General features: G+C 43.3%; 84 protein-coding genes, 3 tRNA genes and 1 pseudogene. 58 read left to right on the top strand and 30 right to left on the bottom strand.

The features are described from left to right. Positions 1 to 5: 5 nt before the first annotated feature. The 5 genes from EFE42_RS10385 (at position 6) to EFE42_RS10365 (ending at position 4,688) form a co-directional block, all read left to right on the top strand. Positions 6 to 170: a hypothetical protein gene (locus EFE42_RS10385; RefSeq protein WP_255419083.1), complete on the top strand. Its 165-nt coding sequence runs from the start codon at positions 6 to 8 to the stop codon at positions 168 to 170. 156 nt (positions 171 to 326) lie between these two features. Further along, entirely contained in the window at positions 327 to 2,159 is a 1,833-nt protein-coding gene (locus tag EFE42_RS10380) for a cation:proton antiporter (RefSeq protein WP_123137168.1), read from the top strand. A gap of 94 nt (positions 2,160 to 2,253) precedes the next feature. Beyond that, positions 2,254 to 3,804 (top strand): replication protein A, encoded by a 1,551-nt coding sequence (locus EFE42_RS10375; RefSeq protein WP_123137167.1) that lies wholly within the window; start codon positions 2,254 to 2,256, stop codon positions 3,802 to 3,804. Continuing rightward, positions 3,805 to 4,371, top strand: a complete 567-nt coding sequence (locus EFE42_RS10370; protein ID WP_123137166.1) for an RPA family protein — start codon at positions 3,805 to 3,807, stop codon at positions 4,369 to 4,371. A 74-nt stretch (positions 4,372 to 4,445) separates the two neighbouring features. Continuing rightward, positions 4,446 to 4,688, top strand: a complete 243-nt coding sequence (locus EFE42_RS10365) for a hypothetical protein (protein WP_123137165.1) — start codon at positions 4,446 to 4,448, stop codon at positions 4,686 to 4,688. On the opposite strand, the gene EFE42_RS10360 is transcribed toward EFE42_RS10365, so the two are convergent. From EFE42_RS10360 to EFE42_RS10350, 3 genes are read right to left on the bottom strand one after another with little or no spacing between them, the layout of a single operon-like run. After that, positions 4,685 to 5,218 carry a metallophosphoesterase gene (locus EFE42_RS10360; protein WP_123137164.1) on the bottom strand — a complete coding sequence of 178 codons (534 nt, stop codon included), beginning with the start codon at positions 5,216 to 5,218 and terminating at the stop codon, positions 4,685 to 4,687. The genes EFE42_RS10365 and EFE42_RS10360 overlap by 4 nt on opposite strands. Before the next feature lie 9 nt (positions 5,219 to 5,227). After that, complete coding sequence (locus EFE42_RS10355) at positions 5,228 to 6,016, bottom strand: winged helix-turn-helix transcriptional regulator (protein WP_123137163.1); 789 nt, start codon at positions 6,014 to 6,016, stop codon at positions 5,228 to 5,230. Continuing rightward, entirely contained in the window at positions 6,013 to 6,522 is a 510-nt protein-coding gene (locus EFE42_RS10350; protein WP_123137162.1) for an ArsR family transcriptional regulator, read from the bottom strand. The genes EFE42_RS10355 and EFE42_RS10350 overlap by 4 nt, the downstream gene beginning before the upstream one ends. Before the next feature lie 181 nt (positions 6,523 to 6,703). Between EFE42_RS10350 and EFE42_RS10345 the strand changes: the two genes are divergently transcribed. After that, entirely contained in the window at positions 6,704 to 7,309 is a 606-nt protein-coding gene (locus EFE42_RS10345) for a hypothetical protein (protein WP_123137161.1), read from the top strand. Positions 7,310 to 7,348: 39 nt separating this feature from the next. On the opposite strand, the gene leuS is transcribed toward EFE42_RS10345, so the two are convergent. Both leuS and thrC read right to left on the bottom strand, forming a co-directional pair. Then, positions 7,349 to 10,234, bottom strand: coding sequence for a leucine--tRNA ligase (gene leuS, locus EFE42_RS10340; RefSeq protein WP_123137160.1), 2,886 nt, complete (start codon positions 10,232 to 10,234; stop codon positions 7,349 to 7,351). 12 nt (positions 10,235 to 10,246) lie between these two features. Further along, positions 10,247 to 11,449 (bottom strand): threonine synthase, encoded by a 1,203-nt coding sequence (gene thrC / locus EFE42_RS10335; protein WP_123137159.1) that lies wholly within the window; start codon positions 11,447 to 11,449, stop codon positions 10,247 to 10,249. Positions 11,450 to 11,624: 175 nt separating this feature from the next. Between thrC and cgi121 the strand changes: the two genes are divergently transcribed. The 3 genes from cgi121 (at position 11,625) to EFE42_RS10320 (ending at position 14,607) form a co-directional block, all read left to right on the top strand. Next, positions 11,625 to 12,134: a KEOPS complex subunit Cgi121 gene (gene cgi121 / locus EFE42_RS10330; RefSeq protein ID WP_123137158.1), complete on the top strand. Its 510-nt coding sequence runs from the start codon at positions 11,625 to 11,627 to the stop codon at positions 12,132 to 12,134. Positions 12,135 to 12,207: 73 nt separating this feature from the next. After that, positions 12,208 to 13,296: a class II fructose-bisphosphatase gene (gene glpX, locus EFE42_RS10325; RefSeq protein ID WP_123137157.1), complete on the top strand. Its 1,089-nt coding sequence runs from the start codon at positions 12,208 to 12,210 to the stop codon at positions 13,294 to 13,296. 15 nt (positions 13,297 to 13,311) lie between these two features. Next, positions 13,312 to 14,607, top strand: coding sequence for a tRNA (N(6)-L-threonylcarbamoyladenosine(37)-C(2))-methylthiotransferase (locus tag EFE42_RS10320; RefSeq protein WP_123137156.1), 1,296 nt, complete (start codon positions 13,312 to 13,314; stop codon positions 14,605 to 14,607). On the opposite strand, the gene EFE42_RS10315 is transcribed toward EFE42_RS10320, so the two are convergent. Both EFE42_RS10315 and EFE42_RS10310 read right to left on the bottom strand, forming a co-directional pair. Beyond that, on the bottom strand, positions 14,588 to 16,330 hold the full coding sequence (locus EFE42_RS10315) for a chloride channel protein (protein WP_123137155.1): 1,743 nt from the start codon (positions 16,328 to 16,330) through the stop codon (positions 14,588 to 14,590). The two genes, EFE42_RS10320 and EFE42_RS10315, sit on opposite strands and share 20 nt — an antisense overlap. Before the next feature lie 49 nt (positions 16,331 to 16,379). Further along, positions 16,380 to 16,946, bottom strand: coding sequence for a flavodoxin family protein (locus EFE42_RS10310; RefSeq protein WP_123137154.1), 567 nt, complete (start codon positions 16,944 to 16,946; stop codon positions 16,380 to 16,382). 117 nt (positions 16,947 to 17,063) lie between these two features. Between EFE42_RS10310 and acs the strand changes: the two genes are divergently transcribed. The 4 genes from acs (at position 17,064) to EFE42_RS10290 (ending at position 22,166) form a co-directional block, all read left to right on the top strand. After that, complete coding sequence (acs, locus tag EFE42_RS10305) at positions 17,064 to 19,157, top strand: acetate--CoA ligase alpha subunit (RefSeq protein ID WP_123137153.1); 2,094 nt, start codon at positions 17,064 to 17,066, stop codon at positions 19,155 to 19,157. 17 nt (positions 19,158 to 19,174) lie between these two features. Then, positions 19,175 to 20,242: a phosphotransacetylase family protein gene (locus EFE42_RS10300; protein WP_123137152.1), complete on the top strand. Its 1,068-nt coding sequence runs from the start codon at positions 19,175 to 19,177 to the stop codon at positions 20,240 to 20,242. Positions 20,243 to 20,313: 71 nt separating this feature from the next. Then, a complete protein-coding gene (locus EFE42_RS10295) occupies positions 20,314 to 21,558 on the top strand; it encodes a phosphoglycerate kinase (RefSeq protein WP_370448690.1) in 1,245 nt (414 codons plus the stop codon). 14 nt (positions 21,559 to 21,572) lie between these two features. Next, a complete protein-coding gene (locus tag EFE42_RS10290; RefSeq protein WP_123137150.1) occupies positions 21,573 to 22,166 on the top strand; it encodes a TIGR00296 family protein in 594 nt (197 codons plus the stop codon). A gap of 5 nt (positions 22,167 to 22,171) precedes the next feature. Here the strand turns inward: EFE42_RS10290 and EFE42_RS10285 are convergent, their stop codons facing one another. Then, positions 22,172 to 22,600 (bottom strand): nucleoside 2-deoxyribosyltransferase, encoded by a 429-nt coding sequence (locus EFE42_RS10285; protein ID WP_123137172.1) that lies wholly within the window; start codon positions 22,598 to 22,600, stop codon positions 22,172 to 22,174. 62 nt (positions 22,601 to 22,662) lie between these two features. On the opposite strand from EFE42_RS10285, the gene argC reads away from it, so the two are divergent. The 10 genes from argC (at position 22,663) to EFE42_RS10235 (ending at position 33,755) form a co-directional block, all read left to right on the top strand. Then, a complete protein-coding gene (argC, locus tag EFE42_RS10280; protein ID WP_123137149.1) occupies positions 22,663 to 23,682 on the top strand; it encodes an N-acetyl-gamma-glutamyl-phosphate reductase in 1,020 nt (339 codons plus the stop codon). A gap of 19 nt (positions 23,683 to 23,701) precedes the next feature. Further along, the gene (locus EFE42_RS10275; RefSeq protein ID WP_123137148.1) at positions 23,702 to 24,166 is read left to right on the top strand and encodes a CBS domain-containing protein; all 465 of its coding nucleotides are present in this window, start codon (positions 23,702 to 23,704) and stop codon (positions 24,164 to 24,166) included. 11 nt (positions 24,167 to 24,177) lie between these two features. Further along, the gene (gene argJ / locus EFE42_RS10270; RefSeq protein WP_123137147.1) at positions 24,178 to 25,356 is read left to right on the top strand and encodes a bifunctional ornithine acetyltransferase/N-acetylglutamate synthase; all 1,179 of its coding nucleotides are present in this window, start codon (positions 24,178 to 24,180) and stop codon (positions 25,354 to 25,356) included. 21 nt (positions 25,357 to 25,377) lie between these two features. Then, on the top strand, positions 25,378 to 26,853 hold the full coding sequence (pfkC, locus tag EFE42_RS10265; RefSeq protein WP_123137146.1) for an ADP-specific phosphofructokinase: 1,476 nt from the start codon (positions 25,378 to 25,380) through the stop codon (positions 26,851 to 26,853). Then, the gene (locus tag EFE42_RS10260) at positions 26,854 to 28,176 is read left to right on the top strand and encodes an ADP-dependent glucokinase/phosphofructokinase (RefSeq protein ID WP_123137145.1); all 1,323 of its coding nucleotides are present in this window, start codon (positions 26,854 to 26,856) and stop codon (positions 28,174 to 28,176) included. Positions 28,177 to 28,312: 136 nt separating this feature from the next. Then, on the top strand, positions 28,313 to 29,032 hold the full coding sequence (locus tag EFE42_RS10255; RefSeq protein ID WP_123137144.1) for a sugar phosphate isomerase/epimerase family protein: 720 nt from the start codon (positions 28,313 to 28,315) through the stop codon (positions 29,030 to 29,032). A gap of 46 nt (positions 29,033 to 29,078) precedes the next feature. Beyond that, positions 29,079 to 29,594, top strand: a complete 516-nt coding sequence (locus EFE42_RS10250) for a helix-turn-helix transcriptional regulator (RefSeq protein ID WP_123137143.1) — start codon at positions 29,079 to 29,081, stop codon at positions 29,592 to 29,594. A gap of 69 nt (positions 29,595 to 29,663) precedes the next feature. Next, the gene (locus EFE42_RS10245) at positions 29,664 to 30,800 is read left to right on the top strand and encodes a radical SAM protein (protein WP_123137142.1); all 1,137 of its coding nucleotides are present in this window, start codon (positions 29,664 to 29,666) and stop codon (positions 30,798 to 30,800) included. Next, positions 30,797 to 31,651 carry a DUF4130 domain-containing protein gene (locus EFE42_RS10240; protein ID WP_158599237.1) on the top strand — a complete coding sequence of 285 codons (855 nt, stop codon included), beginning with the start codon at positions 30,797 to 30,799 and terminating at the stop codon, positions 31,649 to 31,651. Before EFE42_RS10245 ends, EFE42_RS10240 begins: the two co-directional genes overlap by 4 nt. A 1-nt stretch (position 31,652) precedes the next feature. Further along, positions 31,653 to 33,755 carry an endonuclease MutS2 gene (locus tag EFE42_RS10235; protein WP_158599236.1) on the top strand — a complete coding sequence of 701 codons (2,103 nt, stop codon included), beginning with the start codon at positions 31,653 to 31,655 and terminating at the stop codon, positions 33,753 to 33,755. Here EFE42_RS10235 and hisB read toward each other — a convergent pair whose 3' ends face one another. From hisB to hisG, 3 genes are read right to left on the bottom strand one after another with little or no spacing between them, the layout of a single operon-like run. Beyond that, a complete protein-coding gene (hisB, locus tag EFE42_RS10230; RefSeq protein WP_123137139.1) occupies positions 33,756 to 34,334 on the bottom strand; it encodes an imidazoleglycerol-phosphate dehydratase HisB in 579 nt (192 codons plus the stop codon). Between the two features lie 2 nt (positions 34,335 to 34,336). Further along, a complete protein-coding gene (gene hisA, locus EFE42_RS10225) occupies positions 34,337 to 35,089 on the bottom strand; it encodes a 1-(5-phosphoribosyl)-5-[(5-phosphoribosylamino)methylideneamino]imidazole-4-carboxamide isomerase (RefSeq protein WP_123137138.1) in 753 nt (250 codons plus the stop codon). A gap of 12 nt (positions 35,090 to 35,101) precedes the next feature. After that, entirely contained in the window at positions 35,102 to 35,956 is an 855-nt protein-coding gene (gene hisG, locus EFE42_RS10220) for an ATP phosphoribosyltransferase (RefSeq protein ID WP_123137137.1), read from the bottom strand. 217 nt (positions 35,957 to 36,173) lie between these two features. Here hisG and EFE42_RS10215 point away from each other — a divergent pair, with 217 nt between their 5' ends. The 11 genes from EFE42_RS10215 to EFE42_RS10165 all read left to right on the top strand — a co-directional run bounded on the left by EFE42_RS10215 (position 36,174) and on the right by EFE42_RS10165 (position 50,882). Further along, positions 36,174 to 37,373 carry a methionine adenosyltransferase gene (locus tag EFE42_RS10215; protein ID WP_123137136.1) on the top strand — a complete coding sequence of 400 codons (1,200 nt, stop codon included), beginning with the start codon at positions 36,174 to 36,176 and terminating at the stop codon, positions 37,371 to 37,373. Positions 37,374 to 37,548: 175 nt separating this feature from the next. Then, positions 37,549 to 37,660: transfer RNA gene (locus tag EFE42_RS10210), tRNA-Tyr, on the top strand. Positions 37,661 to 37,755: 95 nt separating this feature from the next. Then, positions 37,756 to 37,828 (top strand) — tRNA-Asp (locus EFE42_RS10205). Between the two features lie 182 nt (positions 37,829 to 38,010). After that, positions 38,011 to 38,679 carry a sarcinarray family MAST domain-containing protein gene (locus EFE42_RS10200; RefSeq protein WP_123137135.1) on the top strand — a complete coding sequence of 223 codons (669 nt, stop codon included), beginning with the start codon at positions 38,011 to 38,013 and terminating at the stop codon, positions 38,677 to 38,679. A gap of 124 nt (positions 38,680 to 38,803) precedes the next feature. Continuing rightward, positions 38,804 to 39,655, top strand: a complete 852-nt coding sequence (locus EFE42_RS10195) for a sulfide/dihydroorotate dehydrogenase-like FAD/NAD-binding protein (protein ID WP_123137134.1) — start codon at positions 38,804 to 38,806, stop codon at positions 39,653 to 39,655. After that, positions 39,646 to 41,022 carry an NADPH-dependent glutamate synthase gene (gene gltA / locus EFE42_RS10190; RefSeq protein ID WP_123137133.1) on the top strand — a complete coding sequence of 459 codons (1,377 nt, stop codon included), beginning with the start codon at positions 39,646 to 39,648 and terminating at the stop codon, positions 41,020 to 41,022. Before EFE42_RS10195 ends, gltA begins: the two co-directional genes overlap by 10 nt. A 39-nt stretch (positions 41,023 to 41,061) precedes the next feature. After that, positions 41,062 to 43,035 (top strand): phosphoadenosine phosphosulfate reductase family protein, encoded by a 1,974-nt coding sequence (locus EFE42_RS10185; protein WP_123137132.1) that lies wholly within the window; start codon positions 41,062 to 41,064, stop codon positions 43,033 to 43,035. Between the two features lie 80 nt (positions 43,036 to 43,115). After that, positions 43,116 to 44,210, top strand: coding sequence for an AI-2E family transporter (locus EFE42_RS10180; RefSeq protein ID WP_123137131.1), 1,095 nt, complete (start codon positions 43,116 to 43,118; stop codon positions 44,208 to 44,210). A 52-nt stretch (positions 44,211 to 44,262) separates the two neighbouring features. Next, on the top strand, positions 44,263 to 46,158 hold the full coding sequence (locus EFE42_RS10175; protein WP_123137130.1) for a threonine--tRNA ligase: 1,896 nt from the start codon (positions 44,263 to 44,265) through the stop codon (positions 46,156 to 46,158). A 21-nt stretch (positions 46,159 to 46,179) separates the two neighbouring features. Beyond that, positions 46,180 to 46,458, top strand: a complete 279-nt coding sequence (locus tag EFE42_RS10170; protein ID WP_123137129.1) for an acylphosphatase — start codon at positions 46,180 to 46,182, stop codon at positions 46,456 to 46,458. A gap of 425 nt (positions 46,459 to 46,883) precedes the next feature. Beyond that, positions 46,884 to 50,882, top strand: a complete 3,999-nt coding sequence (locus EFE42_RS10165) for a NosD domain-containing protein (protein ID WP_158599235.1) — start codon at positions 46,884 to 46,886, stop codon at positions 50,880 to 50,882. A 194-nt stretch (positions 50,883 to 51,076) separates the two neighbouring features. Here EFE42_RS10165 and EFE42_RS10845 read toward each other — a convergent pair. Continuing rightward, a pseudogene (locus EFE42_RS10845) lies at positions 51,077 to 51,311 on the bottom strand (hypothetical protein); the annotation flags it as partial. 110 nt (positions 51,312 to 51,421) lie between these two features. Continuing rightward, positions 51,422 to 51,628 carry a hypothetical protein gene (locus EFE42_RS10160; RefSeq protein WP_123137127.1) on the bottom strand — a complete coding sequence of 69 codons (207 nt, stop codon included), beginning with the start codon at positions 51,626 to 51,628 and terminating at the stop codon, positions 51,422 to 51,424. A gap of 104 nt (positions 51,629 to 51,732) precedes the next feature. Here EFE42_RS10160 and EFE42_RS10155 point away from each other — a divergent pair, with 104 nt between their 5' ends. Further along, positions 51,733 to 52,182, top strand: a complete 450-nt coding sequence (locus EFE42_RS10155; RefSeq protein ID WP_233564817.1) for a toprim domain-containing protein — start codon at positions 51,733 to 51,735, stop codon at positions 52,180 to 52,182. Here the strand turns inward: EFE42_RS10155 and EFE42_RS10945 are convergent. The 3 genes from EFE42_RS10945 to EFE42_RS10150 all read right to left on the bottom strand — a co-directional run bounded on the left by EFE42_RS10945 (position 52,179) and on the right by EFE42_RS10150 (position 54,257). After that, positions 52,179 to 52,310, bottom strand: coding sequence for a hypothetical protein (locus tag EFE42_RS10945; protein WP_255419082.1), 132 nt, complete (start codon positions 52,308 to 52,310; stop codon positions 52,179 to 52,181). The genes EFE42_RS10155 and EFE42_RS10945 overlap by 4 nt on opposite strands. Positions 52,311 to 52,319: 9 nt before the next feature. Next, complete coding sequence (locus tag EFE42_RS10660; RefSeq protein ID WP_199724129.1) at positions 52,320 to 52,457, bottom strand: hypothetical protein; 138 nt, start codon at positions 52,455 to 52,457, stop codon at positions 52,320 to 52,322. Positions 52,458 to 52,628: 171 nt separating this feature from the next. Then, positions 52,629 to 54,257, bottom strand: coding sequence for an AarF/ABC1/UbiB kinase family protein (locus EFE42_RS10150; protein ID WP_123137126.1), 1,629 nt, complete (start codon positions 54,255 to 54,257; stop codon positions 52,629 to 52,631). An 87-nt stretch (positions 54,258 to 54,344) separates the two neighbouring features. On the opposite strand from EFE42_RS10150, the gene thiI reads away from it, so the two are divergent. Beyond that, positions 54,345 to 55,520: a tRNA uracil 4-sulfurtransferase ThiI gene (thiI, locus tag EFE42_RS10145; protein WP_123137125.1), complete on the top strand. Its 1,176-nt coding sequence runs from the start codon at positions 54,345 to 54,347 to the stop codon at positions 55,518 to 55,520. A gap of 18 nt (positions 55,521 to 55,538) precedes the next feature. On the opposite strand, the gene EFE42_RS10140 is transcribed toward thiI, so the two are convergent. From EFE42_RS10140 to EFE42_RS10115, 6 genes are all read right to left on the bottom strand, one after another. Next, positions 55,539 to 55,610 (bottom strand) — tRNA-Ala (locus EFE42_RS10140). Positions 55,611 to 55,632: 22 nt separating this feature from the next. After that, positions 55,633 to 55,902 (bottom strand): elongation factor 1-beta, encoded by a 270-nt coding sequence (locus EFE42_RS10135; protein ID WP_123137124.1) that lies wholly within the window; start codon positions 55,900 to 55,902, stop codon positions 55,633 to 55,635. A 9-nt stretch (positions 55,903 to 55,911) separates the two neighbouring features. Further along, a complete protein-coding gene (locus EFE42_RS10130; RefSeq protein ID WP_013038060.1) occupies positions 55,912 to 56,076 on the bottom strand; it encodes an HVO_2753 family zinc finger protein in 165 nt (54 codons plus the stop codon). 65 nt (positions 56,077 to 56,141) lie between these two features. After that, positions 56,142 to 56,771 carry an amino acid kinase gene (locus EFE42_RS10125; protein WP_123137123.1) on the bottom strand — a complete coding sequence of 210 codons (630 nt, stop codon included), beginning with the start codon at positions 56,769 to 56,771 and terminating at the stop codon, positions 56,142 to 56,144. 13 nt (positions 56,772 to 56,784) lie between these two features. Then, complete coding sequence (locus EFE42_RS10120; RefSeq protein ID WP_123137122.1) at positions 56,785 to 57,747, bottom strand: hydantoinase/oxoprolinase family protein; 963 nt, start codon at positions 57,745 to 57,747, stop codon at positions 56,785 to 56,787. Then, the gene (locus tag EFE42_RS10115) at positions 57,744 to 58,667 is read right to left on the bottom strand and encodes an ATP-grasp domain-containing protein (RefSeq protein WP_123137121.1); all 924 of its coding nucleotides are present in this window, start codon (positions 58,665 to 58,667) and stop codon (positions 57,744 to 57,746) included. Before EFE42_RS10115 ends, EFE42_RS10120 begins: the two co-directional genes overlap by 4 nt. 93 nt (positions 58,668 to 58,760) lie before the next feature. On the opposite strand from EFE42_RS10115, the gene EFE42_RS10110 reads away from it, so the two are divergent. From EFE42_RS10110 to trkA, 5 genes are all read left to right on the top strand, one after another. Continuing rightward, positions 58,761 to 59,174: a heat-shock protein gene (locus EFE42_RS10110; RefSeq protein WP_233564816.1), complete on the top strand. Its 414-nt coding sequence runs from the start codon at positions 58,761 to 58,763 to the stop codon at positions 59,172 to 59,174. Between the two features lie 107 nt (positions 59,175 to 59,281). Further along, complete coding sequence (gene grpE, locus EFE42_RS10105) at positions 59,282 to 59,824, top strand: nucleotide exchange factor GrpE (RefSeq protein WP_123137120.1); 543 nt, start codon at positions 59,282 to 59,284, stop codon at positions 59,822 to 59,824. Positions 59,825 to 59,893: 69 nt separating this feature from the next. Then, complete coding sequence (gene dnaK / locus EFE42_RS10100) at positions 59,894 to 61,759, top strand: molecular chaperone DnaK (protein WP_123137119.1); 1,866 nt, start codon at positions 59,894 to 59,896, stop codon at positions 61,757 to 61,759. A gap of 68 nt (positions 61,760 to 61,827) precedes the next feature. Continuing rightward, positions 61,828 to 63,027, top strand: coding sequence for a molecular chaperone DnaJ (gene dnaJ / locus EFE42_RS10095; RefSeq protein WP_123137118.1), 1,200 nt, complete (start codon positions 61,828 to 61,830; stop codon positions 63,025 to 63,027). A gap of 102 nt (positions 63,028 to 63,129) precedes the next feature. After that, the gene (trkA, locus tag EFE42_RS10090) at positions 63,130 to 64,464 is read left to right on the top strand and encodes a Trk system potassium transporter TrkA (RefSeq protein ID WP_123137117.1); all 1,335 of its coding nucleotides are present in this window, start codon (positions 63,130 to 63,132) and stop codon (positions 64,462 to 64,464) included. 84 nt (positions 64,465 to 64,548) lie between these two features. Here the strand turns inward: trkA and EFE42_RS10085 are convergent, their stop codons facing one another. After that, entirely contained in the window at positions 64,549 to 65,781 is a 1,233-nt protein-coding gene (locus EFE42_RS10085; protein WP_123137116.1) for an NAD(P)/FAD-dependent oxidoreductase, read from the bottom strand. Next, a complete protein-coding gene (locus EFE42_RS10080) occupies positions 65,778 to 65,951 on the bottom strand; it encodes a 4Fe-4S binding protein (protein WP_123137115.1) in 174 nt (57 codons plus the stop codon). Before EFE42_RS10080 ends, EFE42_RS10085 begins: the two co-directional genes overlap by 4 nt. Before the next feature lie 148 nt (positions 65,952 to 66,099). On the opposite strand from EFE42_RS10080, the gene cutA reads away from it, so the two are divergent. After that, positions 66,100 to 66,411: a divalent-cation tolerance protein CutA gene (gene cutA / locus EFE42_RS10075; RefSeq protein WP_123137114.1), complete on the top strand. Its 312-nt coding sequence runs from the start codon at positions 66,100 to 66,102 to the stop codon at positions 66,409 to 66,411. Here the strand turns inward: cutA and cofC are convergent. From cofC to EFE42_RS10045, 6 genes are all read right to left on the bottom strand, one after another. Further along, positions 66,389 to 67,033: a 2-phospho-L-lactate guanylyltransferase gene (gene cofC, locus EFE42_RS10070; RefSeq protein WP_123137113.1), complete on the bottom strand. Its 645-nt coding sequence runs from the start codon at positions 67,031 to 67,033 to the stop codon at positions 66,389 to 66,391. The genes cutA and cofC overlap by 23 nt on opposite strands. Further along, complete coding sequence (cofH, locus tag EFE42_RS10065) at positions 67,030 to 68,100, bottom strand: 7,8-didemethyl-8-hydroxy-5-deazariboflavin synthase subunit CofH (protein WP_123137112.1); 1,071 nt, start codon at positions 68,098 to 68,100, stop codon at positions 67,030 to 67,032. Before cofH (EFE42_RS10065) ends, cofC begins: the two co-directional genes overlap by 4 nt. Then, positions 68,097 to 69,185: a 7,8-didemethyl-8-hydroxy-5-deazariboflavin synthase subunit CofH gene (gene cofH / locus EFE42_RS10060; RefSeq protein ID WP_123137111.1), complete on the bottom strand. Its 1,089-nt coding sequence runs from the start codon at positions 69,183 to 69,185 to the stop codon at positions 68,097 to 68,099. Before cofH (EFE42_RS10060) ends, cofH (EFE42_RS10065) begins: the two co-directional genes overlap by 4 nt. 13 nt (positions 69,186 to 69,198) lie before the next feature. Then, the gene (gene cofG, locus EFE42_RS10055; RefSeq protein WP_123137110.1) at positions 69,199 to 70,182 is read right to left on the bottom strand and encodes a 7,8-didemethyl-8-hydroxy-5-deazariboflavin synthase subunit CofG; all 984 of its coding nucleotides are present in this window, start codon (positions 70,180 to 70,182) and stop codon (positions 69,199 to 69,201) included. Between the two features lie 187 nt (positions 70,183 to 70,369). After that, entirely contained in the window at positions 70,370 to 71,650 is a 1,281-nt protein-coding gene (locus EFE42_RS10050; protein WP_123137109.1) for an NAD(P)/FAD-dependent oxidoreductase, read from the bottom strand. Further along, positions 71,647 to 71,808: a 4Fe-4S binding protein gene (locus EFE42_RS10045; RefSeq protein ID WP_013038042.1), complete on the bottom strand. Its 162-nt coding sequence runs from the start codon at positions 71,806 to 71,808 to the stop codon at positions 71,647 to 71,649. The genes EFE42_RS10050 and EFE42_RS10045 overlap by 4 nt, the downstream gene beginning before the upstream one ends. Before the next feature lie 193 nt (positions 71,809 to 72,001). On the opposite strand from EFE42_RS10045, the gene EFE42_RS10040 reads away from it, so the two are divergent. The 16 genes from EFE42_RS10040 to EFE42_RS09970 form a co-directional block, all read left to right on the top strand. After that, entirely contained in the window at positions 72,002 to 72,421 is a 420-nt protein-coding gene (locus EFE42_RS10040; RefSeq protein ID WP_123137108.1) for a DUF22 domain-containing protein, read from the top strand. A 13-nt stretch (positions 72,422 to 72,434) separates the two neighbouring features. Further along, positions 72,435 to 72,941 carry a hypothetical protein gene (locus tag EFE42_RS10035; protein WP_123137107.1) on the top strand — a complete coding sequence of 169 codons (507 nt, stop codon included), beginning with the start codon at positions 72,435 to 72,437 and terminating at the stop codon, positions 72,939 to 72,941. 245 nt (positions 72,942 to 73,186) lie between these two features. Further along, complete coding sequence (gene fpoA / locus EFE42_RS10030) at positions 73,187 to 73,585, top strand: F420H2 dehydrogenase subunit FpoA (protein WP_123137106.1); 399 nt, start codon at positions 73,187 to 73,189, stop codon at positions 73,583 to 73,585. After that, positions 73,570 to 74,145, top strand: coding sequence for a F(420)H(2) dehydrogenase subunit B (gene fpoB / locus EFE42_RS10025; protein WP_123137105.1), 576 nt, complete (start codon positions 73,570 to 73,572; stop codon positions 74,143 to 74,145). Before fpoA ends, fpoB begins: the two co-directional genes overlap by 16 nt. 4 nt (positions 74,146 to 74,149) lie before the next feature. Continuing rightward, positions 74,150 to 74,626, top strand: a complete 477-nt coding sequence (gene fpoC, locus EFE42_RS10840; protein WP_233564818.1) for a F420H2 dehydrogenase subunit FpoC — start codon at positions 74,150 to 74,152, stop codon at positions 74,624 to 74,626. A 9-nt stretch (positions 74,627 to 74,635) separates the two neighbouring features. Next, entirely contained in the window at positions 74,636 to 75,760 is a 1,125-nt protein-coding gene (fpoD, locus tag EFE42_RS10020; RefSeq protein WP_233564815.1) for a F420H2 dehydrogenase subunit FpoD, read from the top strand. Positions 75,761 to 75,764: 4 nt separating this feature from the next. Beyond that, positions 75,765 to 76,793: a F420H2 dehydrogenase subunit FpoH gene (gene fpoH / locus EFE42_RS10015; RefSeq protein ID WP_123137104.1), complete on the top strand. Its 1,029-nt coding sequence runs from the start codon at positions 75,765 to 75,767 to the stop codon at positions 76,791 to 76,793. A 4-nt stretch (positions 76,794 to 76,797) separates the two neighbouring features. Continuing rightward, positions 76,798 to 77,211, top strand: a complete 414-nt coding sequence (fpoI, locus tag EFE42_RS10010) for a F420H2 dehydrogenase subunit FpoI (RefSeq protein ID WP_123137103.1) — start codon at positions 76,798 to 76,800, stop codon at positions 77,209 to 77,211. Next, complete coding sequence (locus EFE42_RS10940; RefSeq protein ID WP_123137102.1) at positions 77,208 to 77,480, top strand: NADH-quinone oxidoreductase subunit J; 273 nt, start codon at positions 77,208 to 77,210, stop codon at positions 77,478 to 77,480. The genes fpoI and EFE42_RS10940 overlap by 4 nt, the downstream gene beginning before the upstream one ends. Next, positions 77,464 to 77,823 carry a F420H2 dehydrogenase subunit FpoJ gene (fpoJ, locus tag EFE42_RS10935; protein WP_255419081.1) on the top strand — a complete coding sequence of 120 codons (360 nt, stop codon included), beginning with the start codon at positions 77,464 to 77,466 and terminating at the stop codon, positions 77,821 to 77,823. The genes EFE42_RS10940 and fpoJ overlap by 17 nt, the downstream gene beginning before the upstream one ends. Further along, positions 77,820 to 78,122: a F420H2 dehydrogenase subunit FpoK gene (gene fpoK, locus EFE42_RS09995; protein ID WP_123137101.1), complete on the top strand. Its 303-nt coding sequence runs from the start codon at positions 77,820 to 77,822 to the stop codon at positions 78,120 to 78,122. Before fpoJ ends, fpoK begins: the two co-directional genes overlap by 4 nt. A 4-nt stretch (positions 78,123 to 78,126) precedes the next feature. Then, entirely contained in the window at positions 78,127 to 80,139 is a 2,013-nt protein-coding gene (gene fpoL, locus EFE42_RS09990; RefSeq protein WP_123137100.1) for a F420H2 dehydrogenase subunit FpoL, read from the top strand. After that, complete coding sequence (gene fpoM / locus EFE42_RS09985) at positions 80,139 to 81,626, top strand: F(420)H(2) dehydrogenase subunit M (RefSeq protein WP_123137099.1); 1,488 nt, start codon at positions 80,139 to 80,141, stop codon at positions 81,624 to 81,626. Before fpoL ends, fpoM begins: the two co-directional genes overlap by 1 nt. Positions 81,627 to 81,628: 2 nt before the next feature. Beyond that, on the top strand, positions 81,629 to 83,080 hold the full coding sequence (fpoN, locus tag EFE42_RS09980; protein ID WP_123137098.1) for a F(420)H(2) dehydrogenase subunit N: 1,452 nt from the start codon (positions 81,629 to 81,631) through the stop codon (positions 83,078 to 83,080). A 1-nt stretch (position 83,081) separates the two neighbouring features. Next, positions 83,082 to 83,444 carry a F420H2 dehydrogenase subunit FpoO gene (locus EFE42_RS09975; RefSeq protein WP_123137097.1) on the top strand — a complete coding sequence of 121 codons (363 nt, stop codon included), beginning with the start codon at positions 83,082 to 83,084 and terminating at the stop codon, positions 83,442 to 83,444. Between the two features lie 254 nt (positions 83,445 to 83,698). Then, positions 83,699 to 90,193 (top strand): GLUG motif-containing protein (locus EFE42_RS09970; RefSeq protein ID WP_199724128.1); only part of this gene is annotated, 6,495 nt, incomplete at its 3' end.

The following is a 90,193-nucleotide window of genomic DNA, read 5'->3' as shown; positions in this document are numbered from 1 at the left end:
TTGACCTGAGTGACGAATATGTCATGAGGGAAATCCGTGAGGAACTTGATATTGGTGTACTTACATCCGTTCCAGGATGCGCCAAGGGTATCGCATCCAAGATGAATATTGAGAAACTTCTGGATGTCAATATCAATTGCTGCGATAAATTCAGGGAAATCACAGGCTAAATAAAACAATGTTCTGTCTGCTTCTTGCAGATAGGACTTTTTTCTTCTTTTTTGAAATAGATAATACTATCTTTTATGGATTCATATTTTTCATAAAAGATTTATATATGAAAACCTTTTTCTGGTTATTGTATTAACCTCGCCGGAGATGACAGGTTGGATTCAATATATTTCTTACAGGTTGCACTTGCTGTGCTTCTTATGACTATTATAGCTCACCTGTTGAGTATGCGCTTTCGTATGCCTATATTGATCTTCCTTTTGATTGAGGGAATAATCGCAGGTCCTGAGGTTCTTAATATATTGGATCCCACGATTTTGGGTGACGGCCTCACAGCAATTGTTGGCCTCTGTGTGTCTGTCATTGTTTTTGATGGTGGCCTTCACATTGACCTTCGTTCTATACGTAGTATCCAAAAAAGTGTACTAAGACTTGTTATATTTGGTGTTGTTATAACATTTATACTAGCCACGGCTGCCAGTTATTATATTGCAGGGCTACCTTTGAATATTGCTGCCCTTTTTGGTGCACTTGTAACAGCTACCGGTCCAACTGTAATAACTCCGCTTGTAAGGAATGTTAATGTTCCCCATAAAGTCAGCAAAATACTTGAACTTGAAGGTGTTCTCAATGATGCTGCAAGTGTCATATTGGCAGCACTTATTTTTGAATTGATTGTCTCACCTCTTTCAGGTTTGGAACTTGTTGGTTTTTTCATACAAAGGGTAGGAATGGGGTTGGTTTTAGGTTTGGCCAGTGGCTTTTTGCTGCGAAATATCCTTGGCAAAATGCTTCTTACTGAACAAACCGTACGGCTCATTACTTTTACAATGGTGATTGCCACCTTTGTTATTGCTGAGTCTTTTGCCAATGAATCGGGAATTCTTGCAGTTGCAATATTTGGTATTATGGTGGGTTCATCCAAAGTTCCCTACAAATCTGCACTGAAAGAGTTCAAGGCTGATCTTGTATTGATGATGTTGTCTTTGATCTTCCTGTTACTTGCAGCATTACTGCGTTTTGATTACATTATACAGATCGGGCTTGTCGGTGTAGCGGTTGTTATGGTCTTGATTTTCGTGGCCAGGCCGATTTCTGTATTTCTTTCTACCCGAGGCACATCTTTTAATCGAAATGAAAAATTATTTGTTTCTTTTGTTGGTCCACGGGGAGTAGTTCCTGCCTCGATTGCAACCTATTTTGCAGTAAAGTTAAATTCAATGGGGATGGTAGGCGGTGATGCCCTTGTAGGACTTATATTCATTACCATCATTATTACGGTTTTAATGACCGGTTCCCTTGCCAAGCATGTTGCTAAGTTCTTAGGAGTGATTCCAATGGAAATACTTGTAGTAGGTGGCGGTGAGGTTGGAAAGATTCTCGCCGAGCGTTTTGAAAAGAGAGGGGAAAATGTAGTAGTTGTAGACCCTTCTGAAGAAAATTGCCAGAAATTGATGAAATCTGACATAAGAGTCGTGCATGGTGACCCGGAGGATATTAATGTTCTAAAAGAGGCAGGGATTGATCATGCTAAATATGTAGTTACGACAATGGAAAAAGACAATACCAACCTGCTTATTTGCCAGATTGCCAAGACCAAGTTTAATTTTGATAAGGACCAGATCGTTGCACGTGTAAATAATATTGAAAACCTTCATGCTTTCTGGGATCTTGAAATCAGGGCAATGAGTCCGGCAATGACAACAGCTCTTGTGCTGGACAATATGGTAGACCGCCCTCATATGTTCTCGATGTGTGAAGTTGGTGAAGGGGCTGATATAATTGAAGCACATGTTAGCAATCCGCAGGTTGTAGGAAAATCCATTAGTGAGCTCAAATTACCTGAAAACAGCCTTTTACTCATGGTCAGAAGAGGAAATGAATCCTTTATCGCCAATGGGAATATTGTCTTTGAATATGACGACATTGTAACTGTAATTGGTGAAGGCGATTCAGCACAGAAGGTTGCAGATATTTTTGAGCGTTGATTACTTTCAGTCCACTTCAAACATCTATATATACCCAAACGCCATATTCACCTTTGCCTCTCTATATGGAAAAACAAGAGGTCAAGGTGATTTTATGGAAGACATTGCAAAGGGTATACAGACCCAATTTAAAGATATGGGAATAGAAGTTCCTCTGGAAGAGATTGAAGAGCGGCTTGATAAACTTGTTAACAAGTTCAAAGTTCCTACCAATGAAGCACGAAAAAATACTGTAAATGTTTTGCTTAAGCAGTATAATGTCGACAAGAATGAATTTTTCAACCAATCAAAACCCGCAACAATGTCTAATATTGCGGATGTGAAAGCAGACCAATGGGTAAATGTCGACATTAAAGTAGTACAATTATGGGATAATTCAAACAGTTCAATTTCCCAGGTGGGTCTGGTAGGCGACTCGACCGGTCGAATAAAATTTATCAAATGGGCCAGGGATAATCTTCCTGATGTTGAAGAAGGTAAATCATACCGTTTTAGTAATGTGGTTGTTAATGAATGGAATGGTAAGCTGGAATTAACCCTGAATCGTACCAGTTCTGTAGAACCGCTTGCAACAGATATTGATGCCGGTTCAACTTCTGCGGGTTCTCCTGAAGAATGTCAGGTTTCAGATCTGAATCAGGAAAACATGTGGGCCAATCTCAAAGCCAAGGTCGTCCAGTTATGGGATAATTCCAATGAAGCGATTTCCCAGGTTGGAATTCTTGGGGATGAATCCGGCACTATCAAATTCATCAAATGGTCTCGTGATGATCTGCCTGATGTAGAAGAAGGTAGATCTTACCTTTTCAGTAATGTGGTTGTCAATGAATGGAATGGTAAGTATGAAGTTACCCTAAACCGCACAAGCAGCATTGAGCCTCTGGAAGAAGATATTGATACATCATTCCAGCCACAGGGGTCGGCTGAAGACTGTTTACTTTCAGAATTACGTCAGGAAAATATGTGGGCCAACATCGAAGCCAAGGTTGTCCAGTTGTGGGATAATTCCAATGATGCGATTTCCCAGGTAGGGATTCTTGGTGACAAAACTGGCACTATCAAATTCATCAAATGGTCTCGTGATGATCTGCCTGATGTAGAAGAAGGACAGGTTTATCGCTTCAATAACATTGTTGTCAATGAGTGGAATGGAAACTATGAGGTAATTCTCAATCGTACTACTACAATTGAACCTCTCTCTGAAGAAATAGAAGTTGGAGCTAATAGTTTCCAGGGTGCAATGATTGATATCCAGGATGGCTCCGGTCTTATAAAACGCTGTCCTGAATGTAACCGGGCACTTACAAAAGGAGCCTGTATGGAGCACGGCAAGGTTGATGGGAATTATGATCTGCGTATCAAAGCTGTGCTTGATAATGGGGAAACTGTGCAGGATGTTCTTCTGAACAGGGAAATTACCGAAAAATTGACCGGTATCACTCTTGAGGAAGCAATTAATCTTGCAGCGGATGCCCTTGACCAAACTGTAGTGGTAAGTAAAATGCGTGAGGACCTTGTGGGGAAATATTATTGTGTGGAAGGATCGCTTGCTGATCGTTACTTAATAGCTAAATCCATTGAACCATTGTCCACTGTTGATATGGAAAAGGTTGATGAGCTTATTGCAGATCTGGAGGTGGCCTGAATGTCTACCTATGTACGTGAAGTAGCAAAAAGAATGTTTGCAAAAGAGTTTAGGAATTCGGATCTCTCATTCAGGGAAGGTGACGATGTTTATTCTCCTCAGTATCTGTTAACACCAACCGGGGCCAGGGTAAATCGCCTTTTTATTGTAGGGACTCTTATCGAGAAGGAAAATATAGGCAATGAAGCGGAATACTGGAGAGGCCGGGTTACAGATCCTACAGGTACCTTCACAATATATGCAGGTCAGTACCAACCGGAAGCAGCACAACTGCTGTCAGAATGTGAAACTCCCGCATTTGTAGCTGTTGCAGGCAAACCCAGTGTTTATGAGACTCCTGATGGGGACACTATTACTTCCATAAGACCTGAATCCATAAGCATAGTTGATGGTAACACACGGGATATGTGGGTTGTCGATACTGCCATTCAGACAATTAATAGATTACATAATCTGGATGGTTCGGATTCATATGTGGTTCGTGCTAAAGAACATTACAATACCGATAAGGGAAGTTATTCATCCATTGTACTGGATGCTCTGAAATCCCTGAAAGAACAGATTTGATGTGTGCTTTATGCACACCCCTTTTTGCATAAGTCTAATAAATAAGTAAACCTATTTTAAATCAGGTGATATTTGTGAAAACTTATCTGCTGGTGTGGTTTAACAGTGAAGGTGCCAGTCCCTATGAAGTTAACCGTCGCCTTCTGTCTCTGGGGTTTAAACCAATTCAGGGATATTATGACTATGTCTATGAATGGGGCAATAATGTTCATGTTGAGGAAATCCTCCAGTTTGGAGATAAAGTACACCTGAGCCTCAATGGGCTTGGAGTTATATTTAAAATAGAAACGATTGATGGGAAAAAGGAAACGGATTAATTGTCCGCTTTTTCTAGATCTCTTGAAAATCCGACAAATCCACAGGATTTTCCTTTAATTTCTATAAATCTTGCTTTTACTTCACCGTTTTCAATATTTAGTTCGGCGGCCATAGGGTCTGACATGCGGGGGGATGTCGGGGACCCGGGACACAATACCAGTACATCTGTTTTTTCCAGGATTGGGCTGTGAATATGGCCGAATATCAGCACATTAACACCCATTTCAAGGGCTTTGTAGCGCAGGGCGGTTGTATCATTTATTGATAGGGCGGCTTCGTGGACCACGCCTACACTTACGCCTTCAATGTCAAGTTGCAGGGTTTCGGGAAGTATCTCTTTTAATTCGTATGTATCGGAATTTCCATATACTGATTTGAGTTTCCCTGTATCGTTGAAAGCCTTATAACACTCAAGTGTAGTAAAATCCCCGGCATGTATTACCATTTCATACCTGTCAATCAGGCTTTTCAAACCAGGAGGAATTTCTCCACTTTTGAGATGTGTATCTGAAATAACTAGTATCTTCATGTTTTTACCTTAATGAAGACTCAGGTCTACAAGTTCGTATTCCAGGTTTTCCATTTCAAGTTTACTCATTATAGTCGGGACCTGCTCATCGATTGCAAGCACAAGGGATGAAAGTCCATGGAATGCAGCTTCTACGACCGATTCCTTAGCCCCATACATAACATCGGGTTGACTTCCAATTTTTTTGAGTGCCACGAGCGATTCAACTCCAATCACCGCTATATAGTCCTTTGATTCGGTGAGTTTTTTCAATCGTTCCAAATCTACATTTCTGGACCCCTGCCTCTCGCTGCGGGGAATCTTGCAGACCGTAATATTTGCTGTTTCCAGATCGATCATCCCGGTAAGGTTGGTGACACCAACATCTTCTCCTTCTTCTGCATCAGATACAGTGACACCCCGGGCATCTGCTTCTTCTTTAGTATCAACATATAGCAAACCGTTTCTCATATGCAGATAGACATCTTCGCCTTTATCCAGATTTTCATCGGCAATAGCAGTCCAGGTAGATACATGGCTTATGATGTCACTCATCACGAATTTGGCATATCTTTTCATGTCAGCAGCATTTTCCAGAACCCATTCTACCCCGTTTTTTGTTATCCTGTAGCGTACCCTTCCGTCAGAATAAATATATCCTTCAGATGTAAGTTCTTTTATATATTCTGAGACTGCCTGGGGGGTCACTCCGACCTTTTCTGCTATTTCCTTCTGTCTGACATTGGGTTGATGGGCGGCAACTTCGATAAGTATCTGGAATTTGGTAATGCCGCTTTTACTCTGGAGAATGTCAATCATTTCTTTTCCTCATTTATTTTCAATCTCTGGCCCATAACCGTTAACCCATTTGCTCTTCTTGCAAGGGATCTTATGTATAATGCACTTCTGTTGAGCTTACGTGTAAGAGCACTCATGGAATGGTTGCCACTTTCTACTTCCTTTTCAAGTTCTCCTATCAGATCTTTTATCTCTTCGTAAGGAGTGAATGTTAAAGTAATTATTTCACTGAGGTCGTCAAAAGAACACTGGAAATTAGCCTGTACTTTTGAATACGATGAGTGATATTCCTTATCCGGTTTCTCTCCAGGTTTGGGCATGCGCCACTGGCTTTCCAGTAACCCGCATTTCTGGAGTATATCGATACTTTCCTCTGTGTCAATTCCCATTTTTTCGTCAAGCTGGCCTTTTGTCATCCACTCTGAACTGAGTGCATTGAAGACATGTTTGTGCTCCTTTGACCTGAATGTTTGTAGGAGGGGTACCATTTCAGATGGGTCGTTTATTATTCGGGTTCTCCTGGGCATCACAAAACCTCATATGTAGGTTATTGATTCGATTTAGAAAAGGCTAATACAGCTATACTAATATGGTCTTAAGATTAATAAATGTGTTGTAGTATTTGTGTTGATAATTATCGCAGTTTTTTCCTTGTACATTTATACCGTTACATTTATTCAATCCTGTTAACAATACTGTTCAGGTATTATGACAGAGGCACTGTATTCTAAAATATTCAGGTTGCTTGATAACCGGCAGCTTTCGATTAGTGGCATCACGAGAGATCTCAAATCAGAAGGTATTGATGAGCATCGTTTGATTATGACCGGTTATTTAAGGGCACTGAGAGATCTGAAAAAACTTGATGAAATAGAAGTGCCCCCATCAAAGACCTATAAACTTTCAGAGAATGCTGGTAAAGAAGAGGATAACATTTATTCTCTTATCGGGCATCATCTGAAAGATGTCCCTGCATCCAAACGTATCTATGTAGCAATCTATGTGTTTTCTTATCTGTTGGAAAGGCCAGTTTTCAGGGCTGAGTTAAAATCAATGGGTTTTCATGAAAATACGATTATGGATTCCATCCAACAGGATAATCCCATAATAGAAGCAGCTGAAAAGGATATCAAGATCCTGCGCAATTCTATTACCCGAATTACCATTCCCTCAGTAGATCCTGCTTACGAAATAACCGGGAAAGATCATGCTAATCTCCAGTATGTAGGCATAGTCCTCCTGCCGGTGCTCAAGGCGCTTATGAATCTGGAAGGCCTTGTACCCAAGACTAAACAAACAAAACTGGCAACTTAAGAAAAAGAAGAGTAGAGAAAAGAAAAGGCTTAATCCCCTTCATTCAAGATAGATAGCCGGCCTCATTGGTGCTGCAAAGCGGGCTTTCTTTTCGGGATCATACGTCTCTTCTCCTTCCCTGGCGATCTGCACTTCACAACCAATTTCCTTTTCAAAGAAATTTATTGCTTCTTTCAGTGTTTCTTTTTCGTCCAGGTCGAAACCGGATACCATTTCGAATTTATCTTCTTTCATGGCCTTTATGTCATCAACAACTTTCTTTGCAAATTTTGGTACTTCTTTTCCATAAGGTCTCATTTCGGGATCCTGCATGAGCTTCTTTATCAGAATTCCCGGGTTGAGATCTCCCTGTCGCTGGAGTTCAAGAGCCTGCTTAAAAGCTTCTGATTTCCATTGGGAGGCTGTATAGAGGACAAGTTTTTGCGGCTTTATACCGGTGACTTTTATTATTTCCTCAACATCTGAAAAAGTGTTGCCGATTAACTCTTCGCCAGCTTCGGCATCCCTGTCTATAAATTGCGGATCATACTCTGGATATTTTTCCAGGGACACATAACCTTGCGTTTCTTCCATTTCACTCCATATTTCCTCACATATGTGGGGAGTGAAAGGTGCCATCAGGCGCACCCATGTATCGAGTATATCATACTGGAGGGTCTTTCCTCCTCTTCTCTGATACCATTTCACATCATTAAGAAGCAGGAAGAAAGAATTCTGTAGGGCCTGCCGGGTACGTATACTTTTAAGTGCCTCGTTTGTCTCACTGATACGTTGCTGCAGGCGGCTCTGTATCCACCTATCTATCAATTGTTTTTCCTTGCAGGCTCCAGAGGTACATTTGGTATCGATAGTATCTTTTGCAAAATGGTAGAACCTGTCCACCTGTCTTCTGGCGGACTCGATACCACTGTTCTTCCAGTCAGCATCCTGTGTCTGTTCTGCACTGGACAGGATATACATCCTGGAAATATCCGCACCATAATCTTTCACTGCCTCACTGAGTGTTAGCAGTGGTCCCTTGGACTTACTCATTTTCTGTCCTTCAAGAGATACAAAACCATTGATTGCAATGGCACGAGGCCAGTTCTCTTCTTTGAATATCGCAACATGATGGAAAAGGAAGAACAGGAGATGGTTTGGTATCAGATCTTTTCCTGAGGACCTGAGATTGACGGGGTACCAGTAATTGAAATCCTCTCGCATGCTTTCAATTACAGAGGCATCAATTCCACTTCTTTCTGCTGCATCCTGCACACTTCCCTTTCCAAGAAGCACATGATCAAAGAGTTCGGGCACCAGTTGCTCGGTCTTAATATCTTCACTGAGAAACTTTGCAACGATGTAGTAAGACATGTATACCGTGGAATCTCCCAGGGATTCGATCAACCAGTCCTTATCAAAGGGCAGGCGTGTTCCGAGTCCTTTTTTACGGGCACAGGCCTTGTCTTTTAGCCAGTCAACCTTATTATTGAACTCTACCCTCAGCTCTTCGGGGATTATATCCATATTCTCTATGCAGCGGTATACTTTATCCTTCCATTCAGGATTGGAATAATTGAGGAACCACTGGCCTTTAACCATGTTTACTACACATGGGGTTCCACAGCGGCAGACCACAGGTTCACTGAATTCATAGAATATCTCGCCGATTTTCTCATCGATCAAATCCTGTGTAAGAAGATCTTTTATCTTTGAGACCTTCGTGCCTGCATATTTCCCGGTATTCTCTTTCAGGGTACCTCCGTGGAATTCCCGGCGATAGACCATCTTTGTTGCAGATTCGGCCTTTGGATCATTCTGGTCATGTACTCCAAATTCCTCTACCGCTTCAACTGCCGGATACTCTCCGTATTCAGGAACATCAATAAGAGGTATGAGCTGGATGTTCTGGAGATTTTCTGTAATGCCATATTCTGAAAGATCTTTATCATGAAGGTCCTTCAGGGCCAGATAATCATAAGGCGCATGTGCGGGCACACTCATCACAACTCCGCTCCCATTACCTCCCCTGACAAAAGATGCCGGCAGGGTGATTACCTCCGAGTCTGTCAACGGGTTTTTGACCTTTATTCCGATGATGTCCAGGCCGCTTATTTTCTCTATGAATTCTACTTTACGGTCGGTGTAGGTAAGTTTGTTGTATGCTTCTTCACTTACAATCCAGGTCTCTTCATACTCGTCGGTTTTCACTTTCGCCTTGACATATTCGACATCAGGGTTTATCCAGAGGTTGGTGACCCCGAATGTGGTTTCTGGACGCAGGGTAGCACAGGGCAGTATCATGCCATCATAGGTGAATTTGATCAGGGTATAATCCACGATAGTGGCTTCTTCTCCCCTGAGGATGTCATGGTCTTCCACAGGATTGTCATCATTGGGACACCATTTGACAGGGTGTGAGCCTTTTACAATCAGTCCCTTTTCGTAAAGCAGATTATATTGCCATTCGATGAATTTTTTATATGTTTCATCGGTGGTGGTGAACTTTCTTCTCCAATCAATGGAATATCCAATGGACCGCATGGCCTTTTCTGCTTCCACACTGAAATATTCCACGATTTTTTCCGGAGAATCAAGTCCTTCGAGGATATCCTTCGGGATGCCGTGGAACTTAGAATAGACTTCCATCGTCTGGGGTTCCCTGTTGGCGATTAGTTCGGCAAGTCCTACAATGGGCGTACCGGTTACGTGGAATCCCATCGGGTAGAGTACATTGTACCCCTGCATCCTCTTGTGCCTTGCAATAACGTCCCCGATGGTGAATGTCCTGGTATGGCCTGCATGCAGATTCCCATTGAGATAGGGGTAGGGAATAGTTATGAAATATTTATCCCTGCTGTCAGGTTCGGCCTCGAAAACTTTGTCCTGAGACCATATATTTTGCCACTTTTTTTCAATGATGGCAGGTTTGTAGTTCTGTTCCATTATCATTTCCTCTCAGTACAGGACCTTTCTGATAGCCTCCATTGTGGCATCAACTACAATGGGTTTTGGTGCAACGGATATTACTTCTTCCGGGTCCTTGAGAAGGTGTCCTGTAGTCACACAGACCACGGATTCATTTGCACCGATTACTCCGGTCTCTACAAGTTTTTTCAGGCCGGCAACTGAGGTGGCACTTGCAGGTTCAACGCCGATTCCTTCAAGTTGTGCCAGGTCAATCTGGGCTTCCACCAATTCCTCGTCAGTAACACTTTCAGCACCACCGTTTGATTCGGAAATGGCTATAAGGGCCTTTCTGGCATTAACCGGATTCCCTATCCGGATTGCTGTTGCAATTGTTTCAGGGTTCTTTTCAGGGGTAATATCAGTTTTTCCTTCCCTGACGGCTTTTACTATTGGGCAGGAACCTTCAGTCTGTATTCCCATCATCTGTGGGACTTTATCTGTAAGTCCCAGTTTATTGAATTCTTTGAAGCCTTTATGGATGGCAGTAATGTTTCCTGCATTACCTACCGGAAGTACCAGTCTGTCGGGTACGCTGAAATCCAGCTGGTCTGCGATCTCAAAACCTATTGTTTTCTGTCCTTCCAGCCTGTAGGGATTAATGGAGTTTAAGAGGTAGATCTTTTCCTCATCGCAGAGTTCTCTTACAAGTTCCAGAGCATCATCGAAATTGCCGCGTATGCTAAGCACCTTTGCGCCATGCATCAGGGCCTGCGCAACCTTACCCAGTGCAACTTTTCCTTCCGGTAACAGGACAACGGCAGGAACTGCCGCTTTTGCACCGTAGATGGAAAGGGCTGCGGAAGTATTACCTGTAGATGCACAGGCAATTGTTTTCATCCCTAATTCCAGGGCTTTGCTGACACCTACGGTCATACCCCTGTCCTTGAAGGAACCGGTAGGATTCATGCCTTCATGTTTGACATATAGTTCCCTGACACCGATCTTTTCGGCTAATCTGTCACATTTATAGAGAGGTGTGCCACCTTCCTGTATCGTTATAGGTTTTCTGTCAACAGGAAGAAGTTTTGCATATTTCCATACAGAAAGTGCAACTCCCTCTAAATCTTCCTTTTTTATATCAATCTGGGAATAATCATAAATTACATCAAGCAAACCGCCGCATTCACAGGTATACAGGACCTCTGTTTTAGGATATTCCTTACCGCATTCGATGCATTTTAAATAGTACATTGGAGTTCTCCTGATAGTTTTAAAGTTTTAATAGGGTGAATCTTATAACCTAATCAATTCCAATATAAATAAAGTACTCGGAAATGGCGCCTGACCCGTTCTATTATGTAATTGTTATTAAATCTGTTGAAAGACCACCGTTATCTTTATTGTAGGGAAGCCCCATCCATCCACCATGTATTGGAAGACAGTTCAGGGCACTCTTTTTATTGATGACCTGAATGCTTTTTTGCAAAAACTGATCGCACTTTCGGATGAGTATGAGGTTACCATACAGGCAATGAATGCAGAAAAAATAGCGGGTCTCTCCCATATTGAACTTGCTATAAAAAAGGCCAGAAGAGCATTTGAATCCGACAATAATGTTGCCCGGGATATGGGGGTTGAAATTCTCCGGTATGCTTCCGGAAAGCGGCAGATAGTTGAAGCTTTTTCCATAGGGGTAAAGGAAGGAAAAATTTCCGTTGCTTTTCTTGTACTGGGCGATAAAGACAAAGTAGATATTGCTTTACATGTACTTGATTCAATGATCTCAAAACATGAAGTCATTGCCTATTCTAATAACAAGGAAGATACAATTACGTCTCATTTTGACATCAGCACTGAAGAAACAGATGCCATAGGCGTATCACGGATACCCGACATCGTGCTGGAGCGAGTGTCACTGGTGGACATTCTGAAATAAGACCATTGGTAAACTTATTAATAAGTACATACAGATTATTCGTCTATATATCTATCACATGAGAGGATTATCAATGCCACACCCGAAGACTGCAGAGAATATTATGAAAAATGCCGGTCCGATAGAAAGTGCCTTACTCCCCAAACTGATCCATGTCACAGAAGCTGCTGCGATTGCTGCTGCCCATCAGATAGGCAAGGGTGACAAGAATTATGCCGATCAGGTATCTGTGGAAGCAATGCGCAGGATGCTCAATTGCCTGGATATCAGTGGCGTCATCCAGATCGGTGAAGGTGAAAGGGATGAAGCACCAATGCTCTATATTGGTGAAGAAGTCGGTACAGGGGAAGGCGACCTGAAGGTTAATATTGCCGTTGATCCGCTGGAAGGTACCAATCTCTGTGCAGACGGTGTACCGGGCGCCATTTCAGTTATGGCCATGTCCGAACCCAATGGTTTGTTCCATGGTCCAGATGTCTATATGGATAAAATCGTGGTAGGTCCGGAAGTAGTAAAGTATGAACGAGAACACCCGGGAGAGGAAATTGATCTGGACGCCCCGGCAATTGACAATCTGGAGATAGTGGCCCGTGCCTTAAACCGCAGTGTAGAGGAACTTGTGGTTGTGATTCTGGACCGTGAGCGTCATAAGGATAAAATCGAGGAAATCCGGAAAACCGGTGCCAGGGTAAATCTGGTTTCCGACGGTGATCTCATGCCCGGCGTATCAACTGCTATACGTGGCTCAGGTATCCATGTGGTAATGGGTTCGGGTGGCTCGGGCGAAGCTGTACTTACAGCTTCTGCAATGAAGATCCTGGGTGGGAAGGTGCTTGCACGCCTGGTTTTGCCTTCAGTTGCCAATCGCAAACCCGATGATGTAATTGCCCGGGAAGTAGAGGAAAAGATGCCCCGGCTTAAAAAGATGGGCATAAACGAAGACAACATGAATGATATTCTTGACACTGAAAAACTTGTACCCGGTAAAGATGTAATCTTTGCTGCAACTGGTGTGACCTCCGGGCATTTCCTCAAGGGTACCAACCTTTTTGGTTATGGGGACGCAAGGGTACATAGTATATCAATGGGTAGTTCGGGTGTTGTCAAGTTCTCAGATTCGGTATATATACATGATAAGGAAAGCACGCCTCTAAGGCTATAATATGGAGATTTTGTTCTGTTAAATATACATGTTGCAACCTTTGGCTGTACGGCCAACCAGTCCTCTTCAGAGATCCTTGAGGCTAAAGCGGTAGGCTTAGGCAACCGGCTTGTATCTGAAAGAGAAGCTGATGTGATCATATGCAACACCTGTACAGTCAAGGATACTACAGAGCAGAAGATATTGCACAAGATCAAGGAATGGGGTTTTCAGGGCAGGGAAGTAATTGTTACGGGTTGCATGCCTCAGGTCCAAATGGATGAAATATTAGAAAATAATCCCGAGGTTCATGTCCTGGGCATGAATTCCCTTCTTAAGCTCGGAGTAATTCTCAACAGGGTTCATGAAAGGTTGGAGGGGCACTCATTGAGGCCCATGAGTGTCTTTGAAGATTTTCCAGAAGGTTTACTCAATGTGCCCCGGAACAGGTCCAGTCCGAATATCCATATCTGCCAGATCTCGCAGGGTTGCAATAACCGTTGTTCCTATTGTATTGTTACACTTGCCAGGGGTCACCTTTACTCCTTTGATGCCGATTCAATCGTTACCGATATCGAGCAGGCTGTTTATGAAGGATGCAGTGAGATCTGGTTGACATCCCAGGACAATGCACAGTATGGTTTGGATAAAGGAATTTATCTGCCTGCCCTTTTAAAGAGAATTACTGCAATTCCCGGAGATTTCAGGCTACGTGTGGGTATGATGAATCCTGCTTCAACACTTGAAATTCTGGATGAGTTGTTAGAGGCTTATTCAAGTGACAAGATCTACAAAGTTTTACACCTTCCCATCCAGTCGGCTTCAGACAAAGTGCTTGGCAGGATGAAACGCAAACATACAATGCAACAGGCAAACATTATAGTCGAAAAGTTCAGGGATGCATTTCCAGAAAGTACCCTTTTCACAGATATTATTGTGGGTTTTCCCGGGGAGGATGAGGAGGATTTCGAACTTACACTGGATTGGATTCGAACCTATCGCCCCGATAAGGTAAATATTTCACGTTATACACCCAGACCATACACTGAAGCACAACAATTCAGAAATATAGATACACGTATCGTTGTGGAGCGCTCGGGCAAACTCCATCGGCTCTGTAATCAAATCAAACTCGGAAAAAAGGAAGATATGGTAGGCAGGGAAGTTGATGTATTTATCTCACAACAGGCAAAGGTAAAAGGATTGATGTCCCGCACTGCTTCTTATAAACCTGTTGTGATCCCTGAACCAGGTGAATTTTGTCCGGGTCAACGTTGCAGGGTGAAGATAGAGGAAGCAACCCCGGGTTACTTTATCGGCCACCCGGTTTAAGATTATCATCTTCACCTGTTTGCATTCTTTTAACGATCTCCCGGTCATAGGATTTCACGATATCACTGCGGGTTATTATTCCTATCATGCTTATTCCATCCTTTCGGGAGACAACAGGTAATCTGCCCACATCATGGGCTGCCAGTCTTTTAAGTACGATATCAAGGGATTCATCAGGATATGCAGTAGCAACATCTTCAGTCATTATTTGAGTGACCGGTTTTTCCAGTTCCCCTTGCTTTACTTTGTCGCGCATATCATGGAGGGTAACAATTCCTGCAAGTTTTCCCTGATTGTCAAGTACAGGAAAACCTGCATGTTTGCTTTTCTGCATCAGGTTAAGAAGATTGGCAGTTGTATCTCTTACGTTAAGGACTAAAACATCCCTTACCATATTATCCCTGACAGTCAGTGATTCCATCAAATTAATCTCGGTACCTGCCCTGATAACGTGTCCTCTTCTCCTGAGCAATTCTGTAAATATCGACTCTTCATGAAGGTGAGTTGATATTACATTGCTGATCACACAGGTCAACATCAGGGGCAGGATGAGGCTGTAATCGCGGGTCAGTTCAAAAAGGATAAGCGTGGCAGTCAGGGGTGCATGTACTACCCCCGCAAAAACTGCCCCCATCCCTACAAGGGCATATGCTCCGGCAGGCGCTGTGGACAAAGGAAAAATATAATTCACCAGATTTCCAAAACCCCCTCCCAGCATGGAACCTGCAAAAAGGGATGGTACGATTGCTCCCCCGGAACCCCCGGAACCAACAGTAAAGGCAAATGCCACTATTTTAAGGACAAGCAATATCAACAACATTTGTATAGCAAGTTCGTTGTTGAGGGATTGCTTGATGACATCGTAACCGATTCCGAATATCTGGGGATAGAAATAACCGATACATCCGACAACAAGTCCACCCAGGGCTGGTTTTAAATAGGGTTTAATTGGGAGTTTTTCAAAGGAATCCTGGGTGAGATATGTACACTTTATGAATATTGCAGCCACAATGCCTGCAAGTATACCCATAATGATGTAGAGTATTGGCTCGTGAAACGGGCTCTCCATCCCGTAATAGGAAACCTGTATGGGCTGGATGCCAAAAATGATGTCAGTTACAAGGGTAGAGAACACTGAAGAAAGAACTACCGGTATCAGGGTTCTGGCCTGTAATTCTCCGAGGATTACCTCTACTACAAAAACCACTCCGGCAAGAGGGGCATGAAATGCCGCTGCAATTCCTCCGGATGCCCCACAGGCAATTAATATCCTGAAACGGTGATCCGGACTTTTCAGCCGGTCGGCGACTGTGGCTCCTACACCGGTTCCCGCAAGTATGCCGGGAGTTTCTTTGCCCACCGATCCTCCTGTGCAGATTGAGATCATTGAAAGGAATACTTCATAAAAAGCAAATTTACTCTGTATCTTCCCGCCTTGCAGAGCTGTTGCCTCCACAACCTCTGCAACTCCACACCTACTTTTTTTCATAAATTGATGGGAAAGCAGGCCAACACATAATCCTCCGGCAGCAGGGAGGAGGATGATATATATGGGCAGGCTATTATCCGGAGTGTTGAAAAAAAGGTCTGTAAAGTAAAAGATAACCTGATCATAGGCCACAAAAGCCAGGCCTGTTATTATTCCTATTATTATGGCAAGGAAATTAGAAATGAACCCTTCGGTGTAATACCGATCCTGTAACTCGTTTTTGGAGATATTCAAAAAAGGTCGCCTTCATAAATAAGAGAGTAATGAGGGAATGAGTCCTCATTTATGTTTTCTTCATCATTTCGAGTAAGTCACACACCTTTTCAATAGTATCGTCCAGCGTCTTGGTGCCTGTCTCATCCTCGCGGAATGGCTTCTTGACAATGCCGCCGAAATGTCCGCCATCTCCCACAACAACCATTCCATGAATATGCATCCAGTCCTGGATCACCTGTATGGTCTTTTCCTGTCCTCCATTTCTGGAGCCACCAATAGCAATACCTGCACCAATCTTATTGCTGAGCTTGAAATTATGTCTCCTGAGCAGGACGCTTCTGTCAAAGAGGGCCTTCAACTGGGCAGTGGGACTTCCGAAATAGACCGGGGAAGCCACGATAATTGCATCCGCTTCATCCAGTTCTGGATAGATCTTTTCCATATCGTCATTGATGGGACATTCCTCGCTTTCCCTGCAATTGCCGCATGCAATACAGGGTTTGACTTCCATCTCTGAGAGGAATACCTTCTCAGGGGTAAATCCTCTTTTTTCAGCCATGGTGAGGACCCTGTTTATCATCTGTTCACTGTTTCCGTTCTTTTTAGGACTGCCTGATATGCCCAGAATTTTCATAAGATCACCTGACCGTCCGTATAGGTTTATGTTAATATTAGCTTTTGGGTGACTTTGGTATAAATTTATTAATCATAGGCCCTTCTCCTTATTGTAAAGAGGGAGCCGGGAATAATCATGTTATCCAGACTTTTTAATCCTGATTCAGTGGCTGTGATCGGGGCGTCAAGGAAAAAGGGTAAAGTGGGAAATGCTGTCCTTTCCAACCTGGTAAAGGATTTCAGAGGAAATATCTACCCTGTCAATCCCGGCGAGGAAAAGATTGAGGACCTTACATGCTATGCTTCCATTCTTGATGTGGCCGATGACGTGGATCTTGCTGTTGTAGTTGTACCTGCAAAAGTTGTGCCTCCTATGCTGGAAGAATGCGGCAGGGCAGGGGTGAAGTACGTGGTGGTAATCTCTGCGGGTTTCAAGGAGGCAGGTGTTGAGGGAGCTAAACTTGAACGCAGGTCCCTGGAGATTTGTAAGGAATACGGAATTCACATGGTAGGTCCCAACTGTCTGGGAATTATGGATCCGGTTGCAGGTCTGAACGCCTCTTTTGCCGCATCGATGGCATATGAGGGCAATATTGCAATGATGTCCCAGTCCGGTGCCATATGTACTTCCACCCTTGATTGGGCAGAAGCCAATGGAATGGGGTTTTCCAAATTCGTAAGCCTTGGAAATAAGGCTGATCTAGGGGAAAACGAATTCCTGACAGAATTCCGGGACGATCCGTCAACCTCGGTTATTGCAGCCTATCTGGAAGGTATCAAAAACGGGGCACAATTCATTGAATTTGCCAGGGATGTTTCCAGGAAAAAACCCGTGGTTTTGGTCAAATCAGGCCGTACAGCTGCCGGTTCCCGGGCAGTATCATCCCATACAGGTACTCTTGCCGGCTCTGACCAGGCCTATAACGCCGCTTTTGATAAAGCCGGTGTGATACGTGCGGATACGCTGGAAGACATGCTGGATTACATAAGGGCTTTTTCGACCCAGCCAATCCCTGCAGGCAGACGAATTGCAATACTTACAAACGCAGGTGGCCTGGGTATTCTCACGGCAGACGCATGTTATTATGAAGGTCTGGAACTGGCTTCGTTATCTACTGAAACAATTGAAGGGCTACGTAAGTTCCTGCCGGGTGCTGCCAGTTTCTACAATCCTGTGGATGTACTGGGGGATGCAAGTGCAAAACTCTACGGTGATGCCCTTGAAATTGTGTTAAAAGATCCAAATGTGGATGGGGTCATCCTGTTGACTTCTCCCCAGGCCATGACTGATGTGGCAAGCATTGCAAAGGTCGTAATCCAAAAAATGGAAAATTCTGATAAACCGGTACTTTGCAGTTTTGTAGGGGGTACACGGATCATGGAAGGCAATTCCATTCTTGTAGCGGGGGGAGTGCCCAATTACACCTTCCCCGAAAGAGCAGTGGCCAGTATGGGTGCCCTGTGTGATTACGGAAAAAGGCGAAACATGGTTTATCCTTTGCCCAAACCGGTTCATTCGGACAGGAAAACGGCATCAGAACTGCTCGATGAAGCAGCAGCAAAGGATAAAAAAATCCTGGGGCTTGAATCATTTGATCTTCTGAAAGCCTATGGTATTCCTGTTGTGGAAATCGGGAAGGCTTCCACTGTGGAAGAAGCGGTGGAGGAAAGCGAAAGGATTGGTTACCCTGTAGTTATGAAAGTCCTGTCTCCTGACATTTCACATAAGACCGATGTCGGAGGTATCCGGCTTTCACTGATGAATAAAGATGATGTCAGGCGTGCCTATCATACAATGATGTCGGATGTAGGCCGCTACATGCCTTCTGCACGAATTACAGGTGTGCAATTACAGAGAATGATTGAAGGTGGCCGGGAAGTGATAATAGGCATGAACAGGGATGTCCAGTTCGGCCCGCTTCTTATGTTTGGTCTGGGGGGAACATATGTAGAGATCCTTAAAGATGTGTCTTTCAGGCTTGCCCCACTCAATGAAAAGGATGCTCACTCAATGATTTCTTCCATCCGTTCCTATCCTTTACTTACAGGTGTAAGGGGAGAAAAAGCATATGATGTGGATGCGGTGGCGGATGTCCTCGTGCGTGTTTCCAGGCTTGTGGAAGATTTCCCGCAGGTCCTTGAGTTTGAAATAAATCCGTTAATGGTCCTTCCAGAAGATGAAGGTTGTTTTGCTATGGATATGCGTCTTACATTGAAAGAATCAAATTGATATCAGGGAGGGTTAGTATGGCTTCAATACTTGTAAGTTCTTCTGAAAATTATTCCGGTAAAAGTTCGATATGCAGTGGCCTTGGCTTGATTCTTAAAGAGCGTGGAAAAAGTGTGGGCTACATGAAACCGGTGGGTAACCTGCTGGTTGATGTGGATGGTGTTCTCTCCGATGAGGATGCAGAACAAATGCGGGATCTGCTGTCTCTTGAGACCCCGCGCAGTTGCATCACTCCAATTATGCTTACCGAGAATCTTACCAATGATGCTCTGCTGGGGGTGGAAAAACATCTGGACGAAACCCTGAAACAGGCTTATTCGGAAGTTTCCAGGGATAAAGATATGGTGATCATAGAGGGGGAAGGAGGTATCGGAAGTGGTGCCATGTACAATTTGTCAGATCCTCAGGTAGCTTCCATACTGGATAGTAAGATCCTGCTGATTACCCGTTTTGATTCGGTCAGTGCAGTGGACCGGATTCTCTGTGACATTGAATTGATAGATGACAGGAATATGCTTTCAGGTATCATTCTCAATGAAGTGGAAGAAGACAAATCAGGAATTGTAAGGGATATGGTTGTACCCTTCCTTGAAAAGAAAGGGGTGAAGGTATTTGGTGTAATTCCCCGCGATCATACTCTTGGAGCGGTTTCTATAGCAGAAATTGTGGAAGATTTGAGAGGAGATGTCCTGACAGGTAGACAGGAAATGGACAAGCTTGTTGAACATTATCTTGTGGGTGCTATGGAGATTAATTCGGCGATCAAGTATTTCCGGCGCTCTCCAAACAATGTAGTAGTGACAGGAGGGGACCGTGCTGATATACAGATGGCGGCTATAGAAGCCGGGGCAAGGGCATTGATCCTGACGGGCAATCTCCGGCCCAGCGAAGCTGTACTTGGAAGTGCTGATGAAGCAGGCGTGGTTGTTGTACTTGTGAGAGGAGATACTCTTTCCACGATAGAAAGAATGGAGAATTTAATCGGACATGCCCGGATTCAGCAGAAGACCAAGATTGAAACAATCGTCAGACTGATTGAAGAGAATGTGGATGTTGACTCTATACTGGATTCAGCAGGTTTATAAGAACATATATAATATGGATATGTATATAGGGGTTTGGCTGAAGTAGCCTATGTTAATGGAAAGGTTGACTGGTGATGGATACCGTGCAGGACAAGGATTATTTCACTATTGATGATTTTGATGTTGACGACAAAACAATTCTGGTGCGAGTTGATATCAATACCCCGATGGACCCCGAGGGCAGTATTCTGGATGACCTGAGGATAAGCAGCCACATTCCCACAATACAGGATCTTGAAGATTCACGGGTAGTATTGCTTGCCCATCAAAGCAGGGCGGGAAAAAGTGATTTCACAACTATGCAGCTTCACGCAGAAAGACTAAGTCACTATCTGGGCAGGGAAGTGGAATATGTAGATGATATTTTCGGCTCCCATGCCCGTTCAAGGATTGCAGCGATGGAAAAAGGGGACGTGCTTTTGCTTGAAAATGTACGTTTCTATTCTGAGGAAACCATTTCACGATCTGCCAAAGAGCATGCAAGCACACATATGGTGAAAAATCTGGCTCCCCTTGCTGACATCTTTTTGAATGATGCTTTTGCAGTATCCCATCGTTCTCATCTTTCTTTAATGGGCTTTACACCTCTCCTTCCCTGTGGTGCAGGCCGTTTAATGGAAAAAGAGATTATCTCTCTGGACAGGGGAATTAAAGGCGGGGGTAGACCCTGTATTTTTGTACTGGGTGGTGCCAAGGTTGACGATTCCCTTATGGTTGCTGAAAATGTGCTTTCAAATGGTGGCGCTGACCGCGTACTTGTGACAGGTGTTGTTGCAAATGTAATGCTGGCTGCATCAGGTTTTGATATCGGGAAAGCAAATAAGGATTTCATTGAATCCCAGGGCTACCTTGAGCAGATAGACAGGGCAAAGCAAATTATTGACGATTTTGACGGAAAAGTGGGTTTACCCGTAGATGTAGCATTGAATGATAACGGCAGCAGGATCGAAGTATCTGTCGAAGAAGTTGGGGACTCAATACTTCCAATCAATGATATAGGAATTGAAACGATTGTTGCTTATTCCAGGGAAATCAGTCAGGCAGGCACTGTGATTCTCAATGGACCCGCGGGGGTTTCCGAACAGGATGGATTTGAACTGGGGACCTATGAAATTGTAAAAGCTGCCACAGAAGCCGATTATTCCATTGCAGGAGGCGGCCATATTTCTGCCGAGGTGCGGAATATGGGGTTCGATCATAGTTTTTCCCATATAAGTACAGGAGGCGGCTCATGCATCGACTATCTTGCAGGCACTCCTCTGCCGGCAATCGAAGCCCTTAAAAAAGCTGCTGTCCTAATATCAAAATACGATTGAGTGGAGGTAATATTATGCTTGGCCTGGATGAAGGCAAGATGGCGGTAAACCTTGCCCGCAATACGATCACTGAATTTCTTGAGAGCGGTACTAAGCTGGATCCGGATTCTATGTCCCTCTCTCCGGTCTTTGAAGAGGAGCGCGGCGTTTTCGTAACCCTCTCCATGGAAGGGGATCTGAGAGGCTGTATAGGTCATCCCTATCCAGATTCATCCCTGAAGGATGCCATTGTTGATTCTGCCATCTCAGCATCAACAAGGGATCCGCGTTTTCCTCCTGTAAAGTTTCAGGAGATGTCTGTAATCACGGTCGAAGTTACCGTCCTGACCCCGCCTGAAAAGATTGATGCGGCTCCTGAAGATTTGCCCGGTCTTATAGAGATAGGCAGGCATGGGCTTATAGTCAAACAGGGTTTCTATCAGGGTTTACTCCTGCCACAGGTGGCCCCTGAGCAGGGATTTAATGCTGTGGACTTTTTGAATCACACCTGCATAAAAGCCGGCCTTGCACCGGACGCATGGTTAACAGGTGCCGAAGTGTACTGGTTTGAAGGACAGGTTTTTTCTGAAGAATCCCCTGAGGGACAAGTTGTAGAAAAGCAGTTCTAAACTGCTTATCTTTTCATATTTTCAAGTTCTGTAAGCAGTTTATCGGTTGAATACACGAGTTTAATTAGGGTTTTTTCTATCATCAGGTTGACCGTACCTTCGATTCCAAGTGTGCGGAAATCCGTTCTCAGCCCGATTACCGGCATGTTTTTAGCATAAGCATAGCCGATTTCCCAGGCGGTACCGGAATCCACATCGCTGCCTCCATCCAGTATAGCAATTACAAGATCGGCTCTATCTATAGCTTCTGAATTTTTCCGGAACAATTCTGCAGAATCCTGTTCCTTGCGCATACTTTTCGTGTCCGTTGAATCCCTCTGTGGCAGGAACACGTCATATCCTGTACTTTCGATTCTCTGTGTGAGTTGTTCATTGAAAATCTTCTCAGCCTCGGAAAAAAGAGGGCCTGCCAGGTATATTTTTTTGTAATTCATTGTATCCATTGCCTGCCTGTATGGTAATAACTTTAATTAGTGGTAAAACATAACACTAAGGCATGAAAGATAAGGTTAATGCAGGCATAATCGGTGCCTCCGGCTATACGGGGGGAGAATTGATGCGCCTTCTTCTCAATCATCCTCATGTAAATCTTGAAATGGCAACTTCAAGAAAACTTGCCGGACAAAATGTATCCAAAAAACATGCCCATCTGGCAGGTATGACAGATCTTGAATTTGAAGACCTTGATCCGGTTGCTGTAAGGCAGAGGTGTGACGTGGTATTCCTGGCGGTACCTCATGGCAGTGCGATGGATATTGTACCTCAACTTATTGACAGTGGCCTGCGTATTGTGGATTTGAGTGCGGATTACCGTCTGGGTGTGGACGAATTTGAAAAGGTCTACGGCCTTAAACATCGTGACCCCCGCAAGGCAGCATATGGGTTGGTGGAACTGCATCCCGAGGTAAAGGGAGAAACTTTTGTTGCCAATCCGGGTTGTTATCCCACAGGCGCTACCCTGGCGGCTGCTCCTGTTGTTAATGCAGGGCTTGGAGATATTGCGGTTTTTGATTCCAAATCCGGCATAACAGGTGCCGGTGTGAATCCAAGCCAGGCATCCCATTACCCCAACATGGCGGAAAACATCCAGCCCTATAAACTCACAACCCATCGCCACCGGGCGGAGATCTGGCAGGAATTGAATGGCCTTGGCGGCCTTGATAGTGTTAATTTCACTCCCCACATAATCCCTGCCATCCGCGGGATATTAACTACAGCTCACCTCTTTCTTAATGAAGAGTGTTCAAAAGAAGATATCCGACAGTTATACGATTCTTTTTACTCAGACTGTCCCTTTGTAAGGCTGGTAGATGATATACCTGCGCTGGGTAATGTACGTGGTTCCAATTTCTGTGATATTGGTTTTGAGATTGACGCAAACAGTAACAGGCTTGTAGTTATCTCGGCAATTGACAATCTCGTAAAAGGAGCTTCAGGACAGGCTATACAGAATATGAATCTCATGTGTGGTTTCAAGGAAACCGATGGTCTATGGAACGCAGGGCTTGCGCCCTGATATATTTGGAGGTGGATTTATGCTTGTAAAAGAAATTATGAACAGTGATGTGATTTATTGCAGTCCCGAAGACAAAGTGAGCGATGCTGCCAGGTCGTTGAAGGATAATGACATAAGTGGTATGCCTGTAGTGGACAATGGCAAGATTGTAGGTATACTTTCAGAGGTTGATTTGCTGGCTTTGCTGGAATCTCCCGAACATGGTGATTTCTGGCTCCCCAGTCCCTTTGAGGTGATAGAAATTCCTATCCGGGAATTTATCAGCTGGGAAGATACCAAAAAAATGCTGTCGGATGTAGGCTCAATGCCGGTTAGCAAAATAATGCGCACCGGTGTATTTACTGTATCTCCTGAAGATTCAATTGAGGATGCTTCCCACCTGATGTCCAGACACAAGATAAACCGCCTGCCCGTAGTTGATAACGGTGTAATTGCAGGCATCATAACCAGGGGAGATATCATCAGGGGTCTGGGTAGTCTGTGAGGTTTGCGGTCATGAGAGCAATTGACGGTGGTATATGTGCAGTACGCGGGGTTCATGCTGCCGGTTTGAAGGATGATTACATGGGCCTTGCACTGATTGAAGCTGCAGGTCCCTGCGCAGGTGTTTTTACACGCAATAAGGTTGTAGCGGCTCCGGTGGTGCTTACCAGGGACAACCTTGAAAATCATAAATATGTTGCAGGCACAATTGTAAACAGTGGAAATGCCAATGCCTTCACCGGTGAACAGGGAATGGCCGATGTCCGTGAGATGGCAAGGCTTGCTGCTGATAAGCTGGGAGTTCCGGAGTCCCACATTGCAGTTGCATCCACCGGTGTGATTGGCCGTTTTCTGGATGTAGGTTGGATAAAAGACCATCTCGATGAAGTTTATGGGGCGCTTTCTGCAGATCCCCCGGGCTGTCGCAATGCTACAAAAGCCATCATGACCACTGACCTGATGGAAAAGGAAGTGGCTGTAGAACTGGAATGTGGTGTACGTATAGGGGGTATTGCCAAGGGTTCCGGTATGATCGAGCCCAACATGGGGACAATGCTTGCTTTTATTTATACTGATGCTATTCTTTCTGCCGATACACTGAAAGAATGCCTTGTAAAAGCCAACGATTCCAGTTTCAACATGATGGTAGTCGATGGTGATACCAGTACCAATGACATGGCTTTGTTAACCGCAACAGGTGCTTCTTCAATAGCTCCTGATGTAGCAAATTTCCAGAGAGGACTTGATTATATCCTTGTGGAACTTGCAAAGAAAATTGCCCGCGACGGGGAGGGTGCTACCAAACTTATCGAAGTACAGGTTAAAGGTGCCTCTGACCTGGCTGATGCACGCAAGGTTGCCAAAACCATTGTACGGTCACCTCTTGTAAAATCTGCGATATACGGGCATGATCCCAACTGGGGCAGGGTTGTTGCCGCAGCTGGATATTCAGGTGCCTCTCTTGATCAGGATAAGATTTCCCTGGAATTTTCGGATGGGAAAAATGCAGTTACTCTGGTAGATCACGGTCAGGTGGCGGATACTTCTGCCAACAAACAACTAAAATCCATAATGGAAAGTGATACCGTCATAATTTCAGTGGATCTTTCACTTGGTGAAGCTTCTGCAGTTGCCTGGGGTTGTGATCTTACCTATGATTATGTGCGTATTAATGCGGAATATACTACATGATATTGTTTCAGGGGAATTCTAATGGATATATCTGAGTGGGATAAGAGATACATTGAGAGTTATGAGTCGGTTGCACGAAATATTCCCTGTGTAAACGGAATATTTGTTGCCTATAACAGTAATGTGGACGCCATCAAGCACATTGGTCCCGGGGATGTGGAAAACCTGCTGAGGAAAGTGGATGTGGATACTGTCCAGCAGCGAATCTTTTCCTATCCCCGACAGATAGATTCTCCTGTAGATTTCCTTGCACGACTCCTGATTGCAATGAAGGACGGTAAAGCTGCGGAAATTCCCACATATTCAACTGATATCCATGAATGGTTGACCGATAATCTTGTTTTTGATGAAGCCAGGATGGGAGGGCAGGCCGGGATAATATCCAATCTGCTTGCCAACATGGACCTGAATAAAGTAATTGCTTATATCCCCTGGCTTTCCCCCGAGCAGGCGGATTACTTTGTATCCTCGCCGAATCTTTTACATCCTTTTGTCAGGGAGGGCAGGATGGAATTGCTTCCTCCTGCAAAGGCCTGTAATCCCGATTATAAAGCCAAGGTCAACTGGATTATTGAATTCAATAAAGGCCTCTCTGTTAAATATGCCGAGGACCGGATAATAGTTCCTCGTAATAACCGCCTGATCATTTCATCACGTCCGCCCTGGATCCGTATTGATATGTCTGATGAGGTATATGAGCATCTCCCCGATATGGGTAAAACCGTTGATGGGGCAATTCTTGCCGGTTACCAGATGATAAAAGAAGAATATGAGGATGGCAAAACTTACAGGGATTATGTAGAACGGGCGGTAGGGGCAATAGGCCAGTTGAAAAAGGCCAATCCTGAAATTTGCATACATGTGGAATTCACTTCCATACAGAATAAATTTATCCGCTCGGCAATTCTGAATGATATTGTGCACAATCATGTCCAATCACTGGGTCTTGATACTGTGGAAGTTGCCAATGCATTGAATGTTTTAGGTTATGAAGAACTTGCATATTCGGTAATCAAAAAAGAAGAAGATGCTATAGTAGCCCTTTATGAAGGAGCTGTCCGGCTGCTTCATGAGCTCAGGTTGCAGAGGATTCATGTACACTCTTTGGGTTTTTATCTCTGTGTTGTTTCCAAAGATTGTCCTATTGATGTTGAACAACATCTTGATTCCCTGCTTTTTGCATCCACTACAGCCGCTTCCAGGGCCCTTCAGGGCGGGATAAAAAGTTTTGAGGACATAAAAGCAGGTCTTGATGTACCTATATCCACACAGGGAATGGACCAAATTGAAAAACTGGGTACCTATCTTGTCAGGCAGGGAAAATGTAATCTGGAAGATTTTGAAAAAGGTTGTATCTGCACCCGCAATCATGATATATTGATAATTCCGGCCAGGGTGGTGGATCATCCCGTTGATACGGTAGGTATAGGAGACACGATTTCAGCAAGTGCCTTTGCAGCTGTGCTGGCAGGTATGTGCAGGTTGCGGGAGGATTGAATGAATATCCTTTGCGGTTACAACGCTAATATCGATGCAGTTTGCATGATAACCGGCAGGGAGGTGGAATCCATCCTTGGTGAGGTGGATAAAAATGAACTGCTGATGAAGATTGAAAACCAACCGCATACCATCAATTCCCTCGAAGATTTCCTTGCCGGCCTTATCCATTGTATGGAATACGGCAGGGGTGCAGAATGGTTCATTTATTCCCGGGATGTTCTTGATTATCTCAAAAAACGTTTTTTTGAAGAGGCAGAGATAAGGATAGGGGGAAATATGGGAATAATGGCCAATGTCCTCTCCGGGCTCAATGTGGATATGATTGTCCCCAATGTTGTTTATCTTTCCGGGACACAGGAGGCTCTTTTTTCAAAAAGGGGAATGGTGCTCCCTCCAAAACTAGAAAGCCAGAGTGGAGATGAGGAGCCGATACATTTTGTTTTTGATTTCCGTCAGGGAGATAGTTTCGACTTATGCGGCCGCAGGATAACTGTATTCCGGGAGAACAGGTTCATTGCAACATTAGATGAATTCAACCCTCAAATGACTATTTCTTCCTTCTTCAAGCAATATGCAACCGCACATATTGGGGAAATGGATGGTGCAATTGTATCCGGTTTTCATATGCTCCAACCCTCTTATCCGGATGGTTCTTCTTTCGAAGAAAAGTTGTCCCCTGTCCTTGCACAGATCGATGAATGGAATTCGATGGCGGGGTTTTTCATTCATGCTGAGTTGGGTCATTTTGCGACATCGGATATAGCCAAGCATGTTTTCCTTAAACTTGCAGGAAGGGTTGATTCAATGGGTTTGAATGAAGATGAACTTGCAACCCTGGCGCAGAAGATGGGGTTTGGGATTGAAGGCATACATGAAATGGATATTTCCGCAATGTTTCAAGCGGCCCACAATTGCATTAAAAATAGTTTGGCCAGAGCCCTTGTTGTCCATACCAGGGATTTTGTCTTTTGCCTCTCTGCTTCAGATAACATGGATGAGCAGAAAATAGATGCTATTGATTTTGGTTTGAAGTGTGCGGCATACTTTGCTTCTTCAGGATTATCGCCGGACAGGTCCAAACTGGAGGAAAGGTGCAGCCAATTCAAGCGCAGTGAATATGGTAGCCTGCAGGTCAAGAGAATAAAGTCTATTACTGGAGCCCAAGAGTACGGTTTTGGAATCTATGGCATCTTCAATGAGTATTATTTTTGTGCAATTCCCACACTTGTGGTCAATGAGCCGGCAGTGACAGTTGGATTGGGAGATACATTTACTGCCTCTTCTTTCCTGCGCTTGCTTGAATTACGCAACAAATCCTAAATTTTAATTTATCCATTTATTTTGCTGTTTTTATTGATTTTATTGGATTCGAGTTAATCTTAATATAGTCTCAAGTACACTTGCCATAAGTTAAAATAATTAGGGTTCATATTTGTAACTCAGGAGTTTTTTTCTTATGATCGGTATCTCTTCGTTTGCTTATCACGACTTATCTCTTGGTGAAGCTTTACAAAATATTGAACACATTGCCAATTGTGCAGAAATCTTTTCCGAAGGAAAACATGATCTCTTCAGGCAGAATGAAATAGCTTTTTCCTATGACCTGAAATACACGGTTCATGCTCCCAGTACGGACCTCAATCTTGCAAGTATTCGTGAGCCTATAAGGAATGCAGCTCTTCAACTTGTGGAAGACATGGCAGATATTTGTAATGAAATTGATGCTGAAGCCATGGTGGTCCATCCCGGTTATTTCCCCTTTGCTCATGATAGGGATTTTGCATTTAATGCATTCCAAAAATCGTTGCCTGTACTGGAAAGGATTGGTGAGGATGCCGGTGTGCGGATATGTGTGGAAAATATGCCCAAATGGGAATGTTTCCTGTTCAGGAAACCGGATTTTGAGATTGGGACAAATGATTTTGTGCTGGATATTGGTCATGCCAATACAATGGGCAATCTGGAGGCTTTTCTTGAACGTGAGATTTCCCATTTTCATATTCATGATAACCACGGGGATAACGATGAACATTTACCTCTTGGTGAAGGCAACATTGATTTTTCGGCCATAGGGGGATTACTCCACCAAAACGATTCCATTAAGATAATCGAGAATAAATCACCTGAGGCTGCTCTTCAAAGTCTTTCTGTTCTGCAAAATATGGGTATTAAATGACTAAATCCAGTTAAATTTATATATTTACAATTCACTTGACTTGCATATGAGTTCTATAGGATGCAGGATATTTCATGCACTTGGCAGTGAAACCCGGATTAAAATACTGGAACTCTTAAGCAGCAAAGAAATGCATATATCTGAAATTGCCCGGGAACTGGATATTTCAGTATCGGTAATTTCCAAGCATGTAAAGGTACTTGAAGAATCCGAACTTCTTGAGAGGCATATTTTCGGCAAATCCCATGTATTAAAACCCAACAGGAAAAATATTCATCTGGCCGTTGATTCGTTTGCTCCCACAAGAAAAGTTGAAATCGAGAAAGGTGCTTCCCTTATGGAAGCCCTGCGCAATGTGGCAGATATCGATGTCAGGAAAAAAGGAGATAGGGAAATGATTGTTTCTACTGATGGGGAGGAAGGCCTTTTTGTCTATGAGATTGGTGGCCAGTTCGGGGATAAAAACGTGAATGACTGCGTGCTGGAAGATGATACAATCGTGGACTGGAAAAAGCTGGAACCTATCACGCGGATTCGGCTTGATATCCATGTCAGGGAATGAAGGTGCCCAACGAATACTTTCAATCCACTTTCTTGTCTCTTATATAGGCGATGAACTTAGTTACATGTAATGAGTATTCCTTCAGACGGCTATCATTTCACTTTGCATGAGAGGATGCGATACCTTTCCTCGGGTACAAAGTATGACAGCTGTAACCAGAGTGCAGTATGCCACGCTTTCGGGCCTGACGGGCGCTGTATACAATTATACAAGACATTGCTGACCAACTACTGTGCCGGGGAATGTACCTATTGTCCGAATCGCTGTCATAGGGATGTGCGCAGGGTTTCCCTGTCCCCGGAAGAAATTGTGAAGATTACCTGGGATTTTTACAGGAAAAATGCGATTGAAGGCCTGTTCCTTTCCTCCGGTATTATCGGGGATCCTGAAACAACAACCGAAAAACAACTTCATGTGGCCCGGCTCTTGAGAAATCAGGGGTTTAAGGGTTATATCCACCTTCGGCTCATGCCCGGTACACCTTTCCATTTGCTTCAGGAGGTAGCCGGGGTTGCTAACAAATTCGGGGTAAATGCAGAAACAACAGGTTCTGTGAACTATTCGGAAATCTGTCCCAATTTTGATTACAAGAATGATGTCCTTCAGCGTCTGAACTGGACCTGCAGATTGATAAAGAAACAAAGGAAACTGCACAGATATGATCGTAAGATTATAGGTGCCAACGATACCCAGTTTGTGGTAGGTGCCCTTGACGAACCTGACAGGGATATTGTGAATACCGTGCATGATTTCATGGAAAAATACCAGTTACGCAGACCCTATTTTATGAGTTTTGACCCGGTTCCTGATACGCCGCTTGAGAATGGTTCAACTTCTCCGAAATGGAGGGAACAGAGGCTCTATCAGGTATCCTATCTTTTGAAGGATTATGGCCTGGATTTCGGGCATATTGATCAAATCTATAATGACGATGGTTTCCTTTTGAACGAGGATCCAAAACTTGAACTTGCCCGGGTCAACCCGGAAATGTTTCCGGTAGAAATAAACAGTGCCGACTATCCTGCTCTGCTGAGGGTGCCGGGTATAGGGCCCATAAGTGCTTCCCGTATCCTGAGATCCAGGCCAATTTATGGGGAGGATGAACTTGCACGTATGGGTGTTGTTATAGGTAGTGCACGCCCTTTTATCAAAATTGGTGGTTCCGGGCAGGCTAACCTTATACAGTTTGCAGGAGGATGCACATGATTATTCTTTTTAAGGCCAATGTAACAGGTGTCTTACTGGCCTGTCTGGAATTGAGGAAAAGGCCTGAGGCAGATCTGGTTTTTGCCTGTGATCCCGGAGAAGGGGAAACGAAATTGAAAATGTTCAACCCGGAAGTTGAAGTAATTCGAGTTGGATTCAACAGTAAGGTTGATAAGCAGCAGTTGGTCAAAAGAGTTTTTCTCGATGGGTGGCACAGAATAACCAATTTTGATTCCCCTCCATTGAATTATATAGAATTGGTGCTCAGGCACAGGAAATGCAATCCTGCAGAGTTTGTGAGACTATTGCATGGGTGTGAAGGGGAGGTAGATGGTCTTTATTGTGGCAAAGAAAGACATTACAAGCAATATTACAGGTACATGCGTGAGGTCAAGAACAATTACCATAGGCTTTGCATGTTTGTGCGGCCAGTTTGCGGAGAAACAGTCCTTTATGCACATATAACTCCCAAAAACCGTGTGTCTGATATGCTTTGCAGGTGGCTTGCAGTACGCAATCCCGATAGGGCCGTAATTGTTGTTGATGGAACGTTTGCTTATGTATGCAATGGTGAAATCCTGAAGATGCAGCACTTCCTGAGAACATCTGTAGATTCAATACGGCATTTGATTCCTTCTGAAGATTCTGCTAGTCTGGAAGATTTGTGGGATATTTACTACAAAAGCCAGATGATAGACAACAGGCGAAATCATTCGCTTTCAAAAAAATTACAGCCCCGCGGCGATTCCGGCTATAGTACAATGTCTAAAAAAGATCGGTATTTTGTAGAGCGGGGTATTCCCACATCTACATTACTTGACTTTGTGAATGAGAAACAAGGTGGTCAATAATATGCAGTCACTGGTTGATGCTCCACGTATAGGAGAAAAGATGGCACAGCGCTTCATATCTCATTTTGGGTGTGAAGAGGATGCCATGGCGGCAATTCTCAGAGGGGATGTAGCCAGTATATCGGAGATCGAAGGAGTAGGTAGAAGATATGCTATATCCCTCGTACACGATGTGAGGTCTACTCAGGATGGTCTTGATATCTCCTCTTTTTTGAAAACCCGGGATTCAGTCGATATTTATGAACGGGTAATCGATTCTATCAAAAATTATGCTTCTACCCCTTATGCAAAAGATAAGTTGCACACCTATATCCCATATCCTTCAAGCAGGAAAGACCTTATCGACATAAACCGGGACTGGGTTGAAAACCATATGGAATATCTCTCCATGCTCGATGATATGGATAGGATTTCAGCAAGTCTTTCCAGAATAAAACCCCTGAAAAATTCTCCTCCAATTTCCCGTATCAGGGATAGGGTGATTGTAACTTCAAATACTGATGATTACAGCACTTTAAAGGAAAAATATGGTAAAAGCATTGAAGTTCAGCTGGTGGAAGATCCTCTGGAATTTGCAGATGTTGCACGCAGCTATCCCCATGTAATTGCCATAGGAGAACCCTTCCTGGAATATGATTTTCCAGAGGATACGAATCCTGAAATAATAACAAATGCCCGGGAAATTGAGGAATGGCATATTTTACCCGAAAAACAAATTTCTTTTTTTGCTTTCAACCATGAGCGAATAATGAATGCATTGGACCTTGCAATTACACTGGATAAAGCGGGCATACCTTCAATAATCAATGCGGATCTTTCGGCTCTTTGCAATCTCATGGCTGCCATTAATCCTGAAGGAAATATTGTTGAAGGCAGGGATGGCGAAATAGACCGCTTACATCATATTCTGGACAATGTGGATTCGGAACTTACAAGATATGTAGACCAGTGCAACCGGGAAATAAACGATCTCCTCCAAAAAAGTAGTATTACACTCAGTGGGAATGACATGTTGGGTGTTATCAGGGATGAGGTGGAGTTAAAGGATATTCTTTCACGCAATATATCGGCATCTTTCAGCCAGATAATAAATGATGCCAGGAAAGAATTCATTGAATCCCTTTCACTAAAGCAAAATGAATCCCTATTTGTGGATTATTTTTTCCCCTCTGAACTTTGTTATCCTGTAGAAGCCGACACGTCCCAGTTACAAAAATTCAAAGAACAGATCAAACAGCAGATATTCCGCAGGGAAGTTACCCATAAAAGGGATATTGCATATGAGCTACACGGATTCAGGCAACCCCTGAAACAACTTGTTATGAGGTTACTTGATCTGGATGTGGGTTTGGCAGTGGCCCGTTTTGGTCATTCTCTGCAGATGCAACTTGCCGGCTTTGAAGATGAATGTGGTATGGGGATTAAAAATGGGAAAAATATTTTCCTTTGCGAAAAGGGTGTTGATGTGGAACCTATAGATTATTCCCTGGGTTCGATCATGCCTCCTTCACAAGTTCCCTCTTCTCCGGTAGTCCTGTTAAGTGGTGTGAACTCCGGGGGAAAAACATCCATGCTGGAGTTAGTGGCTCAATGTACAATTCTTTCCCACATGGGTTTCCCTGTGCCGGCAGATGAATTAAAGATCGGGCCGGTTGATAGTTTGTATTATTTCAGCAAATCCAGGGGCACTCTTGATGCGGGGGCATTTGAAACAACCTTGCGCTCATTTTCAGCTCTGGCTGGGGCGGGGTCCAAACTTGTGCTTGTCGATGAACTTGAATCCATTACCGAACCCGGAGCGTCTGCAAAAATCATAGCCGGAATTCTTGAAACCCTTTCTGAAGAAGCCAATACGATGGCTATTTTTGTATCCCATCTTGCCGACCAGATACTGGAAAACACCGAAGCTTCCATCAGGGTGGATGGAATTGAAGCAAAAGGACTTGATAATGAATTGAACCTGATTGTTGATCGCAATCCGGTTTATAACCATATTGCAAAGAGTACTCCGGAGTTAATCGTGGAGCGTCTTTTCAGAAGCGGGGGGGAAGTTGAAAAAGAGTTTTACAGGTGCCTGAAAAATAAATTCGAAAAAGGATGCTAATCAGAGGCATCCCTTTGTGCTTTTGACATCTTTACCCTCGATAACCGTCGCTTTTTTCATTGCCTGGGCAAATGCCTTGAAAAGGGCTTCGATTTTGTGGTGGTCATTGTAACCATATACAGTTGCATGAAGGGTGACTTTTGCATTGGAGACGAATGATTCAAAGAAATGCCTTGCAAGCTGGGTATTAAATTCCCCTACTTTTTCGGATTCAAATGTTGCATCCATCACGAGATAGCTGCGCCCTCCTATATCCACTACTACGCTGGCAAGAGCCTCATCCATTGGGATTCTTGCTTCTCCGAAACGGGCAATTCCTGACTTTTCTGCCATTATCCGGTCAAAAGCCTGTCCCATTACGATTCCAATGTCCTCTACCAGGTGATGACCGTCTACTTCCAGATCACCTTTAGCATCGATTGTAAGGTCAAAATCTGAATGTCGTGCAAAACATACCAGCATGTGGTCAAAAAAACCGATGCCTGTATTTATCTGTGAATCCCCTTTGCCATCAATGTCAATCGTAAGTTCGATGCTGGTTTCTCTGGTAGTCCGGGATACAGTGGAAGTTCTTGGCATACTTACTCTCCACCAGAAGTTTCCTCTCTGATTGTATTTATTGCTTCTGTAAGGGTAAAATTACCTGCATAGAGGGCACTTCCGACCACAACACCACAGGCACCGGTCATTTTCAGGGTCATTATGTCTTCCAGGGTGGTAACTCCTCCTGAAGCAATCACCGGTATTGTAAGTTCATTTACCAGCTCTGTTGTGGGCCCCGGGTCCACGCCTTCCATTAATCCTTCTTTGTCGATGTTGGTGAACAGGATGCTTCCTGCGCCTTTTTCTTCGAACATTTTCCCGAGCTGTACCGCGGTATATTCGGATTGCTCGGTCCATCCCTTTGTAGAAACCTTACCATTTTTTGAGTCCAGGGCAACATTAATGTTTTCGGGTTTGAATTCTCTGGCAAGTCTTTCCACCAGATCCGGATTTTGGACAGCTGCGGTGCTTAGTATCACCCTGTTAGCCCCCATGTGCAGGAGGTTTGCAGCATCCTCGAAAGAGCGAATTCCACCGCCTACCTGTACTTCTACTCCTTGTCTTTCACATTGCATAATGATTTTTTCTATAATCGGGGCGTTCTTCCTTTTCCCTTCGATGGCCCCGTCAAGATCTATCAGATGCAGGGTTTTTGCTCCCTGTCCGATCCACTTAATTGCAACTGCTTCGGGATCATCCAGGGAAATACGTTCCTGGTCTGGCAGTCCCTGTATCAACTGGACACATTTCCCGTTTTTCATATCTACAGCGGGGATGACCTCAAATTCCATTCTTTGTTCTCCTCAGGGTATCATTCTTTCAATGGGTACAACCAGTATGTCTGATGCACCTGCTTTTTTCAGTTCGCTGACTATTGCAAAGACCTGGTCTGCATCAATAACGGCATGTACTGCATGGGTGGAATTCTTTGATTCTACTTTCATGACAGTCGGGCCCGCAAGACCGGGCAGGATATCTTTGATAGTTTCCAGTTTGCCCGATGGCACATTCATCATAAGATAGCGCTTTTGTTTTGCATGGAGTACGCTTTCAAGGGCTGTTTTTATGTGCTGGATTTTTTCTTCCCTTTGGGAACTTTCGGCATTTGAAATCAGGTACACAGATGAGCTGAACACATCTGCAATTTTCCTGAGATGGTTTGTCACAAGAGTTGTGCCGGAACTGGATATATCAACAATTGCATCTGCAATTCCCACATGGGGTGTCATCTCGCAGGCACCACTTACTTTGATCACTTCAACTGGTATGTCATGATTTTTAAAATATTTCTCTGTAATATTTGGGAATTCAGTAGCAATCCGCATGTTTTTCAGCTCATCAGGGTTTTTAATCCCTGAGTCTTCAGGGACTGCAAGTACCAGCTTTGCCCTCCCAAAATGCAGGTCCAGCATAACTTCAACTTCTGCATCAGTTTCATCTATAAGATCCAGCCCGGTAATTCCTACGTCTGCAGCTCCGTCCTGCACATATTCGGGAATATCCGCCGCTCTTGCGAATAAAAATGTCATTTCCGGGTCTGTTGTTTTTGCAAAAAGTTTGCGGCTTGATCCTTCAAGTACCGGGAGACCTGCTTCTTTGAAGAGTTTCACGGTCGGGTCGTGGAGTCTGCCTTTATTTGGTATTGCAATGCGTATCATCTTGGTTGCCTCTGGAATCTGGGTCAACATTTCCAATACTTTCATTGCATATAAAGGTTTGATGAAGAAAAAGTATCCTTGATATCTATTACCGCTAGTAATTAATTCATTTTCGTATAGTACCCAATTTATATAGAATGGATTTTTCATATCAATACAGATTTGATACTGGAGCCTTATTTAGTTCATATTTTTAGTGTTTTCATGAGGTTTATTTATGCGGAATATAAAGGTTGAACAACTTGTCCAGACACCTGTGGAAAATCAGGAGATAGAGCTTGTTGAACGTAAGGGTCTGGGACACCCAGACAGTATATCTGATGGGATTGCAGAGGCTGTAAGCCGTGCTCTTTGTGCTGAATATATCGAAAAATGCGGTGCTGTACTTCATCATAATACCGATGAAACCCAGATTGTTGCAGGTCGTTCTTCCCCTTCTTTTGGAGGTGGGGAGGTCATCAAACCAATCTATACTCTTCTTGTGGGGAGGGCTACAAAAGAATTTAATGGTGTTGAAATCCCGGCTGAGACTGTGGCTCTCTCGGCAGCACGGGATTACCTGAGGAAGAATATTGTAAATCTTGATCTTGACAGGGATATAATCCTTGACTGCAAACTTGGTACGGGTTCTTCTGACTTGCGGGATGTTTTTGGCCGGGAAAAAATTCCCACTGCCAATGACACATCTTTTGGTGTTGGACATGCATCATTCTCCGAACTTGAGCGTATCGTCTATGATACCGAGAAGCAGCTTATAGGTGATCTGAAAGGGAAATTACCTGCAATAGGTGAAGACATCAAGGTTATGGGATTGCGGGAGAAAGATGATATTTCCCTGACTGTTTGCTGTGGAATGGTTGACAAATATGTTGATGATATGGATGCATATGTTAGTTTCAAGGAACAGATGAAGGATTATATTCTGGATATTGCGGGCAAATACACTGCCAGGGATGTGAACGCATATGTCAATGCTGCCGATAATACCGCGGGTGGTTGTGGCTGTATCTTCCTGACGGTAACAGGCACCTCTGCGGAAATGGGTGACGATGGTTCTGTTGGTCGGGGTAACCGGTGTAATGGTTTGATAACCCCGAACAGGCCCATGAGTATGGAGGCTACAAGCGGTAAGAACCCTATCAATCATGTAGGTAAGATATACAATTTGCTTTCCACCCAGATGGCCCGGGATATCGTGGAAGCCGTGCCACAAGTAGATGAAGTATATGTGCGGCTGCTATCACAGATAGGTAAACCTATTGATCAGCCCATGGCTGCCAGTATCCAGATTATTCCCGAAGACGGGGCAAATTTTGCTACGGTTCAGGATGATGCCGAAGCGGTTGCTGATGAATGGCTTGGTAATATTACCAAAATTACCGATCTTGTTATCAACGGCGCAATTGACACTTTCTGAGGGAATATCCCTTTTTTTATTCTTTTCAGTGGTTTCCAATTCTGTCTTTTTTATTTTTGCTTTTAAGCGCTGGTGATATTTCCTGCGGACATTGGATTTATATGCCTTTGAAATGGGAAATCGGCGAAAAGTCTATATAAGATTGTGAGGATGAGAGTATCTCGCTGAGTAATGTCCCGCCTTAACTCAGTTGGTAGAGTGCGCGGCTGTAGTATGGTTTGTGTGGATTATCCACATACCGCGCGGTTACCGCGATGCCCCCGGTTCGAGTCTGGGAGGCGGGACCAAACACCTCTTCTAAAGGGGTGCAAACAAAACCCTTATATACAATTAAATGTATTTGGGTGCTGCTCTTGTGAGCGGAAAAGTGTGCCCGGACATTGTCCGAATAGTGTAGAGGCCTATCATGGGGCCCTGTCGAGGCCCCGACCCGGGTTCGAATCCCGGTTCGGGCGTACAAAACTTTTCCGAATGACCCCGGTTCTGCCGGGGCCCTCACATCTAATTTTGTTTTCTATAATATTGTCACAGAGTAGTATCTTTGCTGTTTTAAAACCACGCCTGCCAATGTGTATATATAATTAATTAGGTGTAAGAAGATAATTTTTATATAGTTTTCATCCTTATTTGTTTCAAAATGTCGGATAAAATATTACCACGGATCAGAAACACAGATCGCTACATACTCAGATTGCTCTGTGTCTTTTTAATTATCACAGTATGTTTTTCTACGGGCGTGCTTGCCAATGATTCCTATGCAGTGACTGAGGTCTATTGTAATGGTGAATTATATCCGGAACATTTCACCCCTTCTCCTGTTCTGGATGCAAATGAATCATTCTCATTGACAGTTGAGATGACTGTAAAACAGGCAAGTGTTGTTGATATCACTCTCAATCAACATATTTCGGACTCTGGTACTTCCCTGGAAATACAGGCAGGATCATGTGTATTCAATTCAACTCATTCACGTGAGTTTGCCCCAAATGAGACTTTTACTTATAAGTGGATACTCAGGGAGGCAGAAAATACGGCGTGTGGCCCGGCTCCTGTTGAATTCCACTATTCAAACAATCCGCTAAATTCTCCGGAGTTAACTGTTGAGAAATCTTTTATTGCTGTGACTCCCCATGTCACAGATGAATGTGTTGACGATGAGATATGGGATGACAATTATCCTCTCTCTGTAAACTCCTACATCCCACGATCAAAATCATCTTCTGGGTTTACATTTGTTGGTTTTGTCAGTCCTTTTTTTGCTTTTGCAATAGTGGGTGTAATATTGCTTCATCGCAAAAATGAATGATATTGTGATTTATGGTTTCAGGATCAATTGAAAAGCTACAAATATCATTAGTAAATTGAAACCATCGGATAGACTTTTATACGTACATATCTCCCTCTTACCCAATAATAGTTGATGTGATCATATGTCTTATAATATACTTGAAACACGTAATCTTGTTCCTGATGTGAACCTCATGAAGGTCGAAGCTCCGGATATAGCAAAAGCAGCGAAAGCGGGGCAATTTGTAATATTACGTATTGATGAAAGCGGAGAACGCATCCCTCTTACAATAGCTGACTTTGATGTTGATGAGGGTTCTATAACTGTAATCTATCAGGTAATGGGCAAGACTACCAAACAATTAACAACCCTCAAAATAGGTGACACACTGCAGGATTTTGTCGGTCCTCTGGGCACCCCTTCGGATATCCGTAAACTCGGCACAGTAGTAATGGTAGGTGGCGGTGTTGGTGTGGCTCCTGTCTACCCGCAGGCACGTGCCTATCGCGGGGCAGGTAACCATGTAATTTCTATTATAGGTGCCCGCAATGAAGAAATGCTCATTCTTGAAGATGAAATGGCAGAGGTAAGCGATGAACTCTATGTGGCAACAGATGATGGGAGCAAAGGCCATCACGGTTTTGTAACCGATATTGTCAAGGATATTCTTGACAGTGACCAGCAGGTTGACCGTATTGTCATAATCGGGCCGCCTATAATGATGAAAGTAGGGGCCGGTGTAACTGCCCCCTATGGTGTGGAAACCCTTGTAAGCCTCAATCCAATTATGATCGATGGTACCGGGATGTGTGGTGGTTGCCGTGTATCTGTTGGCGGGGAAACCAAATTTGCATGTGTGGATGGCCCGGAGTTTGATGCTTCCGGTGTGGATTTTGACCTTATGATGAGCAGGCTTTCCCTTTACAGGCCGCAGGAAAAGGAAGCTCTTGAAAGTTACAACAAAAAATGCGGGGGTGATTGCAAATGTCACTGAAACAGGAAATGCCCGAGCAAAAACCAAAGGAAAGAATTGGAAACTTCGGTGAAGTTGCATTGGGTTACACAGAACAACAAGCTGTAATAGAGGCGGGGCGCTGTCTTGAGTGCAATAATCCCCTATGTGTGACCGGATGTCCTGTAAATATTGATATTCCCGGTTTTGTATCACAGATCAAGAACAAAGACTTTGATAGGGCAGTAGGTATACTCAAGGACTCCAATGCCCTGCCGGCAATCTGTGGACGTGTGTGTCCTCAGGAAGAGCAGTGTGAAAAATTCTGTGTACTTGGCAAAAAGGGTGAGCCTCTTGCCATCGGCAGGCTTGAGCGTTTCTGTGCGGATTATGAAAGGGATGAAGGAATAAAATCTCCTGAAAAGCCCGAACCCACCGGCAAAAATGTTGCTGTCATTGGCGCAGGTCCTGCGGGACTTACTGCAGCAGCAGAGCTTGCAAAAGCAGGGCATGGTGTAACTATTTATGAAGCCCTCCATGAACCGGGGGGTGTCTTGACCTACGGTATACCCGAATTCAGGCTACCCAAGGACATTGTCAAACAAGAAGTAGATTACATTCGTAACCTTGGGGTTGACATAAAAGTGGATTATGTTATAGGAAGGATAAAAACCCTTGATGAGCTCCGCGATGAATTCGATGCCGTCTTTGTCGGTACGGGAGCCGGTCTTCCCAGATTCATGGGTATTGAAGGGGAAAACCTCAACGGAGTCTACTCTGCAAACGAGTTCCTCACAAGGGTCAATCTGATGAAAGCCTACCGTTTCCCGGACTATGACACTCCCATCAAATGTGGAAGTAAAGTGGTGGTGGTGGGAGCCGGCAACGTTGCGATGGATGCTGCCCGCAGTGCTCTCCGTCTGGGTGCGGAAGAAGTAACAGTTGTGTACCGGCGCAGCGAGACAGAAATGTCTGCCCGTATTGAAGAGGTTGAACATGCAAAGGAAGAAGGTGTGATTTTCAACCTGCTTACCAACCCGGTCCGTATCCTTGAAGGTGAAAATAAAACCGTGAATGGTGTGGAATGTGTTGAAATGAAACTGGGGGGACCCGATGAATCCGGTAGGAGGCGTCCCGTACCAATTGAAGGTTCAGAGCATGTAATCGATGCCGATATAGTAATAGTTGCTATAGGGACCTCCCCGAACCCGGTTATCTTTGCAGGTTCGGAAGAACTTGAAACCACTTCAAAGGGCACTATAGTTGTCGATGAGGACACTATGTCCTCTCTTGAAGGGTTATGTGCGGGTGGCGATGTGGTTACCGGTGCTGCAACTGTAATCAGTGCAATGGGCGCAGGAAAACAGGCAGCTGCAACCATTAGCCGTTATCTGGGTGATCAATCCTGACAAAAGGTTAATTGAAGAACGGATTCATATCACTATAAAATGCAAAAAAAACGCTCTACATTTACTTTTGCTTCGGCAGGCAAAAAGAGTAGTCCAAAAACCGGGAAGGCCCGAAATCGCTCCAATAAGCAGGTGCTAGCCGACCATATTTTCTGGTGCAGTTCCTGCAATGTGCCTTTAATAGGTCCTGTCTGTGATCTTTGTGGCCGTGAAGGTACGAAATTACCCCTGACCTCTCCCTGTGATGTGAGATTTGCTTCTGCCTATGAGCGGGAATTACTTGATGGCCTGCTACGGCAACTGTATGATTGTAATCCTTTTGTTGACAGAGTCATACTGTTGAACAAGGTTGCAGGGGATGACCGCAATGATGAGGTGCTGGTTGACGGTATACGTATCGGGCATATGTATTTTGATATCCTGCAAAAGCAATTCAGGTTTGAACCCACGGACCTGGGTGCCAGTGTCCTCATAAACCATACGCATTCAAAAACGGCACATCTTCATTATACCGGTCGCCATTTAAACGGTAAAAAAATCTCCCTGGAGGGTATAGAACATTTCTCACCGGATATTGAAAAAGGTGACCCGGTATTGCTGCGATGTGGAAAGTTGGTGGGTATTGGTACCTCTCTTGAGGATTCAGCTAATTACAGGTCGGGCAAACCTTTGCTACGAGTCAAGAAAATCAAAAAAATTTCAGCAAACCTGAAACAACCAGCGCCTTCCATGGATTCTGTCATTAGGGCCAACCAATCTTCTCTCAAAAAAATAGAATCCAATGCTATAAACATGATAAAAGGAATTGGCAATGACCCCGCCTATTCTTCTTTTCCTGTCAACGTATCATTCAGTGGCGGCAAGGATAGTCTGGTTGTACTGGACCTTGCCAGAAGGGCACTGGATGCCAGCCGTCTCAGGGCAATTTTCCTCAATACGGGTATAGAATTTCCTGAGACCGTGCAATTTGCACATGATTTTTGCAATTCCAATGGTATAGAACTTATTGAAAAAAAGGCAGAGAATGCTTTCTGGGATAATGTGGAGAGTTTCGGCCCACCGGGCAAGGATTTCCGCTGGTGTTGCAAAGTCTGTAAACTGGCCCCTGCGAATTCAGCTTTTGATGAATGTAGTACAAAAAATCCCTGTCTTGCCGTTGACGGGAAACGCAAATATGAATCTTTCTCCAGGCAGGAGACCGCTGCAACCGAGGCCAATCCCTTTGTGCCGGGCCAGCTGAACGTTTTTCCAATAAGGCAGTGGAGGGCTATTGAGGTCTGGCTGTACATCTACTGGAAAAATCTTGCTTATAACCCTCTCTATGACATGGGTTTTGAAAGGGTGGGTTGCTATCTTTGCCCTTCGACCCTTGAATGTGAATTCGAGAGGGTCAGGCAATTGTTCCCCGATTTGTATGAAAGATGGATGACATACCTGCAAAAATGGACGGCTTCAAAAGGTCTGCCCCCGGAATATGCCGAATATGGTTTCTGGCGCTGGCAGCAGCATCCTCCCAAAATGCTTGCCCTGGCAAAACAGCTGGGAATATCTATCACACCCGTTGAAACAGAAGATTTCAGCATAAGTGCAGTTTCCGGACATTCTGTCTGTAGTGGAGGCGATTTTTCCGTTGAGGCCCGGATACGTGGGGTGTCACTTTCAGAAGCAGCGGATGTACTGAGAATGCTGGGTAATGTCGTATATTCTCCGGAAATGGGGGTTGTCCTCACAAAGAGCCGCTCATGTACGGTTAAATTCTTTGCATCGGGTAACTTGAAAGTAACAGCTGTTGACAGGAAAATTGCAGACAGAATGTACAGGGATGCATGCTTGCAGTTGCTACGTATTGCCCGTTGCAGTGGCTGCGGGGTATGTCTCAATGCATGTGCCAGAGGTTGCATTGAATTGAAAAACGGGAAAATAAAAATACATGATTCATGTACAGGGTGTGGAAAATGCAATGAGTCCTGTGTGGTAGTCCGCTATGCTGATCGAATCATTCCTGACATTTGATGCGCTGCTTTTAATATTATGAAATAGTAATATGAGATAGTTTATTGGGAGAATATTATCAGTAATGTAAAGGGAGTTTCATGGACCTAAAAGATATAGACGGTGTATCTGTAATTATCGAAAACAGGTGGAAAATACTTGCTTCGGTTGCTTTTTTCATTGTATTCCTGGCTCTTGTGACAATTCTTCTCCCTCTTGCAGACGGTATCGTGTTGGGTCTGGTTTTTGCCTATATCTGCAGGCCTATATATGACAAGATAAACAGGAAAAACCATTACGGGGCATTCATTGCGACGATGTTTATCGTAACGCCTCTAGTTATCATAATAGGCACCGGTTTTATAGAGATATTCAGACAGCTTATCTGGGTTATCGAAAACCAGTCACAAGTTCTTGAGATCATATTTGATTTTATAAGGGCAATAGTGCCGGGTACATATTTTGAACATATCAACCAGCTTGTTTGGGATTCATCACTTTCGATTCTTTCTTTTGCAGGTAGCCTGGGTTTTGTTTCATATGCCAAAAGTCTGGGTATGTTTATGATCAATCTGGTTGTGGCAATCTTTGTTTGCTATTTCCTGCTGCTTGAAGGTGAGAAACTGTATGCTTCCGCGGTATGTATCGCTCCGAAGGGTACTCAGTTAAATATGGGCCGTTACCTGCGGGAGCTGGACCGGATACTGAGTGGAATATTTATAGGTAATGCCTACGCTGCTCTGACTGTAAGTACGATTTCAGTAATTGTGTTTTATGCCTTTGGTTTATCCCATATACCGGCACTTGCGACCCTGATATTTATTGCTTCTGTGATTCCCCTTTTTGCCGGTTATATGGTACTTCTGGCACTGTCTGTTATCAGGTACATAGAAATGGGCGCAGAGGCTGCAATTGTCTTTTTCATTGTATCATCTATAGTGATATATGTCCCACCTGAACTTTTCCTGCGTCCGTATTTTGTGAGCATGAAATCCCAGATACATCCGGTCGTACTTGTCGTGGTATTTCTGGGTGGAGGTTTTGTGGGGGGAATTGCAGGATTCTTTGCCGCACCGGTACTCCTGGGGGCATTGGTAGCTGCTTACCGGGTATATATTGACAATTCGAACAGTCAGGATACCGAAGATTCCGGCACGGATTCAGATGAAGCGTGCCTCAAGAATGATTCCATTTGAAAAAGGTTAATAAGGATTGTTCCAATTTATCCAGAAGACACGAGGTGAGTTCATGCAATTATTGCTTATCCATTCCGATTATATTGAATACGAAGTGAAAAAAAGTACTCCTGTTGCAGAGCAAATAGAGGATTCCTTCAAAAAAGGCAGACTAGATGAAGCTTTGACCGCTTTCATGGCGGTGGAAAGTAGTGATGAGGCAAACCCGAAAGATGTAGCTGAAAAGGCAGTTGCTGAGATCAAAAAGACTGCATCGCAGGTAAATACCGACAATGTAATGCTTTATCCTTATGCCCACTTAAGTTCCGATCTTTCTTCCCCTAAGGTGGCAGTTTCTGTAATGAAGGAGATTGAAAATAGCCTTATTGATTCATTTAATGTCAAACGTGCTCCTTTTGGTTGGTACAAAGCATTCAAAATCAGTTGCAAAGGGCATCCTCTCTCAGAACTTTCCCGAACGATTAACCCAGAACGCGAATCATGTGGTGAAGGCGTAGATACAGAGGAAGAAGTTGTATCTGAAGCCCTGAAAGCCGAAAGTACGGCCAAATCTTACTGGAAGGTCCTGTCTCCGGACGGTGTTCTGCATGATGTTGATGATTTCAATTTCAAAGATCATGAGAATCTCGGTACCTTTGTGGATCATGAAATCTCTAAAAGCAGGGCTGTGGAGAAGGTTCCCCCTCATGTTGAATTGATGCGCAGGCTTGAGATTGCTGATTATGAACCCGGGTCTGACTCCGGTAACATGCGCTATTATCCTAAAGGCAGGCTGATCAAATCCCTGCTTGAGCGGTATGTGCTGGATTCTTCTGCCAGAGAAGGAGCAATGGAAGTAGAAACACCTCTGATGTACGACATGAACCATCCGACTCTCAAGAAATACCTGGACAGGTTCCCCGCACGTCAGTATTCCATCGAATCCGATAAACGCCAGATGTTTTTGAGATTTGCTGCATGCTTTGGGCAGTTTCTGATGAGTCATGATATGACCATCTCCCACCACAATCTCCCGATGAAAATGGTGGAACTTACACGTTACAGTTTCCGTAAGGAACAGAGGGGAGAACTGGTGGGCCTGCGCAGGCTGCGGGCTTTTACCATGCCGGATATGCATACAATGTGCGGGGATATGGACCAGGCTGTCGAACAGTTCGGGCGTCAGTACCAGATGTCAATAGATGTGCTGCAAGATGTCGGAATTGATGTATCCGATTATGAAGTTGCAATCAGGCTTACCCGGGACTTCTATGAGGAGAACAAGGAATTTATCACTGCTCTTGCAAAGAAAGTCAATAAACCTGTTCTTGTGGAAATGTGGGAGAAACGTTTCTTCTACTTCGTGCTCAAGTTCGAGTTCAATTTTGTGGATGCCCTGAAAAAGGCAAGTGCGCTTTCCACAGTCCAGATAGATGTGGAAAATGCAGAACGATACGATATTAAATATATCGATCAGGCAGGGGAAGCTAAAAGACCTGTCGTATTGCATTGTTCACCCAGTGGAGCAATTGAACGCTGTATTTATTCCCTGCTGGAAAAAGCCTCGATGAAGGCTGAAAGGGGAGAAGTCCCGATGCTTCCGGTCTGGTTATCACCCACACAGGTCAGGATCATACCCATTGCAGAGCGACACATGGAATTTGCCGAAGAGATCGCATCACGTCTTCAGTGTCGTGCGGATATAGATGACAGGGAAGAAACAGTTGGCAAGAAAATACGTAATGCAGGACAGGAATGGATTCCCTATGTGGTAGTTGTTGGTGACAGGGAAGTCGAAAGCGGTAATATCAATGTCACTGTGAGGGAAGAATCCAAACCAAAGAAGCCTTCCAAGATTGAGATGACTGTGGATGAACTCAACAGCCGCATTCTTGCAGAGACTGCCGGGATGCCTCAGGGTCACCTGCCTCTTGCACAAAAACTTAGCATGAGACCAAGATTCATATAATATCATCTCGAAAATTAATTTATGGATATGGAACGTGCAATAATACATGTCTCCGGTGTTGTGCAGGGTGTTTTCTTTCGCTCCTTTACCATGCAGAAAGCATCCGACATCGGACTTACCGGTTATGTGGTAAACCTCCCGGACGGCAGGGTTAAAGCTGTTGTCGAAGGTAGCAAGGGGAAAATAGATGCTCTGTTGAATGCTCTCAAACAGGGCCCGCCTGCATCCCGGGTCAGAGATGTCGAAATAGTTTGGGAGCCACCAACAGGCGAATTTAATGATTTCAGTATCAGGAGATAAATCATCTCCTGTAGAGATTGTCGGAAAAGCCCATATTCAAGAAAATGATAACATATCCAATAAATACAGTGCAACACAGCATAGCGTTTTACTTTCAGTCATTGCTTGAAATGTTTCGGTGGTTCGAATTATGTTCCCCGGCACGTAAGTTAGGGATATATTTATTTCTTATTTTTTTGTACGCTGCCAATTACACAGCTAAAACTTAAAAAAATAAAATAATCGCAATTCCTCTCACATCCCAAGCAACACATAACATTTATCTATGCACTAATTAAATATATTAAATATTGTTATGGAAGTTATTTTCTGAAATTTAGCATGTAGGTAGTAATAGAATGAGATTCCAAAAAGCGCATATAGTTTTTATATTAGCTGCATTCCTGTTAATATCATGTACAGGAACAGTTTCAGCAGAAGAGATCATGGTAGGTTCAGGTTATGGGAACACCACTATAACAGCCGCACTCGCGAATGCAAGTAACGGTGACATAATTACCGTAACCGATGGAACTTACACAGAGAATGTGGTTGTAACCAAAGAGGTTACTATTCGTTCAGAGAATGGGACGGCAAGCACTACCATACAGGCAGATTCAAGCAGTGACCATGTATTTTATGTGAGTAGTAATAACGTTACCATAAGCGGTTTTAATATTACAGGCGCAACAGGAACTTATCAAGCCGGTATTTACCTGTCTTCAGACAACAATACTCTGACAAACAATACTGCCAGCAACAATTACCACGGTATTTACCTGTCTTCTTCAGACAACAGTACACTGACAAACAATACTGCCAGCAATAACAGTCAGGACGGTATTTGCCTGTGGAGTTCAGACAGCAATACACTGACAAACAATACTGCCAGTGATAACAATTACGGTATTTACCTGTATGATGATTCATCCAGCAATACTCTGACAAACAATACTGCCAGCGATAATGAAGACCGCGGTATTTCCCTGTCTGATTCAGACAACAGTACTCTGACAAACAATACTGCCAGCAATAACAGTCAGAACGGTATTTACCTGTATTCTTCAGACAGCAATACACTGACAAACAATACTGCCAGCAATAACAATTACAACGGTATTTACCTGTATTCTTCAGACAACAGTACTCTGACAAACAATACTGCCAGCGATAACAATTACGGTATTTTCCTGTCTTCTTCAGACAACAGTACTCTGACAAACAATACTGCCAGCAATAACAATTACGGTATTTACCTGACTTCTTCAGACAACAGTACTCTGACAAACAATACTGCCAGCAATAACAGTCAGGACGGTATTTCCCTGTCTTCTTCAGACAACAGTACTCTGACAAACAATACTGCCAGCAATAACAGTCAGTACGGTATTCTCCTGTCTTCTTCAGTCAACAGTACTCTGACAAACAATACTGCCAGCAATAACAGTCAGGACGGTATTTCCCTGTCTTCTTCAGACAACAGTACTCTGACAAACAATACTGCCAGCAATAACAGTCAGTACGGTATTCTCCTGTCTTCTTCAGTCAACAGTACTCTGACAAACAATACTGCCAGCAATAACAGTCAGGACGGTATTTCCCTGTCTTCTTCAGACAACAGTACTCTGACAAACAATACTGCCAGCAATAACAGTCAGTACGGTATTCTCCTGTCTTCTTCAGTCAACAGTACTCTGACAAACAATACTGCCAGCAATAACAGTCAGGACGGTATTTCCCTGTCTTCTTCAGACAACAGTACTCTGACAAACAATACTGCCAGCAATAACAGTCAGTACGGTATTCTCCTGTCTTCTTCAGTCAACAGTACTCTGACAAACAATACTGCCAGCAATAACAGTCAGTACGGTATTTCCCTGTCTTATTCAAACGGCAATACTCTGACAGACAATACTGCCAGCAATAATATTAAGGACGGTATTTACCTGTCTTCTTCAGACAACAGTACTCTGACAAACAATACTGCCAGCAATAACAATTACGGTATTTACCTGCATCGTTCATCCAGCAATACTCTGACAGGTAACATAATGTTACAGAATAACTATAATCTAGACGTGGAAAGCAGTTCATTGACTGACTACTTAAATGATATAAATACCAGTAATCTGGTTGACAGTAAACCAGTTTACTATTTGTTAAACCAGTCTGATGCAACCATCCCAGCAAATGCGGGTGTTGTCTATGCGATCAATTGTACCAATGTGTCTGTTATGGATGCTGAGATAGCAAATGAACACTATGGAATTGTTTTTGCATATACAGATAATTCAACAATAGAAAATGTCACATTATCTGAGTCTTATAGGGGTATTTACCTGTATTCTTCAGTCAACAGTACTCTGACAAACAATACTGCCAGCAATAACAGTCAGTACGGTATTCTCCTGTCTTCTTCAGTCAACAGTACTCTGACAAACAATACTGCCAGCGATAACAATTACAACGGTATTTACCTGTCTTCTTCAGACAACAGTACTCTGACAAACAATACTGCCAGCGATAACAATTACAACGGTATTTACCTGTCTTCTTCAGACAACAGTACTCTGACAAACAATACTGCCAGCAATAACAGTCAGTACGGTATTTCCCTGTCTTATTCAAACGGCAATACTCTGACAGACAATACTGCCAGCAATAATATTAAGGACGGTATTTACCTGTCTTCTTCATCCGACAGTACTTTGACAGACAATACTGCCAGTGATAACAGTCAGGACGGTATTTACCTGTATCGTTCACCCGGCAATACTCTGACAAACAATACTGCCAGCGATAACAGTCAGTACGGTATTTCCCTGCGTTATTCATCCAGCAATACTCTGACAAACAATACTGCCAGTGATAACAGTCAGTACGGTATTTCCCTGCGTTATTCATCCAGCAATACTATGACAGACAATACTGCCAGCAATAACAGTCAGTACGGTATTTTCCTGTATCGTTCACCTGGCAATACTCTGACAGACAATACTGCCAGCGATAACAGTCAGTACGGTATTTCCCTGTCTGGTTCAGACGACTGTATTCTGACAGACAATACTGCCAGCAATACTCTGACAGACAATACTGCCAGTGATAACAGTCAGGACGGTATTTACCTGTATCGTTCACGCGGCAATACTCTGACAAACAATACTGCCAGCAATAACAGTCAGGACGGTATTTACTTGGAACTTTCACGCGGCAATACTCTGACAGACAATACTGCCAGTGATAACAGTCAGTACGGTATTTACCTGCGTTATTCATCCAGCAATACTCTGACAGACAATACTGCCAGTGATAACAGTCAGTACGGTATTTCCCTGGAGTCTTCATCCGACAATACACTGACAGACAATCGGGTAGATAATAATACAGATTCCGATCTCTATCTGAGTTCATCTGCAAATAATTTGGTAAATCCATTGGTCCTGGGTGACGGCCTGGCAGAAATTGACTTTACAAGTAATTCTTCTGAGACTACAATTTCAAGGACAGAAACAAATTCCACTGCCTTTTCCGGTAAAACCAATATCAATGGTTACATTACAATAGATTCTTTACTGGACAGCATGAATATGAGTCTCTTCTATGATGATGCCGGTATGAGTTCTACTGAATCGGGAATAGCCTTGTTCAAGCTCAATGACACAGAATGGGTTGAGGTGGAGAACACAACTCTTAACACTGCCCAAAATTCCTTGTCGGTAAACCTCACTGAATTCGGTACATTTGCCATGTTCAGAGATCCTGATACAACTACCAGTACCACAAGCAGTAGTTCAGGTACCCGTGCATCAGTAAGCCAGGGTCAGGATCCGGAAATAGTAATGAACACCGCGTCTTCAGTGATACGCATCACTGGTGATTCTGAAGTGGATTATGACTTCTCCGACAGTGGAACTCCTGTTCTTGGTGTCAGTTTTGATGCAAAGGAGGACAAGGGTATTGCTGTTGCCAAGGTCCAGGTGCTTTCAAGCAACCCTGAAGGTGTACCTTCCTCACCCGGAAAGTCATACCAGATGATGAGCATTGATGTTGGAAGTGAAGGAACTATCTCTTCAGATAGTGCAGACAATGTCAAGATCCATTTCAAGGTTAGCAAGCAGTGGATCGAGGAGAACAACATCGATATTTCCACAATTCGCATGACAAGATTCCATGATGAACAGTGGCAGGACCTTCCAACCTATCAGGAAAGAGAGGAAGACGGTTACATTTACTTCTACGCAGAAACACCTGGATTCTCAGTTTTTGAGGTTGTAGGTGACGAAGTTTCTGATACTCCTGCGGAAACAGTCGAAACTCCAACATCTGTGGCTGAAGAAGTAGAGGAACCTGTAGAAGAGGAAACACCGGATACTCCGGGATTCACAGCATTCATAAGTATTGCTGTAGTTGCTATTGCCTTTTTCATAAACAGGAGGTTGAAGTGAGAAGACAGGGCAGGTTTACTGTCCTTACTTTTATTTTTCGCTTAATTCTCACTAAAATTTAATGTTATGGATTTACATTCCAAGTTTGACAGTATCCACTCCTTGCTGAAGAAAACGTCCCTCTTTCAACCTAAAAATTTCACTTTTCTGTCAGGAAAACTCATTTGACAGCATTAAATAATTCAAGTCAATTTCTACGATTTCATCTCTTTTTGCCTTAAAATCAGTGTATTTATGGCATCAAAATTAGCGTAAATGTATCTTTTTGCCTTATTTTTCATGTAATCCACGGTAACTGTCAAATTCAATAAGCTATTTTTTATAGAGATTTATGGAATATATCTCGATGAATTTTGTAGACTTGGATTTGAGTTCATCGTACTCATATCGCATCAGTGATATGAATAATTGTGCAATGAACCCAATTATCTGTCAGTTTGCAACTTTGATCCTTTCATCAACAAGGCTATCCAGTTCTTCTCTTCCGAGATTTTCCATCTCCGGGCTAAAATAAGGGGTAAAATCGTCCTCCTTATTTATCAGCGGATAGTCTCTTCAACTATCTCATATTCCACGGAAGAAACTTCTCTCTCAAGAGAGGTGATTCCCAGTACATCTCGTAATTCTTCAATACAGTCCATGCATATATGGACTTTCCCTATTATTTTCCCCGGTTCGGCATCTTTTTCGGATCCGCCCTCTATGTCGTAATCCATACATTCTTTTCCACAAAATATACAGCTCAAGAAACCCCCTCCTTCTTATTATAATTTGAAAAGATTTGTATATATTACTTTCGACCCTCCAGGTAAGGGTTATTTTTATAAGTCCTCCATTTATATGGCTATTGATGTCTTCTTTTTTGAACAATAATTCCTTGACCCCTTCTTCGATGTATGAAATCAAGAGAAGATATGAACTGCTTGATGAATTGCTGAAAGAGCTCATCAAATGTTCTGATGAAGGTGACATTATACTGGTTGAAGGAAAAAGGGATGTTTCTTCATTGCGCAGTCTCGGCATACATGGTATTATTAAAAAGGTAACCCATATCCCCCTGCTTGATCTATCCGACAAACTGCGTGAAATGGACCGCTGTGTTATTATTTTGACTGATTGGGACAGAAGGGGAAACATACTTGCAGATAAGATATCTACAGATCTGGAATATTTGGATGTCGATGTGGACACTTCTCTCAGAAATCGATTGGTGTCCCTTGTTCAGAAAGAGATAAAAGATGTAGAAAGTCTTGATAGTCACGTGAAAAAAATGAAACATACTGTTTTACAACAGTATTAGTGAAGGAACTCCCGGGACATTGTCCTGCCACACTTGCGGCAGTAGTAAAGGACATTGGATTTCATCTTCATTACTTTTAACTTTTCCCGGCATTGAGTGCATGTCTTACAGGAGGATGCTTGCATCATACTGCCCCCTCACGCAAGCATAGTTATGGAATCAAGGCGTGCTGTTCCCTCTACTGTCCAGTAATCGCACACATTGCAGTATTCTATTCCATTTTCGCTGACTTCCATTTCTGAATAGCATTCAGGACATCTTTTCAGTCTTGTCATATTATTTTCCCCATATGTTTTTGAAATAGGATTAATACCAAAAGTAAATTATTCGTACCCCACTTTTTAGTAAATCCCGTCTGTACTTATAGGATTATTTTTGTATTTAAATGTAGTGGGACAATTCAACTTGTTTTGTATCAAATGTTATTTTCATGCATGTTTGGTCCTTCAGGCATTTCGCAGGAATGAATATCCAAAAAGCAGGATGGCTACTACAAATCCGGCGATTCCCAGTTCATTGGTTGCTGTGTCGGCTCTGGTAGCAAGATAGGCCGATGTAACCAGGATTATTGATAGGAATACATAGCGTGTGAAGTTTTCATACATCCTGTTTCTTTTAATCTCATTGGTTTTGTTCTCCAATTTTTCTATCCTGTAACCCCGGATTGTTTCGATAACGTCATCTATTCCCTGGGGTAAATTTTTGAAGATGTCAAGATAGCGATCTCCTTCAAGCTGGAAGTATTCCATCGCCCTGCCCGGGGAATATCTCTGCAGCAGTACTTTTGTGATGAGAGGTCTGGCATCATCAATAAGATTGAAGTCGGGATTTAGTTCGAGGCAAACACCTTCGATGAGGATAAGGGATCTTTCTAATGTGGAAAAATCACTTGGAAGAGATAGGTTGTATTTCAGGGCGAGGTTTGCATAACTGTCATTCTGTCTCTGGCCCAGCGCATAGTTTTGCTTTGCTATCAAATCATCAAGATCAAGTTTGAAATGACGCACGTTGATATCTTCCTTTTTTATATCCGCGATTCTCAGGAAAGCCTCAAAAGCAATATCCAGATTCTTTTTGTATATTCCGTAGAAAAGGTTGAGCATATTGCGTCTCAGTTCACCATCTATGATTCCGATTGCTCCAAAATCAATGTAGGCAATACTATTGTTCTGGATGAGGATATTTCCTCCATGAGGGTCTGCATGATACAGGCCATCGAGATAAACCTGCTTTAAGTAACTGGAACTGATCATGTGGGTATATTTTAAACGCTGTTCAGAACCCAGGTCCTGTATATTTTTCACCGGGGTTCCTTCCATATACTCCATTACAAGTACACTTTCAGTGCAGTAGTCGTCGTATACCTGAGGGATATTTACATCATCAATTCCTTCAAAATTTTCCCGGAAACGTTTGATATTACGGGCTTCATTGCGAAAATCCAGTTCTTTATTCAACAATTCCTGAAATTCATACAGGAATTCATCAAAATCGATGTTGTTTCCAAATCCCCCGATTCTTACGATGAAAGGCTTTAGGTCTTCAATTATGGATAGGTCAATGTTAATTTTGTTTATAAGACCGGGTCTTGAAACTTTTACGGCCACTTTATCATCATTCAGCTTTGCTTTGTATACCTGGGCAATTGATGCACTTGCTATAGGCATTGTATCAAATTCATCAAAATATCTCATCACCTGTTCCATTGATATTTCAGATTCGCCGTTTTGGGTGCCCGGTATTGCACATTGCAGGCTTGAAAAGGAAGGCAGCATCTGTTCAAACTCAAGGGGTTTTACGCGATCCTGCAGATTTGCCAGTTCCCGTATGTAACTTGGGGGAAGGATATCAGACCTTTTACTCATTATTTGGCCCAATTTAACAAAAGTAGGTCCCAACTCCTCAAAAGCAAATCGCATTTTGCGGGCATTGTGCTGGTTCTCAACATCGAGATAACAGGTACCACGTCTGCTGGATATGTAGTTGCGATTAATTTCTTTATACAGAAGACTGAAAAGATTATATTTCGTAAAAACCTTGAGGATTTCCAGATACCTGCGAATCTTTCTTAGCATCAACCTGTTTTTGCATCTTCCTTGTTAAATATGTATTGTTATATTTTGTGGAATAGGTTTAATTAACATATGTGAATAGTTCTTCTCATGAACAATATAGTCATTATAAGATACGGTGAACTGTCCCTCAAAAGTCCGGGTGTACGCAGTTTTTTCGAACGTACACTGGTCAATAATCTCAAAGCAATGCTTGAGCAGCAGGCAGTTTCATATCATAAAATTATCAGGGACAGGGGGCGTATTTTTGTTGAATCAGATGACCCGGCAGCTGCAGAAGTATGTTCGAATGTTTTCGGGGTGGTCTCTACCTCTTTTGCCCGTAAAGTCGATCCAAATTTAAAATCAGCCGCAGCAGAATGTGCTGCAATAGCCGGTGATTTTATCGCAGAATCTGAATCATTTGCAATCCGTCCACGTCGCTCGGGGAATCACTCCTTTACCTCCGCGGATTTAGGAAGAATTTGTGGGGATGCGGTGTATGAGATACTTGAGTCCCTGGGAAGGAATCCTTCGGTGAATCTTGATGACCCGGATAAAGAAATCTTTGTGGAAATGAGGCAAAACGCCGCTTATGTATTTACGCATATATCAAAAGGTGTGGGTGGTCTTCCGTTAGGTACACAGGGGAAAATGGTAGTTCTGTTATCAGGAGGAATCGATTCCCCGGTTGCTGCCTGGTTGCTGATGAGAAGGGGTGTAAATGTGATTCCTGTATTCTGCAACAATGCACCTTTTTCCGATGAGGCAACCCGTCAGAAAGCCATCAAATGTGTGAATGTGCTTAACGAGTGGTCTGCCGGCAACCCCATGAAAATGTATGAAGTTCCCAATGGGAAGAATTTACAGGCAATTCAGGACAACTGTTCTCTTAAAAACACATGTATATTATGCAAGAGGACGATGTACAGGATTGCCTTTGAAGTTATGGAAAAAGAAAAAGCATCAGGCATAATTACCGGGTCATCCCTGGGGCAGGTGGCTTCCCAGACAACTTATAATTTGCATGCTGAAATTTATGGTCTGGGATTTCCTATATACCATCCGCTCATAAGTTTTGATAAGACTGAGATAATCGATCTGGCCCGAAAAATAGGTACTTATGACATATCTACTCTGAGTTCTGCAGGGTGTGGAGCTGTCCCTGAACGTCCGGAGGTAAGGGCCATGTATGATGCGGTAGTTAAAGAGGAAGCAAAACTGGATGTTGATGGTCTTATTGCCGATTCTCTGGCAAATGCCAGGGTATTGTATGAGTTTGAGTGAGAATGAGGCTTGAAGGGATGGACCTGGCGGGATTCGAACCCGCGGCCTTTACGTTGCGAACGTAACGATCTTCCCCTGATCTACAAGCCCAAAAAAAGAGTTGTGAAGACCTTCAGACAGGTCTTCCTACTTCTTCTACCTGTACGCTTTCGACGCCTTCGATAGTTGCTATGGCTTCCTCAACAGGTTCGGTTCCGCCTTCGAGGTCGCCTACAAGAACTGTAGCTTTTATGGCCTTGAGGCCAAATGCAATAGGCTCTTCGACAGTTCCGAAGAGTTCTGAACCTTCAGGTAAAACATCTGCGACCTTTGCTTTGATCTCTTCAAGATCTCTTTCTACGCCATCGGGCATTATTTTAATAGTAGCTGCAACATCTCCCATATTTACACCTCATGGACCCATAAATCCACATTTCGGACAGACGTAATTGTTACTCTGCTGTCTGCATTTTATGCATCTTCCAAGTTCGGTGTCACATTCGGGGCATGCAAAACGTGCAAAACCCTTGTCCGAAAGGTGTACACCGCAGGAGGTACAGTAATTGACCTTCTCCATTGTATTTCTCCTTATTGTGATTTTACTATAAGTATGACGGATTGAGTACATAATCCGTATATAATTTAAAATTTCCCCCTGATGTAGGTACTTGTGTCTCTGTTTCCCATAATTGTCCCTGTTATTCTGGAAAAATAGTTGCCATTTACAATAGTGCAATTCATTTCATGTTGCATGAGGTAGTGTGGAAGATAGGTATCCACACAACTCTGTCCCATTTTTATGATGTCAGAAGCGTTAATTTCCCGTAACAATTTTCCCTGTTGCAGGATTCCGTCAACATCTGTTATTTTAATATATTCTGCTCCTGTCATTTGGGCAAATTTCGCACCGATTGTGTCGGATGTGACCTTCCATGAATGAGGCAGATCGTCGCTATCTGTAAGAAGCCTGTAAGGTAGCAGAATTCGGACCCCTTCAAAAGGTTTGAGGGTAGCAGTTGTATCAATTTTCGTCATTTCCCTGAGGTATATACCATACTGCTCCATGGATAGGATTGCCAACCAGTGAGAGGTATCATCATCAAAACCTGCCATCTCTTCCATGTCCCTTATTCGATCTGCAAAGGGTCCTCCGCCGGGTACCACTAGCAACTGTACTTTTTTATCCTTTGCCCAACTTTTCAGTGACAGCAGTAATTCAGGCCCCTGTTTTATCAGGCTTCCTCCCAGTTTTAATACGACTTTTTCTTTCATGTTTTGTTCAGTTTCACTCCAGCAGATTGGCTACTGCATAGGCAGGGAATACCTTTGATATATCAAGGCTCCATTTCTCTGCCAGTGAAATGTACTCAATACCCAGTTCTTCACATGCGTTTTTGATCAAAAATTCACCAAGCCCTGCTGCAAGGACGGTATTAATGTCGTGTTTGCGGCAAAGTTCTGAGATCGCTTCTGTGAGCCTTTCTTTCTGTCTATTCTTGACAGCCATCGCTATCTCTCTGACATCTGCCATGTCAATTTCATTCAGGTCTGCGCAGACAACCCTTGCAAGTCTTCTGGCAGCCTCTTTTTCTGATTTTCCATGCCCGTCAGCAGTTTCACATGTGTATGCATCTTCATCGATATCTGACAGGAGGAGGTAAGCATCCGCGCTTGTGGCAAAGAGCTCAGAGGCGATTCGGCAATTCCCCGGCCTTATCGCCACACTGTCCAGCAGGGCCGCTATATTTGTCCTCAGGACACCCTGATACAATAATTCGTTGTTTGCAAGACGTTGTGTATCGGTATTGTGTGCAACTACTTTTCCGTCTTTGACAGGGATTAAATCACTTGTAGTACTGCCCATATCCACAAAAAGACAATCTTTCATTTTCCTGGCAATGAAACTTGCAGAAGCCATCCAGTTTGCTGCGGCAAGAGAGGCGGGATTTTGTGTATGTTTTATAAAATTGCCTTCCTGGTTCAGAAAGTCAATCTCACAGTCAAATCGGTCTCTTACAATATCCATAATGCCAAGGACTCCTGCCGTTTTATCTTCGTAACAATCGGCAAGTTCTCCGGTCATCACAACGCCCACATGAGATGGATTGTGCTTTTCTGAGATATTTTTCAGAACCGTTGGAAGTTTTGTTTCTTTCCAGAGGGGCACATAGTAAAGTTCACAGACAGTGCCGTCTGCGGAGGCTATTTTTGTATTTGCCCCTCCGATATCTATCCCGAGTTTTTTCATAAAAGGTCCTCCTTTCGGAATTCATAATTGCCGGTAATATGTACTGTTGGTGGTAAGTTCTCTTCCAGGGCACCAATCAACAATTCTCCTATTTGGGGTTTGATTATTTTGCAGATGCCCACAAGCGAAGTGGTAGGCCTGGGATTTATGTCTATTACATAGGGCCTGTCACCCATTACAATATCAATACCTGTGTATCCCCTGCATCCAAGTGCCAGGGCTGCCTTTTTTGCAGTATCGATAATCAGTTCCCTGTCAGGTGTATCATAGGGAGTTATGCCTCCCTTGTAGTCGATGGCTTTTTGATCATCTTTTCCTGTAATTTCTATGTACTGACGATTTATTGCAAGAGGAAGAGGTGCATCGGCACAGATAAGACTCACACTCAGGTGTTCTCCTTCCATATATTCGGTTACGATCATGTCCTGGGATATTGAAGGATTGGCTGTAATGATCGTGTTTTCTGCAGCACATCCATAACGGGGCTTGACCACATAATTGGTACCTTTCTTAATATCTTCCACTGTTTCAACAAGTTGGGGTGCAGGTATTCCATTCTTTTCAAGAATTTTTCCGCATTTGAGTTTATCCGCACACTCCCGGATGACCGCCGGGGATGATCCCATATTAGAGGTATGTTCTTCTATCTCTTCCACAAGCTCTGCAAGCAGGTCATCAGGGGCAATTACCAATGCAGCATCACATTTTTTTGCCTCGGCCTGTAAAACAGCCCTTATGTTTCCTTCGTTACAATACACGGGAGTGCCGGCCTGGATTTCGCTTGCAGATGTTGTATATTTGATTTCATGATTGCCGGCGGCAAAGCTTTCTGCAAGTCCTTTTAGCATGGCTTTGCCTTCAAGCAGGAAGGTGCCTCCCATTCCCGTGCTTGTGGCATATTCGCAAATTAGGATGTTCATAACTCGAAAAATGTTTTATTTAATATATGCTTTGGGTTTATATCGAGGAGACAATAAATATATACTATCAGGACCTCTTTTTTGCAGAGAGGGATGGATTTGGAAATGTCAGAAAATCCTTTTATTCAGGCACTGTTAATATCTTTTGCAATGGCAATTTTTATGGTGGGTATGGCCATGGGTATAATGCAAATAGTAACCACCGGTTCAAACCCCGTACCTTATGCCATTATACTTTTGGTATTCGCCGTCATATTCATTCTTGCCTCTGTTTTCTTTGAAAAGAGAGGAGCCGACGAGTTGGGATCAATCGCAGGTGCAGCACTTGTTTCCTCGGTAAGTACCTTTTCAATCATCTCTTTTCTGGGAGGACTGAGTTTTGCTTTTAATGATGGACTTTTTTCCATAGGATGGAATAGACTGGTTTCCGCACTGGCGATTTGTATGATTGTTAGTATGCTGGTTGTCAAGTTCTTCTCTTACAGGATTCAGAACCAGTATTCCTGATTAAATGCCCGCCATGCGCAAACTATTTATAGAACATCATACAATCCAATTCTCTGCAATTTCTATTATAAGTTGGACCGCTCAATACACAGGCGGAGATGTCAGTGATGGTAGGTAAAGATAAACAAGAAGACGATAACTCCTCAGACGCGGGAAAATCTCCTGAAGAGCTGGAACAGCTGGTTCAGGAAAAGGATGCGGAAATTGCATCCCTGAAGGAAGACCTTTTGCGTAAGAGAGCAGAATTTGACAATTTCCGCAAACGTACCCGCAAGGAGCAGGAAGAATTCCGCAATTTTGCGGTGGAAAACCTAATGATGGAATTGCTTGATGCCTATGATAACTTCGAAAGGGCCATCGAGTCCGCTCACAATACCGATGATGTGAATTCGGTGGTCGAAGGGATAGAAATGGTGTTCAGGCAATTTGTATCGATCCTGGAAAAAGAAGGTCTCAAAAGGATTGAATGTGAAGGTGCGGAATTTGACCCCTCCGAACATGAAGCCATGATGCATGTTGAACATGCGGATCATCCTGACAATACTATCATTGATGTTTGTAAGCCTGGATACAAGTTAAATTCCAGGATAATCCGGCCCGCTATGGTGACGGTTTCCAAAAATACTTCTTCGGACAAAGAGGAGAAGTAAAGTTCATTGAAATGAATCGATAAGAAATATCAACTATAAATCTGATAAAATTACAAAGAGGTAATCTATATGGGTAAAATACTTGGAATTGATCTGGGAACTACAAATTCCTGCATGGCAGTGATCGAAGGTGGCGAACCAACTGTGTTACCAAATGCAGAAGGTAGCAGGACGACTCCCTCTGTAGTGGGATTCTCAAAGAAGGGAGAAAAACTTGTGGGCCAGGTAGCCAAAAGACAGATGGTGGCAAATCCGAACAATACGGTAAGTTCAATCAAACGTCATATTGGTGAAGGGGACTATCAGGTAACTCTCAACGGCAAGGAATATACGCCGCAGGAAATTTCTGCAATGATACTGCGCAAACTCAAGGAAGATGCAGAAAGTTATCTCGGTGAAACAATTACCGATACTGTAATCACAGTTCCTGCTTATTTCAATGACTCCCAGAGACAGGCTACAAAGGATGCCGGTAAGATCGCAGGACTTGAAGTTAAGAGGATCATAAATGAGCCCACAGCAGCTTCTCTGGCATATGGGCTGGACAAAGAAACCGGTGACCACAAGATTCTTGTTTACGATCTTGGAGGCGGTACTTTTGATGTGTCTATCCTTGAGTTGGGAGACGGGGTTTTTGAAGTACTTTCCACAAGTGGTGATACCCATCTTGGAGGAGATGACTTCGATGACAGGATTGTCAACCACATCATAAGCGAATTCAAAAAGGAAGAAGGTATCGATCTATCCGGTGACAAGGCAGCAATGCAGAGGTTCAAGGATGCCGCGGAGAAGGCCAAGATTGAACTGTCCGGTGTGGGTACCACAAACATCAACCTTCCTTTCATTACAGCTGATTCTAATGGCCAGCCAAAACATGTTGACATCGATATTACAAGGGCACAATTTGAAAAGATGACCGAGGATCTGATTGACAAGACCCTCCAATCAATGAAACAGGCTCTAAGTGATGCAAACCTTAAAACTTCAGATATCGAAAAGATCCTGCTAATTGGTGGTTCTACCAGGATGCCTGCAGTCGTCAGGACTGTGAAGGAGTTCATTGGTAAGGATCCGTACAAGAATATCAATCCTGATGAAGCGGTTGCTGTGGGTGCTGCCATACAGGCCGGTGTAATGGGAGGAGAAGTTGAAGATGTATTGCTGCTGGATGTCACTCCTCTGACCCTTGGTATCGAAACAATGGGCGGTGTCGCAACACCCCTGATTGAGAGAAATACCACTATTCCTACACGTAAGAGTCAGGTGTTCTCGACAGCTGCGGATAACCAGAGTTCTGTGGAAATTCACGTATTGCAGGGTGAAAGAGGCGTTGCTTCTGCCAACAAGAGTCTGGGGCGCTTTATCCTTGACGGCATACCACCTGCACCACGCGGAATGCCACAGATCGAAGTTACTTTCGATATTGATGCCAACGGTATTCTCAATGTTTCTGCAAAGGATAAGGGAACCGGTAAAGAGCAGTCTATAACCATCCAGAAACCAGGCGGTCTTTCTGATGAGGAGATCGACCAGATGGTCAAGGATGCAGAGGCACATGCTGAAGAAGACAAGGCAAAGAAAGAAGAGGTCGAGGCAAGGAATAATGCAGAAACCCTGGTAAGTTCTGCCGAGAAGGCTCTCAAGGAAGCAGGAGATATTGCTTCAGATGAGCAGAAATCCAAGGTAGAATCCGCGATTTCAGATCTCAATACTGCTCTTGAAGGCAGTGACATTGAAGCAATCAAGAGTAAAACCGAGGCTCTGCAGGAAGCAATGTATGAAATCTCTGCCCTTCTTTACCAGAAGGCACAGGAAGAGGCTGAGGCTTCCGGACAGGCAGCAGGCGGAGAAGGTGCTTCTACATCTGGTGCAGAAGGTGGATCAGATGAAGATGTTGTCGATGCTGACTTTGAAGAAGTAGACAACGATAAATAATCTAAACCAGTGCAGGGAATTTCCCTGCAATTTTATTTAATTAATTATAAAAGATTCACGGGTTTTCTATGTCTACCAAGCGAGATTATTACGAAATACTGGGTATTTCCAAAGATGCATCAGCTAGCGAGATTAAGAAAGCTTATCGCAAGCTTGCAATGAAACATCATCCGGATAAGAATAAGGAGCCGGATGCTGAGGAAAAGTTCAAGGAGATATCCGAGGCCTATGCTGTCCTTTCCGATGAGGGAAAAAGGGCCCAATATGATCGCTTTGGACACGCAGGAATTGATAACCAGTATTCTGAAGAAGATATCTTCCGTTCAGCTGATTTCGGTGGTTTTGAAGACATCCTGGAGCATATTTTTGGTGGCGGCTTCGGTGGATTTGGCGGCGGCTTCGGAGGCTTTGGTGGCTCAGGCCGGACTCAACGGGGCCCCCGCAGAGGTTCTGACCTGAGATATGACATGGATATCACCCTCAAACAGGCTGCATTCGGAGACAAGGTTAACATCGATGTTCCACGGGCTCAGAATTGTGAAACATGTGGTGGGACAGGGGCTAAACCCGGTACAGAACCAATCAACTGTTCTAACTGCGGTGGTAGTGGGCAGGTTACGCATGCTCGCCGTACTCCCCTTGGTAACTTTGTGACAGCCACCACCTGTGACAAATGCCATGGTAAAGGGCAGACAATAGAATCACCCTGTGAAACCTGTAATGGTAGCGGCAAAGTCAGAAAAACAAAGACCATAGAGGTAAACATCCCCAAAGGCGTGGAAACCGGTTTGCGTTTGAAAATGTCCGGGGAAGGGGAAGCCGGAAGTCCTGGTGCCCCACCGGGAGATCTTTATATTGTACTTCATGTAAAACCTCATGAGCGCTTTGAAAGGATGGGTGACGACATCGTATGCGAAATCCCTATCTCCTTTGCCCAGGCTGGCCTGGGTGACAGCGTACAGGTTCCCACTCTTTATGGTGATGTAAAGATGAATATAAAACCCGGCACCCAGACCCATTCAGTATTGCGTCTGAAAGGCAAGGGGATGCCCCATCTGCATGGGCATGGACAGGGGGACCAGCTCGTAAAAGTTATCGTAAAAACCCCTACAAAGCTCAGTGAGGAACAGAAAAAACTCCTCAAGGAATTTGACAGTCTGGGTGGAGGATCTGCCGGTTCAGGGAAAGGTGGAGTTTTTGATAAATTCAAAAATGCTTTTGAATCAGTCATTTCTCCTGAAGATTCCCCGGGCGATTCTCCTGCCTGATTTTCCTTATTTTTCCTTTTTTTCAGTAACCTTTAACAATAATAGCATATATTATCGCTCAATCCAGTTTATTATTTATGTTAATTGAATAGAGGTGCCTTTATGAAAATCATTGTCATAGGTGCAGGTGAAGTTGGTTATCATATAGCTAAATCACTGTACCTGGAAAATGATCTTGTTATCATTGATGAAGATGAAGATGCTTGCCTGAGAGTCGATGAATTCGATGTTCAGGTTATTCGGGGCAACGGAGCAAATGCTGCAATTCTTGAAAAAGTTTTGATCGGTGCAGATCTGCTTGTGGCTGTAACCGGTGATGATGAAGTAAACATAGTTTCATGTATGGCTGCTAAATTGATAAAGCAGTCCAATAAGAACTTCAAGACCATGGCAAAGGTCAGTAATCCTGATTACATCGATCGGCCTGTAGCCAAGCGTACACAGGTTGGTATTGATGTAATGGTATGTCCCGAACTTGCTCTTGCATCTGAAGTTGCTGACATTTTGTCAATTCCTTCTGCTATTGATTCTGAATCCTTTGCAGACGGAAAAGTAAAAATGATGGAGTTTGTTGTTAAGGACAATAGTAATATTGCAGGCAAACACCTTCGGGACATAGATTTGCTCGATTGCTGTATCGTAAGTGCTCTTTTCAGGGGTTCGCAATTGATCATTCCCCATGGTGAAGATATAATTCAGGCCGGCGACCACATCGTAATTATTGGTAAAGCAGATGCAATGAAGGACATTTCTTCCTTTTTTGGCGAGATCAATAAATCACGCAGCCGTGTGATGATAATCGGAGGGGGAGTAGTTGGGTTTTACCTGGCACAGCTGCTTGAAAAAACCCGTCTGAACGTAAAGATTATTGAAAAGGGCCGCCAGAGATCTGAAATGGTAGCTGATAATCTTCAAAGGGCACTTGTTTTGCGTGGGGACGGTTCCGACCTGAATCTTCTAAAGGAAGAAGGTGTCGGTGAGATGGACGTAGTTATCTCTGTCACAGACAGTGATGAAAAAAATTTATTGTGTTCGCTGATGGCCAAACAGCTAGGGGCAAAGAAGGTAATTGTCAGAGCTGATCACTTTGATTATGTGCCCCTTTTCGAAATGGTGGGTGTGGACCGTGCTGTCAGTCCCAGGGAAGCCACGGTTAACGAAGTACTTAAACTTACTATGGGGACGGGAATTGAAGCCCTGACGACCATTGAAGGCGAAAAGGCAGAAATCATCGAATATACCGTGTCTCGCAAATCAAGAGTGACAGGAAAACTTCTAAAAGATGTGAATTTCCCGGCTGATTCCCTAGTAAGCATGGTAGTACACGGAGGAGTAACTATTATCCCCCGAGGTAACTACAGGGTAAGGGTGGGGGACCACCTGCTTGTATTTTCCCTGCCCAGTGCACATCAGGCTGTAGAAAAACTGTTCAAGTAAGGCTACATTTTTTGCTGTCTATATCCAGTGGCATGGAGAATAGAGAAGTCGAAAACTCCTGCATTCTGGAAAAATAAAAAATAATCAGTCGGCCTGATCATTTTTATATTTGAATTCAAAATTACTGTTTACAACGTCCTTGAAAAGTCCCCGCAGGTCCCATAGTAATTTCTTGTTTGCTTTGAATAGGGCATAAAGCAAGTCCTTGAGACTGAGGCTATAAAAATTAACATTAGACAGGGATTGTGCAAGGTGGTTGAGATCTTTGTCTGTAAATTTGACAAATGTCTCTTTTACTACCAGGCTATATTCGATTTCCTTTCCGATGGTGGATCTCCAGAGAGTTTCATATTCATTCAGGGTATTTGTGGTGTAATCTCCTTTTTTAATGGCATCCGCAGCAACTTCTGCAGCAATCTTTCCAGCTTCCATGGCATTGATTATACCTCCTCCTGTAATTGGATCTGACTGGCGTGCAGCATCACCCACAAGGATTAACCCATCACTAACTGTTTTTTCGATGGGGCCACTAACGGGTACCCCTCCATAGACCATTTCGATGATCCTTCCCTCGGGGTACATATCTTTCATAAATTTATCAAGATAGTCGATGGCCCTGTGGTCACCTGATTTACTTCCCAGAACGCCAACGCCTATGTTTGCCATATTTTCACCTTTCGGGAATACCCAGAGGTAGCCTGCTGGTGCAATTTCGTTTCCGAGATAAAAATCACAGAATTGTGGATCAATATCGATATCAGTAACAAGGTACTGTACGCAGGTTTCCATATCAGCTGGTTTCAGGGAGGTGTCTAATCCTGCCCATCTGCCAACCTTTGATTCCATACCGTCAGCGCCGATAACGATCTTTGAGCGTATTTCGTACTCCTCACCCAGGTGCATTGCATAAATTCCGCATACAACACCCTTTTCCACTATAAGCCCGGTTGCCCGGGTCTTGACTCTAACTTCTGCACCTGCCCTGGCACACTGGTCCACAAGGGCACGGTCGAAAACTTTTCTCTCAAGGACGTAACCTACTTCCCCTCCGGACATTTCTTCACTCATTTCGACCATTGTGCCGTCCGGGGAATATATACGGGAGCCTGTAAGATCTGCGCATATCCAGCGTGGGTCTGGTTCGATGTGGTCACTGAGGCAGATTTTAGAAACTCCTTCTGCACAGCGCACAGGGTCTCCAATTTCCTGCCTTTTTTCGATAAGGAGTACATCAAGTCCGAGTTCTGCAGCATTTTTTGCGGCGATTGCTCCCCCGGGTCCACCACCTACGACTATTAAGTCATACATTTCTTTCATTTTTTCACCTCAATAGCTCCTACCGGGCAGATTTTGGCACAGAGACCACAACTTGTGCAGCAATCATTAGCTTCCACCCAGGTTTCTACAAGCTCGAGGGCTCCGCCGGGGCATACACCCACACATGCACCACAGTATCCGCACTTGTACCGATTTATGTTAATGCTCATCCAATCACCGAAATAAGATATGAATTTACCTTAATAACACATGTAAAGATATATGTTTTGTCAGTAAAGGTTTAAAATTATTACATTTTGCCTTTTCCAGTATCATATATGCAGGAGATTTATAAATTATTGCATGTTATCATTTATTATGGAATTTATTATTGTTTATATCACAACTTCAGGTACAGTTGAGGCACGCAATATAGCATCCGAGTTGGTTTCCAGAGGTCTTGTCGCCTGCGTGAACATGTATCCTATTAGGTCGGTTTTTATGTGGGAGGGAGAAGCAAACGAGGATGATGAAGTTGTCCTTTTTGCCAAGACTACCAAAAACAAATTTGAACCTGTGCGAGAGCTTGTGCGCAGCATACACAGTTATGAGTTGCCTGCAATTGTTTCATGGGATATTGAAGGCGATTCTGAATTTTTGGAATGGATCAGGACGTCAGTATCTCATTAAAAGGGCTTATTTTGACCCTTCCTTTACCTTCTGTTTTTCCGAATCTTTTTTCGGCATAATCCCTGGCAATCCCCTTCCCGTGTAATAGGAGTTCTGTAATATCCTGGGGTTCATCAATATCCGTACTTGCAAGGAATGAATCATATAACCGAATAGAGAGTTTTTGTTGTGCGGCAATCATGCAGTGATTCTCAAAACTTGAACCGTAGTATTTGACCCTGAAATTCTCAGGTTTGTGGATGAACAGTATATTTGTGCCGCCTCCTTTGCCCGGAACAATTGTCACATCCGCTTTACTCGCTACTATATCTTTTATATGACTGAATTTCACAAGGGGTAGATCTGCCATAATGATCAGTATCGGCTCTTCCTTTTGAGAGAGATATTTATTCAAACAATCGTTGAGGTCCGTGTCATCCTCAATTATATTTGCTTTCACTTCCTTTTTCACGTCACAGGCTTTTGGGGTGATTATATCTATATTCCGGATCCCACCTTTCCTTAAGGTTGCAACAACGTCCAGAAGCATTTTTTCGACAAATGTCTCTCTCTGCTCTTTTGTCATAACGGTTGAAAGCCTGGATTTGGCATTTTCCTTTTTGTAAGGTATAACTGCTCTCATTTGCATTCCCTGTACTGTGTATCACGTCTGACAGGCCTGCGCCCGGCTCCTTTAATGATCCATTGTATCTCTTCGGGGTGCAGGTATTCACCATTCTTTCCCCCGGATGCAACGGTGATCTGGTCTTCCATAAGTGTCCCACCCAGATCGTTTGCACCACAATTCAGGGCTACCTGTGCAAGCTTGTTTCCAAGTTTTACCCAGCTGGCCTGTATATTCGGTATATGTTTATTGAGAAGAACGCGTGCAATGGCATAGAATTTCAGGTCTTCTATTCCACCCGGGCCATATCTCCCTTCTTTAATCATTTTTTTACCCACCCTGTTATTGTAGGGCAGAAATGGAAGAGGGACAAGTTCTGTGAATTTGCCCGTTTTTTGTTGGATATCCCTGAGTATAAGGAGGTGGTCGATTCGCTCCTCCCAGGTCTCCACATGGCCATACATAATGGTTGAATTTGTTACCAGACCTGCATTATGTGCTGATTTAATTGTATCAATCCATTCTTCTGTAGTAATCTTTTCAGGACAAATTATATTTCGCACTCTTTGGCATAGGATTTCCGCAGAGGTTCCTGTAAGGGTCCCCAATCCGGCTTCCTGCAATTTTGTGAATGCCTCTTCCAGAGAAATACCATCAACCCTGGCAGCGTGGTTGATCTCCATGGGAGAATATCCATGAATGCTTATATCTGGATATTTTTCCTTGATTGCCCGTACGATCTCAAGGTAAAAATCAAGTTTGAGTTCAGGAAGAAAACCTCCCTGTATGCAAATCTCGGTGGCGCCTGCAACATCTGCTGTTTCCACCTTTTCCAGGATTTCCGGTATTGTCAGTATGTAACCGTCAGGCTGGTTGTATGAGCAGAAATTACATTTGCCCCTGCACATATTGGTGATGTACACATTGCGATTCACAACATAGGTTACATCGTCACCGACTGATTCCCTGCGAAGCCGGTCTGCCAGGTCGAAAAGTTCAAAAGGGTTTTCTTTGAGAAGTTTCAGGGCATCTTCCCTGGTGGCCAACCCCTTTCTAGCCCGATTTTCAATATCTTCAGGAATCATTTCCCTGCCTCAATGCTTTCATAGAGAGTATTCCTTTGCACAGGTTTGCGGCCGGCCGTTCGGATCAACCATTTTATTTCGGAAACTTCCATACTTTCCCCGTTTTTTGCACCTGCAGAGCTGGAGATTTTCTCTTCCATCAATGTCCCCCCAACATCATTGGCACCAGAGACAAGAGCTACCTGTGCAAGCTTCTTTCCGAGCTTGACCCAGCTTGCCTGTATATTGGGTATGTGGGTATGCAGAAGGATCCTGGAGAGCGCATAAAACTGTAAATCCTCTATGCCGCCGGTGGCATACTTGCCTTCTTTTATCATCTTTTTGCCGATAGGATTGTTATAGGGCATGAACGGCAAAAGTACAAATTCGGTAAAACCAGCGGTTTTTTGCTGGATCTCCCTTATTTTCAGTATGTGATCTATTCTTTCTTCCTTTGTTTCCACATGCCCGTACATCATGGTCGCAGTAGTGGCAATTCCAAGCCTGTGGGCTGTAGTGATAACATTTTCCCACTGCAGGGTGTTCAGTTTTCCGGGACATATTATTTCGCGCACCCTGTCAGAAAGGATCTCTGCAGCAGTACCGGGCATAGTTTCAAGGCCGCTGTTTTTGAGCCTTTTTATTGTGGATTCGATAGAAAGTCCGTTTTTCTTTGCAAGGTGGAAAATTTCCATCGGGGAATAGGCGTGAATATGTATGTCGGGGTAATTTGCTTTGATGGAACTGAGAATATTCTGGTAAAATTCCAGATTTGCATCTTCAAGTAATCCACCCTGGATACAGACTTCTGTAGCACCCAACTCAACAGCTTCTTTTGTTTTTCTGAGTATATCCGATATTTCCAGAAGGTAATTTTCCTGGTTCCTGAAAGCACAGAAACCGCAGTTTCCTATGCATCGGTCTGTGAAATTGATATTTCTGTTGACAACATATGTCACATCATCACCGACGGCTTGTTTGCGTAATTCATCGGCAAGGGAAAAAAGTTGCAAAGGGGGCACTTCCAGCAATTTGAGGGCATTTTTTTTTGTAACTTTCCCTTCATATGCCTGCTGTCTTATATCATCAGGTATCGTGGTTTTCATAGGAATCCTTCTGTTATTTCCGAAATCCTTCGGAATTTGCAAGGGAATTTATCAATCCATCAAGTTGCTTACTATACCATCCACTTCTTATGTATTGCGGGTAGATGGGTAATCTTTCCTTTAATGGGATATCTCTTGCCATAATTTTCAATTTTTCAACATCCGGCCATTCAGCTTCGGGATTTATCCAGTCAATCGTTGTGGGGGATATTCCTCCCAAATCTTTGGCACCTGCTTTAATCAGCAGGTAAGGATCAATCAGGTTTGGGGCCACCTGCACTTCTACATCTGCAGGCAGAATACTCCTTGCAAGCTGTACAGTATCGAGCATCTCTTCTTTTGATGGTGGCTTGATGCTTTCCATCCTGGTGCCAGGCTTGGGCATGAAATTCTGGATAATTACTTCCTGGATATGGCCATATTTGAGTTGTATCTCTGCAATGGTTTCAAGGGAATCGATACGATTTTCGCGGGTTTCTCCGATACCTACAAGGATGCCTGTTGTGAACGGGATATGTAGTTTACCTGCATCTTCTATCATGCGAAGACGGATTTTGGGTTCTTTGCCCGGCGACAGTTCATGGGCAGGTAATTGTGCAGTGGTTTCGAGCATGAGGCCCATACTTGCATTTACAGATTTAAGGACCTCCATTTCTTCATAGGTCAGTATCCCGGCATTTGTATGGGGCAACAGTCCTTTTCCAATTGCCATTTCACACAATTTGTAGACATAATCCACAGTTGAAGAATAACCTCTTTGTTCCAGCCACTCCATATATTCGGGCACTTCCTCGGCATACTCTCCGAATACGAACAGGGCTTCCGTACAACCCGCCTTTTTTCCGTGGCTTAGAATATCACTGATCTCTTTTTCACCCATCAGTTGTGCATCAGGATGGGATGGTTCACGACGGAAGATACAGTAGTGGCAGTTGTTCCTGCAGATGTTTGTGACAGGAATGAATACATTACGTGCGAATGTGGCATACTCTGGCATGAATGGAGAATGAAATGATATATATCCTACATAAGATTAATGCAACACAAATACGGGTTTATATTATGGGATGTACATTTCTTTTCAGGGAGGTTCGGATAATTGCTTCAAGCATGGAGCCAACTACCCTCCCTTACGAAAGCCGACTCTTTCTCTAAAAGTTGGAGAGTTATTTAAGGAACACCGGTCAGTCCCGATGTTGTTGCTTTATGATATCCAGAGTGTTCATAACACCCAGGGCAACACCTTCTACTTCGATGCCTCCTTTTCCTTTTGCCCCGTCACCAACTACGTACAGGCTATTGATGGGTGTGGTATTGCCTATATCTGAGCCGGAGGATGCCCGGTTTACGGGCCAGCCGTCATAATATGACTGGGTGAGGATTACGTCGTATTTTTTATTGGGGAAGACTTCCTTGAGATCCTGCAGGCCAATTTCGATTTCCTCTTCAAGTTTATCGATTTTATCCTGCTGGACACTTTGGTGTGCCATTATCAGATGTTTCCCTGCAGGAGCAAGTTTGGGGTCTGTGTTGGTCACTTCATTGATTCCGTTGACCCGGCGACAGTAAGGTGTCAGGAGAATCCCATTGTGGCCGACCAAAGGCTCATCTGCGGCCAGGCATATCTTAATTCCTGCAGAAGGCTTGGCATTGTCTATTTTTTCTTCATAAGCATTATTAATGGTATCTGAGTCATAAAGTTCTCTTGTAAATGGGTGGCCAATATTGCTTATTACAACATCGGAGTAATGATGTTGCCCACCTGCTATTACTCCCCGGGCTGTATTGTTTTCCACAATTATCCGCCTCACCTCGGTACTTTTATGAATTTTTCCGCCATTTGAACGAATTATTTCTACAAGAGCATCCGTAACTCCTTTACATCCACCCATCGGGATGCCAGTTCCTCCATAACGGTAGAGTTTCTCAAATATTTCAAAAGCTTCCTCTGCAGGTACGTCCCGGTTTGTCAGGCTCAGTGCCCAACCGCAGAATGAGTTGGCGGTTTTGTGTGCGCTATCTTCATCAAGGTATTTACGAATCCAGTTTTCAAAAGAAATATTTTCAGGAGGCCACCTTCTGGTGGTAATTAAAAGGATTGAAAGCTTGAGCCTATTCCACATGGAGAATTGTGATCCATACTGATTGAAAGATATATCCTTATATCCGGATTTGTAATTATTTGAACCATCTGCGGGTATACGGATCATGGCCATTGGTTCACAGGGTACGATTTCCACATCTGCACCTATTTTTTTGAGCAGGTTGCCCAGCGGGCCTGTAGAACCGTGAGGTATCATGTGCAATGCTCCTGTGGACAGGCTAAAACCGTGATATTCGATATTCGTAAACCTGCCACCTGTAATGGGCAACCTTTCAAACACCTCTATTTCATGCCCTTCGATTGCGAGTGAAGCCGCGCTTAAAAGACCGCCGAGTCCTGCTCCGATTACATTGATTTTCATTTTTCAGCCTCGATAGCCTTAAGGGGGCAGTAAAATGCACAAACGCCGCAGTTGGTGCATTTCTCTGTAATATACGCATTTCCTTTAACTACAATGGCGTCCTGTTTGCAGAAAGCGGTACATTGTCCGCAACCAACACATTTTTCATTTACTCGCATACGATTCTCCGCTATTCTGATAGGTGTACTATGTTTTGAACCCTGATATGAATCAGGATAGGGATGAATACACAATTTATTAATATTTAGTTTTCGTTACTTTAAAGGTAGTAATGGTGGCAATGTACAATTGTTAATTATCAATGGGATAATTATATATCTCCTTGTTCATATATTCGTAAATGGTGATTGGATGTCTGCAGAGATAATACAGGTAGTATCCCGGAAAAAGGGTGAAATTGTTTCAAAAAAGGTTAAGGCAGCGCCTTACGAATTTACTATCGCAACTCGTGCAAGATGGGAAATGGTGATTGCGGATAACGATCTGGAAATCAGGGCAGGAGAATACAAAAAGATTCCTGTAAGGGAAATCACCCTTGATCCCGATACTCTTGCAATGCCATGTGCTTTTACGTATCATGCGGTTGCTTCTGTTCTCAAGATTGCTTCCACTGAGGGAGCATGTCCTGTGGATAAAGAGCGCACTGTCAGATATGCATATGTCTTCGGCCAAACAAATGGAAAAATCAGGGAAGGCGACCTTCTTAGTGTATTGAATGTTTTCCCGATAATGTTTACCAGGGAAGCAATGACTCCTACTGAAGTTGATTGAGGGGGTATTTGGGATGGAAACCTGTTTGATTTGTGGTGAGGTTCAGGATTATAAACAGTATGGTAATTACAATATCTGCACTACCTGTGCTGATGTTATGGAAGATGTGATGGGGGAATTTTTCCTCCGTACAATTTGTAATTGCTCCAAGCCCCAGTCTCATGAGACATATTTTAATTATTTAAATAATACCTCTAAGTATATTTCTGATTATAAAAAAATCACATCTCATTCAAAAAAATATGAAAGACATATGTCAGAAAAAGCTTCGGATGCAATTGAAAATGTGGAAATCCCTTCAAAGCAGCGATATTTTGAAAGAATGCAGGCTGTTGTAAAATGGCTGGAAGACAACCCGGCATTTTACCATTATTATTTTAAGAAATATTATGTCTGTCCTGCTTGTGGAGCTTCTATCTTTGAAAGGTATGCAAAGGAGGAAGTCGGGGATTGGATCATTATTTCCTGTTCTGAATGTGGTGAGCTGATTAAGAAATATTTCGCTCCAAAAATTCTTTAATTTATATATTTTAACTATTTTTCAAGTCCTGCCATATTCGTATTTTGTTTTTCTTACGTCTTGTGTAATGCCTTTTTTTAAATTTTAATTTGATATAAAGCGTGATAAATCCAATATGTTTTTATGTGATGATTCATTAGAAGATTCAAAATAAAATCCAGTGGACCATTTATTATACAAATGCAGTGACGTTACATAAAGTCAATTGGTTCACATTTATTTGATATTTATAATCAGGTGAGTATATGTCAGGAATTGTCAATAGTGATATCGTATATAGTTACATCCCGGTTGCGGTGTTTCTTGTAGTCGCACTACTGATGCCTCCAATGACGATGTTGATCGTAAAATTGCTCAGTCCGAGAAGTACAGGTGCTGAGAAATATTCCACCTACGAGTCAGGATCGGTTCCAACCGGCCCTGCACGTATTCAGTTCAATGTGGAGTATTACCTCTATGCGATCGCATTCGTATTGTTTGATATCGAAGTCCTCTTCCTTTACCCGTGGGCTATGATATACAGAGGTAATACAGGAGTAGATACGACGGTAGCGGTAGTCGAAATGCTTGTGTTCATTTTTGTTCTCCTGTTCGGTTATGCATTCTTATGGAAGAAGGGGGCCCTTAAATGGATGAAGAATTAAAAGAAAAATCCTATGAACAGCCCGTTGCTAAAGAACAGGCGGAAGAGGAAGAAAATATTCCCGGTGTGGTAACTACCACTTCTCAGGAAATAAATAAATTCCTTCAGAAGACCAAGGCTCAGGACTTCATAAATTGGGGACGTAAGAACTCTCTATGGTTTATGGCCCAAGCAATGGGATGCTGTGGTGTAGAGATTATTGTAACAGGTATGTCTCCTATGGATACCGATCGTTTTGGTATCATTCCCAGGAACTCCCCCCGACAGGCAGATGTTATGATAATCAGTGGGTATGTTACAAAGAAATACCTGCCCGCTCTCAAGAAATTATATGATCAGATGCCTTCTCCTAAATGGATAATCTGCATGGGTGACTGTTCTATAAGTGGCGGTCCTTTTTACGAGTCCTACAGTACCGTACAGAACATAGATGAGATATTCCCGGTTGATGTTTTCATCCCCGGCTGTCCTCCCAGGCCTGAAGCATTAATTCAGGGCTTCCTTGAAGTCCAGAAAAAGATTGAAGCCAAGGAAGATAAGGGGTCAGGATATGACAGGTGATATCATGGATGCTGAAAAGATAATTGATTCACTGAATAGTAAGTTCCCGGAAGCAATCTCTGATACAAACACCGAGTCTGAAAGACGCATTTCTGCATATGCTGCTGCTGATAATATTGTGGAAATATGCCAGTATTTAAAAGATGAACTTCAATTTGGACACCTTAGTTCTGAAACAGCGGTAGATTTGATTCAGAAAAACGAAGTTGATATTGTATATCATATAGGTTCCTATGATCATCCGGTAGTACTGACATTGAAAGCCAAACTTCCCAGGGATAAGCCGCAGATCGAATCTGTTGTACCGGTTTACTGGAATGCTAATTGGTATGAAAGGGAAACCTATGAGTTATTCGGTGTACAGTATATGAATCATCCGGACCTGAGAAACCTTGTCCTTCCGGACGAATTGCTGGGAGACTGGCCTCTACGTAAGGATTACGAAGGATTCCCCCAAAATACTGCTAAAAACCTGGTGTGAGTGATAAATATGGATACTAATGTTGGTCCTGATGAGATGCTTATCCACCTGGGTCCTCAGCATGTTGCACAACCCGGACCTTTCAGACTGAATGTCAAAGTGAAAGGTGAGACTGTGCAGGATTCTGAGGTCGAGATTGGTTTCATCCATAAGGGCATTGAAAAAATACTGGAAAGTAAGACCTATCTACAAGGCATTCCTGTTGTTGACAGGGCATGTTACCTTGCGGCTCTTACCAATGAGGAAGCACTCGTGGGCAGTGTAGAAAAGCTTGCAGGAATCGAACCAGCTGAAAGGTCACAGTATATCAGAGTAATAGTTGAAGAACTTTCCAGGATACAGAGTCATCTGCTTGGATATGCGGAATATGCTTCTTTCCTTGGATTTGTTTCAATGTTCATGTACCCCATAGCTGTAAGGGAAAAAGTACTGGAACTTCTTGAAATGACCACCGGTGCAAGGATTACGCACTCATATCTTCGTTTTGGTGGTGTACGTGACGACCTTCCAGAAGGTTTCGAGGCAAAATGCAAGGAAACATTTGAAATTGTCAAAAAGGGCCTTGAAGAATGGGGTGAGTTGATGAAAACCGATATGATCTACAGGGATCGTACTGTAGGAGTCGGTGTCCTCACTCCTGATATCGCCAGAGACCTTGGAGTTTCCGGTCCGCCACTGCGTGCAACGGGTGTTGCCTTTGATATAAGGAAAGATGATCCTTATCTTGTTTATGATGATCTCGACTTCAAGGTTTGTACCGAAACTGCAGGAGATATTGACGCACGTATCTGGGTGCGTATCGCAGAAATATATGAGAGTATGTATATTATCGAGCAGGCTCTTGACCAGATTCCTTCAGGACCCCTGTTCCCGGAAAACCTCCCGTATGATCGCAGGTCTCCTGTCATGAGGGTTCCTGAAGGGGAGGTATTTTACAGGGTTGAGGATCCAAGAGGAGAAATGGGATTCTATATGGTTTCCGACGGTTCAGACAAGCCATATCGTGTAAAGATCAGAGGTCCCGTATACCCTACAATGCAGGCACTGCCACCTCTTCTAAAAGGCACCCAGCTTGCAGATGTTGTAGCGATTGCGGGAAGTATGGACGCATGTACCAGTGAGGCGGATAGGTGAAAATATGTTCGATATTCCAGCAAACATTTTTCCATGGGTAAGAGCATACGTTGGTCTTGCGTTGATAGGAGCTCTCTTTTTAGCCGGAATGGCTGCAATCTGGATTGAGCGTAAACTTTCCGGAGATATACAGGAAAGATATGGTCCCAACAGGGTAGGTCCGATGGGTCTGCTGCAGCTTGTTGCGGATGCAATCAAATTGTTTACAAAAGAAGATATCATTCCTGCCAAAGTAGACAAGATCCTGTATGTAGGTGCACCGATCGTAATTATGATGTCGGTCTTTTTGATGCTTGTTGCTATTCCTTTCGGGGCTGTTTACATAAACGGTGTTGAATATGTATTGGCAGCAACCCAGATGGACATAAGTATTCTCTACATTGAGGCCGTTTCTGCTATCGCCGTTATCGGTATATTTGTACTTGGATACGGACAGAATAACAAGTATGCAATGATGGGTACTTTCCGTAACTTTGCAAGAATGATCGGTTATGAGATTCCTCTGGGAATCACCATTGTAAGTGTTGCCGTGATGGCAGGCTCTCTTGATGTGGTTGAGATCGTCCATGCCCAGAGCCCCATATGGTATGCATTCCTGCAACCGATTGGTTTCATAGTATTCTTCATTGCTATGATGGCTGATATGGGTCGTCTTCCTTTCGACCAGAATGAAGCCGAAGAAGAACTGCAGGCTGGTGTATTTACTGAATACACTGGTATGAGGTTCGGTCTGGGATTCTTCGCAGAATATTTCCATTTAATTCTCGGTTCATTCCTGATCTCACTGCTATTCCTGGGTGGATGGAATCTTCCGGGATTTGTAACTGATAATATTGTACTTGGAATAATCCTTCCAACACTGTTCCTCATAGCCAAGGCAACGATCGTTATGATGTTTATTATCATGATGCGTTGGGCTGTTCCGAGGTTCAGGATCGACCAGGTGGTTGATCTTAGCTGGAAGAAACTCCTGCCCCTCTCCCTGTTGAACCTTGGATGGGCTATTGCATTAGGTTTGTATCTGGGAGCGTGATTAGATGGTTCTGAAAAATATTACAAGAGCTTTAAAGAACATCCGAAAGCCCCGTGTTACCAGAATGTATCCTGAAATACGCTCGGAGTTACCTGAAAGGTTCAGAGGGCTGCAAAAACTTGATAAAAGTAAATGTATCGGGTGTGGAATATGTGCAAATACCTGTCCCAACTGTGCGATCAAAATCGTCAGGGCCAGGGTAAGTAAAGATAGTACCAAGACCCGGTGGTTCCCGGAAATAGATGTGGGGCACTGCCTTTTTTGTGGTCTGTGTATTGACCAGTGTCCACAGGATGCCCTCTCGAGTTCAAAGATTTATACAGATGGTATAATCACGTGGAAACATGAGGATCTTCTCTTTACACCGGATAAACTGGCAAGGGAAGAACCGATTGACGCACCGGAGGCTGAACAATGATTGGAATAGGAGAAGCTCTGGTCTTTTTCATATTAGCAGCCGTGGTAATTTTCTTTTCCCTGGTAGCAGTACTTGTCAGGGATATCGTCAGGGCGGCACTGGCACTCGTATTTTCGATGTTTACAGTGGCAGGTCTGTTTATCACGCTGAATGCCCAGTTTTTGGGTGTAGTACAGATCCTGGTCTATGTGGGCGCAATAGGTGTGCTGATTCTCTTTGCCGTGATGCTTACAAAGAATACAATGGGAAGTGATGATGATGGCAACTGATAAGCCCGATATCTGGGATTCTTTTGTAAACCAGTTCAATCCCCGCAGGTTCCTTATCCGTCTTGCACATATGGAAATCCCTTCACTGGAAGTAATTGGAAGGGCATTTGCAAGGGCGGCAATTGTAGGTTTGTTCCTTGCGGTGGTTCTAGTATCCCTTTACGGGACGTCCTGGTCAACAGTTGATCAGCTGCCCCAGAACATGGCAGACCAGAGTAACATTAAAGCCATAGGTACCCTGATATTCACTGATTTTGTAGTACCCTTCGAAATTCTTTCAATTGTACTGCTGTCTTCACTGGCGGGTGCTATTTACATGGCAAAAGGAGAGGATGACCAATGATTCCCCTTAATTGGTATCTTGCACTTTCTGCAATAATTTTTTCCATAGGTCTCTATGGTTTCATTTCACAGAAAAACGGTATTCGTATCCTGATGTGTGTGGAACTTATGTTAAACTCTGCAAACATTAATCTTGTAGCTTTTTCCAGTTACAATGACGACATGAGCGGCCAGGTATTTGCTCTCTTCTCGATAGCACTGGCAGCAGCAGAAGCAGCAATAGGTTTCGCAATCATGATGTCCATTTACAGGATGCGGGATGCTATCAATCTTGACGAGCTTAACTTGTTGAGGTGGTAATGATATGGCTTATGAAAATTTAGCGTTTTTAATACCACTTTTACCCGCACTCGCCTTTGCAATTACCTTCTTTGTAGGTAAGAAAACCCCATATGGCGGGGGATTAATTCCAATATTCGCAATTGCAGCATCCTTTTTGATCTCTCTTATGATCACCATAGGCTTGCTGCAGAATCCGGACCAGGTAATTAGTCAGTCCTACCACTGGTTTGCAATTTTTAATCTGGGTATCCTGATAGATCCGCTTGCAGCGGTAATGCTCACAATGGTGGCCTTTGTAAGTCTGCTTATTCACATCTATTCAGTAGGCTACATGTCACATGACCCGGCCAAATCAAGATACTTTGCAGAGACCTCTCTTTTCACTGCGTCTATGCTGAGTTTGGTTTTATCTGACAATATTCTCCAGTTGTTCATAAGCTGGGAACTTGTGGGTCTGTGTTCATATCTGCTGATCGGTTTCTGGTACCAGAAACCCAGCGCTGCTTCAGCGGCAAAGAAAGCTTTCCTCACCACCAGGGTGGGAGATGTCATGTTCCTTGCAGGTATTATTGTCCTGTTTGCTGACCTTTTCAAACTGGTAAACGGCAGTATTCCCGATGGTGTCTACCTGCTCCGCTTCGATGAGATTTTCTCATACATCCCCGAAATAGCTGCCATGAATGCAACTATCCTGGGATTTGAGGTTAGCCATCTTACGATAATCACCCTTCTGTTCTTCGGAGGTGCCGTAGGTAAATCCGGTCAGTTCCCGCTACATGTGTGGCTGCCTGATGCAATGGAAGGTCCAACAACGGTTTCGGCTCTTATCCATGCTGCAACAATGGTTACAGCCGGTGTCTATCTGGTTGCAAGAACCTTCCCGATGTTCATCGCTGCACCACAATCCCTCATAATAGTGGCATATGTGGGTGCTTTCACTGCACTGTTTGCCGCAACAATGGGACTTGTGATGAATGATTTGAAACGGGTACTTGCCTATTCTACCATCAGTCAGCTTGGTTACATGATGCTGGGATTGGGTATGGGAGCAGTCGTCGGTGCAGAAGCAGTCGGCGTATCTATATTCCACCTTATCAGCCATGCATTCTTCAAGGCACTTCTTTTCCTTTGTGCCGGCAGTGTGATCCATGCTGTGGGAACCCATGATATGAGGGAACTCGGTGGTGTTGCAAAGGTCATGCCTATAACAGCCGCAACAATGGTAGCCGCATCTCTTGCCCTTGCAGGATTCGGTATACCCGGAACCTCTATAGGAAGTACTGGTTTCTTCAGTAAGGATCCAATAATTGAAAATGCATATCTATTCGGGGAACATGCAGGAAACTGGTTCCCATATCTCTTTGCAATCGTGGCAGCACTGCTTACTTCGCTTTACATTTTCAGACTGCTGTTCATGACATTTGCCGGCAAGCCCAGGACCAATTACGGTGGGCATGAATCTCCTGCCTCAATGACAGTTCCGCTTTCCATACTGGGTATACTTGCCCTGTTCTTCGGAGCTATCGTTGTTGAACCTCTCAACAAGTTCGTAAGCGGTACCTTTGTGAACAATTTTGTTAACATGGATATCCCTGCTCTGGCAGAGGTGGGTAACTATGAACTTGTCCATCATGCAGGCCACGAACCACTGCTCATCCAGTGGATGCCTGTTATTGTTGCAATCATTGGTCTGCTGATCACCTTTGTGATCTACTACCAGAAAGCAATAGACATGAGCAGGTTTGTTTCAAAAGACAATGTTGTTTACAAACTCCTCTACAACCGTTACTATCAGAATGAGATATTCACCCGGCTCTTTGCTGTCAGGTTTGTCTATGAGGGTCTTGCTATGGCAGGTTATCACATAGACAGGTTTATTGATGGTATTGTCAACGTAATCAGTTACCTGACAATAGAGGCAGGGGATTCCTTCAGGAAGATACAGACAGGAGTTATACAGCACTACTCGGTGGCTGTCATTACGGGAGTAAGTCTCCTGGTAATATTGATTAAGCTCGTCATGGAGGTCTTCTAATGTTGCCGGTATTATCCCTCATAGTGCTGATTCCGCTATTGTTCTCAGCATTTGCATTCCTTACAAAAACAAGGGAGCAGGCACGTGTGGTGGCCCTTATGGGTACGCTTATCACCCTGATACTGACCCTTTACATGTATTTCAGCTTCGACAGTTCATCAGCTGCGATGCAGTTTGAAGAAATGGCAAGCTGGATTCCAAGTCTTGGTATAAATTACCATCTTGGTGTCGATGGTGTCTCGATGCCCCTTATATTGCTCAATGCAATCGTAATCCCACTGCTAATACTGTTCACCTGGAATGATGTCAGATCAGCCTCTAACAGGTTCTATGGTCTGATCCTGGCAATGCAGGGAGCAGTTATCGGTGTATTCATTTCCCTGGATTTCTTCCTCTTCTACATATTCTGGGAACTTACACTGATCCCGCTGTTCTTCATGGTGAACATATGGGGCGGTCCGAATAAGAGGCATGCTTCAATGAAATTCTTTATTTACACCCACGTGGCTTCCCTGGTGATGCTTCTGGGTATCTTTGGACTTTACTTTGCTGCCTGGGACCAGACCGGAGTGGCAAATATGGGTATTACCCATCTTGTGAGCCAGTTCCCGATGATCGGGTCAGGTATTGCCAGAGATGCAATATTCCTTGCACTCCTCTTCGGTTTCCTGGTGAAACTTCCAATAGTACCATTCCATTCCTGGCTGCCTGATGCTTATGCAGAGGCACCGACCGCTGGCAGTGTACTGTTCATCCTGCTCAAGATCGCAGGGTACGGAATCTTCCGTGTTATCCTGCCAATGCTTCCTGCTACAGGAACCCCGGATATGATGATTACAATCCTGGGATTGCTTGGTTCTGTAAGTATTGTGTATGGTGCATTCCTGGCACTGTCCCAGAAGGATCTCAAGAGAATGGTTGCCTATTCCAGTGTAAGCCATATGGGCTTTGTTACCCTGGGAGCTGCGGGGCTTGTTACATTGTCTATTTCCGGAGCAATGTTCCAGCAATTCTCCCACGGTTTGATCCTGAGTATCATGTTCATGTCCGTAGGAGTAATTCAGGCATCTACCGGTACCAGGATCATCAATGATCTGGGAGGCCTTGCTACAAAGATGCCCAAACTGGCGGTTATAATGATGCTGGCTTTCATGGCGTCCCTGGGATTGCCAGGTTTGACCGGTTTCATCGCCGAATTCATGGTTTTCACTTTCAGTTACGTGAACGTGCCAACATTTGTAATACTTGCACTGTTTGGTGTAGTCATAACTGCTGGTTACCATCTCTGGGCAATGCAAAGAACTATGTTTGGCGTCTATAATGGAAAGATCGGAGAGGTCTTTGACCTGTCCAATGTACAGACCTTCTCCATGGCAGTTATAGCCCTGCTGGTACTGTACTTCGGATTGAACCCAAGTCCGGTGCTGGATATGATGATTACAGCTTCAAATGAAATAGTCAGCCTTATGGCTGCAATGGGGGTGTAAGAATGGTAGATTTGATGTTACTTGCACCTGAGATTATAATTGCATTGACCGGATTGATCGTACTCATGATTGGTATTTTCATGGGTTCGTCATCCAAAAACGTACTTGGCTATATCGCAACAGCAGGCTTTCTGGCAGCCCTTGCAATGGTGATCGGCAACTTCAGTGCTTCTGCATTGATGTTTTCCGATACCCTGAGTGTGGACCCCCTTTCCCAGTTCTTTAAACTGGTATTTTTGGTGGTTGCGCTTATTGTGTCCGTTGCATCTATCAAGTACACTGAAGACAATACAGACACGGAAATCTTCTATGCCCTTGTGCTGTTTGCCACCTTCGGTATGATGTTTGTGGCATCTGCCAATGACCTCATGGTTCTTTTTGTGGCCTTTGAGCTGGCAAGTATAGCAACCTATGCCCTTGCAGGGTTTGAGAAGAAGAACCCCCGGTCTGTCGAAGCATCAATGAAATACCTGCTTATGGGTGCTCTCTCAGCGGCCCTGTTGCTTATGGGAATATCCTTTGTTTACGGTGCAACTGGTACCACATCCATTCCGGGCATCGCCCAGAATATGGAGGTATTGACCTCCAATGCAATCGGCTTACTTGCAATAGTGCTCCTGATAGCAGGTTTTGGTTTCAAGATTGCTCTTGTACCATTCCACATGTGGGCTCCGGATACCTATCAGGGTTCACCTTCAGTTGTATCGGCCCTCCTGGCTGCAGGCTCCAAGAAGATGGCATTTGTTGCCGCATTCAAGGTATTCATAGTAGCCCTTCTGGCAATCCAGGCTGACTGGAGGATGGCTTTTGCGGTACTTTCAGTAGTTACCATGACCTACGGTAATGTAGTGGCCCTGTCCCAGAGAAGTGTGAAGCGCATGCTCGCATATTCCTCTGTTGCACAGGCAGGCTACATTTCAATGGCATTTGTTGTCCTGACCCCGATGGCACTGACCGGAGGTATACTTTATACCCTGGCTCACGGTTTCATGAAAGCCGGTGCTTTCATAGCTACTGCCGCTGTAGTTTACATGGTTATTAAGGAAAAGAGGGATACGGAAATCCCGGACCACCTTGATAACTTCAAGGGACTGGGTAAGAAAATGCCAATAACTGCACTGTGTCTTACAGTATTTGTACTTGCACTTGCAGGAATTCCGCCAACAGCAGGTTACATGAGCAAGTTCATCCTGTTCTCCTCGACTATTCAGTCAGGAATGGTATGGCTTGCGGTAATAGCAATCTTAAACAGTGCGCTTTCCCTGTATTATTATGCAAGGCTTGTACGTTACATGTATGCAATGCCCCATGAAGGTGAAAAAGTATCAGAGCCTGTTCCCTATGTAGCAGCTCTTCTGATCTCCCTTGTGGGTGTACTGGCTATTGGTTTATGGCCAGAACCATTCGTTGAAATTGCAATGCAGGCAGCCAGTGTACTTGTCGGAGGTATGTAATATGGCAGATTGTGATCTATGCGGTGTGTCAATACCCACCGTTTGTCCGGTAAAAGTGTTTGAACCCCGGTTCGAACACTCTTATCCTGAAGGAATCTGGAAAGGTCTTTGCGAAAAATGTCTAGATTCTGCAAAAGGCACATTTGACGAAAAAAGTGATGAGGAAGGCAAATGCGTTCCCGGCAACAAATTCGAGAAATGTGACCTGTGCGGAACCACATGCCAGCTCTATGACATAGATGTTTTTATTCCCTCTTTCAAGAATGTATACGATGAAGAGGTAAAACATCTATGCAGGCGCTGTCTTGAAGGCTGCAATGAGGCCTATGACAGGAAAGATGAGTGTTTTGGAGAACACCATTAAAAGGGGATTCTCCCCCCTTTCTTTTTTTAAGCCACTTTTCATACCGGTATTGGACCCGGTTATTTTGATGTCGATACATTATCACTTATATATACTCTGATGTTTTTCGTGTGGATAGGGCGATCCAGGTCTAAAAGATCCGATTGTTAACGGGGTTAATTCCTTCCATTGTTTCTTTAATATATGTAGCATCCAGAAAAACATAAACTAAAAATCACGAAATATTAAATACATGTAAATATATTACTTTATTTATGGCACTTAATAACCCCCTGATAACCGATATCTCAAATAAAGTACCGATCACGAAATATTCCGTCATTCTCTCTTTTTTGTGTATTCTGCTAATGGTCACACCTGCCGCTGCTTTTTCAGGAGATGGATGGGGGACATCAACATCTCCATACGAGATTACTAACGTGGACGAATTGCAGGAAATGAATGATGATTTGGATGAATATTATATCTTAATGAATGATATTGTTGCATCTGATACTGTAAACTGGAATAGTGGTGCAGGATTTGTACCTATTGGTAGTAAATCAAATGAATTCACTGGTGATTTTGATGGACAGGGACATACAATAACAGGACTTTATATCAATAGACCAGATACTAATTATGTTGGTTTATTTGGATATACTTCTCATGCTTCAATCAGTAATGTAGGTCTTGAAGATGTTGATGTGACTGGTAATTCATCTGTCGGTGGTCTTGTTGGTTATTTTACTTGTTCTATGTCAAAACCTACTATAACTAAAATTTATTCGACAGGTGATGTGACTGGTAATGAGGATGTCGGTGGTCTTGTTGGTCATTATACTGGTTCAAGTTATTATGAAACTTCTATAACTAAAAGTTATTCGACTGTTGATGTGGCTGGTAATGAGGATGTCGGTGGTCTTGTTGGTCATTATACTGGTGATACTGATTATGATTTTACTATAACTCAAAGTAATTCGACAGGTACTGTGACTGGTAATGAGGATGTCGGTGGTCTTGTTGGTTGGAATCAAGGTGGTTCTGTTACTGATAGTTATTCGACAGGTGATGTGACTGGTGATTCTGATTATGTCGGTGGTCTTGTTGGTTACAATTCTGGTTCAGTAACTCAAAGTTATTCGACAGGTACTGTGACTGGTATTGATAGCGTCGGTGGTCTTGTTGGTGAAAATTCTGGTTCTGGTTCTGTTACTGATAGTTATTCGACAGGTAAGGTGACTGATAGTTCATCTTTTGTTGGTGGTCTTGTTGGTTACAATTCTGGTTCTGTGGCTCAAAGTAATTCAACAGTTAATGTAGATGGTAGTTCATCTGTCGGTGGTCTTGTTGGTGGCAATGATGAAGGTTCTGTAGATCAAAGTTATTCGACAGGTACTGTGACTGGTAGTTCTGATTCTGTCGGTGGTCTTGTTGGTGAAAATTCTGGTTCAGTAACTCAAAGTTATTCGGTAGGTGATGTGGATGGTGGTTCATATGTCGGTGGTCTTGTTGGCTATAGTGGCAGTGGTTCTAGTATAAATAAATGTTATTCAACAGGAAGTGTGACAGGTGATTCAGATGTCGGTGGTCTTGTTGGTAAAAATGATGGTACTGTAACTGATAGTTATTGGGATACCGAAACATCAGGTATGTCTACAAGTGATGGTGGAACAGGACTTACAAAATCTGAAATGCAAGACCGTCTTAATCTTTCCAATTGGGATTTTGAAAATATTTGGAGAATGAATCCTTATCCAGAACTAAAATGGCAACCTGTTACATTTAGTGATGGAGAGGGTACTGAAAGTAATCCTTATCATATAACTAATTTAGATGAATTACAGAATATAGAAGATAAACTTGATGCACATTATATTTTAACGAGTGATATTAATGCATCTGATACTGTAAAATGGAATAGTGGTGCAGGATTTGAGCCGATTGGTGATGATACAAATAGTTTCACTGGTAATTTTGATGGACAGGGACATACAATAACAGATCTTTATATTGATAGATCATCAGATATAGGTTTATTTGGAGAGACTTATAGTGGTGCTTCAATCAGTAATGTAGGTCTTGAAAATGTCAATGTGACTGGTAGTTCTGGTGTTGGTGGTCTTGTTGGTGAAAATTTTGGTTCAGTAACTCAAAGTAATTCGACAGGTTATGTGACTGGTAGTTTTGATTCTGTCGGTGGCCTCGTTGGGTACAATGAAGGCAAAGGTTCTACTGTAACTGAATGTTATTCTACAGGTAATGTGACTGGTAGTTCTAATGTCGGTGGTCTTATTGGTTACCATGGAGCTTATGCCGTTGTGAATCAATGCTATTCAACAGGTAATGTGAATGCTTCTAATAATGATAGAGTCGGTGGCCTTATTGGTAAGATCTATTTAAGTTCTGTAAATCAAAGTTATTCGACAGGTAATGTGACTGGTGATTTTTTAGTCGGTGGTCTTGTTGGTTACAATGAGGGAGGCTCAGTGAATCAATGCTATTCAACAGGTAATGTGACTGGTAATGAGGATGTCGGTGGTCTTGTAGGTAACAGTGCTCCTGCAGCTGTAAATCAAGGGTATGATACTGTATACGATATTGTATCTGATTCTTATTGGAACATTAATACATCAGGACAAACATCAAGTGATGGTGGTACAGGATTGACAGATGCTCAAATGCAGGATTCATCTAACTTTGTTAATTGGGACTTCACGAATATATGGGGCATCAGTAGCGGTATAAATGATGGTTATCCTAATCTCTTAAACCTCAATTATGAATCTGAATCCGTAAGTTACTTTTCAGGAGGAGACGGATCTACAGAGAATCCCTATCAAATAATTACTGTAAATGATCTTCAGAACATGAGTACTGATTTATCAGCAAATTATACATTGATGAATGATATTGATGCATCGGGTACTTCCAGTTGGGATGGTGATCAAGGATTTGAGCCGATTGGCAACAGTACAAATAAATTCACAGGTACTTTTGACGGGAATGGCTCTGTTATATCGAATCTTTCTATCAACAGGCCATCTACTAGTTATGTAGGTTTGTTTGGATGTGCTGATGAAGTGGCTTCAATCACCAATGTAAGTCTTGAAGATGTCAATGTGACTGGTAACTATCAGGTAGGTGGTCTTATTGGAGGAAATGCTGGTTCTGTGATTCAATGTTATTCGTCTGGCACGGTTACAGGTAGTGCAAATTTAGTCGGTGGTCTTATTGGAAAGAATGCTGGTTCTATGATTCAATGTTATTCAAATAGTACGGTAACAAGTAATGCATATTGCATCGGTGGTCTTGTTGGTTACAATGATGGTGGTTCTGTTGTTCAATGTTATTCTACTGGTGATTTCACGGGATCTAGCAATGGTAATGAGGTTGGTGGACTTATCGGATACAACTATCAGGGTTCAGTAAATCAAAGTTATGCAACGGGTAATGTGACTGGTAATCAATACATTGGCGGACTAGTTGGTGTAAATCATGAAGGTTCAGTAAATCAAAGTTATTCTACAGGAAATGTAACTGGTTCTGTTATAGGAGGGCTTGTTGGCTACAATAATAGTGGTTCAGTGGATCAATGTTATTGGGACAATGAGACATCTGGTCAAACCACAAGTAATGGTGGAGAAGGCAAAACTACCGAAGAAATGACAAATCCATACATCCACACTACCGTTTATAGTGGCTGGGATTTCGAAAATGTCTGGGATATGAGTATTGATACAAACGATGGATATCCACATCTTCTTACTCTGAATTATGAAACAACAAGTCCTTATGAAGGAAGTGGCACATCAGAAGACCCATATCAAATATCCGATGTATATGAATTGCAGTATGTGATAAATGATTTAGATGCAAATTATATTCTGATAAATGACATTGATGCATCGGGTACTTCCGACTGGAACAGTGATGCAGGATTTGAGCCGATTGGTGATGATACAAATAAATTCACAGGTACTTTTGACGGGAATGGCTCTGTTATATCGAATCTTTATATCAACAGGCCATCTACTAATTATGTTGGTTTGTTTGGTTATATCGATAGTAGTGCTTCAATCAACAACGTAGGTCTTGAAGATGTCAATGTGAATGGTAGTTCTGACGTCGGTGGTCTCGGTGGTGAGAATAATGGGTATGTGAATCAAAGTTATTCTACAGGAAATGTGACTGGTAGTTCTGACGTCGGTGGCCTTGTTGGTGAGAATAGTGGGTATGTGAATCAAAGTTACTCAACAGGAACTGTGACTAGTGATTATTATGTTGGTGGTCTTGTTGGTGCAAATGGTGGTTCTGTAAATCAAAGTTATTCTGCAGGAAATGTAACAATTGGTATTGGTGCTAATGTCGGTGGTCTTATTGGTGATCAATATGCTGGTTCTGTGACCCAAAGTTACTGGGATATGAATACATCAGGACAAACATCTTCTGAGACAGGAATTGGAAGAACCACGGAAAACATGACCTATCCGTACAATTCAGACACAACTTATGTTGACTGGGATTTCACAAATATATGGGGCATTCATGGCAGTGTAAATGATGGATATCCAGCTCTTTTGAGCCTGACAAATTTCCCGCCAAATGTATCCATTACTGATCCTGAAGTTAATTCCTATGTTTCAGGTACATTCTTTGTGAATGCATCTATAACCGATCCAGACGGCGACTCTTATAAATCCAGTGTGTACTTAAACAATACTACGGGTAATATTGATAGTCATACCGATCTTCCACAGGATAACGACTCTGTTACTTTTGATAGCACATCCCTTATAGACGGAATCTATAACATTACCTGGAAAGCATATGAAAACGAAACTGACGATGGCTTATTTGGATTCCAGACGATCAACATAACCATTGATAACACAGAACCTGTACTATCTGTCAATGATGATACCACTGATGAGGGTAACTTCAGTCAGGACAATATAACTTGTAATATTTCTTTCAGTGATGCGAACCTGAACATTTCAACGATTGCTATATACAATACCAGTGATCTTATTGATTCAAACACATCTTCAATAAGTCCGCATACTGTAACCTTTGAGGATCTGGAAGAAGGTACATACCAACTTAATGCTACTGTATCTGATACAGCTGGAAATATTGCCGAAATGACAACAAGAGAGATTGTACTGGACACCACAAGCCCATATATCAACAAAATAGTTGCTCCTTCCGATGTCAACACCAGTGAAACTGTTGAGATTTGTTTCAATGTAACCGATTACATTGGAGTGAACCATTCACTAACAGAGTTTAATATTACAGGTAATGCTTCTGCAGAACTTACGAATGCTGGTACCTGGTACAATTATACTCTGAATGTTCCATCAGATTCAATTGATGACATTGTGTTCAATGCCACCTTCTATGATGATGCAGATAACCTGAATGCAAGTGGTGACTTTACCATCAATGTCTCCGATAACATTGCTCCTGCAATCCAGGATACAGTTTATGAGTCAGATGCCAACACCAGTGATTCTTTCATAATCGGATTCAATGTAACCGATAACATTGGAGTGAACCATTCACTGACAGAGTTTAATATTACAGGTAATGCTTCTGCAGAACTTACAGAGGATGGTACCTGGTACAATTACACTCTGAATGTTCCAGCAGATTCAGTTGGTGACATTGTCTTCAATGCCACCTTCTATGACGATGCAGGTAACCTGAATGCAAGCGGTGATAAGACCATTAATGTCTCCGATAACATTGTTCCTGTGATTCAGGATACAGTTTATGAGTCAGATGCCAACACAAGTGAAACTGTTGAGATTGGGTTCAATGTAACCGATAACATTGGAGTAAACCATTCACTGACAGATTTTAATATTACAGGTAATGCTTCTGCAGAACTTACAAAGGATGGTACCTGGTACAATTACACTCTGAATGTTCCATCAGATTCAATTGATGACATTGTGTTCAATGCCACCTTCTATGACGATGCAGGTAACCTGAATGCAAGTGGTGATAAGACCATTAATGTCTCCGATAATATCAAACCAGTTTACAATAGGCTTGACAAAGTAACATCTGCCAATACTGGAGACAACATCACCATCAAAGTCAATGCCACAGATAACATTGGAGTTGAAATACACAACATCACGGTGGATGGTGAAGAATACCAGATGGTCAATGATTCTGGTAACTATACACACAACATCTCCATCCCAGCAAGTGATTCCGGCACACTTGTCAGTTCAATAACCTACAACTGTAGCTTTGGTGATGCTGCAAGTAACATGAACAGTACCGGCGATGTTGTGATCGATGTCTTCATTCTGCCGATTGCCGACTTCTCGGCCAATGTGACGCGAGGTACTACACCATTGAGTGTGGAATTTACCGATAATTCCTCGGGTCTTGTTGAGGAATGGGAATGGAACTTTGGTGAAGGCAATACTTCCACCGACCAGAACCTTTCACATGTATTTGGTTCGGGCAACTTCACTGTAAATCTAACCGTGAATAATAGTAACGGAACTTCCAGCAAAGAACTCAATATCAGGGCTGCCGAGGAACCTGTTTATGTAGTGTCTCCAAATGAAACAGAACTTCTTTCAATCTATGGAGATGAGAAGAATTTCAGTATCAACAGTACACTGTATTCCAGTTATGAATGGTTCATTGATGGTACACCACTGAATGGTTCAGGAGTAACGCTGTACAACAACAATACCGATGATTCTGCTCATCTGTCTTATTGCAATGTGAATACCAGCCAG

It is taken from the genome of Methanohalophilus sp. RSK (genome assembly GCF_003722075.1).
Lineage (GTDB): Archaea > Halobacteriota > Methanosarcinia > Methanosarcinales > Methanosarcinaceae > Methanohalophilus.
This window is presented reverse-complemented; position numbering and strand designations above follow the sequence as displayed.

Coding starts and splice junctions, on each gene's coding strand:
- fpoM (WP_123137099.1), top strand. CDS start 80,139: ATGTTGCCGGTATTATCCCTCATAGTGCTGATTCCGCTATTGTTCTCA.
- EFE42_RS10185 (WP_123137132.1), top strand. CDS start 41,062: ATGCAAAAAAAACGCTCTACATTTACTTTTGCTTCGGCAGGCAAAAAG.
- EFE42_RS10260 (WP_123137145.1), top strand. CDS start 26,854: ATGAATATCCTTTGCGGTTACAACGCTAATATCGATGCAGTTTGCATG.
- EFE42_RS10040 (WP_123137108.1), top strand. CDS start 72,002: ATGTCTGCAGAGATAATACAGGTAGTATCCCGGAAAAAGGGTGAAATT.
- fpoJ (WP_255419081.1), top strand. CDS start 77,464: ATGATGATGGCAACTGATAAGCCCGATATCTGGGATTCTTTTGTAAAC.
- pfkC (WP_123137146.1), top strand. CDS start 25,378: ATGGATATATCTGAGTGGGATAAGAGATACATTGAGAGTTATGAGTCG.
- fpoA (WP_123137106.1), top strand. CDS start 73,187: ATGTCAGGAATTGTCAATAGTGATATCGTATATAGTTACATCCCGGTT.
- cofH (WP_123137111.1), bottom strand. CDS start 69,185: ATGAAAACCACGATACCTGATGATATAAGACAGCAGGCATATGAAGGG.
- EFE42_RS10350 (WP_123137162.1), bottom strand. CDS start 6,522: ATGCCCAGGAGAACCCGAATAATAAACGACCCATCTGAAATGGTACCC.
- EFE42_RS10110 (WP_233564816.1), top strand. CDS start 58,761: ATGGATTTGGAAATGTCAGAAAATCCTTTTATTCAGGCACTGTTAATA.
- EFE42_RS10370 (WP_123137166.1), top strand. CDS start 3,805: ATGTCTACCTATGTACGTGAAGTAGCAAAAAGAATGTTTGCAAAAGAG.
- grpE (WP_123137120.1), top strand. CDS start 59,282: ATGGTAGGTAAAGATAAACAAGAAGACGATAACTCCTCAGACGCGGGA.
- cofC (WP_123137113.1), bottom strand. CDS start 67,033: ATGAGAGCAGTTATACCTTACAAAAAGGAAAATGCCAAATCCAGGCTT.
- cutA (WP_123137114.1), top strand. CDS start 66,100: ATGGAATTTATTATTGTTTATATCACAACTTCAGGTACAGTTGAGGCA.
- fpoI (WP_123137103.1), top strand. CDS start 76,798: ATGGTTCTGAAAAATATTACAAGAGCTTTAAAGAACATCCGAAAGCCC.
- fpoH (WP_123137104.1), top strand. CDS start 75,765: ATGTTCGATATTCCAGCAAACATTTTTCCATGGGTAAGAGCATACGTT.
- hisB (WP_123137139.1), bottom strand. CDS start 34,334: ATGCCAAGAACTTCCACTGTATCCCGGACTACCAGAGAAACCAGCATC.
- argJ (WP_123137147.1), top strand. CDS start 24,178: ATGAGAGCAATTGACGGTGGTATATGTGCAGTACGCGGGGTTCATGCT.
- fpoL (WP_123137100.1), top strand. CDS start 78,127: ATGGCTTATGAAAATTTAGCGTTTTTAATACCACTTTTACCCGCACTC.
- EFE42_RS10375 (WP_123137167.1), top strand. CDS start 2,254: ATGGAAGACATTGCAAAGGGTATACAGACCCAATTTAAAGATATGGGA.
- dnaK (WP_123137119.1), top strand. CDS start 59,894: ATGGGTAAAATACTTGGAATTGATCTGGGAACTACAAATTCCTGCATG.
- EFE42_RS10165 (WP_158599235.1), top strand. CDS start 46,884: ATGGTAGGTTCAGGTTATGGGAACACCACTATAACAGCCGCACTCGCG.
- fpoD (WP_233564815.1), top strand. CDS start 74,636: ATGGATACTAATGTTGGTCCTGATGAGATGCTTATCCACCTGGGTCCT.
- EFE42_RS10660 (WP_199724129.1), bottom strand. CDS start 52,457: ATGACAAGACTGAAAAGATGTCCTGAATGCTATTCAGAAATGGAAGTC.
- EFE42_RS10310 (WP_123137154.1), bottom strand. CDS start 16,946: ATGAAAATTCTGGGCATATCAGGCAGTCCTAAAAAGAACGGAAACAGT.
- acs (WP_123137153.1), top strand. CDS start 17,064: ATGTTATCCAGACTTTTTAATCCTGATTCAGTGGCTGTGATCGGGGCG.
- EFE42_RS10195 (WP_123137134.1), top strand. CDS start 38,804: ATGTCTTATAATATACTTGAAACACGTAATCTTGTTCCTGATGTGAAC.
- EFE42_RS10155 (WP_233564817.1), top strand. CDS start 51,733: ATGTCTTCTTTTTTGAACAATAATTCCTTGACCCCTTCTTCGATGTAT.
- EFE42_RS10180 (WP_123137131.1), top strand. CDS start 43,116: ATGGACCTAAAAGATATAGACGGTGTATCTGTAATTATCGAAAACAGG.
- EFE42_RS10050 (WP_123137109.1), bottom strand. CDS start 71,650: ATGAAAATCAATGTAATCGGAGCAGGACTCGGCGGTCTTTTAAGCGCG.
- glpX (WP_123137157.1), top strand. CDS start 12,208: ATGCCACACCCGAAGACTGCAGAGAATATTATGAAAAATGCCGGTCCG.
- hisG (WP_123137137.1), bottom strand. CDS start 35,956: ATGATACGCATTGCAATACCAAATAAAGGCAGACTCCACGACCCGACC.
- EFE42_RS10945 (WP_255419082.1), bottom strand. CDS start 52,310: ATGATGCAAGCATCCTCCTGTAAGACATGCACTCAATGCCGGGAAAAG.
- cofG (WP_123137110.1), bottom strand. CDS start 70,182: ATGCCAGAGTATGCCACATTCGCACGTAATGTATTCATTCCTGTCACA.
- EFE42_RS10235 (WP_158599236.1), top strand. CDS start 31,653: ATGCAGTCACTGGTTGATGCTCCACGTATAGGAGAAAAGATGGCACAG.
- argC (WP_123137149.1), top strand. CDS start 22,663: ATGAAAGATAAGGTTAATGCAGGCATAATCGGTGCCTCCGGCTATACG.
- EFE42_RS10085 (WP_123137116.1), bottom strand. CDS start 65,781: ATGAAAGAAATGTATGACTTAATAGTCGTAGGTGGTGGACCCGGGGGA.
- EFE42_RS10245 (WP_123137142.1), top strand. CDS start 29,664: ATGAGTATTCCTTCAGACGGCTATCATTTCACTTTGCATGAGAGGATG.
- thiI (WP_123137125.1), top strand. CDS start 54,345: ATGAACAATATAGTCATTATAAGATACGGTGAACTGTCCCTCAAAAGT.
- EFE42_RS10170 (WP_123137129.1), top strand. CDS start 46,180: ATGGATATGGAACGTGCAATAATACATGTCTCCGGTGTTGTGCAGGGT.
- fpoB (WP_123137105.1), top strand. CDS start 73,570: ATGGATGAAGAATTAAAAGAAAAATCCTATGAACAGCCCGTTGCTAAA.
- EFE42_RS10360 (WP_123137164.1), bottom strand. CDS start 5,218: ATGAAGATACTAGTTATTTCAGATACACATCTCAAAAGTGGAGAAATT.
- EFE42_RS10240 (WP_158599237.1), top strand. CDS start 30,797: ATGATTATTCTTTTTAAGGCCAATGTAACAGGTGTCTTACTGGCCTGT.
- fpoN (WP_123137098.1), top strand. CDS start 81,629: ATGGTAGATTTGATGTTACTTGCACCTGAGATTATAATTGCATTGACC.
- EFE42_RS10115 (WP_123137121.1), bottom strand. CDS start 58,667: ATGAACATCCTAATTTGCGAATATGCCACAAGCACGGGAATGGGAGGC.
- dnaJ (WP_123137118.1), top strand. CDS start 61,828: ATGTCTACCAAGCGAGATTATTACGAAATACTGGGTATTTCCAAAGAT.
- EFE42_RS10215 (WP_123137136.1), top strand. CDS start 36,174: ATGCGGAATATAAAGGTTGAACAACTTGTCCAGACACCTGTGGAAAAT.
- cgi121 (WP_123137158.1), top strand. CDS start 11,625: ATGTATTGGAAGACAGTTCAGGGCACTCTTTTTATTGATGACCTGAAT.
- hisA (WP_123137138.1), bottom strand. CDS start 35,089: ATGGAATTTGAGGTCATCCCCGCTGTAGATATGAAAAACGGGAAATGT.
- EFE42_RS10120 (WP_123137122.1), bottom strand. CDS start 57,747: ATGAAAAAACTCGGGATAGATATCGGAGGGGCAAATACAAAAATAGCC.
- EFE42_RS10300 (WP_123137152.1), top strand. CDS start 19,175: ATGGCTTCAATACTTGTAAGTTCTTCTGAAAATTATTCCGGTAAAAGT.
- gltA (WP_123137133.1), top strand. CDS start 39,646: ATGTCACTGAAACAGGAAATGCCCGAGCAAAAACCAAAGGAAAGAATT.
- fpoC (WP_233564818.1), top strand. CDS start 74,150: ATGGATGCTGAAAAGATAATTGATTCACTGAATAGTAAGTTCCCGGAA.
- EFE42_RS10940 (WP_123137102.1), top strand. CDS start 77,208: ATGATTGGAATAGGAGAAGCTCTGGTCTTTTTCATATTAGCAGCCGTG.
- EFE42_RS10130 (WP_013038060.1), bottom strand. CDS start 56,076: ATGGAGAAGGTCAATTACTGTACCTCCTGCGGTGTACACCTTTCGGAC.
- EFE42_RS10175 (WP_123137130.1), top strand. CDS start 44,263: ATGCAATTATTGCTTATCCATTCCGATTATATTGAATACGAAGTGAAA.
- EFE42_RS10355 (WP_123137163.1), bottom strand. CDS start 6,016: ATGATTGACATTCTCCAGAGTAAAAGCGGCATTACCAAATTCCAGATA.
- EFE42_RS10045 (WP_013038042.1), bottom strand. CDS start 71,808: ATGCGAGTAAATGAAAAATGTGTTGGTTGCGGACAATGTACCGCTTTC.
- EFE42_RS10135 (WP_123137124.1), bottom strand. CDS start 55,902: ATGGGAGATGTTGCAGCTACTATTAAAATAATGCCCGATGGCGTAGAA.
- EFE42_RS10345 (WP_123137161.1), top strand. CDS start 6,704: ATGACAGAGGCACTGTATTCTAAAATATTCAGGTTGCTTGATAACCGG.
- trkA (WP_123137117.1), top strand. CDS start 63,130: ATGAAAATCATTGTCATAGGTGCAGGTGAAGTTGGTTATCATATAGCT.
- EFE42_RS10250 (WP_123137143.1), top strand. CDS start 29,079: ATGAGTTCTATAGGATGCAGGATATTTCATGCACTTGGCAGTGAAACC.
- EFE42_RS10200 (WP_123137135.1), top strand. CDS start 38,011: ATGTCGGATAAAATATTACCACGGATCAGAAACACAGATCGCTACATA.
- EFE42_RS10125 (WP_123137123.1), bottom strand. CDS start 56,771: ATGAAAGAAAAAGTCGTATTAAAACTGGGAGGAAGCCTGATAAAACAG.
- EFE42_RS10290 (WP_123137150.1), top strand. CDS start 21,573: ATGCTTGGCCTGGATGAAGGCAAGATGGCGGTAAACCTTGCCCGCAAT.
- EFE42_RS10285 (WP_123137172.1), bottom strand. CDS start 22,600: ATGAATTACAAAAAAATATACCTGGCAGGCCCTCTTTTTTCCGAGGCT.
- EFE42_RS10275 (WP_123137148.1), top strand. CDS start 23,702: ATGCTTGTAAAAGAAATTATGAACAGTGATGTGATTTATTGCAGTCCC.
- EFE42_RS10255 (WP_123137144.1), top strand. CDS start 28,313: ATGATCGGTATCTCTTCGTTTGCTTATCACGACTTATCTCTTGGTGAA.
- leuS (WP_123137160.1), bottom strand. CDS start 10,234: ATGGAACAGAACTACAAACCTGCCATCATTGAAAAAAAGTGGCAAAAT.
- EFE42_RS10080 (WP_123137115.1), bottom strand. CDS start 65,951: ATGAGCATTAACATAAATCGGTACAAGTGCGGATACTGTGGTGCATGT.
- thrC (WP_123137159.1), bottom strand. CDS start 11,449: ATGTACTATTTAAAATGCATCGAATGCGGTAAGGAATATCCTAAAACA.
- cofH (WP_123137112.1), bottom strand. CDS start 68,100: ATGATTCCTGAAGATATTGAAAATCGGGCTAGAAAGGGGTTGGCCACC.
- EFE42_RS09975 (WP_123137097.1), top strand. CDS start 83,082: ATGGCAGATTGTGATCTATGCGGTGTGTCAATACCCACCGTTTGTCCG.
- fpoK (WP_123137101.1), top strand. CDS start 77,820: ATGATTCCCCTTAATTGGTATCTTGCACTTTCTGCAATAATTTTTTCC.
- EFE42_RS10150 (WP_123137126.1), bottom strand. CDS start 54,257: ATGCTAAGAAAGATTCGCAGGTATCTGGAAATCCTCAAGGTTTTTACG.
- EFE42_RS10035 (WP_123137107.1), top strand. CDS start 72,435: ATGGAAACCTGTTTGATTTGTGGTGAGGTTCAGGATTATAAACAGTAT.